At 48.1% G+C, this 115,343-nt stretch carries 68 protein-coding genes, 1 tRNA gene and 1 pseudogene (2 of these 70 running past the window's edge); 32 read left to right on the forward strand and 38 right to left on the reverse strand.

What is annotated here, in order from left to right; genetic code table 11:
* Together purL and BMX82_RS06215 are read right to left on the reverse strand one after the other, a co-directional pair.
* Nucleotides 1-178, reverse strand: the beginning of a protein-coding gene (gene purL, locus BMX82_RS06210) for a phosphoribosylformylglycinamidine synthase (protein WP_036914029.1). Its footprint begins 3,530 nt before the window's first position; the window shows 178 of its 3,708 coding nt (coding positions 1-178); it begins with the start codon at nucleotides 176-178; its stop codon lies off the left edge, out of view.
* 143 nt (nucleotides 179-321) lie between these two features.
* Complete coding sequence (locus BMX82_RS06215; protein ID WP_051949861.1) at nucleotides 322-2,841, reverse strand: M1 family aminopeptidase; 2,520 nt, start codon at nucleotides 2,839-2,841, stop codon at nucleotides 322-324.
* Between the two features lie 123 nt (nucleotides 2,842-2,964).
* On the opposite strand from BMX82_RS06215, the gene BMX82_RS06220 reads away from it, so the two are divergent.
* Nucleotides 2,965-3,816, forward strand: a complete 852-nt coding sequence (locus BMX82_RS06220) for an OmpA family protein (RefSeq protein WP_091766981.1) — start codon at nucleotides 2,965-2,967, stop codon at nucleotides 3,814-3,816.
* A 2-nt stretch (nucleotides 3,817-3,818) separates the two neighbouring features.
* Here the strand turns inward: BMX82_RS06220 and BMX82_RS06225 are convergent, their stop codons facing one another.
* Nucleotides 3,819-5,135 (reverse strand): RluA family pseudouridine synthase, encoded by a 1,317-nt coding sequence (locus BMX82_RS06225; RefSeq protein WP_036914025.1) that lies wholly within the window; start codon nucleotides 5,133-5,135, stop codon nucleotides 3,819-3,821.
* A 10-nt stretch (nucleotides 5,136-5,145) separates the two neighbouring features.
* Nucleotides 5,146-5,958, reverse strand: a complete 813-nt coding sequence (locus BMX82_RS06230) for a bifunctional hydroxymethylpyrimidine kinase/phosphomethylpyrimidine kinase (RefSeq protein WP_036914023.1) — start codon at nucleotides 5,956-5,958, stop codon at nucleotides 5,146-5,148.
* 77 nt (nucleotides 5,959-6,035) lie between these two features.
* Between BMX82_RS06230 and BMX82_RS06235 the strand changes: the two genes are divergently transcribed.
* From BMX82_RS06235 to BMX82_RS06250, 4 genes are all read left to right on the forward strand, one after another.
* Nucleotides 6,036-7,928: an AAA domain-containing protein gene (locus BMX82_RS06235; RefSeq protein ID WP_091766984.1), complete on the forward strand. Its 1,893-nt coding sequence runs from the start codon at nucleotides 6,036-6,038 to the stop codon at nucleotides 7,926-7,928.
* A 78-nt stretch (nucleotides 7,929-8,006) separates the two neighbouring features.
* Nucleotides 8,007-9,848, forward strand: a complete 1,842-nt coding sequence (locus tag BMX82_RS06240) for a sensor histidine kinase (protein ID WP_197051343.1) — start codon at nucleotides 8,007-8,009, stop codon at nucleotides 9,846-9,848.
* On the forward strand, nucleotides 9,845-10,981 hold the full coding sequence (locus BMX82_RS06245) for a hypothetical protein (protein ID WP_036914017.1): 1,137 nt from the start codon (nucleotides 9,845-9,847) through the stop codon (nucleotides 10,979-10,981). Before BMX82_RS06240 ends, BMX82_RS06245 begins: the two co-directional genes overlap by 4 nt.
* A gap of 4 nt (nucleotides 10,982-10,985) precedes the next feature.
* The gene (locus tag BMX82_RS06250) at nucleotides 10,986-11,441 is read left to right on the forward strand and encodes an MgtC/SapB family protein (RefSeq protein ID WP_081911199.1); all 456 of its coding nucleotides are present in this window, start codon (nucleotides 10,986-10,988) and stop codon (nucleotides 11,439-11,441) included.
* A 136-nt stretch (nucleotides 11,442-11,577) separates the two neighbouring features.
* Here BMX82_RS06250 and BMX82_RS06255 read toward each other — a convergent pair whose 3' ends face one another.
* The 7 genes from BMX82_RS06255 to BMX82_RS06285 form a co-directional block, all read right to left on the reverse strand.
* Nucleotides 11,578-13,065, reverse strand: a complete 1,488-nt coding sequence (locus BMX82_RS06255; protein ID WP_091766986.1) for a TolB family protein — start codon at nucleotides 13,063-13,065, stop codon at nucleotides 11,578-11,580.
* Nucleotides 13,062-14,480 (reverse strand): DUF6057 family protein, encoded by a 1,419-nt coding sequence (locus tag BMX82_RS06260; RefSeq protein WP_051949859.1) that lies wholly within the window; start codon nucleotides 14,478-14,480, stop codon nucleotides 13,062-13,064. Before BMX82_RS06260 ends, BMX82_RS06255 begins: the two co-directional genes overlap by 4 nt.
* A 5-nt stretch (nucleotides 14,481-14,485) precedes the next feature.
* Complete coding sequence (locus BMX82_RS06265) at nucleotides 14,486-15,976, reverse strand: TolB family protein (protein WP_051949858.1); 1,491 nt, start codon at nucleotides 15,974-15,976, stop codon at nucleotides 14,486-14,488.
* Nucleotides 15,977-16,018: 42 nt separating this feature from the next.
* Nucleotides 16,019-17,755, reverse strand: a complete 1,737-nt coding sequence (locus BMX82_RS06270; protein ID WP_091766989.1) for a DUF6057 family protein — start codon at nucleotides 17,753-17,755, stop codon at nucleotides 16,019-16,021.
* A 71-nt stretch (nucleotides 17,756-17,826) separates the two neighbouring features.
* Nucleotides 17,827-18,591: a hypothetical protein gene (locus BMX82_RS06275; protein ID WP_036914012.1), complete on the reverse strand. Its 765-nt coding sequence runs from the start codon at nucleotides 18,589-18,591 to the stop codon at nucleotides 17,827-17,829.
* A 21-nt stretch (nucleotides 18,592-18,612) separates the two neighbouring features.
* Nucleotides 18,613-20,514: a RagB/SusD family nutrient uptake outer membrane protein gene (locus BMX82_RS06280; RefSeq protein ID WP_081911198.1), complete on the reverse strand. Its 1,902-nt coding sequence runs from the start codon at nucleotides 20,512-20,514 to the stop codon at nucleotides 18,613-18,615.
* A gap of 15 nt (nucleotides 20,515-20,529) precedes the next feature.
* Complete coding sequence (locus tag BMX82_RS06285; RefSeq protein ID WP_255396553.1) at nucleotides 20,530-23,715, reverse strand: SusC/RagA family TonB-linked outer membrane protein; 3,186 nt, start codon at nucleotides 23,713-23,715, stop codon at nucleotides 20,530-20,532.
* A 622-nt stretch (nucleotides 23,716-24,337) separates the two neighbouring features.
* Here BMX82_RS06285 and BMX82_RS06290 point away from each other — a divergent pair.
* The 4 genes from BMX82_RS06290 (at nucleotide 24,338) to BMX82_RS06305 (ending at nucleotide 34,525) form a co-directional block, all read left to right on the forward strand.
* Complete coding sequence (locus tag BMX82_RS06290) at nucleotides 24,338-27,427, forward strand: SusC/RagA family TonB-linked outer membrane protein (RefSeq protein WP_255396554.1); 3,090 nt, start codon at nucleotides 24,338-24,340, stop codon at nucleotides 27,425-27,427.
* An 18-nt stretch (nucleotides 27,428-27,445) separates the two neighbouring features.
* Nucleotides 27,446-29,254: a RagB/SusD family nutrient uptake outer membrane protein gene (locus tag BMX82_RS06295; RefSeq protein ID WP_091766998.1), complete on the forward strand. Its 1,809-nt coding sequence runs from the start codon at nucleotides 27,446-27,448 to the stop codon at nucleotides 29,252-29,254.
* A gap of 326 nt (nucleotides 29,255-29,580) precedes the next feature.
* A complete protein-coding gene (locus tag BMX82_RS06300; protein WP_091767000.1) occupies nucleotides 29,581-32,703 on the forward strand; it encodes a SusC/RagA family TonB-linked outer membrane protein in 3,123 nt (1,040 codons plus the stop codon).
* Nucleotides 32,704-32,722: 19 nt separating this feature from the next.
* Entirely contained in the window at nucleotides 32,723-34,525 is a 1,803-nt protein-coding gene (locus BMX82_RS06305; protein ID WP_177172032.1) for a RagB/SusD family nutrient uptake outer membrane protein, read from the forward strand.
* 389 nt (nucleotides 34,526-34,914) lie between these two features.
* Here the strand turns inward: BMX82_RS06305 and BMX82_RS06310 are convergent, their stop codons facing one another.
* The gene (locus BMX82_RS06310) at nucleotides 34,915-36,441 is read right to left on the reverse strand and encodes a carboxylesterase/lipase family protein (protein WP_051949856.1); all 1,527 of its coding nucleotides are present in this window, start codon (nucleotides 36,439-36,441) and stop codon (nucleotides 34,915-34,917) included.
* A gap of 218 nt (nucleotides 36,442-36,659) precedes the next feature.
* Between BMX82_RS06310 and BMX82_RS13275 the strand changes: the two are divergent.
* The 6 genes and pseudogenes from BMX82_RS13275 to BMX82_RS06340 all read left to right on the forward strand — a co-directional run.
* Nucleotides 36,660-37,586, forward strand: a pseudogene (locus BMX82_RS13275) (family 43 glycosylhydrolase); the annotation flags it as partial.
* A 462-nt stretch (nucleotides 37,587-38,048) separates the two neighbouring features.
* Nucleotides 38,049-38,759: an acetylxylan esterase gene (locus tag BMX82_RS13280; protein WP_369794054.1), complete on the forward strand. Its 711-nt coding sequence runs from the start codon at nucleotides 38,049-38,051 to the stop codon at nucleotides 38,757-38,759.
* 3 nt (nucleotides 38,760-38,762) lie between these two features.
* Nucleotides 38,763-40,214: a family 43 glycosylhydrolase gene (locus BMX82_RS06325; RefSeq protein WP_036913992.1), complete on the forward strand. Its 1,452-nt coding sequence runs from the start codon at nucleotides 38,763-38,765 to the stop codon at nucleotides 40,212-40,214.
* Between the two features lie 270 nt (nucleotides 40,215-40,484).
* Entirely contained in the window at nucleotides 40,485-41,789 is a 1,305-nt protein-coding gene (locus BMX82_RS06330) for an inositol-3-phosphate synthase (RefSeq protein WP_091767003.1), read from the forward strand.
* A gap of 64 nt (nucleotides 41,790-41,853) precedes the next feature.
* Nucleotides 41,854-43,143, forward strand: a complete 1,290-nt coding sequence (locus tag BMX82_RS06335; RefSeq protein ID WP_091767005.1) for a putative DNA modification/repair radical SAM protein — start codon at nucleotides 41,854-41,856, stop codon at nucleotides 43,141-43,143.
* On the forward strand, nucleotides 43,140-43,910 hold the full coding sequence (locus BMX82_RS06340) for a TIGR03915 family putative DNA repair protein (protein ID WP_036913985.1): 771 nt from the start codon (nucleotides 43,140-43,142) through the stop codon (nucleotides 43,908-43,910). Before BMX82_RS06335 ends, BMX82_RS06340 begins: the two co-directional genes overlap by 4 nt.
* A gap of 35 nt (nucleotides 43,911-43,945) precedes the next feature.
* Here the strand turns inward: BMX82_RS06340 and xyl3A are convergent, their stop codons facing one another.
* The 3 genes from xyl3A to xyn10D/fae1 form a co-directional block, all read right to left on the reverse strand.
* Nucleotides 43,946-46,498, reverse strand: coding sequence for a xylan 1,4-beta-xylosidase (xyl3A, locus tag BMX82_RS06345; protein ID WP_091767293.1), 2,553 nt, complete (start codon nucleotides 46,496-46,498; stop codon nucleotides 43,946-43,948).
* Nucleotides 46,499-46,667: 169 nt separating this feature from the next.
* The gene (locus tag BMX82_RS06350; RefSeq protein WP_091767008.1) at nucleotides 46,668-49,127 is read right to left on the reverse strand and encodes a glycosyl hydrolase family 95 catalytic domain-containing protein; all 2,460 of its coding nucleotides are present in this window, start codon (nucleotides 49,125-49,127) and stop codon (nucleotides 46,668-46,670) included.
* A gap of 236 nt (nucleotides 49,128-49,363) precedes the next feature.
* Complete coding sequence (gene xyn10D/fae1 / locus BMX82_RS06355; RefSeq protein ID WP_036913981.1) at nucleotides 49,364-51,529, reverse strand: bifunctional endo-1,4-beta-xylanase/feruloyl esterase; 2,166 nt, start codon at nucleotides 51,527-51,529, stop codon at nucleotides 49,364-49,366.
* 326 nt (nucleotides 51,530-51,855) lie between these two features.
* Here xyn10D/fae1 and BMX82_RS06360 point away from each other — a divergent pair, with 326 nt between their 5' ends.
* The 3 genes from BMX82_RS06360 to BMX82_RS06370 all read left to right on the forward strand — a co-directional run bounded on the left by BMX82_RS06360 (nucleotide 51,856) and on the right by BMX82_RS06370 (nucleotide 60,434).
* Nucleotides 51,856-55,425: a glycoside hydrolase family 38 C-terminal domain-containing protein gene (locus BMX82_RS06360; protein ID WP_091767011.1), complete on the forward strand. Its 3,570-nt coding sequence runs from the start codon at nucleotides 51,856-51,858 to the stop codon at nucleotides 55,423-55,425.
* A 217-nt stretch (nucleotides 55,426-55,642) separates the two neighbouring features.
* The gene (locus tag BMX82_RS06365) at nucleotides 55,643-56,308 is read left to right on the forward strand and encodes a hypothetical protein (protein WP_143058332.1); all 666 of its coding nucleotides are present in this window, start codon (nucleotides 55,643-55,645) and stop codon (nucleotides 56,306-56,308) included.
* A gap of 124 nt (nucleotides 56,309-56,432) precedes the next feature.
* The gene (locus BMX82_RS06370) at nucleotides 56,433-60,434 is read left to right on the forward strand and encodes a hybrid sensor histidine kinase/response regulator transcription factor (RefSeq protein ID WP_091767017.1); all 4,002 of its coding nucleotides are present in this window, start codon (nucleotides 56,433-56,435) and stop codon (nucleotides 60,432-60,434) included.
* On the opposite strand, the gene BMX82_RS06375 is transcribed toward BMX82_RS06370, so the two are convergent.
* From BMX82_RS06375 to BMX82_RS06395, 5 genes are read right to left on the reverse strand one after another with little or no spacing between them, the layout of a single operon-like run.
* Nucleotides 60,388-61,527 carry a glycoside hydrolase family 76 protein gene (locus BMX82_RS06375; RefSeq protein ID WP_177172033.1) on the reverse strand — a complete coding sequence of 380 codons (1,140 nt, stop codon included), beginning with the start codon at nucleotides 61,525-61,527 and terminating at the stop codon, nucleotides 60,388-60,390. The genes BMX82_RS06370 and BMX82_RS06375 overlap by 47 nt on opposite strands.
* 17 nt (nucleotides 61,528-61,544) lie before the next feature.
* Nucleotides 61,545-62,669 carry a SusE domain-containing protein gene (locus tag BMX82_RS06380; protein ID WP_036913967.1) on the reverse strand — a complete coding sequence of 375 codons (1,125 nt, stop codon included), beginning with the start codon at nucleotides 62,667-62,669 and terminating at the stop codon, nucleotides 61,545-61,547.
* 53 nt (nucleotides 62,670-62,722) lie between these two features.
* Nucleotides 62,723-64,339 carry a RagB/SusD family nutrient uptake outer membrane protein gene (locus tag BMX82_RS06385; RefSeq protein ID WP_091767298.1) on the reverse strand — a complete coding sequence of 539 codons (1,617 nt, stop codon included), beginning with the start codon at nucleotides 64,337-64,339 and terminating at the stop codon, nucleotides 62,723-62,725.
* 20 nt (nucleotides 64,340-64,359) lie between these two features.
* A complete protein-coding gene (locus BMX82_RS06390; RefSeq protein ID WP_051949854.1) occupies nucleotides 64,360-67,497 on the reverse strand; it encodes a SusC/RagA family TonB-linked outer membrane protein in 3,138 nt (1,045 codons plus the stop codon).
* A 53-nt stretch (nucleotides 67,498-67,550) separates the two neighbouring features.
* The gene (locus BMX82_RS06395; protein ID WP_231622241.1) at nucleotides 67,551-69,662 is read right to left on the reverse strand and encodes a GH92 family glycosyl hydrolase; all 2,112 of its coding nucleotides are present in this window, start codon (nucleotides 69,660-69,662) and stop codon (nucleotides 67,551-67,553) included.
* A 271-nt stretch (nucleotides 69,663-69,933) separates the two neighbouring features.
* Here BMX82_RS06395 and BMX82_RS06400 point away from each other — a divergent pair, with 271 nt between their 5' ends.
* On the forward strand, nucleotides 69,934-71,346 hold the full coding sequence (locus tag BMX82_RS06400) for a glycoside hydrolase family 125 protein (RefSeq protein WP_231622240.1): 1,413 nt from the start codon (nucleotides 69,934-69,936) through the stop codon (nucleotides 71,344-71,346).
* Between the two features lie 32 nt (nucleotides 71,347-71,378).
* On the opposite strand, the gene BMX82_RS06405 is transcribed toward BMX82_RS06400, so the two are convergent.
* Nucleotides 71,379-73,340 (reverse strand): bifunctional carbohydrate acetyl esterase/feruloyl esterase, encoded by a 1,962-nt coding sequence (locus BMX82_RS06405; RefSeq protein ID WP_091767020.1) that lies wholly within the window; start codon nucleotides 73,338-73,340, stop codon nucleotides 71,379-71,381.
* Between the two features lie 796 nt (nucleotides 73,341-74,136).
* Nucleotides 74,137-74,565: a hypothetical protein gene (locus BMX82_RS06410; protein ID WP_143058333.1), complete on the reverse strand. Its 429-nt coding sequence runs from the start codon at nucleotides 74,563-74,565 to the stop codon at nucleotides 74,137-74,139.
* Between the two features lie 185 nt (nucleotides 74,566-74,750).
* On the opposite strand from BMX82_RS06410, the gene BMX82_RS06415 reads away from it, so the two are divergent.
* The gene (locus BMX82_RS06415; RefSeq protein WP_091767025.1) at nucleotides 74,751-76,100 is read left to right on the forward strand and encodes an MATE family efflux transporter; all 1,350 of its coding nucleotides are present in this window, start codon (nucleotides 74,751-74,753) and stop codon (nucleotides 76,098-76,100) included.
* A 21-nt stretch (nucleotides 76,101-76,121) separates the two neighbouring features.
* On the opposite strand, the gene BMX82_RS06420 is transcribed toward BMX82_RS06415, so the two are convergent.
* The 3 genes from BMX82_RS06420 to BMX82_RS06430 all read right to left on the reverse strand — a co-directional run bounded on the left by BMX82_RS06420 (nucleotide 76,122) and on the right by BMX82_RS06430 (nucleotide 81,209).
* Nucleotides 76,122-77,693 (reverse strand): glycoside hydrolase family 43 protein, encoded by a 1,572-nt coding sequence (locus tag BMX82_RS06420; protein ID WP_051949890.1) that lies wholly within the window; start codon nucleotides 77,691-77,693, stop codon nucleotides 76,122-76,124.
* A 72-nt stretch (nucleotides 77,694-77,765) separates the two neighbouring features.
* Nucleotides 77,766-78,707 carry an amidohydrolase family protein gene (locus tag BMX82_RS06425; protein WP_091767028.1) on the reverse strand — a complete coding sequence of 314 codons (942 nt, stop codon included), beginning with the start codon at nucleotides 78,705-78,707 and terminating at the stop codon, nucleotides 77,766-77,768.
* A gap of 9 nt (nucleotides 78,708-78,716) precedes the next feature.
* A complete protein-coding gene (locus BMX82_RS06430) occupies nucleotides 78,717-81,209 on the reverse strand; it encodes a glycosyl hydrolase 115 family protein (RefSeq protein ID WP_091767031.1) in 2,493 nt (830 codons plus the stop codon).
* A gap of 160 nt (nucleotides 81,210-81,369) precedes the next feature.
* Between BMX82_RS06430 and BMX82_RS06435 the strand changes: the two genes are divergently transcribed.
* Nucleotides 81,370-85,356 carry a hybrid sensor histidine kinase/response regulator transcription factor gene (locus BMX82_RS06435; RefSeq protein WP_091767033.1) on the forward strand — a complete coding sequence of 1,329 codons (3,987 nt, stop codon included), beginning with the start codon at nucleotides 81,370-81,372 and terminating at the stop codon, nucleotides 85,354-85,356.
* A gap of 56 nt (nucleotides 85,357-85,412) precedes the next feature.
* Here BMX82_RS06435 and BMX82_RS06440 read toward each other — a convergent pair whose 3' ends face one another.
* Both BMX82_RS06440 and BMX82_RS06445 read right to left on the reverse strand, forming a co-directional pair.
* Entirely contained in the window at nucleotides 85,413-86,933 is a 1,521-nt protein-coding gene (locus BMX82_RS06440) for a carboxylesterase/lipase family protein (RefSeq protein WP_091767036.1), read from the reverse strand.
* A gap of 118 nt (nucleotides 86,934-87,051) precedes the next feature.
* On the reverse strand, nucleotides 87,052-87,525 hold the full coding sequence (locus BMX82_RS06445; RefSeq protein WP_091767039.1) for an Lrp/AsnC family transcriptional regulator: 474 nt from the start codon (nucleotides 87,523-87,525) through the stop codon (nucleotides 87,052-87,054).
* Nucleotides 87,526-87,682: 157 nt separating this feature from the next.
* Between BMX82_RS06445 and BMX82_RS06450 the strand changes: the two genes are divergently transcribed.
* Nucleotides 87,683-88,762, forward strand: a complete 1,080-nt coding sequence (locus BMX82_RS06450; protein WP_036914465.1) for a uroporphyrinogen decarboxylase/cobalamine-independent methonine synthase family protein — start codon at nucleotides 87,683-87,685, stop codon at nucleotides 88,760-88,762.
* A 40-nt stretch (nucleotides 88,763-88,802) separates the two neighbouring features.
* Here the strand turns inward: BMX82_RS06450 and BMX82_RS06455 are convergent, their stop codons facing one another.
* Entirely contained in the window at nucleotides 88,803-90,845 is a 2,043-nt protein-coding gene (locus BMX82_RS06455; RefSeq protein WP_081911190.1) for a PP2C family protein-serine/threonine phosphatase, read from the reverse strand.
* Nucleotides 90,846-91,113: 268 nt separating this feature from the next.
* Between BMX82_RS06455 and BMX82_RS06460 the strand changes: the two genes are divergently transcribed.
* Both BMX82_RS06460 and BMX82_RS06465 read left to right on the forward strand, forming a co-directional pair.
* Nucleotides 91,114-91,914 carry a metallophosphoesterase family protein gene (locus BMX82_RS06460; protein ID WP_036913939.1) on the forward strand — a complete coding sequence of 267 codons (801 nt, stop codon included), beginning with the start codon at nucleotides 91,114-91,116 and terminating at the stop codon, nucleotides 91,912-91,914.
* Nucleotides 91,915-91,924: 10 nt separating this feature from the next.
* A complete protein-coding gene (locus tag BMX82_RS06465) occupies nucleotides 91,925-92,578 on the forward strand; it encodes a hypothetical protein (protein WP_231622231.1) in 654 nt (217 codons plus the stop codon).
* A 60-nt stretch (nucleotides 92,579-92,638) separates the two neighbouring features.
* Here the strand turns inward: BMX82_RS06465 and BMX82_RS06470 are convergent, their stop codons facing one another.
* The 5 genes from BMX82_RS06470 to BMX82_RS06490 all read right to left on the reverse strand — a co-directional run bounded on the left by BMX82_RS06470 (nucleotide 92,639) and on the right by BMX82_RS06490 (nucleotide 101,773).
* Nucleotides 92,639-94,510: a glycoside hydrolase family 13 protein gene (locus BMX82_RS06470; protein ID WP_091767042.1), complete on the reverse strand. Its 1,872-nt coding sequence runs from the start codon at nucleotides 94,508-94,510 to the stop codon at nucleotides 92,639-92,641.
* Nucleotides 94,511-94,512: 2 nt separating this feature from the next.
* A complete protein-coding gene (gene pulA / locus BMX82_RS06475; RefSeq protein WP_036913934.1) occupies nucleotides 94,513-96,414 on the reverse strand; it encodes a type I pullulanase in 1,902 nt (633 codons plus the stop codon).
* Nucleotides 96,415-96,446: 32 nt separating this feature from the next.
* Nucleotides 96,447-98,669 carry a glycoside hydrolase family 97 protein gene (locus BMX82_RS06480; protein ID WP_091767045.1) on the reverse strand — a complete coding sequence of 741 codons (2,223 nt, stop codon included), beginning with the start codon at nucleotides 98,667-98,669 and terminating at the stop codon, nucleotides 96,447-96,449.
* Entirely contained in the window at nucleotides 98,666-101,344 is a 2,679-nt protein-coding gene (locus BMX82_RS06485; protein ID WP_091767048.1) for a 4-alpha-glucanotransferase, read from the reverse strand. The genes BMX82_RS06480 and BMX82_RS06485 overlap by 4 nt, the downstream gene beginning before the upstream one ends.
* A gap of 347 nt (nucleotides 101,345-101,691) precedes the next feature.
* Nucleotides 101,692-101,773, reverse strand: a tRNA-Leu gene (locus tag BMX82_RS06490).
* A 155-nt stretch (nucleotides 101,774-101,928) separates the two neighbouring features.
* Between BMX82_RS06490 and BMX82_RS06495 the strand changes: the two genes are divergently transcribed.
* On the forward strand, nucleotides 101,929-103,023 hold the full coding sequence (locus tag BMX82_RS06495) for a mannose-1-phosphate guanylyltransferase (RefSeq protein ID WP_036913927.1): 1,095 nt from the start codon (nucleotides 101,929-101,931) through the stop codon (nucleotides 103,021-103,023).
* Here the strand turns inward: BMX82_RS06495 and BMX82_RS06500 are convergent.
* The 4 genes from BMX82_RS06500 to BMX82_RS06515 all read right to left on the reverse strand — a co-directional run bounded on the left by BMX82_RS06500 (nucleotide 103,020) and on the right by BMX82_RS06515 (nucleotide 106,010).
* Nucleotides 103,020-103,415: an HIT family protein gene (locus BMX82_RS06500; protein ID WP_036913925.1), complete on the reverse strand. Its 396-nt coding sequence runs from the start codon at nucleotides 103,413-103,415 to the stop codon at nucleotides 103,020-103,022. The two genes, BMX82_RS06495 and BMX82_RS06500, sit on opposite strands and share 4 nt — an antisense overlap.
* 35 nt (nucleotides 103,416-103,450) lie before the next feature.
* Nucleotides 103,451-103,918, reverse strand: a complete 468-nt coding sequence (gene greA, locus BMX82_RS06505; RefSeq protein ID WP_036913923.1) for a transcription elongation factor GreA — start codon at nucleotides 103,916-103,918, stop codon at nucleotides 103,451-103,453.
* Nucleotides 103,919-104,067: 149 nt separating this feature from the next.
* Nucleotides 104,068-105,024, reverse strand: coding sequence for a phosphatase PAP2 family protein (locus tag BMX82_RS06510; protein WP_036913921.1), 957 nt, complete (start codon nucleotides 105,022-105,024; stop codon nucleotides 104,068-104,070).
* Nucleotides 105,015-106,010, reverse strand: coding sequence for an NAD-dependent epimerase/dehydratase family protein (locus BMX82_RS06515; protein ID WP_091767051.1), 996 nt, complete (start codon nucleotides 106,008-106,010; stop codon nucleotides 105,015-105,017). Before BMX82_RS06515 ends, BMX82_RS06510 begins: the two co-directional genes overlap by 10 nt.
* A gap of 82 nt (nucleotides 106,011-106,092) precedes the next feature.
* Between BMX82_RS06515 and rnr the strand changes: the two genes are divergently transcribed.
* The 5 genes from rnr to cysS all read left to right on the forward strand — a co-directional run bounded on the left by rnr (nucleotide 106,093) and on the right by cysS (nucleotide 113,310).
* A complete protein-coding gene (rnr, locus tag BMX82_RS06520; protein WP_091767054.1) occupies nucleotides 106,093-108,291 on the forward strand; it encodes a ribonuclease R in 2,199 nt (732 codons plus the stop codon).
* A gap of 234 nt (nucleotides 108,292-108,525) precedes the next feature.
* Nucleotides 108,526-109,545 (forward strand): sensor histidine kinase, encoded by a 1,020-nt coding sequence (locus tag BMX82_RS06525; RefSeq protein ID WP_036913910.1) that lies wholly within the window; start codon nucleotides 108,526-108,528, stop codon nucleotides 109,543-109,545.
* Between the two features lie 25 nt (nucleotides 109,546-109,570).
* The gene (gene trhA / locus BMX82_RS06530; RefSeq protein WP_091767058.1) at nucleotides 109,571-110,218 is read left to right on the forward strand and encodes a PAQR family membrane homeostasis protein TrhA; all 648 of its coding nucleotides are present in this window, start codon (nucleotides 109,571-109,573) and stop codon (nucleotides 110,216-110,218) included.
* A 92-nt stretch (nucleotides 110,219-110,310) separates the two neighbouring features.
* The gene (locus BMX82_RS06535; RefSeq protein ID WP_036913906.1) at nucleotides 110,311-111,816 is read left to right on the forward strand and encodes a succinate CoA transferase; all 1,506 of its coding nucleotides are present in this window, start codon (nucleotides 110,311-110,313) and stop codon (nucleotides 111,814-111,816) included.
* A 3-nt stretch (nucleotides 111,817-111,819) separates the two neighbouring features.
* Nucleotides 111,820-113,310, forward strand: a complete 1,491-nt coding sequence (gene cysS, locus BMX82_RS06540; RefSeq protein WP_036913904.1) for a cysteine--tRNA ligase — start codon at nucleotides 111,820-111,822, stop codon at nucleotides 113,308-113,310.
* A 17-nt stretch (nucleotides 113,311-113,327) separates the two neighbouring features.
* Here the strand turns inward: cysS and BMX82_RS06545 are convergent, their stop codons facing one another.
* Entirely contained in the window at nucleotides 113,328-114,092 is a 765-nt protein-coding gene (locus BMX82_RS06545) for a C1 family peptidase (RefSeq protein ID WP_036913901.1), read from the reverse strand.
* Between the two features lie 121 nt (nucleotides 114,093-114,213).
* Between BMX82_RS06545 and BMX82_RS06550 the strand changes: the two genes are divergently transcribed.
* Together BMX82_RS06550 and BMX82_RS06555 are read left to right on the forward strand one after the other, a co-directional pair.
* On the forward strand, nucleotides 114,214-114,837 hold the full coding sequence (locus BMX82_RS06550) for a deoxynucleoside kinase (protein ID WP_036913898.1): 624 nt from the start codon (nucleotides 114,214-114,216) through the stop codon (nucleotides 114,835-114,837).
* A 23-nt stretch (nucleotides 114,838-114,860) separates the two neighbouring features.
* A protein-coding gene (locus tag BMX82_RS06555) for a deoxynucleoside kinase (RefSeq protein WP_036913895.1) crosses the window boundary here: on the forward strand, nucleotides 114,861-115,343 show its 5' portion. The gene runs 138 nt beyond the window's last position; 483 of the gene's 621 nt are visible here — the first part of the coding sequence; the start codon lies at nucleotides 114,861-114,863; its stop codon lies beyond the right edge, outside the window.

Here is a 115,343-nt window from a genome sequence, read left to right on the forward strand (position 1 = left end):
ACCATGGTGTCACCATTTCGCGGCGTGGACCAACATAGTAGCCCTCCAGTTGCTCGGCATCTAACAGCGTAGCATCGCCATAGAGCCAGTTTAATTCCTTGATTTCCTGTTCACTCAGTGCGTGATCAACCTCAGTGGCTATCACCGTTTTCTGTGGGGTCTGAAAGAAGCGTATCATACCTTATATATTATTAAGTTTTATTTTGGGTGGCAAAATTACTAAAAAAACGGCAAAAGACCAAATATATTTGAGATAAAAAAATCCCAGCACATTTTGCAATGCGCTGGGAATGTGATTACTCTCTTTAGATAGAGGGAAATTTATTTAGCTTTCTTATTAACTGAGGTGACACTTGGCTTTGCTTGTTCTACGTAAGGAATCTGCTTCATCAGAATCCATGAGGCCTCGCGAGCTTTGTTCTTCAGGTTCTCGGAACAAGCCTTATCGGTCTGAAGGAATTTCTCAACCTCTTGAGCAGCCTCAGAACTTTTATGGGTGCTTAATAAGGCTTTTGTCCAGTTGCTTGGGAAGAAAATCCCGCTGGTCTGTTGCAGGTAAGGCAACGACTGAAGGGCTGGCATGATGTAACTGTTGCTTTGTGGCTCGTAAACGTCAGAATTGAGCAAAGCAAGTGTCTGGAGTGCCCATGGCTCATGCTGACGGCCTTCGGGGGCTAATAAACTATTGAATACTTGGATACGGGCATCGGCATCGGGATTGCAAGCACGGCTTACATAGTCGAACTCGTCGCGCAGCTCCTGTGTTGTCAAACGCGCACGTTCTGTACTAAGGATCTCTTCACGTTGGCTTGGACGTACAATGGCAAGACGATAAGCCATATCCATGTAGTCATGTTCACTGAAAGCTGGATCGTTATGAGCGTCGAACATCTTCTTAATCTTGTCAAGAACTTCGGGAGAGACGGCGTTAGCTGATAGCTTGTGGAGAATATATTGACGGCATTCTTGCGTTTTGTTCTCGCCCAGCAAGTCCATCATACAGAGCTCAAGGGTTTTGCGAGAAGACATAGGCATGTCAGTAGAGATCTTGAACATCTGGTCTACGCCTGTTGACATGATGAGTGGATTCTTTTCTTTCATCATGAAACGGTATAGTTCACCGAAATGAGAAGGAGGGATTTTTCCTAACAGATAATTCTCATGAATGGTCTGGAGCAAACAGAAACGGTGTAGGTCACTACGGGTCGTAATCAGACGCATGGGGAGTTTTTTGGCATAATGGTCGTCAAGGGTAAAGATTCCATAGCCCATACCGCTGTAATTCGGAATGATATAATCTGGCGTGAGAGGAATGTTGAATGACTTTTGCGATTCATTCATTTCAACAGTTATGGTTCGACTACCGCCCAACTCGTTAATCAGTTTAATATCAAATTTCTGAGGCCAACAGAGGCCACGACCATAAGGGTCGGTCTGAGTAACGATGAGTTTTCCATCACGGTAAGTGGTGTGAATGTTTGGCAATCCTTTTTGTTTTACCCATACATCACTGAATTGACGTACGCCGACTTTGGGGGCTACTTGGCTAAGTGCGTCAATGAGATCATCCCAAGAGGCGTTACTATAGGCATGTTCCGCCAGATAGTTCTGTAGTCCTTTTTGCATGGTTGGGGCGTCCATCATGTTCTCAAGCATGCGCATCATAACAGGTGCCTTATCGTAGATGATGTTGTCGTAGAGCAAGCTGGCGCAGTTAAGATTGCCAAGTTCTTGGGCAATTGGGTGAGTGCCTTCTGTGCGGTCGATGGCAATGGCGCGGGCTTGATAGGTTTTGATAAAGTTTAGCTCGTGGTCAACTTTATTATATTGTCGGCGTGTGATTTTAGACGCCATGAAATTGGCAAAGACCTCTTTGGCCCATACATCCTCAAACCATTTCAACGAGACTAGGTCGCCAAACCAGAGGTGGGCTGTCTCGTGTGCGATGAGTTCTGTACGACTAAGCAACTCTTCCTGAGTGGCATTCTTATCAAGGAAAATACGTCGGTCACTGAGTTGGATGGCACCTGGATGTTCCATTCCGCCAAACTGATAGCCTGGAAGAATAACGACTCCGTATTCGGTTGCAAAGGGATTTGCGATGCCAGTATAACCCTCCATCCATTTTAATGCTGCGGCAGCCTCGTCGAACACTTGGTCAAGTTGCTTGACTTTTTCAGGGTCGGTTTCGCGGAATAAGGCACGCATAGGACGTCCGTCGCGGGTAGCAATTTTCTCTTGGTAGTTGCCTGCAACAAAAGAGTAGAGGTAGGTTGGGAGAGGACAGCATGGATCGCTGGTCATTGTCTTCCAACCAGTTGGTGCTTTGATGTCGGTCAGGAATCTGGCTCGAAGGTCGGGTTGGTCAAAGCATGGGAAGCATGACCGTGCCATGTCGGGTACAAAAAGCGTATACATATAGTCTTGATGGCGATTGAGAGCCTTGTCAAGGCTGGTAAAATTCAACTCGATACGATTTGTACCTTCTACAAGCAGTTTATTGGGAATAATGATGTGTTCATTCTGATAAGAAGCCACAATAGACTTGCGTTTCTCTTTTTTGCCTTTTTTGGTAATGACATAACATGTTCCATTAAACCCGCCTTGGAAGTCAAGTATGACATCGGCCTTCTGCTTGAGGTCGAAAGTGATGACATTCTTGCCCGTAACTTTGTCCTGAGAATTTGCGGGGATGTTGAAGGTTAGGTCGTAAATGACATTACTGATGTTTGCTTTACGCTGGTTGGCTAGGTCTTTGGTGACGCCTTTGGTAAGTTGTGCAGAGCCGCCAAATGCGGTCATGCAGAATACTGTGAGGAGTAGTGTTTTGATATTTTTCATCTGTTATTTGGTTTTTGTCTGCAAATTTAATTAAAATAAATCTAATTACAAGCATTAATCCATTGTTTTTTCAGCTAGTTCACTAATTTTGCACCGAATAAGTTTTTTTTAATGGTTATAAGTATGAAGAAGAATGTTTTTTTTATAGCTCTGGCTATGGGGCTGATGACTAGCTGTGCCAGCAAGAAGGATCTGGTGAACTGCCAGACGGAGAACAAGTCACTCACCGAGAAGTTGCAAGATGCAAGGGAAGATTTGGCTGCAAAGAATGCGCGTATCACGGCTTTGGAAGAGCAGCAACGTGGCATGCAGCAAGCCCTTCAGAATGCAGAGGCTAAGTATACGGCTCTACAGCAGTCGCTTGACAAGAGCCTGACAAACGCTTCACAGAACAATATCTCTATTGAGAAGTTGGTAGATCAGATCAATGAGTCGAACCGGTATATCCGTCACTTGGTAGAAGTGAAGTCGAAGAGCGATTCACTGAACATGGTACTTACGAACAATTTGACCCGTTCGCTCTCGAATGAGGAATTGAAGGAGGTTGATGTACAGGTGTTGAAGGGTGTGGTATATATATCATTGGCTGATAATATGTTGTATAAAAGTGGCTCTTATGAGATTAACAGCCGTGCTGCTCAAACATTGTCTAAGATTGCTAAGATTATCAAAGATTATAAGGATTATGATGTGCTCGTTGAAGGTAATACAGACAATGTTCCTATCAAGAAAACAAATATTCGTAACAATTGGGATCTTTCCACGCTTCGTGCTTCGTCGGTGGTACAGGCTTTGCAGAACGACTATGGTGTAGATCCGAAACGACTGACAGCAGGCGGGCGTGGTGAATACAACCCTATTGCCAGCAATGATACGGAACTGGGTAAGCAGCGTAACCGTCGTACGCAAATCATCATCACACCAAAACTTGATGAGTTTATGGATTTGATTGGGCAAGCTCCAGAAGAAAAGTAATCTTATACAAAAGGATTCGGTAATTCGAAATACATTCGCTCACCTGATATCGGGTGGGCGAATCTTATTTGGTCACAGTGTAAGCATAAGCGTTCTGCTTTTCTGCCATAAAGTTCGTCACCAACGATGGGGCAATCAAGTCCGTCGGGATGTGCACAATGAACACGGAGTTGATGAGTGCGGCCTGTATGAGGGTAAAGAGCAATGAGTGTGGTAAGCGGTTCGTTGGAAGTGGATAGAACTTCATACTCGGTAACGGCCGACTTGCCGTGCCGATAGTCGACTATCTGACGAGGGCGGTTTAATGGATCACTAAGTAGCGGCAGTTCGATTCTTCCCAGAGGAGGGGTGACAAGACCTTCAAGTAAGGCGATATATCGTTTCTCAACCATATGTTTGACAAACTGCTCCTGTAGAGGAACGTATGTCGCTTTAGATTTTGCAATAATCATGAGGCCTGACGTACCCATATCAAGACGATGGACAACCATGGAGCCAGGCCATCGTTCTTGGGCGATTGTAGCTACAGAATAATCGTAGGCCTTCCCTGGGACACTGAGGAGCCCTGAAGGCTTGTTGATAACAGCCAGTGCATCGTCTTCATATATTACCTCGAAGTTTAAGTGGGGATGAATCATTTCCTCAGGATTGGGCTCTACGTCTAACCCTTGAAGCATCCAAGTGAGAATGGGCTTGCATTTGCCTCGACAGGCTGGGTAGAAGAGACCATGATGGCGAACCTCGCTTTTCGGAGAAGGTCCCCACCAAAATTCGGCCATGCAGATTGGCTTAAGATGCTTGCTGTATGCATACTGAAGAAGTTTAGGAGCACAACAATCGCCAGTGCCTCCTGGTGGTAGTGGGAATTTCTTGCGGATACGTGGAGAACTATGGTAGTCTTGCCATATATCAACAAGATCGCGTTGCTCGCCGTTGGCATTAAGAAACTGATATTGATGGAAGAGCCATAGTTGGAGATCCTGCGACATTTGTTTGTGCTGTTCTGATTGCATGATTTCGCGCTCACGAGCTTTAAAATAACCATCAGGTTTTTGAGCATCAAAAACTGGTGGAACAAAGTAAGGCCAGTCGTTACGTCCTTCTAGTAAACCCGAATAGGCTGCAAGGAAACCGAGTTTATGTTCTGTCTCTACTACTAGTACGCCGAACATCTTCCCTTCATGGGGGTTAATATGGGCAATCTCCTGTTTTATAAGCTCGACCGCTTCGATGCAAAGTGGATGAGGCTCATAGCAGAACGGGTAGGTGAACTGCTTGGGCTTGGGGATGTCAGAGATTAAAGTGTGAACAAATGGCATCTAACCGGAATTATAGGAGGTCGAGGCATTTTTCAACAGGAATGCCACGGTTCTTGTCGTCAGTATTGCGATAACGATCAATCATACGGAAGACAGTGTCCATAGCGGTGCGAGTAGATGTCTTCAGTGATTCTCCATTGAGAAGATGGCCAATGAGAACCGCTGAGAAAATATCACCAGTACCGTGGAAAAGGCCAGGAATTTCATGATAATTCAAGTGGAAATAGTGGTCGTCAAAATGATTATAGCCAGCTACTGCATTCTGTCCATCAATCTTGCAACTTGTGATGAGAGCCGACTTACAGCCAATGTCACGCAATTTGTCGAGCAGGTCGGCTACTTGCTCCCATGAAACACCCTCCATGTGAATGGGGGTATCGGTGAGGTAACAGGCTTCAGTATAATTTGGGAATGTGAGATGGGCTACAGAAACCATCTCACGCATAAGTTCAACCTGTTTCTGGGTGACGCCATTATAAAGGCGTCCGCCATCACCAAGGATGGGGTCAACAAAGACCCATGTACCCGATTCGCCTTGCTCTTTACAGTAGCTGGCCACGAGTTTGGCTTGCTCATCACTGAACATAAGACCTGTGCAGATGGCATCAAAACTAAAGCCTAACTTCTTCCATACAGGTAGAGTGCCGCGGATGTATTCTGTAGTGTCCTGAATATTGAACTTGCCATAGTCGAGAGTGTTTGATACGAGCGCTGTAGGAAGACTATAGGTGGGAATGCCTAGATATGACAAGATGGGTAGCATGGCTCCCATGCCAACCTTTCCGTAGCCTACTACATCGTTTATCAACAATATCTGTTTCATTTCGGCTGCAAAGGTACGCATTTTTTTTATAAGGTGATATGAGTTTCCCGGATTTTTTGTACCTTTGTGGGCGATTTATGGGAAATCTACAGTATTCACCTATACAGGCTCTTCAGCAACAACGCCTGCTGCTACAATTAGAGTATCAGACTGAGAAAGATGCTTTCCGCAAACAGACAGAAGAAATGGGACTGCAGCGGAAAGTGAAACGAGGTGATGCTTGGTATCCGCTGAAAATGGGTAAGAGTTACTATAATTCTTTGAACCAGTTGTCCGTGGAAGTGTATCGTCTAGAAGACGAGGAGATTGAACATAATTTTGAGTTTGGGAAACCTGTGGCCTTTTTTCATGTGGATGATAAGGAGGTGATTCATTATTTCAATTTTACGGCAACTGTCAGTTATGTTGATGGCGATAGAATGGTGGTGGTCGTACCAGATAATGGAAAACTTATTGATGTGCAAGGCGCAGAGCGTGTGGGAATCCAGCTTTTCTTTGACGAGACAAGCTATAAAACGATGTTCGATGCTTTGGATCGTGTGATTAAAGCAAAAGGACGTTTAGGTTATTTGCGTGATTTATTTTATTCGCAGCTAAAAACAGAGACATTCTCATTTGCGCCACTTCATTTCCCATATTTGAATCGCACTCAAGAGGATGCCGTCAATAAGGTGTTAAGAGCCAAAGATGTGGCGATAGTGCATGGACCTCCAGGCACAGGTAAAACAACGACACTTGTTGAAGCTATCTATGAGACATTGCGACGGGAAAATCAAGTGATGGTTTGCGCACAAAGTAATATGGCTGTGGATTGGATTTCGGAAAAACTTGTTGACAGGGGGGTCAATGTGTTGAGAATAGGGAATCCATCACGTGTAAACGACAAGATGCTCTCATTTACCTATGAACGCCGTTTTGAAGCACATCCAGATTATGAACTATTGTGGGCGATTCGCAAAGCCATTCGTGAGATGAGGGCTCATCGGAAACGCGGAGACGAAAAGTATCATCAGAAGATGGAACGTCTGAAAGAACGTGCCACAGAACTGGAAATACGCATCAATGCACAACTTTTCGGAGAAGCGCGCGTCATAGCCTGTACGCTTGTCGGTTCTGCAAACCGTCTGTTGGAAGGTCAGAAATTCGGCACGTTATTTATCGACGAGGCTGCACAGGCCTTGGAGGCAGCTTGCTGGATTCCTATCTGCAAGGTGTCAAGGGTGGTTTTTGCAGGTGACCACTGTCAGTTGCCTCCAACGGTCAAAAGTCTGGCAGCCTTGAAGGCAGGTCTTGGTAAAACTCTCATGGAGCGAATCGCAGAGAATAAGCCTGAGGTGTTATCACTACTAAAGATACAGTACCGAATGAATGAAGAGATTATGCGCTTTTCTAGCGATTGGTTCTATGGTAATCAGGTAGAGAGCGCGCCAGAGGTGAAGTATCGCAGTATACTTGATCTTGATATTCCGATTACATGGATTGATACATCTCAATTTGGGATACCTGAGGAAAGTGGCGTGTCGTTTAAGGAACAGTTCGTAGGTGAGAACTATGGCCGTATCAATAAGGCTGAAGCAGAACTCACTCTACTTGCACTTGAGAACTATCTCCGAAAGATAGGTAAAGGGCGTATTCTGGAAGAACGGTTGGATGTTGGAATCATCTCTCCTTATCGTGCTCAGGTGCAATACCTGCGGAGGTTGCTGAAGAAGAAAGAATGGGTGAGACCTTATCGCCAGTTGGTTAGTGTGAATACTGTTGATGGCTTCCAAGGTCAAGAACGTGATATAGTACTAATATCGCTGGTACGTGCTAATGATGAGGGACAGATTGGTTTTTTACGTGACCTTCGTCGTATGAACGTTGCCATGACTCGTGCCCGCATGAAACTCATCATTCTTGGCGATGCCTCGACGATGACTCGTCACCCCTTTTATAAGAAGCTTTACGAATACATTGAAGCACTTTGAGTATAAAAACTTTTGGAAAACATTGTCTTTTTTGCGGAAATAGTTGTACCTTTGCAGTGCTAAAACTGTAAAATGGAGATGTCGGGAAAAATAAGACATATTCTGATGATGGCTATTTGCGGCTTACTGTTATCTCTTCCTGCGTATGCCCAGTCGGACATAAAAGGTAAGGTTGCAGAATTGCAGACAGAGATGTACCGTCTCTTTTATCAAGATGATTCCGTGGCTTTCAGAAAGGTAATTTCAGACCTGATGGAAGCAACGAAGAAGGCAGATGACGATGTTGTGTTCTATCGTGCTTGGGGTAATCTGTCAATTTATGAGTCGACTCATCAGCGTCGTACGCACGCTCTTGAGATAGCACGCAAGATGGAATCCTATGCTCAAGAGCATAATAGCATATTTGGCCAGTATACTGCTATCCACGTAACAGGAACGGTATATCAGCAAATGCGTGATTATGATAATGCGGAGAAGAGGTTTATGGATGCCATAGAATTTCTACACCAAAATGCTCCAGGGCAGAGTGCCGCTGCTGATTATATTGAGTTGGTACTTCTTTCCGTAAATGGTCGTCGCGATGTGAGGCAGGGCATGATATATGCGGAGAAGGTGCTGATGGAACCTAATGTGAGCAATCAACACAAGATGCGTGTGCTCACGCTGCTTTGTGAGTTGGAGGGTGACAAAGTCCATCCGGATGTAAATACCTTCAATCGGTATTATACGGAGCGCTTGAAGGCGCGTAAGGGTACGCCAGCTGATGATTCTGAGGTTCATGTCAATCTTCTATATTATTATGTAAACGGTAACTATAAACGTGCGCTCGCACTATCTGATAGTCTTCCGGAACGTGACCAGATAGATTATGCCAAGGCTCGTATTTTTCATGCTATGGGTGAAAATGAGAAGGCCTATGAACAAATGATAGAGTACAAGTACGATCGTGACTCCATCTATAAGGCTGAGCGTTCTGGGCTTCTTTCGGAATATATTATGCAGTTAAATAATGAACGTTTGGAGTTAAAGAACAAGGAACTTGAAGAGCAGAATTCAAAGCTCATTACTGTCATTATATATCTTTTCATTGCTCTGTTTGTGGCTCTGCTTGTTTGGATTATATGGCGAAGGGTGAAACTGACACGTAGGCTCCGTTATGAGAACGCTCTGCTTGGTAAGGCTAACCAAGAGGAACGTAAGGCGCGTGTGCTAGAGCATGAAGAACGACAAAAGGCAGAGAAAGAACTTGATCTGAAACGTGAGTTCTTTAATAAACTAGCTCGTCAGTTGCGCACGCCGCTTAATCCTATTGCTGGTTTTTCGAATATTCTGGCTTCAGACGATGTGCAACTTTCTCCAGAGGAGCGTGAAATGATGAATGAACATATCCAGGATGGTGCAAAGCGCTTGATTGATATTATTGATGACATGTTTGAGTTGTCGTATTATGAGAGTAAATCGGGACTTGATAAAACAGAAGAGTTTAGCCCGAACTTACTTTGTCAGAATGCCGTTGAAACAATGCGTGAGCATAATAGGAAACCTGGGGTGGAAGTGCTCCTCCGGACGTCGGTGAATGACGATGTCATGGTAAAGAGCGATATGCAAGTTGTGAGAAAGGTGATGAATCACTTGCTTGACAATGCCATCAAGTATACAGATGAGGGCGAGGTGCTGTTGAACTGTATGGAGAAGGATGGATTTATCCGGTTTGAAGTGTCTGATACTGGTCGGGGCATTGAGCCCGAGTGGCGAAAACATATTTTTGAACCAATGGTTATTACGAGTGGTAGTGCTAAGACTTCTGGTATGGATCTTGCTATCTGCAATGCAATAGCAAGATTGCTTGATGGAAAAATCTGGCTGGATGAAACTTATGAAAATGGTAGTCGTTTTATCTTTGAAATACCGAAAGAATGATTAAGATTAGAAAGGTAAACACCAAAAAGGAGCTGAAGCAGTTTATACAGTTTTATTATGACCTGTATCGGAGTAACAATTGTGCCGTGCCTTATTTATATAGTGATGAAATGGCCACGCTCCGTCGTGATAAAAATCCATCGTTTGAGTGTTGCGAGGCTGAGTATTTCCTCGCATATAAGGATGGAAGGGTTGTAGGTCGCGTGGCAGCCATTATTAACCATCGTGCCAATGAACGGTGGAATTGTAAACAGGTTCGTTTTGGCTGGTTCGACTTTGTTGATGATCTGGAAGTGTCGACAGCGCTTATAAAAGTTGTTGAAGACTGGGGTAAGACGAAAGGTATGACTGAGATAGTCGGCCCTCTGGGCTTTATTGATACTGATCGTGAGGGAATGCTTGTTGACGGTTTTGATGAACTTTCAACCATGTATATCAATTACAATTATCCCTACTATCCAAAACACATGGAGCAGATGGGAGGATTCGGAAAAGACAACGACTATTTGGAATACAAAGTGAAAATCCCCGAGGTCGTACCTGAGAAGTTTTCCAAGATTACTGAGATGGTTCGAAGACGATACGGGTTGACAGTGCATAAATTTACTCGCAAAGAATTGGTATGTGAAGGCTGGGGACATGAAGTGTTCCGCTTGCTGAATGCTACCTATAAGGATCTTTATGGCTTTTCACAATTGTCAGATTCACAAGTTGATAAACTAGTAAACGATTACATTAAAATTGCTGATCTGAATCTCATTACGGCTATCATGGATGGTAATAAAATGGTAGGCTTTGGTGTTACGTTTTCTTCGTTTTCAAAAGCCTTGCAGAAAACGCGTGACGGACATTTCCTGCCTTTTGGCTGGTGGCACCTGCTGAAAATATTGAAGTGGCATAAGACAAATGTTGTCGATTTGTTACTTATAGGTGTCTTACCTGAGTACCGTGCTAAGGGTGCTAATGCACTTATCTTTGACGATCTGATCCGTTGGTTCCAACGTTATGGTTTTGAGTGGGCGGAAACGGGGCCACAGATGGAGACTAATGAGGGTGTACTTTCTCAGTGGCAGTATCTTGAATCAGAGAACCATCGTCGTCATCGTTGCTATCGCAAAGTAATTAAAGAATAATGATATGGAAATGGAGCTGGATTTTATATTGAGAATTTTCGTGGCAGCCCTATTGGGGGGTGCGATAGGTTTGGAACGTGAATATCGTGCAAAAGAGGCGGGTTTTCGCACCCATTTTCTGGTAGCACTTGGATCGGCTCTATTTATGATTGTCTCTGCATATGGCTTTGAGGGGGCTATGCATACACCAGAACATCGTTGGGATGTAGCTCGCGTAGCTGCTCAGGTCGTATCTGGCATCGGTTTTATAGGTGCCGGTACCATTATTTTCCACAAGAGTGAAAATGTGGTTCGCGGGTTGACCACGGCAGCAGGTTTATGGGTGACAGCTGCCATAGGTCTGGCTTGTGGCGGAGGAATGTATATCCTTTCTATGGCTTCAACCTTTCTCGTTCTTGTTGGTTTGGAAGCCTTCAATTTCTTACTGCACAAGTTTGATAATAAACGCAAACACGATTAATTCTGTTAATTCTTTCTGTAAAAACTATAAAAAGGTGCCGCGTCATCCCGACGCAGCACCTTTTGAATACCAAAACAATGTGTCTAATTAACTACTTGTAGTAGCTAACCTGTAAGTCTGCAGTTTTGTTGGTATGTTAGTTAGAAGAGGGCTCTTTACGTACGCCAAAGTCCTTGCGATATTCATCGTTGATAATTTGACAGGCTTTACGACCATCGAAGTGAGTCGGCCCAATGATAAAATCGGGTACATTGAAGGAGAGTAAACGCTCGTAGTAAAAACGATGCGGATTTCGCTGTGGCAACATAAAAGCCTTACTAATCCCCCCATTGGCATCGACATGACAGAAATAAGGTCGTGTATACAGACCGTCATCACGGCGGGAGCTAAAGACGAGCCAGCGTGAATTGCTACTCCAGTTATGAAACGATTCTGTATCTTCAGAATTAGCCCCAGTCATGGGATAGTTTTCACCTGTTGAGAGGTTCAACAAATAAAGGTCAGCCTCATGATGCCAGATGCTGAACTGCCCATAGTCGGAGAGCGTGTAGCAAAGGAAACGTCCGTCGTAGGAGGGGCGAGGGAAGGATACCGATTGATGATGGGCTTCGGCATCGATAATAGTCTCTATATGGTTGCCGAAACTTCCCGTTTCGGGGTCGAAATCAATTCGGTAAAGATTGTATCGAATTGAATCGAGTTGATGACCGCCTTCAGGAAGGGCGCGGGCTGCGCAGAAATAGAGCGAACGTCCATCGGGCGAAAAAACCGGAAAGGTTTCATAAACCGTGTCTTGCTTGAGAAGAGGCGAAAGTAGTAGCTCATTTTTGTCTACATCATAGACCTGGAGGTCAGAGGCTGTATCAAATACCTCAATGCGGTTGTGGTCAGCGCTGTGGAATAGCTGGCTCGTCGCATTGGTTGAATATGCAACATAGCGGCCAGAAGGATGCCAGTAAGGATAGACACAGAAACCGAGTGTTTGGTTGGTCTTAGTGTTGTAGGCAGTGAAAGAGCCATCGCCATTACGTAGCAGTGTGGCACCATGTGGACCACGGATATGTAAGCTCATGTTGGTAGGGTTGCCACGGTTAAAGCTATGGCAGTTGACACAACCCTCGAATTGTGTATTCTCTATCAAAGCACGCTCATCGAACGAGGAGAGATCGCGTTCGTAGATACCCATCTTGCTCCACACTTCATAACCTGGCGCAATCAAACGGTAGCATAAGCCGTAATCGATGCTGTCGGGGCTGACGTAAATAGAGAAAGGACGATAGGTGTGCCAACCATCGGCAAATTTAGCTGAAACAGTCACGTAAATTGAGTCGCCAAGATTTTGGCCGAGCAGAGTATGCCAGTCGTCAAGGTCGAATTCAATCGATTCTTCACCTTGGCTATGCAGGTTGTTCCCATGGTTGTCTGTAATGACAGCATCAATGCGCAAAACGTCCTCACTAGCCATGTTAAAGCAGAGAGGGGCAATATTTACTGGTATGGTGACACCGAGGTAGTCGGGATATATCTGAGGCTGGACGGTCTCCTGTCTTGCATCGCTGACAGTCTCGATTGTGCAGGCAGAGAATATCAGAAGTGAGAGTAGTATATAAAGAATCTTTCTCATCGCTTTTTTGAATTGAAGTGATTTAAGCCTTCTCGGTCGCCCGTCAGCAGATAATAGGCTATCAGATATTGATAGGCCATTCCATTGTCTGTGTTACTGAAGTAGAGGCTTTCAAGCATCTCGGGAGTCACATGGTCACTAAAGTAGAAGTCTTCCTTATAGGCCATTTGTCGTAGACGCCCGTATTCTGGGTGATTGGCAATTGCCTTCTCATTTTCCAACAGTGCTAGTGTTTCATTGGCCCATTTCCTGTAAAAAAGGGTTTTTTGTAGTGCCATGAGATATTTACGAGCCACTTCATAGCTGCCGTTAATGAGGTTGGTTTGGGCGAGTCGCTTATAACATCGCCCGCTCTTCTGGAAGTCCAGAATAGCTTCCTGAGCTTCGAATACCGTTCGCTGAGCGACATTGATCATGCCTAACTGATAGAAAGCCTCGGCTGTAGGTAGAGGACTAGTGGCATCGGTCTTGACGTCGGGCAGAAGGCCGGCAATGCCATTCTGGTTATATTCGAACATGTGGTCTAGAAGCATACCATGCATGGCCAAGGCAAGATTCTGTACCGTTACGCCAATCTGGTTGTTGGGCTTTTCCTTGTTGATAGTCTCAATGATGCGATTCCATTGCTGGTGGCATGCCATGAAGTCATATTGCATCACCTTTTCTGCTTTGAAGTTGCTGTCTCTCCAGATGAGATACCCCATACATGTAGCTGCCAACGCAAAAGAGCAGAGCGTCACAACATAGCTGCTCGATGCGTTGATCCATCGGTGACAGATGTGGATAGTGAGTGTGAAGATGAAGACAGCCAAGGATGCTGCCCAAAGCAATATAGGAAATACTGTAGGATAGCGATAGTAGTGAACGCTAGTCCATAGACTATCGATTGGAAAAGGAATGCAGACAGGTCCCACCATCCAATAGAGTATTGGAATTGCTATAATAAGCAGAATGTATCTCGTCCGACCTTTGGCCGATTTCGCTATTCCCCATGCAGCAAGCAGTGTGATGAGCACAGCCCAGACACCGCTAAGCAGCGCATTCTCATCGAGCAAGTAGAGCCAAAGCAGACACGAAGGTGCAAAACTTAGGCCGTATAGCCATCCCTCGTTAGACTTTGCCGTTTGGTTAGTCCATGAACTATTTAGTTGGAGTGCCAAAAGTTGCACCGCTGAGAGCAGAATTGCAATGATAAGAGCTCCTACCCAGGCGAAAAGAAAAAACTGTGTGCTGAAGCGCCCCAGCAAGTCGGCAATGCCACCTGGTTGTTTCATAATCTCCCATACGTATGTACCATCGAAGAGGAAAAGCTGATATTGTTCCTGATAATGTAGATGGTGTGGATAGACCAGCCCGAAAAAGAGTAGAACCATCACACCGAAAAGGAATGTGCATATAGTACGGATATTCTTCATTTTGACTATTTGTCAAACACTTTACTGAACTCATTAACGCTAATTCTGACAGGCTCAACCATAAACTCTGGACGGTTATAGCTTTTCAGAAGGAAGGTGTTGTGTTCTGGGTCTTCCTGTGGAAGCATAAAGGCTTTTTCTACTATTCCGTTATTGAAATAGGAGAAATAGACACGGCAGAAGTTACCATCCTCACGACGACTGGCACACATAACCCAATGACCGTTGCTTGACCAGCTTGGGTAACTGTCTGGACGGCCTTCGCTATTCAGGTTTGTAAGATTGAGAGGTGACGGATTCTCTTGGCCGAGTTGAATACAGACGATGTCGCCATCATTGTGTCTGATATGGAAACAGCCATACTGACCTTGGGCAAATAGCAGATAGCGGCCGTCAGGACTAATACGTGGTAGGGTGGCACTCTTATTCTGTGAAGCTGCGTCATATACCAGCTCTTCGTCGCCAAAGCTGTGTGTTGTCACATCGAAAGAACGACGATACAGGTTATATTGTATCTTCGGATAAGTGGTTCTAATATCCTTGTCGCGCATCTCTTCTGGCAATGGAACGGACTTACAATAGTAGAGGTATTTGCCATCAGGTGACCAAGTGGGGTACACCTCTAAAAGGGTGGAGTCGTTGCAGACAACGCTCACTGAGTCGGTCTCTACATCGTAGAGAATTAAGTCGCTTTCAAGATCGTAAACTTCAATCTTGTTGGGATGGACCGTATGGAATGCCTGTCGTGTCAGGTCGGTCGAGAAGGCAATTAGCTTGGCGGTAGGGTGCCAAGACGGATAGACACCTGAAGAGATGGTATAGTCACGCTTCAGATTTACTCTCGATACCTTGCCGTCGTTCACAATCACGGTGCCGCTATTAGAGAGACGCACATGGAAGAGCATGTTGTCGGTTTTGTAGTTCTGATAACTGTGACAGTTGATGCACTGGCCTTTCTCCCTGTCATTCATGGTAATCTCGTTGTTGAAGATTTGCGTTTCCTCGAATGAAGTGAGGTTACGCTGGGCAATCTCCATGAAGGTCCATGCCACATACGATGGCTCAATGAGACGATACGACAGATATTCGTCGATAGGCTCCTTGGCTACGCGTATCTCAAAGGGGGAGAACGAGAGCCATTCGCCCTTTTTCTTTCCCCAGACCTCTACCTTTATGCTCTTTCCCTTTGAAGCGTTGAGCATAGAGTGCCATTCAGCCTCAGGTATTTGAACCTTCACACCATTGCCGTATGTCTGTTGCTGACCATCGGGTGTACTGATACGTGCCACACACGCTTCGTACTGGTTGGCGGGAAGCATGAAGTTTAGTGGCGCAATATTATAGGGCACGGTTACGTTGCAATAGTCAGGAAATATAGCTGGCAGACTCTTGGTCTTCTTACTTGAAGAAGGAACATCTGGATGATTGGCACACGATGACAAGAACAGCATGGCAACAGCTATAAGCAGAAAAAAATAGTGGTTATATCTTTTCATTGTCTTCTTGGATTTATTGCGTTTTCATTATATGCAGGCCTATTAATAGACCATGCGCCCGAAGATGTTGTAATACCAGTAAGTATCTCCCCATTCTTCATACATTTCCTCACGTATCTTCTCTGGTGACTTTCTTGCCTTTGCCCTATTTTCAAGAGCCTCCCAGAACTGTTTGTAGTGGTCGAAAACTGTCTGTTCTACTGGGAGCATCATGCGTTTTTTTTCAGGAGCCTTATCCATATACATAATATATGCCTCTTGAGCATGCAAAGGAAAATTCTCGTTCATGTGCAATTTTGCATAATTGCGGAGCGATGGCCAGAAACGACGTGAATCGCAACGAATCATTGAATAGAACAACGCTTGTTCCGAAGTCACTTTATAATTGGACTCGTACCAGAGGCTGATGCTATTTACGACATAACTATCGCTGTTTTCAACTCCGGTGAGCTCATCGGGATAAGACTTCTGTAGCATGTTTACGTTTGCCGTGACTGGAGCCGGTTCCCAATTGTCGTAAAACAGATGATGATGCAATTGAGCGGTATAGCGTTCAACAAGCTCTTTATCTCCTTTTGTAAGTGCACAGCGGGAAAGCATTCTCAGGAAGAAGGGCGAGAAACCTGCTTGTATGGCAAGTTCGAAATTCAAGCGAATAGCTTCGTTTATCATTCCATAATTGTAGTATACCAGAGGTGATGCAATATCCAAAAGGGTGACGCGAATAGAATCGGGATTCTTGATAGGATAACAGATGTTCCCCATCTTAAACGACTGATTGAGTAGATCTCCTTCGTTCATTAGGGCGATATTCTTTAGCATTACAATCGTAGTTGTCGGTTTGTGGTTTTCTGTTGCAACATTAAGCACTTCGTGCCAGTTATCTGCATCTGCGTAGCGTACCATGCGCATTTCGTCGATGTAGTTTTGGTCGTGGTACATAAGTGAAGAGGTAAAGAGGATACCTGCAACAGCACACAAGATTGGAATGAAGAACTTGGAAAGATAACGATAGCAAAGCGGGATGAGTACAGATATTGCACCTAGTACCCAGAATGGGATGGTGAGATGGTCTGTCTTATCACTTGCGGTTATGAAGCGAGGCAGGCCTGCCAGAATCACGTCGTCGAATTTTAGATTAGAATAGTATTGAGTATACCAAATGCTGGCGGTAAAGATAAGTATTACAATACCAATAATTTCTCGCCATGTTATTTTTTCAGCAAGAACCAAACATAAAACGAAAAGCAGTGCAAACCATCCAAGCACTGGATAGATGCAGAAAGCAAGCAAATACCATGCAAAATGCCATTTGCGTGGAGTGGAACGTGCTACCCACAAAAGTAACAGCATGACTAGATAACCTACCGACTGCGAGAACCAATATCCTCTGATGGTGGATACATAAATCCAATAGCCCAAATCGACAATAGATGTGAGCAGACAGGCTACAGGCAAGAGCATCAGTGCCGAGGCACTTCCCTGTAACCGGAATGCTTTAGAACCCACAAAATAGATAAGTAGCCAAATCGCTGCCAAAATGCCAGAGCCCAAGGCCGGATAATAGAAAAGCTGTGTGAGCCAGGCGCCCACATACTGCATCAAACCAAATGGTTTTTGCATCATAGCGTGGAAGAATGGAGTCCCATAAAGGTATTCTGATCGGTCGTGAGCCGTGTAGAGCACCTCTTGGTTTATGCATATTACATATACAGCATATGATATGAAAGTCAGCAAACTTACATATAATATGACACCAGACACATTGCTTTTTTTCATTGTTTTTTGGTTATAAAAGGCTGACCCATTTGATTGGGTCAGCCCATTAGTATTATACTGCTTAGGAAATATTATTCCTCATAGTAAATAGCATTGATCTGACAGCTACCAGAAGTAATCATAAGGTCGAGGTCTTTACCAGCACCACCATTACCACGGGCACAATCCTTAGCAATAGCCTCGGTAAGTGGAAGCTCCCACAAACCATTGGTGAACTGAACATCCTTATCATTATCGTAGCGGGCACTCCACCAACCATTCATAATACGGCCAGCACAATCAGGAGTAGCGTCTGAGATATCGAAGATCAGAGTCTTGAAGCCCCAATAAACATCATCAGAAAGGTAAGGCAAGAAACCTTCATTTCCATTAATATCTTTGAACTTACCCTCATTATCGCTGAAACGCATAGCTGCAGCATCCCATGCACCTGGTCTGAATGGTGGCTGAGCAACAGGATCCTCACCATAAATCCAGTACTTCTGAAGTGGATTAGTAATTTCCTGACAGCTGATAGGGAAGTCGGCAGTAACTACAGTTCCATCAGCACAAAGAGCTGTAAGAGTTACGGTATGATCACCGAGTTTCATCTTTTTCCATGCATAGTTACCGATAAGATCCTTACCACCAAGAGTCCATTTTGCATTGACTGGTGCTGAAGTAGAACAAGTAACTACATTGCCATTCAGGCCACTGGCTGCCTTATCAACAGTCACAGAACTCAAAGCCTTAAGTTCGTCTACAGATATATGACCGCCATTGCCAATATTCTCCTGAACAGGATCGCAGGCAATAAACGCAAACACTGCGACAAAAAGCATAAATATCTTTTTCATATTGAATACTTAATTATAACATTAATATAGTGTAACATACTGGGTTTCAGCACTAGCAGCATCCCAACCAGGGTTCTGTTCGAGCTTACCATTCATAAGATTGATCTGAGACTGAGGCTTAGCCAAGAAACCGTTAGTATCGGCATAACGCTTAGCCCAAGAGCAAGTCATATGTGCCATCTTACGCTTGTTAGCTTTATCACCAAGACAAACAATCAGCTTGCCAGCCTGAGCCTGAAGTGCTTTAGCAGCGTATGAACTTTCGCCAGAATCAATACCTGACCAACGACGCATATCGTTGAAACGCAGACCTTCAAATACAAACTCCCAACGACGTTCATCCTGAAGAGCCTTCAAAGAATAAGTAGTTGTCAGAGGCACACCAGCACGAGCCTGTACCTGATTCATGTACTGAACATCACCTGTGAGCTCAGAAGCCATCAACAGAACGTCAGCATAACGCATCAGATAATAGTCCTCGAAGTGGTCACCCTGCATAGGATTGTCAAGTGAACTGCTAGAATAACCTGTAACAGCATCCCACCATGGGCTATCGCCTGTCAAAGCATCAAGAGTAATAGAGTTGAACTTCTTAACTCCATAACCAGACTCCTCACAGTCGTCCTTTACATACGAATAATCTGCACACTCGTTTTCACAGTCGATCAAAGAACCGAGCTTACGGATGTCACTGTAACCTCCATTGTTCTCAGCAATTGTCCAGTCGTCCCAAATATTACATGAAGGAGTTCCCTGTCCCCAACCCTGAGTGAACGGATAGGTGTAATCGCGGTTACCGTTGTTACCGTTTACACGCAGTCCCCAGAATGTTGACAGATAGTTACAGTACATACGGCTGGTAGAATACATACCACCATTTTCAATTGCACCATTAATACCCCACTTAGAAGCATTCATGAACTGAATCTGGAAGATTTCCTCTGTGTTGCCATTACCCATGCCAGGCTGGTCGAAGCAGTTCTCACGCTTCATGTCTTTAATGAACTCATAAGCATGACCTTCACCATCATGAGCCTCATCCCACAGCAAACTGTTAGAATACTGCCAGAGTGAACGATAGTCCTCACAGAGTTTGTAACCACCAGTGGCAATAATATCCTTAAGAGCATTTACAACATCAGCTTTAGAAAGAGAACCTCCCTGGCATCCTTCCTGCTCAACAAGATTGATAGTGGCATCTCCTGTAGAGAGATCACTAACCTTCTTATAGAAGCCAGCCCAGAACATATATGCACGTGCGAGGAATGCTTCTGCAGCAAACTTATTTGCATGACCATCACCATATCCAGCTGTTGTACTCATCAGGTTCTTACCAGAAGTGAAGTCTGAAAGAATTTGTGGATAGATAACTTCATCAGCACTAACCTGCTGCTGCATCTCTTCTGTAATAGTGGTAGAAGTAATCAGGGGCACATCACCATACAACTGTGTAAGCCACAAAGTATAGAGGCCACGCATGAAGTAAGCCTCACCAAGAAGCTGATCACGCTGTGCTTTTTCCTTATCTGTCCAAGGCACATTATCAATAGTCTCGATTGTATTGTTTGCACGAGCGATACCACCATAAAGAAGGAGGAATGGAGTCTCGTACTGGTTACTACTCATCTGAACGAGATGATGAAGAGATTTAACCTTGTTGTCCTGCAGACCACCACTTCCATAGCAGTTATCTGACATTACCTCCCACCAGAAGAAAATATTCTGGTTATCTGAGTCACCACCACCCATAGTATTCATGATACTATAGATTCCAGCAATCTCAGCCTCAACATCTCCAGGCTTACCAGGGAAAGTAGCCTGTGTCATCTCTGTAGGACGTGGATCTGTGTCCAGCATATCGTTACAAGATGTAAACACACCCGCTGACAAAACAGCTAACGATGATAAAATATACTTTTTCATATCTTAATAGTCGAATTAGAATTTAATACTTGCACCAACCAAATATGTACGAGATGGTGGGTAAAGACCAAGATCAATACCAGAAGCCCAGCTATCAGAGCCACCAGATGAACCAACCTCAGGATCGAGACCTGTATAACTGGTGAATGTATAGAGGTTCTGAGCCTGTACATAGAGACGAAGCTGCTGGAATGGGCAGCCCTTCCAAATGTTCTTAAAGTCGTAACCGAGAGTTACAGTCTTAATTTTGAAGTAGTCGGCATCCTCCATGTAGCGTGTAGAGTTCCAGATAGTGTTCTGGTGACCTGTACCTGAGATGCGTGGCTGAGTGTTAGAAGTGCCCTCACCATGCCAACGGTCCAGAATTGTGGTGTCATAGTTGTGCCACCAAGAATCACCATATGAACGGTAAGAACGCATAATCTGCTGTCCAAATGCACCAGCACCGTTCACAGCGAAATCAAAGCCTTTATAGCTCAAACCGAGGTTAACACCAAGCATAATATCTGGGTTAGGATTACCAATTTCGTGACGGTCGCTATTTGCACCTTCTGAGTAATCGATTACGCCATCATTATTCCAGTCATCCCAGATGCAGTCACCAGGCATTGCGTTGTCAAGAACAGCCTTACCAGCCTGACGGGCAGCATCAATCTGGTCCTGAGTCTGCCAGATACCGCTGTACGACATGCCATAGAAGTAACCGATTGGCTTACCTTCCTCAGCACGGTAGAGGAATTCTGTACCCTGTGAGAGGATACCACCTGCTCCATTTACATAGTGGTTCTCGTTAGCGATACGAGTAACCTTATTCTTATTGGTATAAAGGTTTACACCAACATTATAGCTGAAATCCTTACCAATATTGTCGTTCCATGTAAGAGCGAGCTCAAAACCAGTGTTCTCAACGTCACCACCATTAATATAAGCAGGGCTAGCACCATAGATACCAATCTGAGGACCTCTGATCAACCAGTCCTTAGTGGTCTTCTTATACCAGTCGAAGTTTACACCCAGACGACTATTGAGGAAACGAGCATCGAAACCAAAGTCAAGCTGCTCAGAAGTTTCCCAAGTCAGGTCAGGATTAGGAACGATATCTGCATAAGCACCAGTCTTTGGAGTACCACCGATAGAAGTTGCCATATCAGAACCGAACTTATAACCACTGTCACCAGAACCACCAGACTGACGGATAGTAGCCAGATACTGGTACTTCGGAATACGGTTGTTACCATTCTGACCCCAAGAAGCACGGATCTTCAAGAAGTCCATCCAGCTCTTGGTGCTCTCCATGAATTTTTCATTAGAAATTACCCAACCTGCAGATACAGATGGGAAGAAGCCCCAACGCTGACCGTCATTAAAGATACTAGAACCATCATAACGCATGGTTACAGTAGCCATATAAGTCTCATTCCAGTCCCAAGTCAGACGACCGAAATAAGAAGCGAGATACTCCTCATCATTTGGAGAACCTGTAAGAGTAGCATCAGTAGCACTTGTAAGCTTCATATTAGAAAGATATGCAGAATCCCAACCCTTCAGAGTTGCAAGCTGCTCACCAAGTTTAGCCTTGTTCGAACCACCGATATTTACGCCCCAAGCACTGCTCTGGAAGCTCTGGCCAACCATGGCGCTAATCTTATGACCAGCAATCATAGGAAGATCGTAAGTCAAAGTGTTCTCAATAGAGAAATTACTGCTCAACCAAGCATTCTGGCTTACAGAATATGATTCAACTGTACCTGATCCAGAAGATGGAGAACGTGGCTCACCATAGTTGCGGTATGCACCAGCACCCCAATTATAATTGAACTGCGAACGGAATCTCAGACCCTTAATAGGCTGAATGGTCAGGAATGCAGTGGCACTTGCATTGAGGTTGCGGCTCTCAGCCATTGAGTTGAAGCCACCCTTCTCAAGGCCTTCCCATGGGTTCTTGAACCAATAGTCATTCCAACCAGCACCATAATTAACATGGTTATAGATTTCACCATTGTCTGCATACTGTGGAACGAGTGGGCTGGTCTGAAGCAGGTCATGAATATAGCTCCAGTACATACCATCCTCAGCGAGGTCGTGGTTCTTGCTATAGCCTAGAGAGATATTCTCACCGATAGTGATAACATCGAAGTCCTTAGCTTTCAGGAGCACGTGGTCGCTGTTGATGCGAATAGTGTGACGATTGTAGTAAGAAGCTCTGTCTGCACCCATGATACCTTCGTTACCAGTATAGGTATAAGACATATTGAACTTAGAACGATCAGAACCACCAGTCAAGGTTACAGAATGGTTCTGCTGAACAGCATTCTTATTATCAAATGCGCCCCACCAGTCAGTACCTTCCCAACCATTAGCCACCTTATTCAGGATATCCTGTGGAACATAAGCAGAGAAATCAACTTTCTGACCAGAAGTATTGAAGCTATACTCGTCCATGATGGTCATGAACTGCTGAGCATTGAGCAGCTGTGGACGCTTATAAACGTTAGACCATCCCATTGCACCGTTATAGCTGAGTTCAATCTTACCAGCCTTACCCTGCTTAGTAGTAACCAAAATAACACCGTTAGCAGCACGTGATCCGTAAATAGCTGCAGATGCAGCATCCTTCAGAACGTCGATGCTCTCGATATCGTTAGGGTTAATACCATCGAGGTTACCACCAGCAACACCATCAATTACATAAAGGGGCTGAGAGTCACCAGTAGTACCGATACCACGGATGTAAACCTTATAGCCCTTACCAGGCTGTGTAGATGAACTTGTGATCTGCACACCAGGAGTACTTGACTGCATGGCTTCGAGTGCATTGGTAGTGTTCAGCTTGGCGATGTCTTCACCCTTTACCTGAACGGTAGCACCTGTAACCAGTTTTTTCTTCATCGTACCGTAACCTACAACGACTATGTCGTTCAGTGTTGTGTTGTCTTCTTTCAGTACGATGGTAAGGTCGTTCTTTCCGGCAACCTTGACGTTCTGGGTTACATAACCCACATAAGAAATTGTAATGGTGGCATCTGAAGCTGCCTCCACAGAGAACTTACCATCCAGGTCGGTAATTGCGCCCTTCTGGCTACCCTGTACTTTAACAGTCGCACCGATAATCGGTACACCTGCTTCATCATTCACCGTTCCCTTGACGAGGCTCTGAGCCAGTGCTCCCAGGGGGAACAAACAGAGCAGGAACAGTGCCATTAACGGCTTTTGCAGTGATTTAAAATTCCACATAATTAAATTAGTTAGATAATTGTTATGATAATGTAGATTGATATAATTTAATTTTGTCTGAGCGTCAAATCCGTCGCGGTGTTCGCTAGCGGGTGCAAAGATATTATAAAATTAACTTAAATACTTTGTTATATGTATCGTTGCTTTTTTATTTTGTTTCGATGTGTTAAAATGTTACATGCCATAAAGTATTAGAAACAAACAATAAAGTATTATTGCTTAATGTGAGGGTGGTCGATGTCGTTTTGATGCTCTTTTTTATTATATAATAATGTGTGATAGGTGGGAAAATGGCCTATGTAGGGGCACTTGAAGGAGAGTTTTTGGGTCGTTGGTGGCAGAAAAACAAAGTAATATCATCGTTTAGGTGGAAAAAATAAGTGTAAAATAACACTTGTTACAATCTGCAAAATACGTGATACTTAATACAAATGAAAGTTAAATTATAATTCTTATCTTTGCAGCGGAAAGTTGAAAGCCAAGCCAATAACGAGGCAATCTGAAACACTTTTTTAAATTTTAAATATTACCATTATCTAACTAAATTAATTCATTTATGTGTAATTTTAAATTCGTGCAAAAGCCGTTAATGGCACTGTTCCTGCTCTGTTTGTTCCCCCTGGGAGCATTGGCTCAGAGTGTAATCAAGGGAACGGTGAATGATGAGGCGGGCGGACCGATTATCGGTGCGACTGTTAAAGTACAGGGTAGCCAGAAGGGCGCAATTACCGACCTGGATGGTAAGTTCTCTGTGGAGGCAGCTTCGAATGCCACCATTACAATTTCTTATGTGGGTTACATAACCCAGAACGTCAAGGTTGCCGGAAAGAGCAACCTTACCATCGTACTGAAAGAAGACAATACGACGCTGAACGACGTGGTTGTCATTGGTTATGGTGTTCAGAGAAAGAGTGACTTGACGGGATCGGTTGCTTCTGTAAAGGCTGACGACATCAAGAATCTGTCAACTGCTGATGCTGCTGCCGCCCTTCAGGGTAAGGTTTCTGGTGTGAACGTATTGACCAATGGCTCTCCTGGTAGTGGTGCCGACATTCGTGTACGTGGTTATTCATCTAACTCAGAGAATATTTCTCCTCTTTATATCGTTGATGGTCTGCAGGTTAAAAGCATCCAGTATCTTGATCCTCAGCTGATTGAGTCAATTGAGATTCTGAAGGATGCCGCTTCTGCCGCAATCTACGGTGCTGAGGCCGGTAATGGTGTTGTCCTTGTTACCACCAAGAAGGGTGACGAGGGTAGGGTTTCTGTTAACTACACGGGTAGAGCTACCCTGCAGAACTTCACCAGACGTCCTCTGATGAATCGTAAGGATTTCCTGAAATACATTGCTTATGAGTATGGTCAGGAAGATGTTGACAAGCGACTCAAGGACTTTGACTACAGTCATCCTTATTATGATGGCGGTGTAATCGATCAGGACTGGATCAGTGCCTACATCGAGCCCACATGGAGCCAGCAGCATACAGTCAGTGTATCAGGTGGTAACACGAAGGGCCACTTCTTCACTTCTCTGAACTACGTTCATCAGAATGGTGTTGTAAAGGGCGATAAGGATGTGTACAAGCGCATTACGGGTCAGGTGAATGCCGACTATAATATCTACAAGTGGTTGCAGGTTGGTTCAAACAACTCTATTGAGAAGTGGGAGACCAAGAGTGTGTCACAGCGTGCTTATGGTTCTTCGTTCGAGCAGATGATCCAAATGGACCCTCTGACCCCGGTTTACTGGACCAAACCTGATGAGATGTCACTCTCTGTAAGAACCGTTTACGACGCACTTCAGAATGGTACAGCCGATCAGAACTACCGTCTGTTCCGTGACGAGAAGGGTTGGTTTGCCAACACCAAGTACTCTGACATGGAGGGTAGTCCTCTGGCTAAGCGTGATGCTACCGATGGTACTAATGGCGGTTGGAACATCAATGGTACGTTGTTTGCCAACTTGATGCCTATCAAGGGCCTGACTATTACCTCACGTCTTGGTTATCGCATTAACTATAATGTTGAGCACAGCTATACCGCTCCTTTCTGGATTGGTGACCGTGGTAACCAGACCACCTATTCTATTTCTACAAATACCTACACTGGTTGGTACTACCAGTGGGAGAACTTCGCCAACTATAATATTACGCTGGCCAAAAAGCACAATATCGGTGCCATGATTGGTATGTCATACCGTGAGAGCAATTCAGATGACTCAAGAATCAGTTCTTCTGGTGCCGACATCCTCCAGTCATACGAGCCCAACTTCCGTTATATCTCTTATCTGAAGGACGATGCTCCTAAGACTGTCAGCAACGCTCCCAGCAAGAGTGCTTCTGTTGCTTATTTCGGACGTCTGACCTATAACTACGACAGCCGTTACTTCTTCCAGTTCAACATCCGTCGCGATGCATACGACTCTTCTAAGTTGTCAAAGGCTAATCGTTGGGGTACCTTCCCATCTGTATCGGCTGGTTGGACTATCAGCAATGAGAAGTTCTTCAAAGACATAGTTTCAACAGATGCTGTTTCGTTCTTGAAACTCCGTGCTTCTTGGGGTACTAACGGTAATATCTCAGTGCTGAGAAATTATCCTTATACTGCAGCTATCGCAAAGGGTAGCAGTTGGTATCAGTACAATGTAGATCAGATTGGTTCTGTATATGGTTCACATCCTGACAAACTGGCTAACCCCAGCCTGACATGGGAGACTTTGAAGCAGGTAGACCTCGGTCTTGACGCCCGCTTCCTCGGCAACCGACTCTCATTTACCGCTGCTTACTACGACAAGCGTACCAAGGATCTGCTCTTCAGCGTATCTGTTCCTTCAGAGCTTGGCTTTACATCAGTTGTTACCAATGGTGGTACCGTACTGAACAGAGGTCTCGAACTTGAGCTTGGTTGGAGAGACCGTATCAACGACTTCGCTTACTCTATTAGCGGTAACCTCACCACTATTAAGAATAAGGTGCTTTCGCTGGCCGAGGGCGCTACACCAACGTATAAGACTGACGCCAGCTCTACAAACTATAAGATCCGTACTGCCTTTGAGGAGGGTCACTCTATCTGGTACCTGAATGGTTTCGTTTACGAGGGTCTTGATGCAGACGGCAATCCTAAGTACAAAGATTTGAACGGTGACGGCGAAATCGGTACTGACGATATGACTGATATCGGTCGCACAACACCTTCTTTCACCTATGGTATCAACATCACAGCTGCTTGGAAGGGCTTCGACCTGATGATCAACGGTTATGGTCAGGGTGGTAACAAGATTTTGCCAGTTCTCCATCGTACAGGTTATAAGAACGGCCTGAAGTACTATCTTGACGAGGCTAGAACTCCAGAGAATCCTGGTGGTTCAATTCCTCATCCCGAGAAGATCTACAGCCCCGATGAGCCGTTCTGGTCTTCAACTGGTAACCTGTTCAGCGGAAACTTCTTCCGCATCAAGCAGTTGCAGTTGGGTTATACTATCCCTGCCAATATCACCAAGAAGGCAGCCATCAGTAACCTGCGTTTGTACGTATCTCTCGACGACTTCTTCACCATCACCAGCTATCCCGGTCTGGATCCGGAGACGGCTTCTACCAACAACTTCTCAGGAGCTGGCCTCGACTGGGGTTCATACCCAACTATGAAGAAGCTGATTCTGGGTGTAAACGTTACATTCTAATTTAAAGCTTAATTGAAAATGAAAAAGATATTTTATCCTATATTGTTAGTGTTCGCTGTTGGCTTTGCCTCTTGCGAAGACAACCTTGACATTGCTCAGAAGGGTACTGTTAGCACAGAGAATTACTATGCGACTGATGCTGATGCAGAGTCTGCCCTTGCTGATATGTATGCCGATTTCGTTCAGAATGTAGCCGGTACTCAGGGTATTGACAACCCAGAGCAGGTGATTTTGAACTACTCAGCCGACGATATCCTGTCAGCGGGTGGTAACAAGTCTGACCACTTGGATTTCCGTGTATATGATGAGTTCAGATATAACGAATCTAACCCCGTATTGAAAGAGTGTTACAACCGTTATGTTGGTTCTATCTATCACGCCAACCTCGTTATCTCTAACCTGTCTACTGAGAACCGTAATGGTAAGGAACCAAACTTCACCAGTGCTTATTCTAAGCAGTGTGTCGAGGAAGCTCGTGTGATGCGTGCTTATCTTCACATGATGATGGCTGCTATTTGGAACCGTCCAGCCATTCTGGATCGTCTTCTTGAACCCGACGAGATGCCTGTACAGGCTGAAAGTCAGGAGCAGATTTTTAAGTGGGTTGTCTCTGAGTGTGACAAGGCCATCAATTCTGGTTCGCTGCCCAAGCGTAATGGTACTGGCGATAAGAACTCTACAGCCCGCATGACCGTAGGTTTCGCTCAGTTCGTAGCTGGTAAGGCTGCTATGTTTGCCAACGATCCCGCTACTGCACGTAAGTATCTTGGCGACCTGATTAACTCTGGTAATTATAAGCTCGTTGCTTCTGATGAGTATTGGACCAACTTCCACGTTGCTGGCGACGGAAACTCTGAGAAGATTTTTGAGCCAAACTTCATCTATGACAATACCGCTTCTTTCTGGGATAATGTATGGCGTAGCCGTTGGATGGTTGCTGATGTATTCTGTTGGCGTACCGATGCTTTGGCTTCAATGCCTGCTGTATGTCCAGCCGCAGGTTGGAATGGTGGTGCTATCCAGCAGGATTTCGCTAAAAAGTTCGTTGAGCATGATGGCAATTCACCCCGTCGTCGCGCTTGCTTCCTGACTGAGGATGAGTTCTTGTATGAGATGGAATGGAATTCAGACAAGAACGATGCTTCTCTTGCTGAAAAGAAGTCTGACCCCAACCGTGGTATCAAGGTTTCTGCCGGTATCTATAGCCATGGTCCGTACTTCGAGTGGAAACACATGGCATACGCCAAGGTTCCAAAGATTCTGAGCGGTGGTAAGGATTATCCTGGCGACAACGTTTCTGAGATCATGGGTGGTGCATCAACTCAGAAGAACTTCATGGTTGCCCGTTATGCCGAGGCCCTTCTGCTTTATGCTGAGGCTTGCATCGGTGCCGACGAGGCCAATGGTCTGAAGGCACTTAACGAGGTACAGGAGCGTTCAGGTTCTGGTAAGATCAGCAAGTCGCTCACTTTCGAGGATGTGATGGAAGAGAAGCAGTACGAGATGTGGTTCGAGAACTGCCGTTTCCTCGACCTCGTTCGTTGGGCTAAGCAGGGTAAGGTGAACCTTGATGAGATCTTCAATAAGAGATATGGTGGTATCCACAAGCACATACCTACTGTTTACGATGAGTTCTTTATTGAGGGTAAGCCTGGATTCGGTAAGGAGCACAAGTTGTTCACTGATTATTCTGTAGCTGATCACAATGACTTCTCTGACAAGTATATGTACTTGCCGTTCCCGCTCGACTGCCGTCTGGCCAACCACTTCAAGAACGTTCTTGGTTGGGAAGGTCTGAATGGCGCTTCTGAAGAAGCTGCTGAGTAAGCAGGAATATCATTCCAAATAAACTGAATTAGGGAGAGACCACCATGGCCTCTCCCTATTTTTATTGTTCCCTTTTTTGCCTATATGTATGATTTGTTGCCAAAAAAGCAACATCTAGATACTCCTTTTCGTAGATTGCATTTTTTAATTTAAATGTTAGATAAAATAAAGTATTTGTTACAAGAAATAAAGTCATGGAATAAATAATTGTTGTATATTTGCACCAGGAAAAGCGATTCTGTAAGCTAGACATAGATTACAAATTTAATCAACCGTTTACATATATATAACTATTATCTAACTTAAATTAAACTTATTAAACTGTTATGTGGAATTCAAATTCACTACGTAAGCCGTTAGTGTCTCTGTTCCTACTCTGTATGTTCCCCTTGGGGGCATTGGCTCAGAGTGTAATCAAGGGAACGGTGAATGATGAGACAGGCGGACCGATTATCGGTGCGACTGTTAAAGTACAGGGAACTCAAAAGGGTGGAATCACCGACCTGGATGGTAAGTTCTCTGTGGAGGCAGCATCGAATGCTACCATTACAATTTCTTATGTGGGTTACATAACCCAAAATGTTAAGGTTGCCGGAAAGAACGACCTTACCATCGTACTGAAAGAAGACAATACGACGCTGAACGACGTGGTTGTCATTGGTTATGGTGTTCAGAGAAAGAGTGACTTGACGGGATCGGTTGCTTCTGTAAAGGCTGACGACATCAAGAATCTGTCAACCGCTGATGCCGCTGCCGCCCTTCAGGGTAAGGTCTCTGGTATTAATGTGTTAACCAACGCTTCTCCTGGTAGTGGTGCCGACATCCGTGTACGTGGTTATTCATCTAACTCACAGAACATCGCGCCTCTTTATATCGTTGATGGTCTGCAGGTTAGCAGCATACAATATCTTGATCCTCAACTAATTGAGTCAATTGAGATTCTGAAGGATGCCGCTTCTGCCGCAATCTACGGTGCTGAGGCCGGTAATGGTGTTGTCCTTGTTACCACCAAGAAGGGTGACGAGGGTAGGGTTTCTATCAACTATACGGGTAGAGCTACCCTGCAGAACTTCACCAGACGTCCTTTGATGGGGCGTGACGACTTCATCAGATATATGGTATATGAGTATGGTCAGGATGATGTTGACAAACAGCTCAAATCCAATGATTACATTCATCCTTATTATGATGGCGGTGTAATCGATCAGGACTGGATCAGTGCCTACATCGAGCCCACATGGAGCCAGCAGCATACAGTCAGTGTATCAGGTGGTAACACGAAGGGCCACTTCTTCACTTCTCTGAACTACGTTCATCAGAACGGTGTTGTAAAGGGCGATAAGGATGTGTACAAGCGCATTACGGGTCAGGTGAATGCCGACTATAATATCTACAAGTGGTTGCAGGTTGGTTCAAACAACTCTATTGAGAAGTGGGACACCAAGAGCGTGTCACAGCGTGGCTATAGTTCTTCGTTCGAGCAGATGATCCAGATAGATCCTCTGACCCCGGTTTACTGGACCACACCTGATGAGATGTCACTCTCTGTAAGAACCGTTTACGACGCACTTCAGAATGGCACTGCCGATCAGAACTACCGTCTGTTCCGTGACGAGAAGGGTTGGTTCGCCAATACCAAGTACTCTGAGTTGGAGGGTAGTCCTCTGGCTAAGCGTGATACCAGCGACGGTACTGATGGCGGTTGGAACATCAATGGTACATTGTTTGCCAACTTGATGCCTATCAAGGGCCTGACTATCACTTCGCGTCTGGGTTATCGTCTGAATTTCAGCAATACTCATAGCTATACCGCTCCTTATTGGATTGGTGACCGTGGTAACCAGAGCAACTATTCCATCTCAGAAACCACCAATACTGGCTGGTACTACCAATGGGAGAACTTCGCCAACTATAACATTACGCTGGCCAAAAAGCATAATATCGGTGCCATGATTGGTATGTCATACCGTGAGAGCAACAAGGATAATTCAAGTATCAGCTCTTCTGGTGCCGACATCCTGCAGTCATACGAGCCCAACTTCCGTTATATCTCTTATCTGAAGGACGACGCTCCTAAGAAAGTCAGCAATTCTCCCAGCAAGAGTGCTTCTGTTGCTTATTTCGGACGTCTGACCTATAACTACGACAACCGTTACTTCTTCCAGTTCAATATCCGTCGTGACGCTTTCGATACTTCAAAACTGTCAAAGAAGAACCGTTGGGGTACCTTCCCGTCATTCTCTGGTGGTTGGACTGTCAGCAAAGAGAAGTTCTTCACGGATCTTGTTCCTACCAGCGTCGTTTCGTTTTTGAAACTCCGTGCTTCTTGGGGACGAAATGGTAATATCTCAGTGTTGAGCAATTATCCTTATACTGCAGCTATCTCGAAGGGTAGCACATGGTATCAGCTTCATGTCGATGAAATCGGTTCCAGATACGGTTCTGCTCCAGACAAGTTGGCCAACCCCAATCTGACATGGGAAACCTCTGAGCAGGTTGACCTCGGTCTTGATGCCCGTTTCCTCGATAATCGCCTGTCATTCGGCGTCGATTACTACGACAAGCGTACCAAGGATCTGCTTTTCAGCATATCAGTTCCTTCAGAACTTGGCTTCACGTCGGTGATGACCAATGGTGGTACCGTATTGAACAGAGGTCTCGAACTTGAACTTGGCTGGAAGGACCGCATCGGCGATTTTTCTTACTCTGTAAATGGTAACTTCTCTACACTGAAGAACAAGGTGCTCGCATTGGCCAAGGGCGCAAATCCTACCTATAGAACTGATGCTGGTTCTACGAACTTCCAGATTAAGACTGTTTTCGAGGAAGGACACTCAATTTGGCATCTGTATGGTTATATCTATGAAGGGATGGATGCAGACGGTAATCCTATCTTCACGGATCTGAATGGTGATGGTCAGATTGGTACCGATGATATGACTGATATCGGTCGTACCACTCCTTCGTTCACCTATGGTGTCAACGTCACTGCTGCCTGGAAGGGCTTCGACCTGCTGATCAACGGTTATGGTCAGGGTGGTAACAAGATTCTGCCAGTCATCCATAGTAATGGTTACAAGAATGGTCTGAAGTGGTATCTCGACAATGCAAGAACTCCAGAGAATCCTGATGGAACGATTCCTCATCCTGGCGTAATCATGCAGCCAAATGTTCCTTTCTGGTCATCTACAGGTAACTTGTTTAGCGGCAACTACTTCCGCGTCAAGCAGTTGCAGTTGGGCTATACTATCCCTGCCAATATCACCAAGAAGGCAGCCATCAGCAACCTGCGACTGTATGTATCGCTTGACGACTTCTTCACCATCACCAGCTATCCCGGTCTGGATCCGGAGACGGCTTCTACCAACAACTTCTCAGGAGCTGGCCTCGACTGGGGTTCATACCCAACTATGAAGAAGCTGATTCTGGGTGTAAACGTTACATTCTAAAAAACTAATGCATAAAAAGATGAAAAAATTGATATTCCCCGCACTTTTTGTATGTGCATTCGGTGCAGTGTCTTGTGATAGTAATCTTGACATTGATCAGAAAGGTGTTGTTGATGCCGGTGGTTACTATGCATCTGATGCGGACGCAGACGCCGCCCTTATGGATATGTATGGTACATATATTCAGAACGTAGCAGGTACTGAAGGCATCGACAACCCTGAGCAGGTATTGTTGAACTATTCAGCCGATGATATTCTGGCAGGTGGCGGCAGCAAAGGCAGTCACGACGCTTTCCGCGTGTTCGATGAGTTTACCTATAATGAGTCAAATAGTACGCTGAAGTCGTGTTATAACCGTTATGTGGCATCCATCTACCATGCCAACCTCGTCATCTCTAATCTTTCTACAGAGAACCGTAATGGTACTGAGCCTAAGTTTACCAGCGCATATTCTAAGCAGTGTGTCGAGGAGGCTCGTGTGATGCGTGCATATCTTCATCTCATGATGGCTGCCATCTGGAATCGTCCTGCCATTTTGGACCGTCTGTTGGAATCCGACGAGATGCCTGTACAGGCCGAGAGTCAGGAACAGGTGTTGAAGTGGGTTGTCTCTGAGTGCGACAAGGCCATCAATTCTGGTTACCTGCCCAAGCGTAATGGTATTGGCGACAAGGATGCTACAGCTCGTATGAGTGTAGGCTTTGCTCAGTTTATTGCTGGTAAGGCTGCTATGTTTGCCAATGACCCCGCTACCGCACGTAAGTATCTCGGCGACCTGATTAAGTCGGGTGACTATAAGCTGATACCTTCTGACGAGTACTGGACCAACTTCCACATTGCTGGTGACGGAAACTCTGAGAAGATTTTTGAGCCTAATTACATCTATGACAGTAACGCTGGTAGTTCGAATGATAAGAACTCCCGCAGTCGTTGGATGGTTGCCAATCTGTTCAACTGGCGCACTCAGGCTTTGGCCTCAATGCCTGCTGTATGTCCGGCTGCAGGTTGGAGCGGTGGTGCTATCCAGCAGGATTTCGCTAAAAAGTTCGTTGAGCATGATGGCAATTCACCCCGTCGTCGCGCTTGCTTCCTGACCGAGGAGGAGTTCTTGTACGAGGTCGAATGGAATTCAGACAAGAACGATGCACCCCTTGCCGAGAAGGAAACGGATCCCAATCGTGGTATCAAAGCCGCTACCGGTATCTTCAGCCATGGCCCGTACTTCGAGTGGAAGCACATGTCATTTGCTAAGGCTCCAAAGCTGCTGACTGGCGGTAAGGACTATCCCCGTGACAATGTGCCCGAAATCCAGGCTGGTGTCTCTAATCAGAAGAACTTTAATGTAGCCCGTTATGCCGAGGCTCTTCTGCTCTATGCCGAGGCTTGCATCGGTAGTTCAGAAGAGGCCAATGGTCTGAAGGCGCTTAACGAGGTACAGGAGCGTTCTGGTTCTGGTAAGATTAGCAAGTCGCTCACTTTCGAGGATGTGATGGAAGAGAAGCAGTACGAGATGTGGTTCGAGAACTGCCGTTTCCTTGACCTCGTCCGTTGGGCTAAACAGGGTAAGGTAAATCTTGATGAGGTATATAACAAGAGATATGGTGGCATCCATACGAAGGTGCCTGTTGTTTACGATGAGTTCTTCACCAAGGGTGCTGCTAAGCACAAACTGTATGTGGAGTATTCAAATGTGAACTACAATGACTTCTCTGACAAGTATATGTACTTGCCGTTCCCGCTCGACTGCCGTCTGGCCAACCACTTCAAGAATGTTCTTGGCTGGGAGAGCCTGAATGACACTTCTGAAGAAGGAGCAGAGTAACCACGAATGTTAGGATTATATTAATTTAGTATTAAGATTGTTTTGGTATTCTAGAAGAGAGGAGTGTTGCGTTGTGATAACGTGGCACTCTTTTTATTCTCTCTGGAACATCCTTTTATAGATTCATGTTTTTACGTAATAATATCATTTTTATATCAAATCAATTGATAATGAGGTAGATATATCGAGTAATATTAACTCGTTTAACGTCATAGCTTGTTATATTTTGTATGCTATCTCTTAAATGTTTGAAGATATGGGATTTAGACTAATCAGATGCCATGATAAAAAGTAAAACAAGTTGTTTTACTATCGTTAAGACTATCTAAAGCCGTGTAAAGAATAGCCTCTTTGAGGGTAAAACAAGTTGTTTTACTTTAAGGGAGATATTACTTCATGAAGTAGTTCGGCATCTGAGCGGGCTCTGGAGCTATCGGCTCACCCATCTCAGAGGCTTCTGCGTCTTGCTTGTCAAGCTTGAAGAGCATGAATTCGGGTTTGTCTTCTGTACAAGGAGCCCAACCTAAACCTTCGTTTTTGCCGTTACCATTGGGGTCGCTGTACTTGGCAAAGTTGGTCCATGCGGTAAGCATTTTCTCAGAAAGGTCCCAGTCGCCCTGAGTCCAGGGGCGCCAGCAGTGCTGTAGGCTCTTGAACACATACCACAGGTCGCTGGAGTGGAAGGCTCCTTTCAGTCGCTGTGTCACCTCAGGATGAGAGCCGTCGTCGGGCAACGGGCGGGCAAACTCATAGGCCCAAGCCTTCTTGCCTTGACTGTCGCGAACCTTACAGAACTCGGCGATACCAGGTCCCATGGCGCCTAGGTCGTTAAGTGTGTAACCAATCATGTAAGGCACGTCGGCAATAGAGCCCTCGCGAGCAGCCTCGTCGAAACTCTTTAGTGATACATAGCCGTCGATAATGGGGCGCTCCATGAGGAAGAGGTCGGTCTTGTTTACCATGTTGTATAAGTTGCCTATGGTATAGAGAATCTCAGTTGAGGTGGCGCGGAGTTTCTGGAGGTCTGTCAGTCCTGCCCAGTCCATCACCTTCTTGGTCTCAGCCTCGGCCTCTTTCAGAGTCGGGTTGTATGTGAAGAACTTGTTCATTGGCGTGGCGGGCTTTGCTTCCTTACCTTCTTCAGCGGGGATGTTGAGACCGCCGCCGCTCATGATGACAGCTTTGTGGAACAGACCGCGAGCCAGAGGCGATTCACAGATGGTGCGCACGCTACCAGCACCTGCACTCTGCCCGAAGATGGTGACGTTATCGGGATCACCGCCAAACTGGGCGATGTTTTCCTTGATCCACTTCAACGATTGTATCTGGTCGAGAATGCCGTAGTTGCCTGAAACACCGTGTGGACTCTCTGCCGACAGCTCACCGTAAGGCATGAAACCGAAGATGCCGAGACGATAGTTGATAGTGACCAGTACCACATCCTTAGCCGCCCATTCCTGTCCGTCGAACTCTGGTTCGGTGCCCCATCCCTCACGGTAGCCACCGCCATGAATCCATAATGCTACTGGAAGTTTCTTCTCAACCTCGCCGGGTGCCTTGGTATAGACGTTCAGGTAAAGACAGTCTTCACTTGCGGGTGCTTCGTCTCCATAACCCCACTCAGTGGTGTAGCCACCGGGGTAGTGTACAGACTGGTATCCGGGATGACCGAATTTGTCGCACTGGCGTATGCCCTCCCATGCCACAACGGGTTGTGGCTCTTTCCATCTCAGATCGCCGATAGGAGGTGCTGCATAGGGTATACCTTTGTAAACAAACACATCGGGATTCTCAGCCCGGACGCCTTGAATCTGGCCGCCTTCAACGGTCAGTACGGGGCACTCATCGCTATTTGTGCCAGAAGTGCAACCCATCATCATTGCCAGTAGTGGCAGTAATAAAAATAGTTTTTTCATATAAATGTTTATTGAATGAATGGTTGATAGTCGTTGCAAAGATAGAAAGAATCTATGAGTATTCCTTTGTTATTTGTATCATGGATTATACGTTATGTAACATTCGCATAGAAAACCTTTGTTGCTGATTAAACCATTTCCTTTTGGTTTAATCTAATTGGAAAATACTTTGTATATTTGCATCAACTAAAGTTCAACGATTAATAACAATAACCCTAATGAAAAAATTACTAAGTCTATTTTTCGTGGGTGTGCCGCTCCTTGCAGTGGCACAAAACCCTGTCATCCGTGACCAGTTCTCGGCTGACCCCACAGCTCGTGTATTTAACGATAAGGTGTATCTCTACCCGTCGCACGACATCATGCCCCCCGAGGGACAGCGTCAGGACTGGTTCTGCATGGAGGATTATCACGTGTTCTCATCAGAGAATCTGACCGACTGGACAGACCACGGCGTGATCGTGACTCAGAACAAGGTGCCCTGGGTAAGGCCTGACTCTTATTCGATGTGGGCGCCCGACTGTGTTTACAGAAACGGAAAATACTATTTCTATTTCCCATCAGCACCCGCAGCGGGTAAAGGTTTTGGCTTCGGTATAGGTGTAGCCATAGCCGACAGTCCTGAAGGACCGTTCATCCCTGAGCCAGAGCCTATCAAGGGCATCAGCGGTATTGACCCATGCGTGCTCCAGGCTTCGGATGGTAACGCTTACATCTTCTGGGGTGCCGGACGTTGTGCCAAACTCAAGCCAAACATGAAGGAAATAGCCGACGATACCCCGACAGAAAAAGTGAAGTGGGGCGAGCGCGAATTTGAGATGAAAGGTGTTAACTGCCTCAAGGATCTGCCCAACCGTCAGGCAGAGGGCCCTTTCGCTTTCGAGTATAACGGCAACTATTATCTGACCTATCCTTATGTAAGGGAAAATACCGAGGTACTTGGATATGCAATGAGTAAGAATCCGATGGGCCCATACGAATACAAGGGACTCATCATGGCAGAGCACGACAACGGCTGTTGGACTAATCACCACAGCATCATTAACTACAAAGGTCAGTGGTATCTGTTCTATCATCGCAACCACTTCTCACCACGTGACGACAAACGTCGCTCTGTATGTATAGAGAAGTTGTACTTCAATCCCGACGGTACCATCCAAGAGGTGAAGCCTACCTTGCGTGGCGTGGGTATCAACCAAGCCACAGAGAAAATCGACGTTGACCGCTTCAGCACAGCTAGTGCTGATGTTACCTCACAGCTCATCGATACCGTTAATACCTTCCGTGGCTTCGAGGCTACTCTTCCTGTGAAGGGCAGTTGGATGAAGTATACCGATGTTGACTTTACTAACCTGAGCGATGGTTATGTCATCGTTAGTGCCAAGGCAGCAGGTAATACCAAATTCTTCATTCGTGAGAACACCGCCAATGGTAAGGTGATTGCCGAGATCGAGATGACCGTGAAGCCCGAGACACCAGAAGGCATGCCTGCCATGTTCCGTCGCGACTTCAGCAACCAGTGGCTCTCACTGACTGCTCCGTTGAACTACACTCCGAAGGGTGTTGCAAATCTGGTAATCACTTGTGAGGGCGATGCCGGTGTCAGCATCGACTGGGTTCAGTTCAAGAACCGTCCCAAGTACTTCTCGCCTGTAACAACTCCCGCTGCACAGCCTGACGACGAAGGCTTCATCCGTCGCTGGATGCTTTTGGAACCTATTGACAAACCTAATAGCGGTAACACCGTTTTTACCGACAGCTATCTGCGTGAGCACTTCGGCATGGAGTACTTCAAGGGGCAGCAAACCATCGTTCCGAAGAACGGTCAGAAGGTAAAAGTATCGTTTAAGCGCGAAGAGGTTCCCGCAGGCTTCGGTCGCGGTTTCGGTCAGCAGCAGGCTCCCGCAGAGCCAGTGATTAAGACCGTTAACCAGACACTCACCTGGCATGCTCTTGACAGTGAGAATATGAACGTGAAACTGTTCCGCTTTGCTGAGAAGTGGGGGCAGCAGGTATATGGTGTACTCTTCTGGGCAGTGACCATCATCGACTGCGACGAGGACATCGAGAACGTACGTCTGGCGGTAGGATCTAACTCTGCCTCTATGTGGTGGCTCAACGGCGAGGAGGCTCTCTTGCTCTCTGGTGACCGGCGTATGGTAAAGGATGATGCCATGTCACCACGTCTCACCCTCAAGAAGGGACGTAATATCCTGCGTGGCGCCATCATCAATGGCCCAGGTATGAGCGACTTCTGTGTCCGCTTCCTTGACGAGAAAGGTAATCCAGTAAAGAACTATTCAATCAAAGCTCAATAAAAAATGAAAAGACTACATACACTTATGGCAGCACTTGCAGTAGCTGCTGCCGCTAATGCGCAGATTGGCGCTCCATATATCCACGATCCCTCGACCATCGCTGAGTGCGAAGGCAAATACTACACCTTTGGTACTGGTGGCGGCGGTCTGATTTCTGAAGACGGCTGGACATGGAACAGCGGTGCAGAGCGCCCTGGTGGCGGTGCAGCTCCCGACATCATCAAGATAGGTGACCGTTACCTCTGTATCTATGGCGCCACAGGTGGTGGCCTTGGCGGTGGACACGCAGGACGTATCCTTACTATGTGGAACAAGACCCTCGACCCCAAGTCACCCGACTTCAAGTGGAGTGAGGCTGTAGAGGTTTGCGCCTCTGATGGTATGGAAGACCAGGATGCCATCGACCCAGGTCTGTTGCTCGATCCCACTACTGGTCGTTTATGGGTAAGCTACGGCACCTACTTCGGTACCATCCGTCTGATTGAGCTCGACCCCAAGACCGGTTTCCGTGTCAAGGGCAATAAGGAGAAGGATATCGCTATCGATTGTGAGGCTTCCGACCTGATGTACCGCGACGGCTGGTACTACCTGCTTGGTACACATGGCACTTGCTGCGACGGTACAAACTCTACCTATAATATCGTAGTTGGACGTTCACGCAGCGTAGAAGGCCCTTACCTCGACAATGTAGGCCGTGATATGTATCATGGTGGTGGTAGAATGGTGATTGCCGCAGGCGATCGTAAGACCGGTGCTGGCCACTTCGGACGCACCATTATCGACGAGGGTGTCGAGGTGATGTCGTTCCACTGGGAGGCTGATTTCGATTTGAGCGGACGCTCTACGCTGGCTATCCGTCCTCTGCTTTGGAAGAACGGTTGGCCCTATGGTGGTGAGCAGTTCAAGGGTGGCACCTTCGAGATTGAGTCAGAACGTCGCGGTTATGCGCTGGAACTTGCTGTCGACTTCGTTCGTATGCAACAGGAGCGTCAGGGCTGGTTCAACCGCAACCAGATGGAGCAACCTGTCAAGCCCATTGCCAACCAGACACTGGCAGATGTTATCGGCACATGGCCTGAAGGTGACATCCCCGCACGCATCGGCGATTACATGTTCCGTCCCCACCAGCGTTGGACTATCTCTCCTGTCGAGGGTAAGGGTGCTTATCTCGGAAATACCTACTTCAAGATTGTTATCGAGGGTACTAATCGCACTTTGACTGCTACTGCCGACAAGGAGGTGACCACCGTCCCCGCCTATACCGGTGCCGACGAGCAACTCTGGCGCATTGAACAGCTTACCGATGGTACTTTCCGTATTATGCCAAAGGTTATCCCCGGGCAAGAAGGCATCAACACGCACTACTGCCTCTACTCTGCAGGCGACTCTACACCGACCCTCGCCGAGTACGACTTTAGCAGTGATAATTCCAAGTGGAATTTCCGCAACCATTAAAAATGATTGCTAATAAAATTAACGGCGGACTCCGAATAGGGAAGTCTGCCGTTTTTTTTCTTTTATTTGTTATTTGTTTTGTATTCAGGCGATAATACAAAATGGAATTTCAAGTCTGTGGATATGATGTTTAGGTATTAATTATCCTTAAAAAGAGGAAAATAATTAAAAATAATAGTCAAATATCGATAAATCATAGGATATTTTTGCATCTTTGCATAACCATTCTGATAAAAAACTGATAAAACATTAAATACTAAGTAATAGCAAATGAAATCAACCGTGAGCCCCGCCAAGGGGAAATTGGGAATCATGATCGTCGGTAACGGCGCAGTAGCAACAACATTTATGACAGGTGTACTGATGGCTCGTAAAGGGCTTAGCAAACCTATCGGCTCTATGACTCAGTACGACAAAGTGCGTGTGGGGAATGGTGCGGAGAAGCAATATCTCCATTATGCCGATATCGTTCCTATTGCCAGTCTTAACGATATTGTGTTCGGCTGTTGGGATGTATATCCCCAGAATGCCTATCAGGCAGCGGTCTATGCAGAGGTGTTGAAGCGTGAGGATATCAATCCTGTGCGTGAGGAATTGGAGCAGATTGTGCCTATGGCCGCTGCATTCGACAAGAACTATGCAAAGCGTCTCGACGGCGATAATGTGAAGAAGTGCAGTACCCGCTGGGATATGGTAGAACAGCTCCGTGAGGATATCCGCCAGTTTAAGGCTGCTAGGCAGTGCGACCGCGTGGTTGTGCTCTGGGCAGCGTCAACAGAGATTTATGTTCCCATTAATGAGCAGGTTCATTACTCCTTGTCGGCTTTGGAGTCGGCTATGAAGGCCGACGACCGCGAGCATATCGCTCCTTCTATGTGTTATGCCTATGCGGCCCTTACCGAGGGTTGCCCGTTTGTGATGGGTGCGCCTAACACAACAGTCGACATCCCTGCCATGTGGGAGCTTGCCGAGAAGACGAAGATGCCTATCGCAGGTAAGGACTTCAAGACAGGTCAGACCCTGGTGAAGAGTGGCTTTGCTCCTATCATCGGTACCCGTTGCTTAGGGCTTGAGGGCTGGTTCTCAACCAACATCCTTGGCAACCGCGATGGTTTGGTGCTCGATGTTCCCGAGAACTTCCGCACCAAGGAGGTGAGCAAACTCTCTACGCTCGAGACCATTCTGAAGGCCGACGTTCAGCCTGACCTTTATAGCGATTACTATCATAAGGTACGCATCAACTATTATCCTCCTCGAAATGACAACAAAGAGTCGTGGGATAATATTGATATTCGTGGCTGGATGAACTATCCAATGCAGATCAAGATTAATTTTCTCTGCCGCGATTCTATTTTGGCTGCTCCTGTCTGCCTCGACCTCTGTCTGTTGATTGATCTGGCAGCCCGCGCAGGTCGTTTCGGCACTCAGCGTTTCCTCAGCTTCTTCTTGAAGAGTCCTATGCACGACTATACCAAGGGAGAGGAAGCCGTTAATCACCTCTATCAGCAACATACGATGCTGAAGAATGCCATCCGTGAGATGGGCGGTTATGAGGCTGACGAGGAAATAGACTAATAAAAAACGTTAAATGGCAAAGGGTGTACCGATTTATGGTGCACCCTTTTCGTATCTTTGCGCCATGTTGACAGAGAAGACGATGGAGAAACTGCGGATACTCGCAGAGTCGGCGAAGTACGATGTGTCGTGCTCGTCAAGCGGTACGGTGCGCAGTGGAAAGAAAGGCATGGTAGGTTCTACGGTGGGGGGGATGGGCATCTGCCACTCGTTTGCCGACGATGGACGTTGCATTTCGTTGCTGAAGGTGATGCTCACAAATTATTGTATGTACGACTGTGCCTACTGCATTAATCGTCGGTCGAATGACATCAAGCGTGCGACCCTTTCTGTGAGTGAGATCGAGGAAATTACGATGGAGTTTTATCGCCGTAATTATATCGAAGGTCTGTTCCTGTCGAGTGGTATCGTTCGCAATCCGGATTACACGATGGAGCGACTGACGGCTATTGCCCGTGATTTGCGAAATGTACATCGCTTTAATGGGTACATACATCTGAAGAGCATCCCCGGCGCTTCACAGGAACTGTTGAACGAGGCGGGCCGCTATGCCGACCGTATGAGCGTGAACATTGAGATCCCAAAAGAAGAGTCGCTGAAGTTGTTGGCGCCCGAGAAGGATCATCAGAGCGTATTTCAGCCGATGAGGTTGATTCAGCAGGGAGTGCTTGAGAATAAAGAAGACCGCAGGAAGTATCGCCATGTTCCTCGCTTTGTGCCGGCAGGACAGTCAACACAGATGATTGTCGGTGCCACGAAGGAAACTGATAAAGACATCCTGACCATGTCGTCAATGCTCTATGGGCAGTCCACGATGCGCCGTGTGTATTACTCGGGATATGTCAGTGTGAACACCTACGACCCGCGACTGCCTCTACTGAAACAGCCCCCACTGGTGCGTGAGAACCGCCTCTATCAGGCCGACTGGTTGATGCGTTTCTATCATTTCAAGGTAGAGGAGATAGTTGATGATTTGCATACTAACCTCGATTTGGAGCTTGATCCGAAACTGGCTTGGGCTTTGCGCCATCCGGAGGCTTTTCCTATAGATATCAATACAGCCGATTATGAGCAGTTGTTGCGTGTGCCTGGTCTTGGTACGAAGTCAGCTTGGCTCATTGTTAATTCGCGTCGGTTCAATCGTCTGACTTCTTATGACCTAAAGAAGATGGGCGTGGTGATGAAAAAGGCAAAGTATTTTATTACCTGCTATGAACTGGCTTCTACTTACTCTACTCCCATCGTGGGTATCAATGAACTGCGTCCTGAGCGTCTGCGACCTTTACTAATCTCTAAGGCTCAACAAAAGCGGGCAGCAGAGGAAAAACAGCTGAAAATAGACTTTGAAGAATGACGGTATACGTTTTTGATGGAACGATGAACGGACTGCTGACAGCAGTGTTCGATTCCTTTGCTTTGCATGATTATCCAGAGCTATTAGCGTCTGAGGGTGATGTCATTCCATTGTTCTGTGAACATCTTTACCGTGTTGCTACGGATGAAGAGAAGGCACACCGTGTGTGGAGTGGCTTGGAAAAACGCCTGCCGCGTGAAGCCATGAAACTGATATCAGTCAGTTGGCTGTCTGAATTGCCAGAGCTCAACCAATCGTTGTTCCAATACATTTGTAAGGTTTTTAGACAAGGTGATGTCTCTAGAAACTTTGCCGATTCTGATATCCTGGCGGTAACGGATATAGCCAAGAAGGTACTCCGTGAGCAGCTAAGGATGAAACAGTTCATTCGTTTCCAAAAGGCGAAGGATGGTACATATCTGGGAGTCGTGTCTCCCGACCATAATGTGTTGCCTTTGATTACCGAGCATTTCAGAGACCGTTTTAATGACCAGCCGTGGCTTATTTACGATGCTAAGCGTCACTATGGTTATTATTACGACGGCAGACAGGTGATACGTATCATGTTCGAGGATGAGGTTGGTGCCCCATTCTGCCTGTCTGATGGAAAACTGGATGCCGATGTCCTAAGCAGCGATGACCAATTGTTCCAGAATCTGTGGCGCACCTATTTTAAGTCTATCTGCATCAAGGAGCGCATGAATCCCCGTAAGCAGTTGAACGACATGCCCCGTCGCTATTGGAAATATATGACTGAGAAACAATAAGAAAGCCTCCGTAATTTCGGAGGCTTTCTTATATGTTAAAAGCTTACTGTAAGTTTCTTCAGGTCCTTGTCAAGTGAGCTTGAGCCGTAGAGAATCTCGTACTTACCAGACTTGATGCGCATGGTGTTGGTCTCGGCATCCCAGAATTCAAAGCTTTTCGGGCTGAGTGTCAGGGTGGCTGTAGCCGTCTGACCTGCCAGCACGTCAACACGCTTAAAGGCACGGAGCGACTTCGACGGCCCCTCTGCGTCAGCTAGGTTGCGGATGTAGAGTTGTACGATCTCAGTACCGTTCTGCTTACCTGTATTACTTACGGGGATGGTCAGTTCGTAGTTACCGCCTTCTCCTTTAATGGATGCCTCACCAACCTCGTAGGTCGTATAGCTCAGACCATAACCGAAGGGGAAGAGAGCATCATTGAAGTAGCGATAGGTGCGGCCCTTCATAGAGTAATCCTCGTAGTCGGGCAACTGGTCGGTACTCTTGTAGAAGGTAACGGGTAACTTGCCACCGGGGTTGTAGTCGCCAAACAATACGTCGGCAACGGCTGTACCGCCTTCCTGACCTGCATACCAGGCCTGAACAATTGCGTCGCAGGTTTCTGTCTCTGGCAATAGGGCGATGGCAGAACCAGAGCAGTTCACGAAAATAACTTGTTTGCCGGCGTCTTTCAGTGCCTTCAGGAAGTTGCGCTGTACCTTAGGCAACTCAATGCTAGTACGGTCGCCTCCCTTGAATCCTTCTATATTCACGGGCATCTCCTCACCTTCGAGGCTTGGAGCGATTCCACCGCAGAAGATAACCTTGTCGATACCCTTCAGCTGGGCGATGGTCTCATTATAATCGATAGGCAGTTCGCGGGCCACGTCGATTTTCATCGAGGCACCCCAAGTCTTTACAGTCTGGAAGCGAACTTCTATCTGGTATTTCTGTCCCTTCTCGGCTTTCAGTACGGTGCGGGTCGGTGTGGCTCGCCAAATGTGCTGCATCACCATCCTCTCACCGTTGACGTATACCTCGAAATGTCCCGTTGACTCCACGTTCAGCACATACTCGCCAGCCTCTTTGGGAATGAAAGTAGTCTCGTATTTCGCAGAGAAATCCTCTATAGGCAGGTTGGGAGCGAATACATGCATACCTGCTGTTGTCACGTTGACGGGCTTTGTATAGTATTCTGTCGTAAACGGCTTGCCTTCCATCTTGGTATTGTTCCAGAACGTTCCTTTCAAACCTTTCTTTCCATCAGGACTCACACACTCTGAGGCGAGGTGGCACTCCATTACCTTATCGTTGGTGAGGTCGCATCCTGGCAGATAAAACAGTTTCTTCTGTTTGGCCTTTATGCCGTCAAGGATAGTAACGGTATGGTTGGGCGTCCCGTTATAGTTACCCCACATCATGGGTTCGTTGTGGGCGTTGGGACCTATCACGGCTATCTTCTCCTCATTCTTCTTTAGCGGCAGGATGTTTCCTTTGTTTTGAAGCAGAACGATCGATTGGCGTGCCATGTCGAGTGCAATCTGGGCAGAGGCTTTCGTCGACATAGCGGAGTAGGGAATCTTTGACCATTCAACGAGTGAAGGGTCGTCCATCTCTCCAAGGTCGAAACGACCTTCAAGCAGGCGGATGACATGCTTGTCTACCTCTGCCTCGCTGATAAGACCTCGGCGTACCGCTTCGGGAATGCTTCTATAGGCGTAGCCGTAACCGCACTCCACGTCGGTACCGGCTAGCGTAGCCTTAGCAGAGGCAGTAATAGGCGATGAAGATGACTTATGTGAATCGTAGAAGTCACTGATAGCACCGCAGTCGCTCACCACCAAATACTGGAAGCCCCATTCGTCGCGCAGAATCTGCTGAAGCAAACGGTTGGAGCCACAGCAAGGGTCGTCGTCAAGACGCTGATAGGCACACATAACCTCGCGCACTTTGGAATCCTGTACGAGTGTCTTGAAGGCAGGCATATAAGTCTCCCAAAAATCGCGCACGGGTACATTAGTAAGATTGGCAGAATGGCGGGTATATTCAGGGCCGCTGTGTACAGCATAGTGCTTGGCACAAGCCCAGAGTTTACGGTATTTAGATGACTCAGGTCCCTGCAGACCGCGTACCACAGCATCGCCCATCACCGAGGTGAGGAAGGGGTCTTCGCCGTAGGTCTCCTGACCGCGTCCCCAACGCGGGTCGCGAAAGATGTTCACGTTAGGTGTCCATACAGAGAGGCTGCGCATCTTCATATCTTCACCGTTCTGGTCATACATACGGTGATTGTACTGCGCACGGAACTCTGTTGAAGCCACATCGAACACCTTATATAATAAGTTAGGGTTAAACGACGAGGCCATGGCCACTGGTTCTGGGAAGTTTGTTACGTTCCCCATATTGGCAGCGCCGTGCAGCGCCTCGCTCCACCAATAGAATTTCTTGATGCCAAGGCGTGGGATGGCAGGACTCTCGTCGAGCATCAGCTTGGCTTTTTCTTCCAACGTCAACCGGCTGCACAGATCCTGAGCACGCTCCTTGGCGCTCAAGTCTGGGTTCTGGTAAGGAAAAGTCTGTGCCGACACAGATGTGCCAGCACAGAACATGAATACGGTTGATAAATAAGTTAGGTAATGTTTCTTTCTGTTTACGTAATTCCGCATATTGTTTAGTGTATTACTTTCGTATTCTGGGTGCAAAGGTAATAAAAATGTGAGACATAGGCGTTGGCTTTTGTCTCACAAACTTTACATGGTGTAACATTCAACGAAAATGTTACAGTTTTCTAAGCCTATAACTCTGTCCTGGCTGGGTCTCTATGTCGTATTCATAGATTTTCTGCAGGGGCAGTGTTTGGAATCTTTTGAGTTCTGCCGACTTCAGAGGTTTGCGGATGGCGGCAGGAGCCAGCAGCGGGTTGGGGCAGTCGCTAGTTGCTTCTTTGAGTGAGTCGCCTGTCAGGGGAACGTAAGAGCGTACGCGTAGTGTGCCCCCAATCTTTGAGGTGATGACTGCCTCTTGCAGTGTGTTTTCTGCCCATGTCATGTCGACGGTAAAGGCTCCTCGTGCCTGCAGGCCCTTTACTTTGCCTTCTTGCCAAGCGTCGGGCAGGGCAGGTAGCAGGTGTACGGCACCATCATGACTCTGAACCAACATCTCGCAGATGCCTGCGGCACAACCGAAATTACCATCAATTTGGAAGGGCGGGTGAGCGTCGAAGAGGTTCGGATAAGTGCCGCCTCGAGGACCCCATTCTGTCGTGGCGGGTATCAACGTCAGCAAGTTCTTGATAATCTGATAGGCATGGTTGCCATCAAGCATGCGTGCCCAGAAGTTGGTCTTCCATCCCAAGCTCCATCCCGTTGCCATGTCACCGCGTTGTCTTAGGGTGTTGGCTGCAGCTGTGAACAGTTCCGGGTGCTGGTAGGGCGATATCTGGTTTGAGGGATAGAGCCCGTAGAGGTGGGATATATGACGGTGTTCATCCTTTGGGTCATCGGCATCGATGAGCCATTCTTGCAACTGTCCGTAACGACCAATCTGCATTGGCGGCAACTTTTGCAGGGCTTTCTGATAGACACTGAGCGAGTCCTCGTCTTTGCCAAGCGCTTTGGCAGCTTGAATCAGTTGTGAGAGTACATCGAAGACGATTTGGTTGTCCATCGTCGATCCTGCGGTCACGGTTGTTCCCTTTCCCATCGGACCATGCTCTGGTGAGACAGTGGGAACTGTCATCAGCCATCCTGCGGCATTCTTCAGTTCACCATCGGCAGGATATTCCTGCATATAATCCAATAGAAAATCGGCTGCTCCTTTCATGATGTCGTAGTGGTCGGTCAGGAACTGCTTGTCGCCAGTGAAGAGGTAGTGCTGCCACAGGTGTGTGGTCAGCCATGCGCCGCCTGTTGGGAACATGCCCCACGTCGTGCCGTCCACAGGTCCGGTGATACGCCAAAGGTCTGTGTTGTGGTGGGCCATCCACCCCTTGCAACCATACATCTGCTGTGCCGTGATAGCGCCCGTCTCACTCAAGTCGCGAATCATCGAGAAAAGAGGCTGTTGAGTCTCAGCCAGATTGCCCACGAGAGCTGGCCAGTAATTCATCTCGGCGTTGATGTTGATGGTGTATTTCGAGTCCCAGGGGGCGTCCGTCTTGTTGTTCCACACACCCTGTAGGTTGGCGGGCTGTCCGCCAGACTGCGACGATGATATCAGCAGGTAACGGCCATATTGCATCATGAGTGACACCATGTCGAGGTCTGTGCCGTCGAAGGCTGCTAGACGTTGGTCGGTAGGCAGAGTAGTCGAAGGACTCTGACTTTTCAGTGTCAGGTTCAGACGGTCGTACTGCTCACGGTATTTGGTTATGTGGCGCTCTAGTAGTTTCTGGTAGCTATTGCGCTTGATGCCTGCCAATGTCCGAAGGTTCTTCTGTGTAGGGTTGCCGTTGGTGTTTTTGTAGCTCTCGTAATTGGTGGCAGCAACAATGTAGAGGGTCACGGTGGTAGCATTGACCACGGTGATGCTCTCGGTCCCATCTACAATTTCTCCGTCGGAAGTTACGTCGATACGGCATTCAGCCTGTAGTCCGGCAGACACCCCTTCTTGTTCTACGTTCTCCACGACAGCCCTTAGCTGGTGGTTTTCTACGTTACGTTTGAATGCCAGCGGACTGTCGAAGGCCATGTTGAAAGTCAGGGATCCTTTCTCGCTGGCTTGTAGGCGAACGATAATGGCATTGTCGGCCTGCGATGCAAAATACGTGCGCTGATAGGTCGCACCGTTGAGGGTAAAGCGTGTCGTGGCTGTGGCATTTCCTAAGTCCAACTGTCGGCGATAGTCGTTTACATTCTCCTCACCATGGAAATTCATTTTCACGCTGCCTAAAGGTAGGAAACGCATGCCGTGGGGGCCTTTGATGAAATACTTCTCTATCAGGTCGTGAGCCTCTTTCTCCTTGCCATCGAAGATCAACTGGCGCACCTCTTGTAGATGTTCCTTCGATTCTGTACTATTATTAGAATGAGGTGAACCGCTCCAAAAAGTCTCTTCATTCAGTTGTATCTCTTCGTTCATAATGCCGCCATAGACCATGCCCCCCAAGTGTGAGTTGCCGATGGGTAGGGCTTCAAGCCACTGGGTGGCGGGCTTATCGTACCATAACTGGTGCTCCTGTGCCTGAATAGTCAGTGTTGCAACAGTGTAGAATAACATGGTTGTAATAATATATCTCATATATATATAATTATAGGGTTTCAAAAAAAACCTCGGGACAAGAAACGCTATTCTTGAGCCCCGAGGAAGGAAAAACTACTAACTACTAATATAACTAAAACAATTTTAACCTATTCAATTCAAATTTCTGCTGCAAAAGTACGATAAATATTTAAAAGTCTGTTACTCCTATGTTACATTTACTTTTTTATTTGTTTCATACTTGCAAAATGTGCAGTTTTTCTTTATTTTTTTGACTATTTGAAAAGCAGAGGAGCCATTTCACGTAAACTACGACGCCATGTAAGGAACTCATGTGCAGTGCCTTCCGAGATCAGACCATGAGCATCAAAGCCTGCAGCTTTCAGGGCTTCAACGCTCTTGTTGATACCTTCTGGATTCTCCTTGTCGCCACAGCTCTCGAAGATTACCTTCACGTCCTTTGGGTTCTTGATCTCCTCGGGCATATAGGTGCCACCGCTAAGCAGACCCCAATAGCCGAACATCTCAGGACGGCGCAGGGTTATGAGCTTGGTCTCCATACCACCCATCGACAGACCAGCCATGGCACGGTTCCACTTGTCTGCCTTGGTCAGGAAGTTCTTATCGATGAAAGGAATCAACTCGTCAATGAGCACGGTCTCAAACTCCTCGGCAGTGAACTTGCCGATGGTGCCGAACTTGAAGTCGTTAGTCAGACCATAGGCCATTACGATGATGAAAGGCTTGATCTTGCCTTCTGCAATCAGGTTATCCATAATCAGTCCGGCGCAACCCTGTACAGGCCAACTGGTCTCATTTTCACCCCAGCCGTGCTGCAAGTAAAGCACTGGGTAGCGTTCCTGCTTTCCCTTCACGAGCTTGCCGTATCCATTGGGCAGGTAAACAGTAGCTTCTTGCATTTTTCCAAGGCTCTTTGAGTAGAAGAGAACCTTCTGCATGTTTCCATGAGGAATATCTGTGCGCAGGGCATAGAAGTCCTGATCGGGCGCGGGAATCTCGATACCGCTCTCCCAACGGCATGAGCCGAAGTAGTTGTGTGTACCAGGATCGTTCACCACACCACCATCAATAGTCAGGTGATAGTAATGGAAACCAGGATCCATCGGCCCCTCCGTCGTACCTACCCAAATACCATCTTTATCTTTGCGAAGTACGGTACCGCCACGACCACCAAGACCGAGGCTTACGATGACTGACTTGGCATCAGGAGCCTCTACACGGAAGCGTGCATAACCTTCGCTGTTCACCTGTGGATATTCCTGTCCGGGCTGGTTCAGTGGGTTGGGTACCCAGTCGTCCTTGGGTACGTATTTGTCAGCAGCTGCGTCGAAGTCGCGGATAACCTGCAGAGAGCGCTTAGCCTTGAAGTTCTCGTCGAAAGGCAGTGGGTGGTTGTTCACGCCGAGCCAAGAGTCCTTGTCGCTGAGATTCCAGAACGTTACGTTGTCGATTACGTCAGCGTGCTTGCGGAATACTTTGAAAATGCGGTTGTACTGATCCTCCTGAAGGGTAGCGATGTATGGAGCCTGGGGCTTAGCCTCGCCACGGGCGAACATCAGCTGGCCACCGCTCTCTGTGTTGGTGCGCAGGTCGAGTTCGGTGATGTTGATGTGCTTCACCAGTTCGCTGAATCGGCTGATAGCCTTGTCGAGCTGCTCCTCGTCGGGGAAATAGATGTTGTAGTGCCCCTGCATGCCGATACCGTCGATGGGCACACCTGCGTCCTTCATCTTCTTTACCATATTATATATACGTTCGCGCTTGCCATTGTCCACACAACTGTAGTCATTGTAGAACAACAGACCATCGGGATCGGCTTCGCGTGCAAACTCGAATGCCTTGGCAATGAACTCGTCGCCGCAGAGCTGGAAATGACGGCTTTGGCGATAAGGACTTGCGCCAGGTCGGAACATCATATTGTCGTCGGCAATGGCCTCGTTCACAACATCCCAGGCATAAACCACGTCCTTATAGCGGTTTACTACGGTGTGGATATGGTCGCGCAGACGCTCGTAGAACACCTCTTTCTTCACGGGCTTGCCTTTTTTGTCAGTGAACATCCAGTCGGCAAACTGAGAATGCCAGCACAGGCAGTGACCACGCATTTTAATGCCATTCTCACGACAGAAGTTGGCTATCTTGTCGGCCTTTTCAAAGTTCCATACACCTTCTTTGGGGTGAATTTCGCCAGGTTTCCAGTCATTCTCAGCAGTCACGCTGTTGAACTGCTTCTTGATGATGGCCATCTGGTCGGCCTCTGATACGTTACGCTGGTTGACAGCTACACCGATGGTAAAATACTCTTTGTAGGCATCCTTCAATCCGGGGCCTTCCGAGAAGTCGATAGGACGTCCCCATTGTGCCAGAACAGACACGCTGCTCATGGTGAAAAACGATAATGCAAAGAAAAGTTTTTTCATTTTTGCTAATATAATCTGATTATTAATTATTCGGCAGCAAAGGTACAATAAATCCTCCAATCCGATTATTCTGAGAGTATCATATTCTTTATTATTTGTACCTAATGAGTCATATTATACCCAAATTTGTTAATCTGCCAATTGTTCTTGGCACATTTCCTACTATTATATAGGAATATCCTATTTTTGAATATGTGTAGAAATAAAATGTATTATGTGTAAGGACAAGAATGGCACAAACCAGGACTACTGGGAGTTTTTTTTTCGGTAAGTTTGCAGCGCAAAACTAATGTAACATTACTATTCAACCCACAAAATTAATATTTATGATAAAGAAGGTAACAACAATTGCTATTTCGTGTTTGGTGTCGATGAATGTTGTGGCACAGGAAAAGAAGGCGTATATGGTGGCCGATGCCCACCTGGATACCCAGTGGAATTGGGATGTTCAAGCTACTATCCGAGACCACATACGAAACACCCTTAACCAAAACCTGGCGCTGTTCAGACAGTATTCTAATTATGTATTCAACTTCGAAGGAGCAGTGAAGTACGCTTGGATGAAGGAATATTACCCATTGGAATACCAAGAACTGAAAAAGTATATAGTTCAAGGCCGTTGGCACATAGCTGGTAGTTCGTGGGATGCCAACGAGACGATTATCAGTTCGCCCGAGTCGATGTTGCGCAACTTTATGCTTGGTCAGAATTTCTACCGTAAGGAGTTCGGTACTGAGGGAACAGACGTGTTCTTGCCCGACTGCTTCGGTTTCCCCTACACCTTGCCTACGCTTGCAGCTCATTGTGGACTGATTGGCTTCTCGAGTCAGAAGTTGATGTGGCGCACCAAACCTTTCTACGAAGGTAATAAACGTTATCCTTTCACTATAGGATTGTGGCAGGGCATTGATGGCAGCCGCATTATGATGGTTCATGGCTTTGATTATGGTCATATCTATAACGATGAGAATATATCGCATAGCAATGACTTGATGCGCGAGATTAATGAAAGCTCACTAGGAATGGCCTATCGCTATTATGGAACAGGTGACATAGGTGGATCGCCCACCATCTCATCCGTACGTTCTATCGAAAAAGGACTGAAGGGTGAAGGTTCGATAAAAATTATCTCGTCGACAAGCGACCAGATATACAAGGACTTTCTGCCTTATGAAAAGCATCCCGAACTGCCTGTGTTCGACGGCGAGTTGCCCATGGATGTACATGGCAATGCTTGTTATACATCACAGGCAGCCATGAAACTCTACAACCGCCAGAATGAGAATCTGGGTGGTGCCGCAGAACGGGCAGCGGTGATGGCCGACTGGCTAGGTAAAACCAAATATCCTGTCAGTCAGATGACGGAAACATGGCAGCGAGTCATCTGGCATCAGTTCCACGATGACGTTACTGGCACCTCAATCCCACGTGCTTACGAGTTCTCGTGGAACGACGAACTGCTGGCTCTGAAGAAATTTTCGGATGTGATGACGCATAGTGTAGGTGATATCGTACAGTTGATGGACACTCGTGTAGATGGTAAGCCTGTAGTAGTTTATAATAGTGAGGCGTTCCCCGTGAATAGTCTGGCCGAAGTTGAGCTGGCTGACGACAACAACTACCAAGTAGTGGACGCCAACGGACAAAAAGTGACGTCGCAAGTGGTGCAGCGAAATGGTAAACACTTCCTGCTGTTCAATGCCAGTGTACCATCAATGGGATTTGCCGTGTATGGCGTTAAGACTACCGGTAAATGGAAGAACATTAGCAAACAAGGTCAGACAATAGAGAACAGTCGCTACAAACTTTCAGTTGATGAGTATGGCGACATCACCTCTCTCTTTGATAAGAAAGCCAATCGTGAAATGGTGGTTTCAGGCAAGAGTCTGCGACTGGTAGTATTCGACGATTGCTTGTCGAAGATATGGCCCGCTTGGGAGATTCAGAAGGCTACTCTCGATAAGGCTCCAGTGCCTGTACACGATGGGGTGGAAATCAGCATGGAGTCTGGACCGCTGCGTCAGACACTCATTATAAAAAAGAAATATGGCGAGTCGGAAATCACTCAACGCATACACCTCTACGAAGGTGGAAAAGCGGAGCGTATCGATTTTGAGAACGAGGTCGATTGGCGCTCTCTGAATGCTCTGCTCAAAGCCGAGTTCCCCTTGAATATCAGCAATCCTGAGGCAACCTACGATATCGGTCTTGGTAACGTGAAGCGCGGCAATAACTGCGACAACCTGTTTGAGGTTTATGCTCACCAGTGGACTGATCTTACCGACCGTTCTGGGCAATATGGTATTACCATCCTCAACGATTCCCGCTATGGATGGGATAAACCTAACGACAACACCATGCGTCTGTCGCTGCTCTATTCGCCAAAAGTGGAGCGTAACTATGCCTATCAGGCCGAGCAGGACTTTGGTCACCATGTGTTCACCTATAGTCTCATTGGCCATCAGGATAAACTCTATCCTTCAGTAGCAGTTCGGCAGGGATTGGAGCTAAACAATCCGCTCAAGGTATTCAATGCCACAAAACATACTGGTAGTCTTGGCAAATCTTTCTCATTCGTTGCATCAGATAATAATGATGTGATGGTCCGTGCCCTGAAGCGCGCAGACGAAAGCGATGAATATGTAGTACGCGTGTATGAGACAAGTGGAAGCACGGAACAACTGGCTAAAATCACGTTTGCGGCTGAGATAGCAGAAGCTGTGGAGGCTGATGGTACTGAGAAGACCATCGGACAGGCTTCGTTCTTAGGCAGGAGTCTCAATATCAGCATTAAGCCCTATAGTGTGAAGACATATAAAGTGAGACTGAAGAAGGCGATACAATCGAACACTCAGTTTGCCACATCTAACATCAAACTGAATTTCGACCGCATGTGCGCTACATTCAACGAGTTCCGCACAGCAGCCAACTTTAGTGACGGCTATAGCTTCGCAGCCGAATTATGGCCAAGCAGTGGACTGATCGTTGATGGCATAAACTTCTGCTTTGGTGAGAAGGAAGGTAAGAATGGTCTCTCGTGCAAGGGCGACACACTGCTACTGCCTGCCAACCAGACTTATACTCACCTCTATCTACTTGCTGCCAGCGACAAGGATGACCGTGAAGGCACTTTTACTGTCGGCAAGAGTCTGCAGACGGTTAGTATTCCTTATTACTCGGGCTTCATTGGCCAATGGGGACATGACGGTCAGACCCGTGGCTTCATTAAGGATGCCGAAGTTGCTTGGGTGGGCAGCCACCGTCACTCACCGAATGCTGACGAGCCCTATGAGTTTTCCTATATATATAAGGTGAGACTCGATATCCCGAAGGGTGCACGTCAGGTGATTCTTCCTCGCGACCGTCATATTGTACTCTTTGCGGCTACGTTGGCCAATGATACTGAATATGCCACGCCTGCAGCTCCATTCTTTAAGACAGCCATCATAGGAGAATCTACAGTACAGGGTGAGGCTGAAGAAGAAAAAGTGTCGCTGCTGAAGAACGCAAAGATTGTGACTATTTCAGGCGAAGTAAACAAAGACGAAGAGGCTGCCAACCTTATCGACGGACGTTCTGATACCAAGTGGTGCGATGCACAGTCGGCCCCGAACTATGTGGTCTTCGACCTTGGCGAGCCAATCACTGTAAGCCGTTGGCGTCTGTTGAATGGTGGTTGTGAGATGGCTGCCTATATCACCCGCACCTGTCTGTTGCAGGGGCGTAATTCCGATACCGAGGAATGGCAAACGCTCGATATGATAGACAATAACCGTAACGACCTTGTCGACCGCAGGTTTCCATCAGCCACGGTGCGATATGTTCGTCTCTTTGTGGTTTCTCCCACTCAGGGACAGATGCCAGCCGCACGTATCTATGAATTAGAACTTTTCTAATCAGATAAACTTGCCACTTTGTCGCCAAACCTCGGAAAGCCCCGTGTTAAATTAAAGGATTTCCGAGGTGATGACATAGTGCTTGGATAGGAAAAAACTGGCATTGATAAAGATGAAAGTCATAAAGCGCTTGAATTATAATCATTTTTCTTTTTAGTTTCATGATTTTATATTACCTTTGCATACTGATAACAGATACAATGAACATGGAAAGCGTATGACACAACTGAGATTTATATTTCTTACAGCTGCAATTGTCGTAACGGTAGGAGCTTTTTCACAGCAAGGGAAAGTGGTGAAGAACTATTGGCATGCACAAATATGGTTAAAAGACGGTACAACAGATAGTGGGTATGTACAGAACGCTCATCATAGTGTATGGGTCTACGACGATGAGGTAGTACTCAATAACCTTGATAAATTCTTAGGAAAGAATAGAAGGCATGCTACCAAAGATATTGATAGTATGTATGTATGGGTTGATACAAATCCATATAATGTAATTGTTAGTGTGCCCATTCCTGTTAATTATTCCTATGGAAATAACGAACCAATGGTGTATAACCATCCATGTATGTGTTACATCATCTACTCAGGGCAGAATGTTGTTATATACGAGGCTTGGCATGACTTTTCGGGTGACTATTACTTGTATAAGACACCTGAAATGTATTATGCAAAAGCGCTATTCAGGTCTCATCAGAAACTTAGCGAAAAACGCAGGATCACGCTCGCTGAAGAGTTTGATGACTATCCTGTAATCAAAGATTATATCAAAAACATTCCTGATAAAATGTTGAAGGTTAATCCTCTTCCTTTTTTCCTCCTTATTGATACAGCGCTGGGACAACAAGACAAAGCAGCAAAGAAGGTTGAAGATTAGTCCCGTCGCATAGATAAAAGGCTAATAGGAAGTATTCTTGGCAGAATTACGTTAATCTTCCAAAATCATTCCGCTTTTACAGGCTTTTTTCGTATATTTGCGCACGAAAAAGGAAAAACTATACATGAAGATAAGATTACTACTGGCTTTATTAGTCTTTGTCCTGCACGTGCAGGCTTATAACATCCGACATATTTCTAATGTCGATGGTTTGTCGTCAAGTTCTGTACTCACCATTGAGCAGCAGTCCGATGGCGCCATGCTGTTTGGAACGATTGACGGATTGGACAGTTACGACGGGCACAGAGTGTGGCCTGCTACCTTCAATGCCGGACAGCGGCTCTATGGAAATCTGATAGAACATGTGGTCACTGTGGAAGGGGATAAGACGTGGGTTCTGACGAACTATGGACTGAACATCGTGTCGGCCAAGGGACAGACTGTGAGATTCTACCCGGAGTATCAGGGATTAAGACGTATCCGTAGGAATCCACAAGGTGATGGATTCCTGTTACAAGATGGTAAACTGAATTATATAGGCAGGCAGGACGGGTGCATCCATGTCCTGCCCCTCCATGGCGTTACATTGGGGGATATCTGCGATTTCGCCTTTTCGCACAATGAACTCTTGCTCTTCCGTCATGAGGGTGTCGTCAGCTATCCGTTACAGTTGGATAATAATGTTTATTCGATTGGACGTCCTACATGGGTGAAGCATATTCGGTTGATGACGGCTGTGAATAATGATGGCGTAGAATATATGGTGTCGGATGACGGACAACTGTACAGTTATGATATGAAGTCCCGTAAGATGCAACACGAGATGTTGTTGGCAGCCGAACTGAGTCGTCGTGGCGGTGTGACCGATGTGCTGCGGTTCAAGGAGTCGCTGATGATAGCCTTTACAGAAGGCGGTGTCATCAAAGTGAACCGCCATGCTGGAAAACCAGATGAGATTGTCGACTTGGATGTGGAGACTGGTGTGTTCTGTCTGCGGAAAGACCGTTTGGGCGACATCGTGTGGATAGGTTCCGACGGCCGTGGTGTACTGATGTATTGCGATGAACCGCTCACCCTGCGCTCATTTTCGAGTGCGTCGATAAGAGCCGGTAAGTCTTGCCCCATCAGGACACTACTGAAGGATGACGATGGTAACCTGTGGGTGGGTACCAAGGGTGATGGCGTGATTTGTCTTCCTAAGTTCAGCGTATATCAGAACCCACGACAATTAAAGGAGATGTTCTTCAGAGAACAGAATAGCGGTCTGACCAGCAACGTGATATACCACTTTGCAGAAAGCAAGTTCCCTGGATTCTGGATCAGTGGGGGCGAAGGCATCTGCTACTACTCGTACGACTCGAAAAAGATCCTCCCTGTACAATCAGACCGAAGGATACAGCAGGTTATCGACGTTCGGGAGAAAGATAACCAACTATGGATGGCTGCATTAGGTACAGGCATCTTCAGAGCTGACATTATCATGGAGAACGGACAGCCGCGCCTGACCAATATGCGCCAATACTCGCTGGACGGAGGGAAAGGTCCATCTAACTATTTCTTCTGCTTGACTTATGACCAGAAGGGGCGTTGGTGGTTTGGCAATCGGGGAAAGGGACTTTATACCTTGGAAAACGACCGGCTAAGACACGTACCGACTCTAAAGACACAAGATCCAAGCATCAATGACGTGTTTGCCCTGCAGGCTGTGGGGGATAATCTGTGGATTGGCACTGGTATGGGTATCTGCATTCTCGACAAGAACAGGAAGAGTCGGCGGTTAAGTACCACCGACGGATTGCCCAACAATACCATCCATGCCTTTACAAAAGGAATGGATGGCGAGGTATGGGCTACCACAAACAACGGTCTGGTGGAACTCTCGAGTGACGGAACTGTGTTGAAAGTCTATGGTATGAACAGTGGCCTGGATGTGACAGAGTATAGCGATGGAGCTGCATTCGCTAAAGGCATGGAACTTTTCTTTGGAGGTATCAATGGTTTTACTGCCATAGAGAATGAAAAGACCACCAACCAGAAGATACATGAGTCGCAGATAGGGTTTACGGCACTTGATATTCTTGGTAAGTTGCGGAATATCAATGAATTTACAAAAGGTGAGCGCGATAATCTTACCCTCACACTCGACCACACGCAGAACACATTCTCCGTGAGTCTAGCCACGTTCAATTATCTGGAAGAGCCTTTCTATCATTATCTCTACCGCTTGGCGGACAATGGTGAATGGATAGATAATGGGGCGAGCAACATCATCTCGTTTACACAGATGGCTGAAGGCAGCCATATGCTCTATGTCAAGGCCAAGAATATGCATGATGGCAGTGAAACGGTCGTTTCACAACTCCACATTGATATTAGACCACCTTATTATCGTACCATCTGGGCCTATCTGGTCTATGCCATGCTGGCTTTGGCTGTGATTGTCATACTTGCACGTAACTGGTATAAGGATCAGAAACTTCAACAGCAGATGCAGCTAGCAAAGTTGAATCAGCAGCACCAAGATGAGCTGTATGAGGAGAAGCTGAAGTTCCTGACCAATGTGGTACACGAACTGAACACGCCACTTACTCTGATTTACGGTCCTTGTGAACGCATCCTAGCCTACGGCAAGACCGACGGATTTGTCAGGAAATACGTAGGTAAAGTGATGCAGAACCTGAGCCGCCTGAATAGTCTGATTCAGGAAATCATCGACCTGCGTCGTGTTACCTCGGGTCATCATGTCATCAGCTGGCGCAGGGTCGACGTTTCATCCGTCATTAGCGACTTTGCCAGTGCCTTTACAGAGATGGCTGAGCGTAGTGGCATCACATATCAGCAGGAGATAGAGCCGGGCATCGTGTGGATCTCTGATGATACGGCATTGAAAAGAATAGCTGGTAATCTGATATCAAATGCCTTCAAATACACCAAAAGCGAAGGAACGATTAAGGTTACACTGGTCCGACAGAATGACGGATTACTTTTTTCTGTCTACAACTCTGGTCGCGGCATCGCACCTGAAGACAGGGAACGCATTTTTGACTATTACACTGTGTTCGACAGTGTTGAGGAGAGTCCGAATGCCGGACAGACCTCGCGTAACGGCATTGGTATGGCCATCTGTCATAACATGACCAAACTGTTAGGCGGACGGATAGAGATTGACAGCGAAGTGGGCCAATATGCCCAGTTTAATGTGTATTTGCCTGAACAGCCGCTACCCGAAGGTGTGAGCGACGAGGTAGTGACATCGGACAAACAGAACGACGACATGGCTCTGGCTGTACCACAGGCAGTAAGCACTGCCAAACCTGCACGCCCACTGCCCAAGATGGCAGGCGACAGAACACCTACCATCCTGACGATTGACGACAACCAGGAGATGCTTGACCTGCTGGCCGACTGCTTGTCGGACTACCGTGTGCTGGCAGCCCTGAATGCCGAACAGGGTATGGCCTACCTGAAGGAGGACACACCCGACCTGATTATTACCGATATTATGATGCCTGGTACCGACGGACTGGACTTTACACAACAGGTAAAGCGCAACAAGCACACCATGCACATACCACTGATTATCCTATCGGCCAAGACTTCGGAAGAGGAGCGTATAGAGGGATTAGACAGCGGTGCCGACGTGTATATCAGCAAGCCCTTCAGCATCAACCTGCTGCAGGCCACCGTGGTACGCCTGTTAGAGAACCGCAACGTGCTACGCGAATACTATAATTCGGCAGCATCGGCCTATGTATATGCCGGTGGCAACCTGATTAGTAAGGAGAACCAGAGTTTTGCCGACGAGGTGACCAAAGTGATCGACGAGCACCTGACCGACACCGAACTAACCCCAGAGACATTGGCGGAACTGATGAGTATCAGTCCGCGCAATCTCTATAGGAAGTTCAGTGATGCCAATATGCCGACACCTAAGGATTATATCAAGACCTATCGTATTAATGTGGCCGCAAGATGGCTGACCACCACTAATACCACTATTCAGGAAATCATCTATAAAACGGGCTTCAACACGCGCTCACAGTTCTATACTGAGTTCCGAAAGCATTTTGGTATGACACCTAAAGAGTATCGAGAGCAACAGCTTCGAGCAGTACACAACCACTAACGTGGGTACCCAGATCGATGGCCGATGTGTTGCGAGCCCAGTTGCTGCCAATCAGGTACTGGGTTTGCAGACCTTTTTCTTTCAGCACCTCGGCATTGTGCTTCAGATAAGCCACAAAACGGGTCTTATCGCTTGCATCGAGCTGGGGCTCCTGAATGAGCAAAGTGAAGTAGCGCACAAAAATGCCCTTGAACAGGCTGCCGTCACCCGTTCCCTCGTCCTTGAGCACACTCTCGGTGAGGTCGCTCAGGCTCGACAGGGTGTAAGACGAAGCACGCACAGCATCGCGCAGATACAGGGTCTCACCTGTAATCTTGAACAACTCGTAGCACATACCCACAAACGTGCCCTGATTATAGGTAAACACCCAAGTGGTAACACTGTTGCCGCTCTGACCGTTCATGCTGTCATAAACAGCACCCGTGCCAGGGGCATACAGGTTGTCGCGCTCCCAGTTATAGATGCGCTTGGCCAGATCTAAATCAGATGCCTTGTGAAGGATATTGTACATACGGGCAGCGATGATGCCGGCAGGACCGTTGCTGCAGGCATTCTTGCTCCAAGGCTGACTTTTACGCCATGCCATGCCGCCACCGCAGTACTTGGTGTTCCAGGCATTCTGGATGTCGTCCCACAGCAACTGGGCGGTATCCAGATACTTCTGTTCCTTGGTGCAGTCGTACAGGCGGAGCATCGTCAAGCAGATCCACTCCTCGTCGTCGTAGAAATCGTTGAAATAGCTGTTGCCAGCCTTTTTCTTGATACCCTCGTGCCACTTGTCAAACAGGTCGCGATAGCCGGCACTGCCTGTACGCAGATAGGCATCAATCACCACATCCATGGCATGTGCCTGGGGCCAATACTGATTCTGATGGATATCGGCCACATCGGGCATCGAGTTGAAATAGCCCTCGCGACCGTTCCAGAAGTGAGTTACTAAAGCCTGTGTAGCCTGCTCGGCCACCTGTTTCCAATTCGTCTGCTCAGGCTGTGGTGCAGGCGTTGGTTCATCCTCGGATGAAGAAGAACCGCAACCCTGCAGCACAAGGCTGCAGAGAAGCGGTACGAAGAAAACTTTTAATATGTTATGCATAAGTTAGAACTTACAGGTTAGTCGGCCAACTCAACATGGTGGGTATAGTTGGCACCATGGAAGAGTACGGTGATGCGGGTCTTGACGCCGGGGTGAGGACCATCAGAGCCACCATCGAAGTCGCCATCAAACTTCCACTTGTCGTCCCACTGGTTGTTGCCAGTTTCCATAATATAATAGTAAGGATCGTCCATAGCCAGACCACCAGGGCGTGAGTCGGTGCCATTCTTGGTGCCCCAGTACTGCTTGGTGCCGTCGGCATACTCCATCAGGAACTTATAACGCTCGTCGCGGCCCCAGCCCTCCTGCTTGAAGGCTACCACACCTACACCTGAGAACTCGCCGTTGCCAGCGTAAGGAAGATCGAACATGATATTGTTGTTAGGACAGAAGAACAAACCGAGACTCTTGATTTCGCGGATGGTAGCCGAAGCCACATTGAAATCGAGTACCAGACGGTAGATACCTGTAGCAGGTGCCACGGTAGAACCACCCTCGCGCAACTTCAAACCATCGAGCGAGTAGATAGTGCCATCGCCCTTGTTGTTGCTGCAGAACTGGTAGCTCTTGCCACCCTCGAGCTTGGTGAAGATCTCATATACACCCTGCTCAGGCGAAGAGAAAGCACAGCCGTTCTCGGCACCCTCGCCCATGATGAAGAGCGAAGAAGGAATCTCGTCGAAGCCCTCGAGCGAAGTAATGTTCAGCTTGTGCTTAACTGTAGCCTCGGCCTGATTCAAACCACGTGAGGCAATGATCGACCAGCTGACTGTGCCGCTGGCACCACTCTTGAAACCGGCAGCTGCGGCTACCTTGTTCAGGGTCTTGTGAGTGATGGTGGCACTGTTCATCATACCATTCTTATCAGAGAGCACCTTATAGATAGGTGTGCTCTCGCCATCCTTGTAGAAGACAACCTCGTAGAGGGGCGAACCACTATCTTCGGCCTTGGCAGCCTCCCACTCAAAGAAAGTAGAGGCAGTGGCCGAAGCCTGAAGGGTTACACTCTTGCCATCGGCGGGCTCGTAGAGTTGGGTGATGGCGGATACCTGACTGTCCTTGAACTCCATGTCGGAGGTGCAGGCTGACATACTGAGCACGGCGCCTAACAGCGCGAATGCCTTAACAATATTCTTATTCATAGCTAATTGTTTCTTTTTTGGTTTTTACTAATAATACTTATTGATGATATGGATTAATTGCCGTAGCCAGGATTCTGACCTAAGTTAGGATTGAGGTCGATCTGACTCTGAGGAACAGCCCACAGATAATCACGGTTCTCATCGAACGTGAACTTCCAGGGGATGTCGTGGGTAAAGCTGGCGCCACGAACGGGTTGGGTAAGATACTCTGAACCGGCCTTCCAACGCTTGATGTCGTACCAGCGCAGTCCTTCGAGAGCCAGCTCGCAGCGGCGCTCATTGCGCAGTATCTGACGGAGTTCGGCCTGCGACTTATCGGCAGGGAAGTTTAAAGCCTTGGCTGTCTTAAAGCCTGCACGCTGACGGATGGCACGCACGGTGCTGTTCCATACGTCGGCAGTCATCTGGTTCTGCTCAAGCTTAGCCTCAGCCCACATGAGCAGGATATCGGCATAACGGAACATGATGATGTTCAGTCCTGAGCTCATATCGCCAGTGGCCTGTGGGGCAAACCACTTACGGGTGTAGTAACCGGTAGCGGTGGTGTTGCTGCCTGTTCCGATATAGGTATCGACGGTATTGTCACCAGCTGGATCGATATGAATCACCTCGTCCTTCGAACCATCGCCCACATTGGCGCTCCAATCGTAGTTATCATAGATGATGGTAGCAGCAAGGCGTGGGTCGCGGTTGTCGTAAGGATGGTTAGCATCGTAATCGGTACCAGCCTCATCAATGGTATAACCGGTCAGGGTGAGATAGCTATCCACCAGCGACTGCTGTGGCACGCGGTCGGCCACACGGCCACCCTTACTCAGGGGAACCATGTCGAGAATCTCGCCCCAGGTGAGCAGGTTGCGAACATAGGCACGATCCAGAATCACCTCCTGGTTGTACTCATTACCCTCCTCAAACAGGCCACGGTAGCTGGGGAACAGAGCATACGAGCCGTAGGTCTCGGGCTGATTGATGAGCATCTCACAGTACTTCTGCACGTTGCTCCAGTCGCTATCCATCAGATAGGCACGTGCCTGCAGAGCAACCACAGCGCCCTTGGTGATTTTACCGTTCTCGCTCTCAGGCAGGTCGTTGCGCGATGGCAGATCGCCAATGATATCGTTCAGCTCCTGATGGATGAATGCCATCACCTCGGCATGCGAGGTACGACTGATGGTGTTCGACTCATCCACGGTGATATCCTTGGTAAAGAAAGGAATATCGCCATAGAAGTTGGTGAGACGGAAGTAGATAAAAGCTCGAACAAAGCGTATCTCGGCTATCATACGAGCCTTCTTAGCTGCATCGAGGTTGGTGATAGCATCGATATTATCGAGGAACACGTGACAGGTTTTGATGCCGCCATACAGATCGGCCCACTCGCTGCCAAAGATACCAGTGGTAGGTGTGGCCTGCCCCATACGCATCAGGCGCTGGTCGGTAGTAGAGCGGCCATCAATCATGTTATCGCTGAGCGACTCGTCGCGCCACATTTTGCCAGCATTATACATCTGTGCATAGGCCATGTTTACCACGTACTGCGCTCTGTCGGGCGAATCCCAGAAGTTAGCATCGGTAAACTGATTGCCAGGGGCATTCTCCATGCCGTTGCAGGCAGTAAGCGTAAGTCCGCCTACAGCAGCAAACAGATAGATATATTTCTTGATTTTCATTTTCATAAGATTCTTAATCATTAAAATTCTACATCGAAACCAAAGCCATAGTACTGAAGCATAGGATAGTTACGACCACTGTTACCACCACCAGAGTTCATGTTCGAACCGAACTCCGACGACTCTGGATCGATGAACGAGTTCTTGGTAAGTGTAAGCAGATCCTGACCGGTAACATATACACGGAGTTTCTGCAAGCCCATGGGATCGATCCACTTCTTAGGCAGTGAATAACCGATGGCAAGGTTCTTTAAGCGTGCATACTTGGCATCGAGCACAAAGATGTCTGACGGGCGGCCCCAGTTGTTGGTATCTGAGGCCGAGCCCTGTGCTGCCAGACGTGGATATTTAGCGTTTGTGTTAGTCGGGGTCCAGAAATCAAGCTGATGTTTGTACATCACATAAGAATAGTTTGAGTGGTATGGTTCGAGCAACTCGCCACGCAGCATCTGCGAACGTTTGCCTACACCCTGCCAGAACATACTGAAATCGAAGCCCTTCCACTCGAAGCGGTAGGTGAATCCAAAGGTGTAACGTGGGAAGGCGTTACCTACGATAACACGGTCGTTAGAGTCGATGACATTGTCGCCATTCTGATCCTTGAACTTCAGGTCGCCAGGCGCTACCTCTGCGCCAAGGGGCAGAGCGGAGTTCTTAATCTCATCGTAGCTCTGGAAGATGCCCTCAACCTGCCATGCATAGTACGAGTTGAGCGCCTCGCCAACGCGGATAATCTTGTAGATCTCATCTACACCGCTAATCTGCTCGTTACCTGGGAATTTGGTAACCTTATTCTTTGAGTCGCCGATATTGAAGTAGAAGTTGTGCTTCATATCGCCGGTCTTCAAGCGGTAGTTGATAGAGAGCTCCCATCCATCGTTCGACATCTCACCGATATTGGTACTTGGCATGGTGGTGCCGAATACACTGGGCTGCAAGGGCTTCATGAGGATATCCTTGGTGCGCTTGGTGTAGTAATCGAAGGTGATGTTCAGTGCATTATGCAAGAACGAGGCATCGAAACCTATATTGAAAGTGTTGGTACGTTCCCAGGTCAGGTCCTTCAGTCCGAGGTTGAATCCGGCACCGGCTACGGCCTGATTGTTATAAGCATAGGTGGTAGAGCTAACGCTATAGCGGGTATAGCGGTCGTAGTCGCCTACAGCCTGACTACCCAGGATGCCGTATGAACCACGGATCTTCAGGTCGCCCACCTTTTCGCGATATTTCTCCATAAAGGGCTCCTCGCTGATGCGCCAGCCTAACGACAGTGAGGGGAAGAAACCCCAGCGGTAATCCTTATGGAACTTTGAGCTACCATCGTAACGGAAGTCAAACTCAGCATAATAACGCTCGTTGTAGTTATAGCCGATACGACCTAACAGTGAGGTAATGCTGGTCTGACCAGAACTATCCACGGTGGTAGCACCACCGATGTTACCTACCTCACCTGTAGTGATGCTGGTAGAGGTACCCAAGTCGGGATCAACATAGTTCTTCCAGATTTCGTTGTTATACCAGGTGTACGACTCGTTGGTGGCACCAAACAGGCCACTGACAGTGTGCACGCCGAAGGTCTTATTATAATCCAGCAGGATCTGAGTGTTCAGACGGTAGTTGTCGGCGTTCCAGTTGCTCGTTCTGAAATCCGACTCCTTACGTGGACGGGGCTCGGTAGCATCTTCGCCGGCATAATAATAAGAAGGCATGCTACGCGAGTAACGGTTGTTACCCACCACATCGGCACCAAACACGCCACGGAGCTTCAAGCCATCGATAATCTTGAGCTCACCGGTAACACTGGCGGTGATGGCATTGGTACGGTACTTATCGAAACCGCCCGACTCGAGCTGACCGAGTGGGTTGAACTCACCCCACACATCATTGAGCAGGTAACGACCATCGGCCGACTTCATCTTATAGATATAGGCACTAGGCACACGACTGGCATCAATCTCCAGACTACCACCATTGGTATTCTTGCTATCGGTGCGGGTGTAGGCCAGTGTGGCAGTCAGCTTCAGGCGACCCAACTCGGTAACCAGGTTGGTACGGAAGTTATAGCGCTGCAAACCGAACTTCTGGGTGCTCACATAGTTGCTACCCTGATCAAAATAGCCGGCAGAAACCATATAAGTGGTCTTATCGCTACCACCGCTGATGCTGATATTGTAGTTCTGCTGCATGGCTGTCTTGAAGATCTCGTTCAGCGCCCAGCTCTCCTCACTCTGATGGGCGTAATAGTCGAGAATCTGATCCTGACTGTAAACGGGGGCATTACCCACATTGGTCTCGGCCATGTTACGCAGCACCGCATTCTGGTAGCCGGTAACAGGTGTGAACAGGATATGGGGATCCTCCCAACCAACCATACCATTCAGGCGGATACTGGTGCGCTCGTTGTTCTTTCCTTTCTTGGTAGTAACGAGCACAACACCGTTGGCCGAACGTGAACCATAGATAGCGGCAGTACCGGCATCTTTCAGTATAGAGATATTCTCGATATCATTAGGGTTCAAGCGGTTGAAGTTATCGTAGTCGGTAACCAGTCCATCGATGACAAACAGCGGACTGTTATCGTTCAGTGTACTGATACCGCGAATATTAAAGTTGTTGTTCTGAGCGTTAGGGTTGTAGTTCTTACGCTGGATGATAACGTTTGGTGCAGCACCCTGCAAAGCCTGTGTTACATTGGCTACAGGACGGTTCTCTAACAGGTCGGAGCGAACCTGATCGACAGCACCTACGGCACTTTTACGAGTGGTTGTGCCATAACCGATAACCACCACCTCGTCGAGGATAGCATTATCTTCTTTCAGCACAATACGGCTCAGGTTGGTATTGGCACGCAGCTCTTGGTTGATATAGCCTACATACGAGAATACCAAGACATCAGTTGGTTTGCAGTTCAGTGAGAAGCTACCATCAAGACCAGTCACGGTACCAGAGGACGAACCCTTTACCGAGACCGTTACACCGATCATAGGTTCTCCCGATGCATCAACAACTGTGCCCCTGACAGTGGTTTGCTGTACATTGTTAGTAGCAGCCACCGAGCCACCATTGGCAAGAGCAACGGACGGACTACCTACGCATAGGGCCACTCCCATAAAACCTTGCCAGATGAATCTGGAATAGTTGAAATTTACTTTTTTCATTTAGGAAATTGTTTAAGATTGGTTTTAATTATAGTAACAGTTGATTATATAACTTATTCTGTCTGGATGAGCATCTCTGCTCCTTGCGCCAGCTGACTATGGGTGACGAACCAGCCCTTCAGCGGCTTACCACCTACGGTGATCCGGCTAATCTTACGGCCGGTTCCCTCACGACGGATGGTAAACGTCTTACCTGTTATTCCGAGAGTGAAGCTGACCTTCCGGAAGAGCGGCACCGTGACGATGTATTTCGGGTCTGCAGGCGAGTAGGTATAGATGCCGATGGCATTGAGCACGTACCACGACGACATCTCGCCGGCGTCGTCCATACCTGCATAGGCCAAGCCCTCTTCGCCCATACCATAATAATGGCTCAGCAGCGAATCGATAACCACCTGGGCCTTTTCCTGCTTATCAGCAAAATAATAGGTATAAGGAATGCTGTGACCGGGCTGGTTGCCATGACAGTAGGTTCCTAAGAAACCTGTCAGGTTCCACGCCTCGTAGCCATGATTGGGTTGGGTAAACAGCGAGTCGAGTTTCTGTTCAACAGCCTTTTTTGAGGGATAGAGTGCCACCATACCCTCGGGATCGTGAGGTGCAAAGAACAGCGAATTCCAGGCATCGGCCTCACGGTACATATAGGCGTAATAGGGATACCAAGGGTCGAAATCCTTAATCCAAGAGCCATCGGCAATTCTGCCACGCCAGAAGCCTGTTGACGCATCAAACAGGTTCTTGTAGTTCTGCGAGTGCTGCATCAGCAACTTGTAGTTTTTCTTATCTTTCAGCTCACGGGCTATCAGAGCGGTAGCATAATCATCGTAGGCATACTCCTGGGTTTTGGTTACCGAAGCCTTATACTCGTTCCATGTAGGCACATTGGTGGTGTCCTTTTCGGCAATCCAACCCTGCTCCAGATATTCTTTCAACCAAGGACGACCACCACGACCGGGAACGGTAGCATTCTTGAGCAGGAGCTTATAGGCACGCTGCAAGTCGAAGTCCTTGATGCCACGCAGCCACGAACCTGCCACGAAGGTAGAGGCATGGTCGCCATGGAAGAAGGTGGGCATATAACCACCGGCCTTCTCACCTTTATCGATAATCGACTTGATGATATCAGTAGCTACATCAGGAGTAATCATACCCAACAGAATAAGCTTGTTACGATAGGTATCCCAGAAAGAAGGATTGGTATAGTAACGGAAATCGGCTTTGCAAACACGGCCCTGTTCGTCGGTGTACTCGCCATTCACATCGCTGCGCAAGGCAGGCCACAGAAAAGCACGGTAGAGTGTAGAGTAGAACATGGTCTGCTGCTTTTCGGTACCGCCCTCTACTTGGATATGCCCTAACTGCTTATTCCAGATATTGTCGGCCTCCTGGCACACCTGCTCAAAACTCTTGTCGAGCATCTCGGCCTCGAGGTTCTGCTTGGCATTGGCAATGCTCACAAACGAGAAACCAATCTTGAGTTCCAACGCACGCGAACCTTTATTATGAGCGAAATCAACCACTGCTATCTGATGACGGAAATCCTTCTGGATACTAACCTCGCTGACATCGTGATTAGCGACAGCGTAGAAATAGATACGTCCCTCGCCATCCTGAAAACCCTGGAAGGTGTTAGCACCCGACTTTTCGATGTGCCACTTGCGGGGACGGTTGTTGCTTCTGGTGATATCCACAACCAGCCGTTTCTCGTCCTCCGCGCGGAAGGTGTAGCGATGATAGCCGCAGCGCAGGGTAGAGGTGAGTTCGGCGTTCACATGGTAACGGTTGAGATACACCTGATAGTAGCCAGGGCGTGCCGACTCGTTGTCGTGACTAAACCACGAACAGAAGTTGTCGGGATAGAATCGGCCTGTGACTGGCATGACAGGTACGTGCAGCAGGTTCCAGTGTCCTTTACAGGTATGAGCGAAACCGTATATTTGGTGGTCCTCATACTGATAGCCCGAGCCCGACGGGTACATCGTGACCGGTGTCAGCTGCACCATGGCGTTGGGCAGGGCTGCACCAGGAAAGGCTTCGGCACCCCAGGCACGTTTCGTTTCCGTGCGGGTATATCCTAAGTCTTCCGGTGTCCATAATGTTGTGGTACCGATGAGCGGGTTCACCTTGTTGGTCAGGTTGCCGGCATGCACGACAAGTCCCGACATCTGCAGACCAAGTAGTAGTGTTAGCGTTTTTTTTATCATCATCTTACGTTTTTTATTTATTGGGTTTGCAAAGGTATACAGAATGTCGTGAAACGTTGTCCTCGTTTCTGCAAATTTTGTCGAAACGACAGATTTGGCAGCCATTGCGACAAAGGAGTGAAGGATTATTAGTAACTTTGCAACCGGATAATTAAAACATAAAAAACAAGCAAATATGAACAGACGTACATTACTCATGACAATCCTGCTGGCAGGACTCTCACTGCCTGTCATGGCCGATGGGATTGAAGAATGGAGCAAGACCATTGCTGCTCCGGCAGACAATACGAAGGTGTCGCGCCGACCGGCTGCCAAAAAACGGCTTTTCACTTCAAACACGATTGAGAAGAAGATTGCCGAAGTGAAGAAACTTCTGGAGGACGCGCCTTACCTGGCATGGATGTTCGAGAACTGTTTCCCGAACACACTTGACACTACCGTACATTATTCCGACAGCGAAGGCGATGACGACACCTTTGTCTATACCGGCGACATCCATGCCATGTGGCTTCGCGACTCCGGTGCCCAGGTGTGGCCCTACGTGCAGTTTGCCAAGAACGACGTGAAGATCCGTAAGATGGTGCGGGGCACCATCCTGCGCCAGCTGAAGTGTATTTGTATCGACCCTTATGCCAACGCCTTCAACATGGGTCCCACCGGTAGTGAGTGGGAGAGCGACCATACGGATATGAACCCCAACTTGCACGAACGTAAGTATGAAATTGATTCGCTCTGCTATCCCATCCGCTTGGCATACCACTATTGGCTTGTCACCGGCGACGACTCCATCTTCGGCGAACTGTGGCACAAGGCCATCGGTAAGATTCTCACCACCTTCCGTGAGCAGCAGCGCAAGGACGGTCTCGGTCCGTACCACTTCCAACGTACCACCGCCCAGCAGTATGACACCGTGAGCCATGGTGGCTATGGCAACCCTGTTAAGCCTGTAGGACTGATAGCCTCGGTGTTCCGTCCCAGCGACGACGCCACCGTGTTCCCTTTCCTCATTCCCTCGAACTTCTTTGCCGTCACCTCACTCCGTAAGGCGGCCGACATCCTGACGAAGGTGAACAAGGATACGGAACTGGCCGAGGAGTGCACCTCGCTGGCTGACGAGGTAAACGACGCCCTGCAGCGCTATGCCGTCTACAACCATCCCGAATTTGGTAAGATCTACGCTTTCGAGGTCGATGGCTTTGGCAATCACCATCTCATGGACGATGCCAACGTGCCCAGTCTGCTGGCCATGGCCTATCTGGGCGATGTGGATATCAATGACCCCGTCTATCAGAATACGCGCCGCTTTGTATGGAGCGAGTCTAACCCTTACTTTTTCCGTGGCAAGGCGGGCGCGGGTATCGGCGGACCTCATGTAGGCTACGACATGGTATGGCCCATGTCTATCATGATGCGTGCCTTCACCAGCACCGACGACAACGAGATTAAGCAGTGCATCCAGATGCTGGTCGATACCGATGCCGGCACTGGCTTCATGCACGAGTCGTTCAACAAGGACGATGCCGCCAGATACAGCCGCCACTGGTTCGCCTGGCAGAACACGCTCTTCGGCGAACTCATCCTCAAACTTATCGACGACGGAAGACTTTATATCCTTAGAGGCATAAAAAAAGATGCTCGCCGTTAGTGGTGAGCATCTTTTCTTTATAACATCTTTACCTATTTTTTAAACAGATGAGGAATGAATTGGTTTAGTCCGCGGCGCCAGGTGAGCCACTCGTGGGCTGTGCCTGTCGACTCGTAGTAGTGGGCATTTACGCCCTGCTCGTTGAGGCTCTTCACCAGCTTCTCGGTGCCGAACATCTTGTCCATGCCCTCTGTGCCGCTCATCATGAAGAAATAGTGAATCTGCTTGTTCAATTCGTCGGCCTTGGTGAACACACCATTGTAGGCGGTCTTCACGTCGAGATTGAAGATGGCGCCGCTGAAGGTGCCTAGGTAAGAGAACTTATCGAGGTTGTTGAGCACGATGTCGAACGTCTGATGGCCACCCCATGACAGACCAGCCATGGCGCGATTCTCGCGATCGGTTTTTGCGCGGAAGTTTGCCTCGATATAAGGAATCAGGTCGTTCAGCAGTACGGGATAGAACGAGTTTCCATAGGTGTCCATGGTCTGTCCCTGTCCGAAGGGCGCCTTGATGTCGCCGCTCTCCATCACCACGATCATCGGTACGGCCTCGCCCTTGGCGATGGCGTTGTCCATGATGTGCTGCATGTGGCCCTGCTTGCTCCAGCCGGTCTCGTCCTCACCCATACCATGCTGTAGGTAGAGCACGGGGTAACGCTTCTTCTGGTTAGCCTTCAGCTCATACTCGGCAGGGGTGTAGACCATGGCGTGGCGCCATGTCTGCTGCTCGTTGCTGAAATAGTATACGCGACGCACCTGTCCGGCGGGAACGCCCTGCTGCGGACGGTAGTAGTCGCCCTCGGGACCTTCGGGCACTTCGATGCCGCCGGCCTCACGGTTACAGCCGAAAAAAGTTTCTGTGGCGGGGTCGATGAAGTTCACACCGCCGATGTTCATAAAGTAGTAGTGGAAACCCTCTACCAGCGGGTCGGTCACTGCCGTCCAGCCGCCCTGACCGTCGCTCTGCATATTGTATTTCTTGTCGCAGATGTCGAGCACCACGTTCTTAGCCTCGGGGGCCTTCAGGTAGAAGTAGCCGCGACGCTCCTTGTCGAGTTTAGGGAACTGGTTGCCGGGAATGGTGGTCTCGGCGATGAAGGCGTTGGCAGGCACCTCCATCTTTTTGATGTTCGACTCCATCTTCGGGCGGATGGGCTCAAAGCCCAGAAAGCGTGCCACGGCCTCGCCGTAGCGGCAGCCTAGCTCACGATAGCCTGCTGCGTCGAAGTGCAACTTGTCGGGACCGTTGGTACAGTCATCTGAGGAGATTACTTGTGCGGTATGCAGGGTCTGGGGCAGCTCGTCAATCTGCTTCTTGCAACCGATGCAGACGCCCTCGCCGTTGGCCTGTACGATGTTACCGGCAAACAGAGGCACGTCCTCGGGCTTCAGCTGCAGGTCGCCACACAGGTTGTCGTACACCTGCTTCACCATGCCGGCCCATTTCGGGTCGCCCGTGTTCGTCTCGCCCTGATGCATCAGGATACCTTTTATCACACCGTCCTTCTGGGCCTTCTTGGCTAGTGTCATCAGTCGCTCGTAGGGGTTGTTGCCGTAAGCGGCCAACATGCCCTTCATCCATTGTGGGGCCTTGGTCTTCACATAGCTGTCGATGCTGTCGGGTAGGAATCCCTTGATGTCGATACCGCCGACGGCCACATGGATGACACCTATCTTAATATTCTCGGGCAGTGAGGCCACGAGGGTGCGACCAAACCAGTCGGCAGGGGTCAGACCCGTGTTGGGGCGACAGAGTGGGGCAGAGGCTTCGCACCACTCACCCATCTTACGACCCTTTTCGGGAAAGTCGACGGCGGGCATCAGCAGGAAGCGTGGACCGGGACTGGCCAGATCTTGAGCCTCGGGGCGTGCGTTGCCCTCCATGTTCGACTGTCCAAAACACAGGAAGATGTAGAAGTTCGGATCCGGTTTCTGTGCGTTGACCGTCAGAGCGAGCATGCACAGGAGAATAGTTGATATAAACTGTTTCATTGCTTTTTTAGTTATGATGATTGATTATAAAATTGCAGCCGACGACTCTGGTGATGAGTTCGGCTGCAAAGTTACGACAAATTTGCCAATCGCATCTTTTTAAATGTTACATGTATTTTCTTATTTGTCTCATTTCTGTTGCAGGGTGGCATATCTTCTGGCCACGTTCCCAATACACGGACAGGCCTTGTACAACCTCTTCCCGTTGGCATCGTCCTTTTCTTTCTTTGCCATAACTACATATTTTATAGAAACTTAGAGAATGGTAAATGGCGCTTTCTCATTTTTTTGATTTCTGGATTGTTGGCAAAGTTGGTATGCTTCGCAAAGAATCTGGCCAGCTCTCTTGCTGACGGCTAATGAACCGTTGGCAATGATTCTTACCAGCTCGCGATAAACTTTTACTTTGTCGCCTCTCTTTAAGATGAACCTGATTTCCAGTAACTGCAATGGGCTTGTTTTCTTTGTTACGTTACTCACCATCTTGCACTCTCTAATCCATTTCTACTGCTTTGGCCCTAAAATTAGGCGCAAAGAGTTCTAAAAGGGTGTTGCCCCTTTTCCTCTTCTGTCTCATTTTTTTAGTTTGTTTTTTTTGCGCTAAGAATTTAATCCGTGCGAAACGAAAGAATGTATTATATATTTTATTTCTCGCTTAAAAAAATAACAAAATAAGGTGCACATGTGCAAAAAATCTACGCAAAAAAGGTGTATCACACCCTTTTTGCGTCTTGGCATGATTGATAGTCGAGATGTCATTTAAAAGACTGCCAATTGCAGTCTGGTAAATATTTATTTACCTTATACGTTTAAACACAAATGTTGCTGGAATATGATCGGTGAAATAGGAACCGTAATAATGCAGTTTAAGTCTGTTCCCTTCGATGGCATAGCTGAATGGTACTTCACCAATGGTCATGACTGGCAAGGAAGAATTATATCTCTCCTGGTCTTCAGGGAAGGAATAGTCACGGGTTTCAACTTTCCCGTCTTCATAGTTGAAGACAATCTCTCCACTCTCTTTGATTTCAATAATGACAGATCCTGACGGATACTGGTTAGTATAGTCATCCTTGCATAACCCGTCAGGGCCGTTCTGGACTTCAATTAAATCCCATTTCCCAGTCAGTCCTGTACCGAAGGTCTCATCATCATCGCTGCTGCAGCTAGTCATGAAAATAGTTACGAGAAGTGTCAGGCAAACATAAATAGTCTTCTTTTTCATTGTCGTTATGGTTTTGATTTATAATTCAGCCATATAAATTCGGAAAACGGAAAATCTTGCACGAGAATCGAAAGATTTAACAAAATTTATACTATGTATGTATTGATAACTTGGTGGTTAGGGGAATTATTGCTACCTTTGCACCCCGTTTTTAGGTTTAACAGAATAAAATAACTAGACAATTTATGCCCAATCACTCTTTAAAACGACAGTTGAAGGTGCTGACTATCCCCGTATTCATAGAGATGGCCCTTGTGATGCTGCTGGGTGCCGTAGACACCGTGATGCTGAGTCGGTATAGCGACAACAGCGTGGCGGCAGTGGGACTTGACAACCAACTGATGTCGCTCGTGTTTCTCGTTTACCAATTCTTCTCGATGGGTGTGGCCATCCTCTGCGCTCAGTATATCGGAGCGGGACTGAGGAAGCGGCTTGTGCAGGCTGTGGGTATGGCGCTGGTGATAAACCTGATGCTCAGTCTGTCGATGAGCGCACTGCTGTTCTTCTATGCCGAACAACTGTTGCAATTGATGGGATTGCGCCCAGAGTTGATGGACGATGGGCTGGTGTATCTGCGACTGACGGGTGCGCTGTCGTTCTTCCAGGCGCTGTCGCTGACTTTCTCGGCTTCGCTGAGAAGTGCCGACAAAGTGGTCTATCCTATGGTGGTGACGGGTATCGTGAATGTGCTCAATATCATCGGCAACTACGCCCTTATCTTCGGGCGATGGGGCTGTCCACAGCTGGGTGTGGAGGGTGCCGCCATCGCTACGGCTACCAGTCGTATCATTGCCATGGTGCTGTTGGCCTGCATCCACTTTAAGGTGCATATCCCCCGTTTTCCGCTGCGCTATTTCCGCCCCATACCCTGGCAGGAACTGAGAAATCTGCTTTATATCGGTATCCCCGCTATGAGCGAGAACATATCCTATTGCCTGTCGCAGGTGGTGGTCACTTACTTCATCAACCAGATTAGCAACGAGGCGCTGGCCACGCGAACCTACTGCTACAACATGATTATGTTCGTCTATCTGTTCTGTCTCAGTATCACGCAGGGCGGTGATATCCTTGTGGGCCATCTTGTGGGGCAGCAGCGCCATCAGGCCGCCTACGTGCTCGGCAATTATTTCTACCGCTGGTCGATGGTTATCACACTTATGGGCTCGGCACTTCTCGCGCTGTCGGGGCGCAGTATCCTCAGTGCCTTTACTGATAATCAGGAGATTATCACGGTTGGCGTGTGGGTGCTGGTGGTTGACTGGTTCTTGGAGATTGGACGCACGTCGAACATCTTTGCCGTGGGTACGCTGAGGGCCACTGGCGATGCCATCTATCCCGTGGTCATTGCTATTATCTTCAACTGGACGATTGCCGTGGGCGTCGGCTACTTCATCGGTATTCCGCTGGGCTATGGCCTTATCGGAATGTGGATAGGGTTCGCACTTGACGAGAACATACGAGGCGTCATTCTCCTGCGTCGCTGGCGGTCGGGTAAGTGGAAATCGAAGGGGTTCGTAAAAAAATCCCCGAACTAGGCAGTTCGGGGAGTCATTTTTCTAATTTCTCTGGTAGTTGAAGACGTCGACGTCTACGTAGCCGCCGGCTTTCTTGGTGGCGTAGCAGAAGATGCCGAACTTCTGGCCCATGAAGAAGCGACGCCAGTCGAAGCCCATCTTATAGTCGGAACCGATCTTTGTCCACTGCTCACCGTCGAGGCTGTAGTAGAATGTGGCCAGATCCTTGCCGGGCATCATGCCCTTGGTCTTGACGGGTCCGAAATCTGCATCGATGCGCAGCCATATCTTATTCTGCTTCAGCTCTACGCTCTCAATGGTCTTTTCTTCTACGTTGGTCACCTCCTTGTTGCTGTCGGAGAGTTCCACCTTCAGCTCGTTCATCTGAAGCACCAGTTTCTTGCTCTGTTTCTTGATGGTGAGGGCTCCCGTATCACTGTTGAATGCAGCCAGTCCGGCATAGTCGCCATCCTTCATCTTCGAGAGGTCCATGGCGATAGCACCGCTACACTTCGGTCCTTCCATGCGCTGTGTCAGCGTGTTTGGGGCCAGGTAGATGCTCTTGACCACGCGACTAGTCTTCAGACGCAGGTAACCGGGGCGCTCTGAGAGGCTCCAAGCCTTGTCGATGGGGTTGTGGTTCCACTGCCAGTGCAGACCGAGCTTGTCGCTGCTGAAGTCGTCGCTCTTGACGATAGATGTCTCGGGTTCGCCGCTCTTCAATGGACGTACCGTGTCGGGCACCTTACCGTTCTCGTCGCCCAGCATCGGCCAGCCGTTGATCCAGCGACAGGGCATCACGGTGAGCACACGGCCCACACCGCCGCGGTCCTGAAAGATGATGCCGTACCAGTCGCCGTCCTCGGTGTCGACGATGGTGCCCTGGGCCTCGTATGAGAATCCGCCGAACTCGCTCTCAAGAATCACCTGCTTCTCCCAAGGTCCATGGATGTCGTCGGCACGGTAGCACACCTCGCGACGGTGTTTGCCAGGGGCGTAGACGTGTGAGATCATGAGCAGGTAGTACTTGCCGTTGTGCTTGATGACACGGCTGCCTTCGAGGAGGCCCTTCTCGTCTTCCTCGCGCTCGAAGATTTTCTGATAGCTGCCTTCAATGACGTCGGAGAGGTCGGACTTCAGTTCCATCATCTCGCCTGTGCCGTAGATGACGTAGACACGGTTGTCGTCGTCGAAGAACAGTGAGCAGTCGTGGAAGTGGCGCATGCGTGAGAGAATGGTCCAGGGACCTTCTGCCTTGTCGGCGGTAAAGATGTAGGTGTCGCCCATGGCACCCTGCTCGTTGGGAGCCAGCAGCGCGTAGAACTTGCCGTTATGATATTTCAGCGAGGTGGCCCACTGACCGCGGCCGTAGGCGGTGCCTTGCTGCAGGTCGTACTTTGGTGAGTCGGTCAGTTTGTCGAAGATATAGCCTACGGTCTCCCAGTTCTTCAGATCTTTCGACTTCATGATGGGTGCGCCGGGCATGAGATGCATCGTAGTGGATACCAGATAGAAGGTGTCGCCTACGCGGATCACGTCGGGGTCTGGGACATCGGCCCACAGCATAGGATTCTGAATCTTCTCTGTGTGAAGAGTCAGGTAGTCGTCGGCCATTGCCTGTGTGGCAGGTGCCAGCATCAGCATGGTCATGAGTGAATGGGTTAGAAATCTTTTCATTGTTAGTTCTTATTCTGACATATTTTTAATATAGGGAAGTTCGATGAGCTCTTTCAGCTGGTAGAACCTTTGTGCGTTCTCACCGAGAAAAAGCTGTTTTTCTTTGTCGGTCATCTCCTGTGTTTTGAGAATGAAGTCGTAGGACATGCGGTAGGTGATGGCCGTGATGGTGCGCGGATAGTCGCTGCCCCACATCAGCTTGTCGAAGCCGACCAGACCAGCTGCCTCGCGTATGGCGCGCACGGCAGAGGGGAAGGGGTAGAACTCGCTGTTGTAGAGCCAGGTGATGCCGCCACATTCTATATATACGTTGTCGCGGCTGGCCAGCATGATCTGTCTCTTCCAGTCGGTGTTCTCCCAGATGTTGCCCTGGGGTGGACTGGCCATGCCCAGATGACCGATGGCGATGCGCAACCGTGGACATTCCTCTATCACCTCGCGCAGCTCATCGGTCTGTTCCTCGCCGTCGGCTAGGGTGATGGAGAGGAAGATGTCGTGATTCTCCATCAGGTGGAACATCTTCATCATCTCCGGGTCGTTCAGATGGGCATGACGGGTGTTGGTGATGAGACGGTGGCCGGGGATGGCCAAGCCTTTGAAACCACTGTCGATGAGAACTTGTGTCTGAAGTGGCAGATTGGGCTGGAAGAAGTTGATCATGCCGCAGACGACAAAGCGGTTGGGATAGGTCTCACCCACCTGTTGCAGGTAGTGATTCTGATTACCGTCTATCAGCTCCTGAACGACGACGGCCGCCGACACCTGAGCGTAGTTCATGTTGGAGAGGAAAACCTCTGCTGTGTTCTTGCCGTCGGTCATGAATGGCGGCAGCATCTGTACCTCTTCACCGAGGAAGATGGAGCGGCCGTTTTTCTTCGACTTGATGGGCAGACCGTTCCAGGTGGTGTCTTGTTTCAGCCACAGATGGCTATGTGCATCGACTATCTTCATATTGTCTTTTTACTTTTTGTAGCTTTTGGGTGATTCTTTGCCGAAGAGGAATTGCCGCTGGTAACCACCCAGGTCAATGACGATCTTCTCGAACACGATACCAGGATCTTGCGGGTGGATGATCAGCGTATGGATGTTGCCCTCGTCGTTGACGGGCAACTCTACTTCTTTCTCAACAACACGTAAGGCTACGGTGGGGTAGTAGACGCTGTAGATGTTTTCAGGCTTCTCGTTCAGGTTGCCGTTGAAGTTGACACTCACAGGGATGCCGCCGTCGATAGCCACGTCGTAGATGAGGCCTCCCTTATCCAGATAGTCGAGAGTTGACTTGGTGACCACATGCACTTTGACCATCTTCTTACCGTTGGCCTCGAAACGGTAGGTGAGTGTTCCGCCGTCGGTCTTTGCGGTATAGGGCATCAGGGCGATACCGCTTTTGGTACGACCCATATAGGGAATCACCGTCCACTTGGCTTCTGCGGCATCGTCGCGGCTGTAGGTATGTTCGGCTTCTATGCTGATATAACCGCCGTCAGCGCTGAAGGTCGGACCGTTCTGAGGCTTCTCAACCTCAACTAGCTTGGGACAGACATCGGCAGGATAGGAGTCGTTCCACATAGTGTAGCTGATGTGCTTCTGTATCATAATGCCGTCCCACTTGCCGCCTGCGATGTCTTTGTTGTACTCACGCATCAGCAGTGAATCGCGCTTGAAAGCCTGACGGCAGCGCTCTGCCCAGCAGTTGGCGTCAGGATCGCCCACGGCAGCCAGTTTCAGGTTCATGGCCTGTGCATAGTACATCTCATAGATGTTACCCATGGCCTGTACGGGGAAGAGGATGATTTGTCGATAGGCGTCACGGCACTCGGGCTTCAAGGTGATGAACTGGCGCAGGGCACGGGCTTCCAAGGCCTGATATTCGCTTACCACCTGTGCAAACTCGTCGGTGGTATACACTCTGGCATCGAGCATCTCAGATGTGATGCGGCCGTTGTACTTGCTTACGAGGTTTAAGATAGAGGCAGCCTCCTGGGCCTGCTCTTCGCCGAAACTCTCGGCGCAGAATTCGCGAGTGTGGTCGAGCAGATGGTCAACCTGATACTTGTTGGGGTCCCAAGCCATGTCCATAAACAGCTGGATGGGGTATTCCATCGGCTTCAAGTCGCCTACATTCAGGATCCACAGCTTCTGAATGCCGCCATTGTAGGCTAGCTGCAGCTGTTCCCACATGTTTTGTATCGGGGTAACGTTGATCCACTTCGAATTGCGGGGAGCACCCACGTAATCTACGTGGTAATACAGTCCCCAGCCACCCTTGCGCTTCTTCTCTTCGGCTGTAGGCAGTCGGCGCACGTTACCCCAGTTGTCGTCGCAGAGCAGCACGGTCACGTCATCGGGCACGCGCAGGCCGGCGTCGTAATAGTCTTGTACCTCCTTATACAGCGCCCATATCTGTGGTGTCTCCTTGGCAGGGCGCTTGGTGACCTCCTTGATGATATGGCGCTGGTTGTCGATGATGTTCTCTAGCAGTTTCGTGTCGGTACCATTACCCATGGCCTCGTCGCCATCGCCACGCATGCCGATGGTCACGATGTCGTCGGTCTCCTTCATGCGTTCGATACCTTCGCGGAAGAAACGGTCGAGGTTCTCCTTGTTGGTTGAGTAGTTCCAGACGCCCCATCCCTTGCGGTCGCGGGCATACTCCTGATGGTTGCGTGCCATCGGCTCGTGGTGCGAGGTGCCCATCATCACGCCCATGTCGTCGGCCGTCTTCAGGTTCTCGGGATCGTCGGCATAGAAGGCCCATCCCCACATGGCAGGCCACAGGTAGTTGCCCTTCAGGCGCAGGATGAGTTCAAACACTTTCTCGTAGAACTGGTGGCCGCCGTAGTTGGTGCCGAAGGTGTTCTTCACCCATGTCGTCAAACAGGGCGCCTCGTCGTTGAGGAACAGTCCGCGATAGCGCACGGCAGGCTCCCCGTCGGTATACTCACCTTTGCGAATAAACAATTGGGCGTGCTTTTCAATAGGCACGTCAGCCCAGAAGTGCCAGGGCGATACGCCCATCTGGCGCGACAGCTCGTAGATGCCGTATACGGTACCGCGTTTGTCGCTGCCCGCAATGACGAGTTGGCCGTCGATGGTCTTGATTATGTATTTCTCGGTCTTGCCTTTCAGATGACTAAGCAGACCCTGTTTTACCCATTGGTTGATCTGCGGGTTGGTGCCCACGGTACCAATCACGATACTTGTTTTACCCTCACTGCGCTGTGCCGCTGTTCCCGTTACCTTCTCAAAGTCGGCTTCGAGATTGGCAATGGCCAGTTTTACACAACTGTGCTCGCCGTCGGTAAAACTAACGGTCTGCTCTTTCAGCTGCCAGGCGTCGGCGGCTGACTGGAACACTACGAATTTATCGGCGGCTAAGCCTCTCAATGGTAAGGCTGCCTGTAATACAGTGATGGCAAAAAGACTTTTCAGTCTGAAGAATTTGGTTTTCATCTATGTCGTCTTTATTTTGATTTTTGGGTGCAAAGTTAACACTTTTTCTGCTGGGAAACATTAGTATATGTTTCATGAACTTTAATTTTTGTCACATTTTTCTTGTTTCAATCATAAAAATGTATTACCTTTGTCGCCGAAATAAAAGATTAATCAAAGCATGTGGCCTAAGACTTTACTAACTATTATAGCTATAACGATGTCTATCAGCGTATGCGCGCAGATGGGCAAATTCTTTAATACAGAGAAACAACTATCCAGTAGTTTCGTTAATCAGGTGTATTTTGACCGTGAAGGATTTTTATGGGCTGCCACTCGCGACGGTATCAACCGTTACGATGGCTATCAGTTCCGGGTGCTCCGCCGTGAGAACGAAGCCGACCGGGCGCTTGCCAGCAATTACGTGAATACGATTATACAGGACCGCAACGGCTTGTTCTATTTCGGTATGTATGGCGCCTTGCAGACATGGGACGGTCGTACATTCAATAATGTCACGATGACTGATGTCAAAGGACAGAAGGGCAGTTGCTATGCCACCTGCTTTGTTGAGCGAGCCAATGGTGAGATCCTTGTCGGTACCTCGGGTCTGGGCATCATGCGGTTTACAGACAAGACCCATGCCCGACAGATGGGTGGGGCTCTCGCCAGTCTGCATACCATCAACTCTATGATTGAAGATCGTAAGGGACGTCTTTGGATCGTGACCGATGAGACTGGTCTGTTATCTTACGATGGGACTAAGATGAAGCGATACCTTACCGATCGCACAGACCTTAACCTCCTAGGACTTTGTGAAGACCTTAACGGTGTGATTTACGTCGGTACCTCTAATGCTGGTGTCTACCGTCTGCAAGGCAGTGACTTCGTTCATATTGAAGACACTAAGAGCCATGGTGTGTCATCGCTCTATTGCGACCATTTCGGTAATATCATCATCGGCTATAATGGTCAGGGTATAGCTATTTTCGAACCCCAGAACAACCGTATCATCGACAACCCCTTCTTCAGTATGGAGGTAGACTTGTCTAAAACCAAAGTCTATTCGATTGCCGAGGATAAGATGGGAAACCTCTGGTTCGGACTCCTGCAAAAGGGAATCTATAAGCAGCCTATAGCCTTCCGTGGCTTTAACTATATGGGATATAAGCAGGGCGCGCGCAATCAGATTGGCAGTGCCTGCGTCATCAGTACCCTTGTTGACAGTAAGGGGCGTCTGTGGATAGGTACCGATAAGGACGGCCTTTATTGTTTTGGCAGTGATGAACGCCTACTCAAGCACTATGTCGATCATGTTCCCTCTACCGTCATGTCACTAGCCGAGGATCTCGAAGGGCATATCTGGTTGGGCTCTTATGGTGACGGCTTTGGTTGGATAGATCCTGCCACTCAGCACTTTAACGCCATTCAGTATCCTGGCGATAAGCACCTGATTGTGATGGATATCGATCGCGATAGCCATGGACGCCTTTGGCTGGCAACGATGAAATATGGTCTGTTGTGTATGGATAATAAGGGTAACTTCCTGAAGAAATACATGATGAAACGGGGTGCTGAGGCTGACCGTAAGTTGAATTGCATCATCAACAACTATGTGTCGCAGGTGTCTGTCTCTCCCGACAGCAAGCGCATCTATTGTGCAACGTCGATGGGTATCTGTTGTCTAGACCTTGACACCGACAGTTGGATCAGTACTTTTGGCACCAACTGCCCCAATTACGGTCAGCCTGTCAAAATAGCCCGTGAATATAACGGTCATATCTGGGTGGGTACTAACGACGGCCTATTCTGTTATAGTCTTGATGGAAAGGTACTGAAACACTATACCCGCGAGACGGGACTCTGTGATAATGCCGTGGGCTCTATTGAACGCTATGCCAATGGAAGACTGTGGCTGGGTACCTGTCATGGTCTGTCCTGCTTCGACCCTAAGACGGGCCTGTTCCAGAATTTTTTTGCCGACGATGGCCTGCAAGGCAATGAGTTCAGTGACGGTGCCTCTAGCACCTCTCCCAACGGGCAGATATACTTCGGTGGTACAGGCGGTCTGACATGGTTTACCCCGCAGGATATTACCCAAAGCAAGTGGGAGGCTCGCGTTCAGCTGACCTCGTTTACCGTCAATGGTGAGCCTATTGGCGGTACCGCGCGCTCAGGTAGCTATCAGGTGACAGACACCACCGTATATGCCAGTCGCCGCTTTGAGCTCGACTATCACGATAACTCTTTCGCCATACAGTTCTCAACGTTGACCTACGAGAACCCAGAGCACATATCCTATTTGTATAGTATCAATGGCGAACCCTATGTGCGTTTGCAGCCAGGCATCAACGTGCTGACTTTCTCTCACCTGCCTGAAGGTACCTATCGCTTCCGCGTGAAGGCTGAGCGCAACAATACCGAAACTCCAGAGCGCGAGTTTACCGTGGTCATTCATAGTCCGTGGTACCGCTCTGCCTGGGCCTACTGTTTCTATGCCATCGTGTTTGGACTCTTTATCTGGCAGTATCTTACCTACCGTCGCCATCGTGAGCAGAACAATTTGCGCTTGCAGGCACATATCCATGCCGAAGAGATGGGCGAGGCTAAGTTGCGCTTCTTCATGAACATGAGTCATGAGATACGTACACCTATGACGCTGATTGTTACGCCGCTGCTCTCATTGATTAAGAGTGACGACGATCCAGCCCGTCGCGGGGTCTATCTTACCATCAAACGTAATGCCGAGCGTATCCTGAGTCTGATTAACCAGATGATGGATCTCCGTAAGATTGATAAAGGACAGATGCAGATGCGCATGTCGGAGACCAACCTCGTTGGTTTCGTGGGTGATATCTATAATCTCTTTGAGAATCAGGCCAGGGCTAAGCAGATAAAACTCACCTTCGACCATGACTCTGAGGATCTGTATGTATGGATAGACCGTCAGAATTTTGACAAGGTGGTGATGAACGTGCTTTCTAATGCCTTTAAGTATACGCCTACGGGCGGTGAGGTAGGTATCCGCCTGACTCACAACGACCAGCAGGCTACCCTTGCCATCAGTGATAACGGCGAGAAGATTCCTGATGATAAACTTGACAAGATATTCGAACGTTTCTATCAGACGGCCACCATTGCCAACGACCGTAATGTGGGCACTGGTATCGGCTTGGACTTGACTCGCTCGCTCGTGGAACTTCATCATGGTACTATCACGGCTCATAACCTCGAACAGGGTTGCGAATTCGTGATTACCATTCCGATGGGTAATGCCCACCTGTCGCCAGAGGAGATGATTGACAGTCAGGAGGCTCTGGCCGATATGCCGTCGATTATTGAGGAAGAAATGGCTAAGGATGAAGAAATTCCTGTTGTGGATGTACCGCTCAGTCGCCGTCTCACCCTCGTGATTGCTGAAGATGATGACGAGATACGTAGCTATCTGGAACATGAACTTGAGGACGAGTACGATGTGCATGCCTGCGTCAATGGCCGTGAAGCCTTGGGTGAGATTCTTCACACGCGCCCCGATCTTGTTATCAGTGATGTCATGATGCCGGAAATGGATGGTAATATGCTATGCTCTAAGCTCAAGTCTAACCCCGAGACCAATATCATTCCTTTCATCATGCTTACGGCTAAGAGTCGTGATGAAGATAAACTCGAAGGTCTTGAGACGGGTGCTGACGCTTATTTCGTCAAACCATTTAATATGGATATTCTCCGTCGTACTATTGCTAACCTCATCAACAGTCGCCGCATGCTACGTCTGAAGTATGAGCGAAACGATGACCTCGAGGAACAGGTAAGCGATATTCGCCTGAAATCGCCCGACGAGAAGTTGCTCGAGCGTATTATGGAGTGTATCAATAAGAATCTGGCCAACTCCGATCTCAGCGTCGACATGATTGCTGATAAGGCTGGTATCAGCCGTGTTCATTTGCATCGTAAGATGAAGGAGCTCACAGGACAGACACCTCATGACTTCATTCGTAACATCCGCCTGAAAAAGGCTGCCCAGCTGCTCACGACTCAGGGTATGAACGTTACCGAGGTGATGTATGCATGTGGTTTCTCTAATTCAGCTTCTTTCTCTACAGTGTTCAAGAAGTTCTATGGCATGTCGCCCCGCGACTACATGAAGGAACACGAAGAACGTCAGTAAACAAACAATAAAAGGCCGACAGTTACGCCGGCCTTTTTTGTTGTTAATCAGAAGAATTATCGAGAACCACCAAAGGGGAAACCTTGTGGTTGAGGTGCTATCTCTGGTTCACCGAAGAAGGATGCCTCTTCGTCTTTGTCGTTCAACTTGAACACCATGAACTTCTTGTTCTTCTCTGTGCAAGGAGCCCATTCGCCGCCCTGAGGACCGTTTGGATCACTATACTTTACAAAGTTGGTCCATGCGGTCAACATCTTCTCTGAGAGATCCCAGTCGCCCTGAGTCCAAGGACGCCAGCAGTGCTTCAGACTCTTGAATACAAACCAAAGGTCGCTTGAGTGGAAAGCACCCTTCAGTCGCTGTGTCACCTCAGGATGAGAACCGTCGTCGGGCAGCGGACGTGCAAATTCGTAGGCCCAGGCCTTGCCGCCTTTCTGGCCACGAACTTTACAGAACTCGGCGATGTTGGGAGCCATGTTGCCCATGTCGTTGAGAGTGAAACCAATCATATAGGGAACGTCGGCCAAGGTTCCTTCGCGGGTAGCGTCATCAAAACTCTTCTCGCATACATAACCATCGATCATCGGCATGAATGGCAGTCCCATGCGCATAAACGCCATTGGACCGCTGGCTTGCTGACCATTGTCGTTAATCTGATAATAGAGCGTTGGCAAAGCAAAAATAGTCTCTGTAGAAGCCTGACGCATCTTCTTTAAGTCGGTTAGACCAGCCCAGTCGAATACTTTCTTGGCATTGGATTCGGCATCGGCAAACGAACCGCCACTATAGCGAGCACCCATCGGATTGCCGTTGGCATCGGGGATACTCAGACCCTGAGCACTCATAATCACAGCCTTGTGGAATAGACCGCGAGCCAAGGGACTCTCACAGAGGGTGCGCACGCTGCCACCACCGGCACTCTGTCCGAAGATGGTCACGTTATTGGGATCACCACCAAACTGCTCAATATTCTTCTTAATCCACTTCAGAGCCTCGATTTGGTCGAGAATACCATAATTGCCTGATACGTGATGTGGACTCTCTGCAGAGAGAGCTGGGTGTACGAGGAAGCCGAACACGCCCAAACGGTAGTTAATTGAAACGAGCACTACGTCCTTAGCGCCCCACTCCTGTCCGTCGAACTCAGGTTCTGAACCGAACCCTTCACGATAGCCACCGCCATGAATCCACAGGGCTACAGGCAGTTTCTTACCTACCTGACCAGGAGCCTTTGTCCACACGTTCAGATATAAGCAGTCCTCGCTGGAACCTGCTTCCTTTCCATAGCCCCATTCAGTGTAGTAACCGCCAGGGTACTGAATGGCCTGATAACTCGGACGCCCGAAGGTGTCACAGATTTTTACGCCTTTCCATGGTATGATGGGCTGAGGCTCCTTCCAACGATTCTCTTTGATAGGAGGCGCTGCGTAGGGAATTCCACGATACACATACACATCAGGATAATCGTCGGCCAATACACCTTGTACCTGACCACCTTCAATCTTTAACACGGGGTTTTCTGCAGCACTTGCAGATACTGCTACCAAAAGCAGAAGCGGTAAGAATAGTTTTCTCATAAAAGTTGATTAGTTTGTTGATAATATTTATATGGTTTATTTTATGATACGTCTATTAGACGTACGGCTCTCCAAAAAGTTTAATGAAGAAGGGTAATATTCTTCGCTCAATTATTTGCTATCTTAGAGGAACGCCATGCGTGTTCTTGACCTCCTTCATAACGAAAACACTATGGAAGTAACCCACACTGTCGATGTTGCCAAGTTTGGTACGCATGAATTCCTGATACGACTCCATATCCCGTGTCTGTATCTTCAACGTAAAATCATATTCGCCACTTGTATTGTAGCATTCGGTTATCTCGTCAATGTTCTGGATGGCCTCCATAAAGTCATCCATCAGCACTTGTGAATGGTGCTTCAGGCGCATGTGACAGAGTACGGTGATGCCATTGCCTGTCTTCTTTGCATCAAGAATAGCGTGATAGCCTTGGATGAATCCCTCACGCTCCAGTCGTTTCTGACGGTCGAACGTAGGTGAGGCAGAGAGATTGATGCGTGCAGCTAGTTCCTTTACAGTAAGGGTAGAGTCGGTTTGTAGGATGCGCAATATCTTGCGATCGGTGTTGTCAAGTTCGTCGTATGTTATCATATTGCCAAATAATATTCTGTAATCAAATAGAAATTCGGTACAAATATAGTATATTTTACTGAACTTGCAAAATAATTTTTGAATAAATGCGGCTTTTTACTACTTTTGCAGTCGGAATTCCAACATCCGACAAAGTCAAACAGAAAAAAATATCACAATGACAAAAGTAATTAAAGGCATTCAGGTTCCGCAGCGAGCCGATTTTGTAGGCAGTTTCCTTCGTCCAGCCAATCTCTCTGACAGTACTCGTGACCAGTTGGTTCGTGAACTGACTGACAAGCAGAAACAGTTGGGTTATCATGTCATCACCGACGGTGAATTCAACCGTACCTTCTGGCATCTTGACTTCTTCTGGGGCTTTGGTGGCGTGGCTCATGAAGATGGAGGGGATGTTGTCTTCAATGGCGAGACAGCTCACCTCGACAGGATTTATCTTACTGGCAAACTCACCGCACAGCCGCATCCGTTTATCGACGATTTCCGTCGTGTCCAGCAGTTTGAAGATGCACAGACCATTGCAAAACTAACCGTCCCGTCGCCAGCGCAGTTTTTCCAACAACTCATCATTCCGCAGAATTTTCCTGGCACGAAGGCCATCTATCCCGACCTCGACGAATTGATCAGTGACATTGCTGCTGTCTATCAGGATTTTATCCGCCAGTTTTATGTTGTTGGTGGTCGGTTCTTACAGCTCGACGACTGTACTTGGGGCGCTATTGTGGGCGAGGCGGCCTCACTACGTTATGCTAGTCTGAGTCCAATACTCGACGATGTTAAGGACCTCTTGCTTAAGGTAAACAACCTAGCACTCGAAGGACGCCCTACTGATTTGCTGGTGGCGTCGCATATCTGTCGTGGCAACTACCACTCTACCTGGTTCAACAGTGGTGCCTATGACTCTGTGGCTGACTGGGTCTTTGCTCGTGAGAAGGTTGACGTACTATATCTGGAGTACGACGATGAACGTTCAGGAGGCTTCGAACCTTTGGCTAAAGTCAGTGCTGACAAACATGTGGTACTTGGTCTTATTACCACAAAAAGGCCAGAACTTGAAGATAAAGCAACAGTCATTGCCCGTATCCATGAGGCGGCCAAATACATTCCTCTCGATCGTCTTTCGCTTTCTCCTCAATGCGGTTTCGCCTCATGTGCTATCGGTAACAAAATCACGCCTGATGAGCAATGGGCAAAACTTAAGTTAGTTAAGGAAATCTCAGAAGAGGTCTGGGGTGTATAGAAAAATTCACTGCTCATTTTTTGAGCAGTGAATTTTTCTATTAGCGTGTTGATTGTATAGCCAGCATCAGAGGAATCTGTGTGTGTGAATCGTTGCCGATAAAACGTTGTACAGATTCAGTCATATGCTGTATGAAAAGTTCAGCCGAAGCATTGGTCTTCTTCTGTTGGAGCGCCTCGCCAAGTATGCGCTTTGTGCCGAACTTACGGTGGTTGGCATTCTCGATACTGCTAAGTGTGTTGGTGTAAAGGAAAAGCATATTAGAGGGCTCCAAGACAATCTCATGGGTAGAAAACGTACGACATTCATCCGAACCGCCTATAGCGTCCTCTTTGGCAGTTGGTAACAGACCAATTTCAGTAGCAGCGAGCACGGGAGCAGGATGTCCGGCATTGCAATATTGAAGTCTCCCTGTAGTTAATTCCAGTACTCCAACGAATAGCGACACAGGGCTGTAGTTGCCTGATGTCATGGCAGTGTTTACTGCTGTTACAATCTGTTCTGGTGCTATTCCCAGTGCGGCCATAGAACGGAATTGTGACTTGACAAGAGCTGCAGAGAACGAATCTTTGACGCTGTTGCCCTGCGCACCGCCCGCACAGAACCATAGTTTGTCATCATTCAACCGGTAATCAATGAAGTCGGCAGTAGCCGTACCGTTTGTCTTCGATGTTGCACAGAACGCCATCTTCTTATCCTTTGGCTCAAGAGGTGGTATGTCAGCCAGTTGTATCTCGCGGAAGATCCGCTGTTCAGTTTGTTGACGTTCTTTTTCGAAGGTCATTGTCTTTACCTCTTTATAGGCAGTCTCCAACTCCTGATGAGCTTTTGAAATGCGGTGACGCATCCATATCTGATAGAGAATGTAGGCAATGAAAATGCCGATAGCTACAAAGAGGGCTATCATCAGGGCCGTCATGCGTTTGCGCACGATTGATTCCTGATGGATAGTGATTTCTTGCAGTTTAGCCCTGGTCGTATCCTGCTCTTCAACTTCAGTGCGTCGTGAATTGGCAATCGCAGAATCAAGCATTTCACTTATCTTTATACTAACAGCCATGGCAGAGTCGCGACGTCCCGCCATCTGATTGGCATGGAACTTACGCAGACCAACACTCTGTATGTTGTCAAGGGTGTATTGTATATTGCGTAGTTCAAACATCTTGTCGAGATTCTCGTAGTTGGTGGCAGCTTCTTGCCAGCGTCCTGCGAGTTCCAGATATTCATTAGCTAGAATATGTCCTTCAGACGTCAGACTGTATTTTGTGCTTAGAAAATCGCGATAAGCCTCGGCTGCCTCTTCGTTTCGTCGTAATCCCTGTAAGGCCACAGCACGATAGATGTCATAACGTGCCCATTGTTTGTCTACATAGCTGGAATCAACGTCCTGACGTTGCTCGTACTCTGTGATGAACTTACCGTAACGCTCGTTCCATTTCAAGGCATCTTCGTAGTGTTGAATGCCGTTGTAGTTGTAAATGATATTAATCACTCCTGCGAAAGCGTTTTTATAGGCCTCGTCGTTATGGTGTACCTCAATGTCTTCCTTGTGTTTCTTATAGGCACGGTTGAAACTTGCATTGACGGAATCTTTGGATCCGTCCATGTGTATCTGGCAGCATCCGATGTAAATGAGCAGGTTAACGTAATCGCTGGTGGTGTCACATTTCAGCGACTCTAATCGATGGGCTACGGGAATACCTATCTTCAGTGTGCTTTCTCCATCGCGACGCATTGTGAGCACGTTGGCTAGTCGGCATGCTGATTTTGCATAATAAGAAAGCTCACGCGGATCGTTAGACTTCTCGGCGGCTTTGATGGCATGTTCCCAGAAAAAGGAGGCTGTGCGTAGTCTCTTCATACGATCGTATGCGTATCCCTGCCAGTAGTATGCTTCGGCTTCAGAGAGCTGACCTTTTTTCTGCAGACTGTCGGCAATAGTTGCTAGTTGCTTGTAATTCTTAGTCTGGTAGGCACTCTCAATCAAATGGTCGGCCTCGCTGTTGTATTTCACCTTTTCGTCACAGGCGCCCATCATTAGTAGGGTAGCTGTGATGATAATTAGTAGTATTGTTTGTTTCATATCTTTAGTTTTTATATTTCTGTGTAACGATACTTGATGTCAAAAGGGCGGCAATAGCCAGTCGGTATGATATTGTTCTTAGATTCACATGTATGATGATGCAAATATACAAAAAAAAGTCAGATAAATAGATCTTTATATTTTTTTTAACCTCCTTTTGATTAAATCTCGTCAAGAAATGCATAAAAGAATTTTATTCCTAACAGGAAATGATACAGAATCGGAAAAACTTTGTATATTTGTGGCAGTATTTTAAAATGTGGCGTATATGAGAAGGTATTTAATAGTTCCTGTCGTGTTTTTAATCACGGCGTGCAGCGACATGTTCGACACGCATCCATATGATGTGGACGTGCATGGAGAGAAGGGCATCAACAAGAAGCAGATGGCTGTTATAGAAAGCCGTTTTGCTGATAAGGACACATTGCGTGTCGCCTTTATCAGTGATACTCACTTGTGGCTCTCTGATGCGCGTGATCAAGTAGAAGAAATAAACCATAGGGATGACATTGACTTTGTAGTGCATTGTGGTGATCTGACTGATACGGCTACTGGTAAGGAATACGAATGGTCAAGGGATATCCTAATGAAACTTAATTGTCCGTTTGTGGCCTTGATAGGTAACCACGACTATTTGGGCACAGGTGATCAGACCTATGATGTGATGTATGGCGAAAAAGATTTCTCGTTTATTGCCTCACGAGTGAAGTTCGTGTGTTTGAATACCAACGCGACAGAGTATGACTACATGGCAGCTGTGCCCAATTTTGACTTTATGGAAACGGAGATGGTGAAGGACTCGGACCGATTCGACCGTACTATCGTAGTGATGCATGCGGCACCTTACAGCGACCAGTTCAACAACAACGTGTGTAAGGCCTTCCGCCGCTATCTCGACTTCTTCCCTGGTTTGATGTGCTGTGTATATGGTCACGATCACAACGATACAGTGAGTCGCATCTATGGCGACGACTTGATATTCTATGCTATCGACTGTGCAGAGCACCGCAACTATCGTATTTTTACTATAACCCCCGACGACTATGAGGTGGAGCAGATTTATTTTTAGTACTGCACTATTGACGTGTACACTGCAAGTGATTGCTGGCGACAGTATATACGTAGAAGATGTGCCAGAGAGCAAGTATGATAAGCGTATTCATCGCTATCAGAGGCATTGGGCGGCACTCATTCCAACGGAGTTCGTGATACAGAATGCGGGAAACATGGGAATTGCGTCAGCAGGTATTGGCTGGGACTATGGTAAGCGGGGGCAGTGGGAGACCGATTTACTGTTGGGTTACATACCGGCCCATGACTCTTCGCGTGGCAAACTGACAATGACCCTCAAAGAAAACTACATACCCTGGAGCATTAGTTTTACGCCTAGGTCCGTTAGTGTTAAAGAAAAAGGACGTTGGAGTATTGAGCCGCTTACGGCGAGCATCTACATCAATACTGTCTACGGCCATGAATTCTGGAAAACACAGCCGAGCCGCTATCCCGACAGTTATTACGACTTCATGTCGACAAAGTTTCGTCTGAATATTGCCTTCGGACAGCGTCTCTCATTTACGATTCCGGAAAAGAAGAGGAGAAGGTTCAACAAGATGACATTGTTCTATGAAGTGAGTTCGTGTGACCTCTACATTCGCTCAAAGATTCAGGATAGCAGCGTGCCGTTGAAAGATATTATCGGACTATCGATAGGGTTGAGGCTACAAACACTTTAGGCGATGGTTAGTACTGATTTGTACCAAGACATCGCCTAAAGAGAGGGTATTATTACAATCTTAGAATTCCAGAATCAGACTCTGTCGGGGCTTAAGCTCCTGATTTTCTGAGAGGTCGTAGTTGTGATCTGTCAGGATATCCTTGGCCTTGGTGGCATTGCCGATAATCTCTGCGTAGCGGCTAACGTCGAAGGTTGCAGGTTCCGAGGTGCCGTTGAGAATGGTGAGGACAGTCTTGCCTTGATACTGGCGGGCTACGACGTAGATACCGTTGAAGGGGATGAACTGCGTTTGCTTACCCTTGATGATAACATCGTTGCCCTGACGCCAATGGAGCAGACGGCTCAGCCATGTGAACATGCTCTGTTCCGCTTGGGTACGTCCTTCACGGGTGAAGCAATTATGCTCGTCGCCAGGGAAACCGCCAGGGAAATCCTTGCGCACATTGCCATCGGTAATGACCTTTGTGCCATTCATAAGAACCTCTGTGCCGTAGTAGAGCTGAGGAATGCGGTTCACAGTGAGTAGCAGTGACAGAGCCTGTTTAAGTGCCAGTGTGTCTTTGCCTTCACCTAGGAATCTGTCGGTGTCATGGTTCTCGATAAAGGCCATCACACTCGACGGGTTAGGGTAGAGGTAGTCGTATACAAACGAGCCGTAAAGGCGGTTCAGTCCTTTCTCAAAACCGTCGGTCTCTTCCTCCTTCGCTTGACTGAACTTGTTGTAGAAAGAGAAGTCCATCACCGTTTTCAAGTAAGAGTTAGTCTTAGCGAGTTTCGAGTCTTTCTGCCAAGTAGCGGTATAAGCCGGCTCTGTGACCCATGTCTCACCTACGGTGTTGAAGTTGGGATATTCTTCGTTAATCTCTTTCATCCATTGGGCCATAGCATCTGCGTAGGCATAAGGATAAGTGTCCATGCGGATGCCGTCGATGCCAACGGTCTCAATCCACCACATGCTGTTCTGGATGAGGTAGCGCAGGAGGTGTGGATTATGCTGATTCAAATCTGGCATAGAGGGTACGAACCAGCCTTCGGTTGTCTCCTTGAGGTCAATCTCCGAAGCGTAAGGGTCGACAATAGGTGTCAGTTTGTAACTAGTCTGCAGATACTTACTTTGTGGTTGCTCGTCCAGCCAATCGGGAGCATTCAGCCAGTCTTTAGATGGCATGTCCTTGGTCCAAGGGTGCTCAAATCCGCTATGATTGAAAATCATGTCCATAACAATCTTCAGTCCTTTCGCGTGGGCTTCGTCGCAAAAATGCTTGTAGTCCTCGTTAGAACCGAAACGTGGGTCTACCTTATAATAGTTGGTAGTGGCATAACCGTGGTATGTGGAAAAGCCGTTCTCGCTGTCGGGAGAGTCGTTCTCCATAACAGGGGTGAACCAAAGGGCGGTGACACCAAGTTCATTAAAGTAGTCGAGGTGCTCACGGATGCCGTTCAGGTCGCCACCATGGCGGAGCGACGGTTTGGTACGATCCTCTACATAATTGCGCATACCCTTGATTTGCTTTGGATGATTAGCACTCTGTGCAAAGCGATCGGGCATGAGTTGATAGAGGACGTCGGCGTTGGTGAATCCCATACGTTTGTCGCCACTCATCTCACGCTGTTTCAGTAGGTATTGTACCTTGATTTTACCAAAGTTAAGTGTCATGGTACCAGGCTGAGCATCTTTCAGGTTCAGATAGACAAGCAGGTAGTTGGGCGAGTCGAGACGAACGATGCTGTCGACAACTGCGCCCGGGTAATCGGTGCTCACACTGGCAACATCACGAATACCTTGACCATAGACCATTAGTTGTACAGAGGGGTTCTTCATCCCGACGTACCAGTTGGTGGGTTCTATACGGTCAATCACAGATTTCTTCGCTGCCATCGTGGTGAGCGTTGTGCTTACAAGTAAGCTAAAGATAAAGAGTCGTTTCATATTTAGTTGTGAATAATGATTGCTGACTGCGGATCGGCTATTGCCTTATCGCCCTTAAGACTGCCGAGGCCTTGTTCATTGATGATACCATCGCAACATACAATGGTGTAGTTGCCTTCGGGAATGGTGATCTCGGCAGACGACTTGCTGGCATTGAGAATGACGATAATATCGCGCCAGTCATCACGTCCTGCATAGTTCTTCAATCGATAGGCAACGGTGCCTTCTGGGGCATTGATAAACTCAAGGTGCTTGCGCACGAGGTCGGCATTGCCTAAACGGAAGGCGGGGTGGTTCTTGCGCAACTGGATGAGGTTCTTATAATATTCAAAGACCTGTGGATACTTAGCTTTGTTGGACCAGTCGAGCTGATTGATGCTGTCGGGCGATTCAAAGCTGTTGTGAACGCCTTTTTTGCTGCGAAGCAACTCTTCTCCGCTGAGGATGAAAGGAACGCCCTGAGAGGTGAATACGGTTGTCTGGGCAAGCAAGTCGAGACGGATGAGTTCATCGTCGGCAATGCTGGGGATGCTGGCGCGGAGACGGTCGGCAAGACACATGTCATCGTGACAGCTAACGTAACTGATCATCTGAGTAGGCTCAAGCGCCCAGGGAGTCTGTGAGTAGTTGACTTTAGACATGTCGACCTGAGGGTGTTGGATAGCGCCAACAATACCGTACTTGATGCTCTCTTCGCAATTGGGCTCACCAGCCAGAAAGCCGCCTTTGGTATCGTCAGAGAACGGACCGCGAAGAGCATCTCTGATCTCATCGCTGAAAGCTGCAATACTTGGCATCTGAGCGATGTTGGCTTTCATGCCTAACTGCTCGTTAGGCAGAGCGCAACTGCCTGCACTCCATCCCTCACCATAGATATAGATGGTGGGGTCGATGTTATTAACCATCTGGCGAATCTGGTTCATAGTCTCGATGTCGTGAACGCCCATTAGGTCGAAGCGAAATCCGTCAATGTGGTATTCGTTAATCCAGTATTTCACACTTTCGAGCATGAATTTACGCATCATGGGCTGATCGGAGGCCGTTTCGTTACCGCAACCGCTACCATTGCTATATTGTCCGTCGGCAGTCTTACGATAGAAATAGTCGGGATAGGTACGTTGGAAGTTGGAGTGCTCGATGTCGTAGGTATGGTTATACACCACGTCGAGAATGACGCGTATACCTGCTTTGTGGAGGGCTTGCACCATCTGCTTGAACTCACGAATACGTACTTCGGGCTGATAAGGATTGGTAGAGTAACCGCCCTCTGGCACGTTATAGTTCACAGGATCATAGCCCCAGTTATACTGTGGCTGGTTAAGACGCGTCTCGTCCACGGAACCGTAGTCGTAGCTGGGCAGTATATGTATTGCATTCACACCCAACTGTTTCAAGTGCTCGATGGCCCATGGTTCGGTGAGTGCCATGAACTTACCCGGATACTTGGCATCGGCACGGTTGATAGAGAAGTCGCGATGATGCATCTCGTAGATGACGAGGTCGGCAGGCGACTTGGTGACAGGACGCTTGTCGCAGCACCAATGTTCTGGGTTGGTTTGCTTCATGTCGATGATGGCGGCGCGCTTACCATTTACTCCGACGGCTTTGGCAAAGACGCCTGCACATTCGCCGCGTCCCACATCAAATGTATAGAACTTACCCATCAGGTCGCCCTTGACGGTGGCAGTGAATTGTTCTTTCCCCGTCTTCTGCATCTTCACGGTCTTGATGGCTTTACCATCCTTTCCTTGCTGATAGATGCGTAGTGTTACCTTCGCGTTGTCGGGTGCAAAGAGTTTAAACGTGGTGGCCTGCGGGGTGTAGGTCATCTCTTGAAAAGCTTGAGCCGCAATCATATTGGGCAACAACATAGACAATAGTCCTGCAAAAATCAATTTCTTCATTGGTTCTTAATTATGGTTGGCCGTTGATATTACTATTGGGCAATCAGGGAAATGGCGAAGCCGCCACCGGGTGCCTCAGTGAGTTTCAGTACATCGCCCGCCTTAACCACACGCTTGGTGATGGTATAGGCTTGGGGATTGGTGTCATAGTGAGCATCTTTTGCATCAGCATAGATGGTGCAGTTGTATTTACGACCCTTATCAAGGAAGTCGAGCTTGACGACACTCTTGTGGCCGTTTTCGTCGCACTTGCCGCCAATGAACCAGTTATCGGTGCCTTTGGCCTTACGAGCTACGGTGATATAGTCGCCAGGTTCCGCTTCCAGATATCTGGAGTCATCCCAGTCGCAGGCAACGTCGCGAATGAACTGGAAGGCGTCGTCGAACTTCTCGTAGTTCTCTGGCAGGTCGGCAGCCATTTGCAGCGGTGAATACATTGTCAGATAAAGTGCCAGCGAACCTGCAATGGTGATACGTGCCCATGAAGTGTTGTCGCTCCATTCAGAGAGCTTTGTCACGAAGATGCCTGGGGTATAGTCCATCGGACCGCCTTGCAGACGGGTGAAGGGAAGAATACAAGTGTGGTCTGGATTAGAACCTCCAAAAGCCTCATATTCTGTACCGCGGGCACTCTCGCCACCTACCAGGTTGGGCCATGTGCGGCAGAGACCTGTAGGACGAGTGGCTTCGTGAGAGTTGACCATGATGTGGTGCTTGGCTGCCTCCTTGATGACGTAGAGGTAGTGATTATTCATTGACTGTGAGTAGTGGTGGTCGCCACGGGGAATGATGTCGCCAACATAACCTGTCTTTACGGCATCGTAACCGTACTTGTTCATTAACTCGTAAGCCTCTTTGATGTGACGCTCGTAGTTCTGCGAACTCGAAGAGGTCTCGTGGTGCATCAGAATCTTCACACCCTTGGAGTGGGCGTATTCGTTAAGCATTTTAATGTCGAAGTCGGGATAAGGGGTTACGAAGTCGAAGACGTCGCGCTTCCACATATTGGCCCAGTCTTCCCAACCTACGTTCCAACCCTCAACGAGCACTTCGTCGAGACCATTTTTGGCAGCAAAGTCGATATAACGCTTTACCTTTTCGTTGTTAGCGGCATGACGGCCGTTAGGCTTCACACTGCTCCAATCTATCTGGTCGAGCTTGATAGAGGGGAAATCGTCGGTATAGTTCCAGGTGCTCTTGCCAACAATCATTTCCCACCATACACCACAGTATTTCGTAGGGTGAATCCATGAAGTATCCTCAATCTTACAGGGCTCGTTGAGGTTCAGAATCAGATTGTTTGCGAGCATGTCGCGAGCATCATCACTCACCATCACTGTGCGCCAGGGGGTCTCACAAGGTGTCTGCATAGCACCCTTCAGTCCTGTAGCGTCAGGAGTGAGATGACTCACGAAGGTGAAAGGTTTTGGCAGAGGATAGGTAGAGGGCTTGGGGTTAGGTGTGTAGGCATTGCTGCCACCGCCGAGTTTAGTGGTGAAAGCCTTTGTTTCTGCATCAACCAACTCAAGATGCATCGTGGCGTAATCCTGACAGGCTGCCTCGTGGATGTTGATGTAAAGACCATCCTGCGACTTCATCTGCAGTGAGGTCTGTACGCCAGTCTCTGAGAATACGGCCACGCTGGAGTTTCCCCAGTTCACAGCCTCTTTCATGCGTCCGCGGATTTCCGACAGCTTCGTCTCCTGTGTCACCTGCTCCTGTGTGTCGTAGTCGCCTGGCAGCCACCAGGCAGTGTGGTCCCCTGCCATGGCAAATTCCGTACGCTCTTCCTGAATCAGGAAATAGACGAGCTCTTGTTGCTGTGGGAACTCATAACGGAATCCGATACCATCGTCGTATACGCGGAAACGGATTAGGATCTCACGCTTAGTGGTAGGTTGTGAAAGCGTTGCAGCCAATTCGTTATAGTGATTGCAGATGGTGGCTGTTTCACCCCAGACGGGTCTCCAAGTCTCATCGAAGGTCGAAGTCTCTTCCTTTGCGATGGTGAAGCCGTCTATCAGGTTGGTTTCGTCCATCCCTTTTGAGGCATGCTTGTCTTTTGCCAGCTCAAGGCCGAGGTGCGAGGGCTTGATTACCTCACGCCCCTTGTAGATCATCTCATAGACAGGACGGCCTGCGTTATCCACAGAAAACTTTAACTCGATGTTGCCGTTAGGCGATTTTACGCTTGCGCTAAATGATAAATGACAAATAATAAATGCTAAACTTGTCAGTAACAGAATTCTTTTCATTTTCTTCCACTATGTATGATTAGGGTCGTTATTTCATTGTTGAAATCATCAGCAGCCAGTAACTGCTCAATGCTCATATGCATGCGGTAGCGCCAGTAGTGGCGGGGATTCGCAGGGATGTTGATGCGCTCGGCGTTGGCATCGGGCAGGCGAAGGCTCTCGCTGATGCTCATCCAGTCTTGGAATGAAAGCAGACAGAGCATTGAGGGCGAGGTGAGATGACGGCTCACGATGTCCTTTGCCAACCAGTCGGGCAGTGGGTGAGGTGCTGCGCCGCCACGATAGAGCATAGAGTTGAAATAGTCCTGTGTCAGCGCCTCGTCTTCGTCCCACCACTGACGCAGAGTTGACATGTCGTGGGTTGAGATGGTGCAGACAGAGCGGTACGGGTTGCGTGAGAGGTGACCGAAGCGGACGGTGTTGTCCTTAGGCATTGACTGAATCTCGAGACTTAGGATGCGCAACTCGTTCATCACCCAGGGCACGCAGTCGGGCACCATACCGAGGTCTTCAGCGCAAACAAGCATGCGGGTAGCCTGTGTCAGCTTAGGCAACTTCTTCATGGCCTCAGTATACCAGAACTGGTTGTTGCGGCGATAGAAGTAATCGTTGTATAGGCGGTTGAACGTAAACTTATCGTTGTCCCAGAGGGTTTGGTAGATAAAGTCGTTCTGTACGCCGATGCGTGGGTGGAACTTGTTGCTGTCCTTTCTGTCGCGTATGAAGAGTACATCGCTGATTAGAGCATAGAGGCCGTCGCGCAGGTTCAGGTCTTCTTGTGCCGTCTTGCCCTTGAAGGCTGCTTCCACTTTGCGCTGGGTGTCGTATTCGGGCTTCATCTCCCAAATGTCGTCATGGGTATGATTCAGGAAAGTGTCTTTTACGTATTGGGCCTTCTCGCCGAAGATCTTCTCCAGTGTCCAGTCTGCAATGAAGGGCTTGGTGAAGAGCTCTTCCTGGAAATGCAGGCCGTAAGCCTCAATCTCCTCGGGGGTCATGCCGAGTGAGGGAGAGAACTGACCGAGTAGGCCGTGAACAGCGTTGATGGGAATCTCCCAGATACGGAAGAAACCGAGTACGTGGTCAATACGGTAGGCATCGAAATATTCAGCCATCTTGCGGAAACGACGTACCCACCATGAGCAGCCGTCCTCAATCATCGCATCCCAGTTATAGGTGGGGAATCCCCAGTTCTGTCCGTTTACAGAGAATGCATCGGGCGGGGCTCCGGCCTGACCGTTTAGATTGAAGTATTTTGGCTCTACCCAGGCTTCTACGCCGTCGCGACTGATGCCGATGGGAATGTCGCCCTTCAGGATCACACGCTGCTGACGGGCATGGTTATGGGCTGCCCGCATTTGCTGATCGAGATTGAACTGTACGAAATACCAGAATGCCACTTCTTTGTATAACTTAGTGGTTGGTTTCGTCATCGCCTCACGTTCTGCCTCAGGCAACTCATGATGGTCGGGCCACTCAGAGAAGGTGGCCGTTCCGTAGAGGTCGCGGTAGTGGCAGAAGGCGGCATAAGGCACCAGCCACTCCTTGCTCTGCTCAAAGAACTCCTTGAAGGCTTTTGTCTTCATCGTCTTAGTACCTTCTTGGGCATAAATCTCGCGCAGATAGTCCATCTTGGCGTTGTTCACACGCTCGTAGTCTATCTGTGGCAGGGCGTTCAGCTCTTTCTGCAGGGCCTCAAACGCCTTACGCTTCGCCTCATCTTTCAGCTTTGGCAACTGGCGCAGGTCAGTGTATTGCGGATGCAGGGCATAGATGCTGATGCTATTGTAGGGATATGAGTCCTGCCAAGTATGCGTGATGTTGGTGTCGTTGATAGGCAAGACCTGCAGGATTCTCTGCTTGGTCTTGGCACACCAGTCAATCATCATCTTCAGGTCGCCGAAGTCACCTACGCCGAAACTGCCCTCACTGCGAAGCGAGAAGATGGGAATCACCGTTCCTGCGCCCTTCCAGGGATAAACTGGGAAATAAGCCTGTGGCAGCTCGTAAACTATCACGTCGCCCGATTTCAGTTCGGGCAGTGAAATGGTGCGGTTCATGCCGTTTTCCCAGAGCGGTGTCAGGTCGACCTCTTCGTCGAGGCCTACGAACTTGAACTCGAAGGCTTGTGGCAGCGTGGCGGCGTCAAGACTGACTGTCCATTCGTTGTTCTCGTGCTCCGTCATGCTGATGGCACGCTTCGACTCCCAATTGCCAAGAGCCTCGCCCTCACCGATGATGGCCAGGCGCTCATTGTTGCGCAACTGAGGGGCTCGCACTTTCAGACATACCGTCTTGGCATAGTCGGTCTGTGCGCTCTCGTGAAGTCCGCGAGCGGCTACGCACTCCGTAAAAGCGGTGGAGTAGAGATAGGCATCCTCAGGGATGTCGATCCAATGGTCGTACAGCATATAGTTTGTGCCCTTCTTTGCCGAGATGTCCAGCCTGTGAGGCTCCACAAGCCACTCGTGCCGCACCTCGCTGTCTCCTCGCATCACACAATAGTAATAATCAAGGTGCGCATTTGTCTTAGCGGCCTTGCTTATTTCGCACATCCAATGCACTCCGTCGAGGGTAGTCATCTTGTGCTGCTCCGCCTTCCCGTCCAGTAGGAAGTTCAATGCCAGTTCCTCACCAAAGGTGGTCTGGTACTCGAGATTGAAAACGATCTTCATATCCGAATTGCTTTTAGTTACTCTTTGTGTGCAAAGTTACGAAATAATCCGTTTCGTTGTTCTTCTAACTCCTTAGTTATTAAAGTCTTCCAAATGCAAACGTTTGCACTATAAAGCGCAATGTCCATATACTAAACTTGGGGTTTACTCCGGGTAAAGATTATCCCTTTCGGTACAAAACAAGTTGTTTTGTTCGTGTTCAGATAGTCTCTATGGGTGTTAAGGATAGTCTCTTTGAAGGTAAAACAAGTTGTTTTACTGTAGATGAAAACGTTTGAACGAGGGCTGGAGATAAAGAAAATGCTGCAAGTTTATACTTGCAGCACTTATGCTTAGGAGTCTTGTCGTACCCAGAGCCGGGGTCGAACCGGCACGGGTTGCCCCACTGGTGTTTGAGACCAGCGCGTCTACCGATTCCGCCATCTGGGCTTGGTAAAAAGATGCAACTGGGCTCCTAAAGCGGGTGCAAAGGTACGATAAAAATTTGAAACTCCAAAGGTTTCTTATAAAAAACTTAAAAATATTTGTTTTAATCAACTATTATATGTATCTTCGCAGCAGTAAATTTTGCTAATAACCAATACATGGAAATAACTGATAAGAAGAATTTCTGTATCATCCTTGCCGGTGGCCGCGGACGTCGTTTGTGGCCTGTCAGCAGGGAGCAGTACCCTAAGCAGTTCGTAGACCTGTTCGGAACGGGAAAGACTCAGTTGCAGGCAACATTCGATCGCTTTGCCCGTTTGCTGCCTAAAGAGAATATATATATATGTACGTGTAGAGAGTATCTGCATTTGGTGCAGGAACAGTTGCCTGAGGTGACTGAGCACAATACCATTGTGGAACCGATTCACAGAAACACGGCACCGAGTGTGGCCTGGGCCACGATGCGCATCCTGCGACAGAACAACGATGCAAACATCATCATATCGCCTTCAGACCAGCTGGTGCTCGACGAGGCTTCGTTTTCGCACAGCATGGATGTAGGCGTAGGCTATGTGTCTGAGAACAATGTCCTGCTGGCTATGGGGGTGAAGCCTACGCGGCCTGAGCCTGGCTATGGTTATATACAACTGGGCGATCTGAGCTGTAAGCCTGAGGTGTATAAGGTGAAGTCGTTCACCGAGAAACCTGAGCGCGACTTTGCTAAGATGTTCATGGAGAGTGGCGAGTTCTATTGGAATACTGGTATCTTTATTGCAAGTGCCCGTCACCTGATAGAGAACTTCAAGTACATATTCCCCGCCGTACTGCGTAACCTGAACGTTGAGAAGCCCAACTATACTTATGAGGAGGAATTGGTATACGTGGAGGAGAATTATCCGCGCTATCCCAATCTCTCGCTCGACTATGCCATTCTGGAGCAGAGTCAGGAGGTGTTTGTCATGAAGTGCAATTTCGGATGGGCCGACCTCGGCACGTGGCATGCCATATATGAGGTGATGACCAAGGTGAAAGATGATAATGTGGTGCTCGACTCGCAGGTGTTGCTGGAAGACTGCCATAACAACATCATTCGTCTGCCGAAAGGGAAACTGGGCGTGTTTAACGGACTTGAAGGTTATATCGTGGCCGAAGAGGGCGACGTACTGATGATTTGTAAGAAGAGCGATAACTCTTCGATGGTGAAGAAATACGTGAATGAGGTACGTCTGAAATATGGAGAGGAGTTTGTCTAATCGACAAACTCCTTACGTATCTTAGCGGCAATTTCCTTGAATTCCTCTTCCGTGAGTTTCAGCTTCTCACGGCGGAAGTCAACATCCTGCTCTGACTGCATCGGAATGAGGTGGATATGAGCATGGGCCACCTCAAGACCCAGCACAACCTGAGCCACCTTCTTACAAGGGAAGGCTGCCTTGACGGCTTTGGCCACTTTCTTGGCGAACACCTGATATTCGGCAATCTCGTCATCGTCCATATCGAAGATATAGTCTACCTCGCGACGGGGAATCACGAGCGTGTGACCTTTTACCAGCGGGTTGATGTCGAGGAATGCGTAGAACTTGTCGTTCTCTGCACACTTGTAGCTGGGAATCTCACCAGCGGCAATCTTAGAAAAAATATCCATAACTTACCTCTTTTACCTTATTTACTCTTTTACCTTTATCCTACGGTTATCTTGTCGATGCGCAGTTTGATGGTGCCACGAGGAATCTTCACTTCCACCTCGTCGCCCACTTTGTGGTTCAGCAGGCCCTGTGCAATCGGGGTCTGGATAGAGATCTTGCCTTCGCGGAGGTTAGCCTCGCTCTCGCTGACGATGGTATAGGTCATCTTGGCCTTGTTCATCAGGTTGGTCATCTCTACTTTTGACAGAATCTGTACGGCATCGGTGCTCAGACGGCTCGTGTCTACAACCTTTGCCTCAGAGATTGTCACCTTCAGCTGGTTGATCTTATCTTCCAGATGTGCCTGTGCCTCCTTGGCAGCGTCGTACTCACTGTTTTCACTCAGGTCGCCCTTCTCGCGTGCCTCAGCAATAGCAGCAGAGGCTTTGGGGCGCTCTACACTCTCTAAATGTTTCAGTTCGGCTAGCAGTTTGTCGTAGCCTTCTTGTGACATGTAAGCCATAATACTTATTATTTTATTGATTTATGATCTTGTTTTAAGTCAGACGTAAAAAACAAAGAATCCCGACAATGGTGTCGTGTCGGAATCCTTGATTTCTAATATGTCTTATCCTTACTTACTTGGTTGCAAAGGTAGACATTATTTTTGAATTAAACAAATTTTCGGGCGAAAAAATGCAGAACCGCGTAAATGACGACGGCGGAAATCCATCCGCCAATCACGTCAATGGCGTAGTGAGCCTGAATGTAGACCGTGGCAAAGCACATAAGCACGTAGAAGGGCATCATGCCCCAGAAGAGAGGCTTGCATCGCGCCTTCCAGGCCAGGAACATCAGGATGGTGGTGATACCTACATGACTGCTGGGGAAGGCTGCCGTGGGGCGTTCGCCTGCGTCATGGGCACTCTCCACAAGATAGTAGAAGAAACCGTCGTTCCATCCAGGGGTGGTTGCTCTGTCCATATGGGTGGCGAACCAGTTGCCCACGTCGGGGAATACACCGTTGGCGATATTATCGAATCCTGCTGCCAGATAATAGTACTGCGGACCGGTGACAGGTAGGAAGATAAAGATGACGTAATAGATGAAGAATGAGCTGAGGATGATGAACTCTGCGCGGTTGAACTCCGTATATCTCTTGAAGAAATAAAACAGTGTGATAACGGCTATCAGTGGGAAATACGAGGCATAGCCCAAATGCATCAGCTCGCTGAACACAGGATTCGTGATGGCCTGTGAGAAGAGTAGGGCGGGCTGGCAGCCGAAGACTTGCTGCTCATAGCCTGCAAAGAGATGGTCGAGGTTGGCGAAGTGACGGTTGAACTCGTAGGTTTCTGGGTACCAGAACGACAGGAGTACCAACTGTAGGCCGATGCGGCAAAACAGCGTGAAGCGGCATGGAATTAGCCGATACACGAACCAGAGGGCCAGTGTCATCATTACAATATGGAAGCGTCCCCAGATGATGGGTTCGATATCGTAGATCTTCGTCGACATGAAGAGTGCCAACAACAATGTCAGCAGCACATAGCCCATGATGACCCATTCTACGGCCAGCAGTCCCTTGCGTGGCTTTTTCTCAATCTTGAATATATCCTTTATAACCATCCGTTATTCTTGTACCATTTGATTGTTTCCTTTACGCCACGCTGTAGGTCGTATTGAGGCTGATAGCCCAGTTCGTCGATGGCTGGTTGAATGTCGCATCGCCAGTTGCGTTGGCGCAGAATGTTGTATTTGTCGTTGTTGAGTGCTGTCACCTTACCTGTCATCCTTCCGATGTATTCTCCGAAGAAGGTCACGATGCGCAGGACCCATACGGGTGCTGTGATGCGTATCCACCAGGGGCGTCCCAATTCTTCGTGGATGAGGTTGCTGAACGTCACGCTCTGATAGACATTTCCGTCGCTGAGGAAATACTTTCTGCCTGTCTGTCCCTTCTCCAGAGCAAGGAAGATTGCCTGTACCACGTCGCGTACGTAGACAAACGTGATGTCCTGACGTTTGAAACCAACAGCAAAGTCGGAATGCCCCTTGATGCTCTTGGCCATGATGAAATAGTCTTTCTCGCGCGGTCCGTAAACACCTGTCGGCCTTAATATAATATAAGGTACGCGAGTACCCAATGATTCCAGATATTGTTCAGCTGCCAGCTTGCTTCGTCCGTAGGCAGTATTGGGCTGGGGCGTGTCGGTCTCACGGATTTCTTCGTAGGGCTGCTGCTCTTTGATGGCACCAAAGATGCTGAGACTGCTTACGAATATAAATCGCTTCAGAGGCATCTTAACCTCCAGAAGAGCGTCTACAAGGTTCTTGGTCCCTTCGGTGTTGATGCGCTGGAAGTCGGCCTTGTTCAAGCATTTCGTAACACCGGCGGCATGCACCACGTAGTCGAAGTCGCAGTCGCGTAACTGTTCAGCGAGTTGTTCTTTCGATGAGAGATTCAGCTCAATGAAGTGGGTGCGCTCGTCCTGTAGGTATTTCCTTGAACTGCTTTTGCGTACGGCAGCCCAAGTCTCGAAACCCCGATTAAGAGCTTCTTCAACGATGAAAGAGCCAATAAAACCGCTGGCACCAGTGACTAATATCTTCATTTTCTTAAATTTTGGGTGCAAAGATACGTAATTTTCCGGAAAAATGCGTATCTTTGCCAAAAACTTAAAAGAATAGAAATCTATGGGAAAGAAAAAAGGAGGTAAACGCTTAGGGAAGAAACAAGTCAGCGAACTGCTGCAGAATCTCTTCCAGCATAACCCTAATGAGACATTTACATTCAAACAGATATTCAGGACCCTTAAGCTCGACACGCATCCTCTAAAGATGCTCGCCATCGATACGATGGAGGAGATGGCATGGGACGACTTTCTGTCGAAGGTCAGTGATAACTCTTACCGTCTGAACCTCAAGACACAGGTTCAGGAAGGTGTGTTCCGTCGCAAGGTGAGTGGTCGTAACTCATTCTTGCCCGATGATGGCGGTACGCCAGTCTTTGTGGCGGAGCGCAACTCTATGTCGGCTATGGATGGCGACAGGGTAAAGGTGTCGTATATGGCCCGTCGCGACAAGCACATCAAGGAGGCTATGGTGATTGAGATTGTGAAGCGTGCCCATGATACGATTGTGGGTAAGCTCCGTGTCGAGAAAGATATGGCATTCCTTATTCCGCAGGATTCGACCTTCGTTCACGATATCATTATCCCTAAGCGTAAGTTGAAGGGCGGCAAGACAGATGACAAGGCGGTGGTGAAAGTCATCCAGTGGCCCGACAACGAGCATAAGAACATCATCGGTTCCGTAATCGACATCTTAGGCAAGACGGGTGAGAATAATGCCGAGATGCATGCCATCTTGGCTCAGTATAGTCTGCCCTATAAGTATCCTAAGAACGTAGAGGATGCCGCAGAGAAGATTGATGCAGGTATTACGCCGCAGGAGATAGAGCGCCGCGAGGATATGCGTGACGTCTTTACCTGTACTATCGATCCCAAGGATGCCAAGGACTTCGACGATGCCCTCAGCATCCGTAAGCTCGATAACGGACTTTGGGAGGTAGGCGTTCATATCGCTGATGTGAGCCATTATGTGAAAGAAGGTTCAACCATCGATAAGGAAGCCTTCAACCGCGCCACGAGTATCTATCTCGTCGATCGCACCATTCCCATGCTGCCCGAGCGTTTGTGTAACTTCATCTGCTCGCTCCGTCCCGACGAGGAGAAACTCTGCTATAGCGTCATCTTTCAGATGGACGATGAGGCTAATGTGAAGAAGTGGCATCTTGCTCATACCGTCATCAGGAGCGATCGTCGTTATGCTTACGAAGAAGTGCAGCAGATACTTGAAGACAATGGCGTGAAGGATGGTACAGGTGAGCCTGCTCCCCCCGCAACGAAGAAAAATCCATATAAGGGCGAGAACGCCAACGAACTCATTAAGCTTGATGCCCTCGCCAAGAAACTCCGTGCAGCCCGCTTCAAGAACGGCAGCGTGAAGTTCGACCGTGAGGAACTCCACTTCGATATCGATGAGACGGGCAAACCCGTAAAGGCTTACTTTAAAACCTCAAAGGATGCCAATAAGCTCATCGAGGAATTCATGCTGCTGGCTAATAAGACCGTAGCAGAGTCGGTGGGACGTGTGAAGAAAGGCACTAAAGCCAAGACGCTACCCTATCGTATCCACGACCAGCCCGATCCCACAAAGCTTGAGAACCTGCGCCAGTTCGTGGCTAAGTTTGGCTATAAGGTGAAGACCAGCGGTACAAAGGGGGCTATCACCAAGTCGCTCAATGCCCTGATGACAGAGGCCGAGGGTACACGAGAGCAGAATGCCATTGAGACAGTAGCCCTGCGTGCCATGATGAAGGCTAAGTACAGCGTTCATAACATCGGTCACTATGGATTGGCCTTCGACTACTATACTCACTTCACGTCGCCCATTCGTCGCTATCCCGATATGATGGTTCACCGCTTGCTCACCAAGTATCAGGACGGTGCCCGCTCAGCTAATAAGGATAAGTATGAGGAGTTCTGCGAGCATTGCAGCGATATGGAGCAGATCAGTCAGAATGCCGAGCGCGATAGTATCAAGTACAAAATGGTAGAGTTCATGGCTGATAAGATAGGTAATACCTATGATGCCCACATCTCGGGGCTTACCTCCTACGGCATTTATGCCCAGATTGACGAGACTCATTGTGAAGGTATGATTCCCATCCGTGACTTAGGCAATGATTATTATGATTTCGACGAGAAGAACTTCGTCATTGTTGGTCGTCGAAATCATACCAAGTATCAGCTGGGCGACCCCATCCGTATCCAGGTAGCCCGTGCCAACCTCGAGCGCAAACAGCTCGACTTCACCTTGGCTGATGAGTAATGCTTATAAGGCACGCACGCTGCGTCGGAAAAGGTGTGCGTGCCGGTCGAACGAAAAATTCGTATTGGAGTAAAATCTCCTGAATTGGTGTTTTTTTGTTCATTTATGCGCTTTTTTTGCACGAAATAGCGCATTTTTGTCGTTATTGTGCAATTTGTGGCTAGAATATTTGGTTTTTCTAGGAAAAAATTGCTATCTTTGCAGTACCATAAACTGAAAATTCTATATTTGTAAATGTCACAACTTATAGATCAACATATATTGAATCTCGCCTTTTCTGGTCTCCAGATGGGCGTTGGAGTCTACGATAAAGAAGGGCGTCTGACGACCTGCAATGAGGAATTCAAGAAAATGAAGAGTGCCTATCTCATAGGTGATGAGCTGTTGAAGGAGGTTGTCCGGAAGGGTAAAAGTGAACGGAGACTGTTGACTGGTCATGACGGGATGGTGCTGGAAGCTTTCATTTCACCATATACTGACGAGAAGGGCGAAACAGCCGGTTATGTGTATCGGCTCGCCAATGTGTCTTCTGGTGAGGCTCCGTCAAAAGAGAAACATCTGGAGGAGATATTCCTTGATAATGTGAGTCATGAGATACGTACGCCGCTTAATTCTATCGTGGGCTTCTGTGATTTGCTCAACGGCGTGACGGGTAAACATCTGGAAGAGACGGAGAAGTTAGTCATGAAGGACCATATTCATCGTAATGCCAACCGTTTGCTGATGGTGGTGAACGATGTGCTCGACCTCTCGAAAATGCAGAAGGGATGTCTGACGCTTCACAAGACCGTGGTTAGTCTGATGGAAGTTTGCTATAAGGCAAGAGAGAGCGTGAAACATGAGATGTCGCCCAATGTGAAGTTGCAGCATGAGTATCCCGTAGCCCTGAAAGATACCTATATCTATACCGATGGTAAGCGCCTGGAACAGTTGCTGCGTATTTTCCTGGAAAATGCCTGTCAGCATACGGGTGAAGGTTGCGTGACTCTGAAGGTGAAGACGTTTGAGTCGTCAGAGACGGGTCGGGATATGCTTCAGTTGCGCGTCGACGATACGGGTGAGGGTATTGCTCCAGATCAGTACGACTTGCTCTTTAAACCATTCCGAAAGCTCGACCGTAAGTCGGAAGGCCTTGGTGTTGGTCTGGCCATTTGTAAGGAGATAGCCCGACTGCTCGATGGACGAGTATATTTCAACGACGATTACCTGGAAGGTGCTAGTTTTGTTTTTGAAATGCCATTCGAAGAAGTCTGACGTGCTCCTATATTTATATAGGTAGATGATTAGGTATACAAAAAGGGAGGAGATATGGAATGCCGTCTCGCATGGCGGAGGCGTCTTGCTTGGTGTCGTGATTGGCATCATTTTTCTTGTTTGGTGTTTCCAAAGCGATAATGATTGGGCACGGATAGGAGTAATCCTCTATCTTTTCGGAATGTTGGGTAGCTATGTAGCTTCAACCCTTTATCATTCTATCAAACATCACTCCAAGTGGAAAGAGCGGTTGCGTAAATGGGACCATGCCGCTATCTATTGGCATATAGCGGGAAGCTACTCGCCCCTGACGCTGATAGCGCTCCGGGAACAGGGCTATTGGGGCTGGAGTCTGTTCTGCTTTGTGTGGGCCTGCGCCATTGCAGGGACTATCGTGAGTTTTGTCCATCTGAAAGAGCACTCTAATCTTGAGACATTCTGTTTCGTGGGCATGGGACTGAGTGTGCTTGTAGCCTTTAAGCCGTTGATAGATTCTGTATCGACGGCAGCTGTGGTCTGGATAATTGCTGAGGGCGTGTGCTATATTACAGGAGCGGTGTTCTATTCGCTCAACAAGAAAAAATATATGCACTCTGTGTTCCACTTCTTTGTCCTGGCGGGTTCGGTATGTCACATCATAGCAGTTTGGGATGTGCTGATGGAGCAGCTGTAAAGGTAAAAAGGTAAAAAAGGTAAGGCTTTTATTTGGTGGTTTGCCCGATTATTATTAATTTTGCACGCAAAATTTGCAAATTTAACACAAATATGGCTTATACACGTATGACTGCTGCCGAGGCTGCAGCACTGATTAAGAATGGCGATCATATCGCTATGAGTGGCTTTACACCTGCGGGTGTAGCCAAGGCAACAACGAAAGAGTTGGCGAAAATCGCCGTTGCTGAGCATGAAGCAGGGCGCGAGTTTAAAGTAGCAATCTTTACTGGTGCCTCAACAGGTCAGAGTACCGATGGCGACTTGGCAAATGCTCAGGCTATCCTCTATCGTGCTCCTTATACAACAAACCCTGATTTCCGTAAGCATGTGAATATGGGTGAGATACCCTACAACGACCTCCATCTGAGCCACATGGCACAAGAGTTGCGCTATGGCTTCTATGGTCCGTTGGACTGGGCTATTCTCGAGGTGTGCGATATTGAAGAAGCTGGTAGCGATTATCATGTATATCTGACTGCTGCTGGCGGTATCTCTCCTACAGCGGCCCGTTTGGCCAAACATGTGATATTGGAACTCAACAGTTTCCATAACGCCAATGCCAAGTTCATCCACGATGTGTATGAGCCCCTTGATCCTCCTTACCGTAAGGCTATCCCCATTGAACATGTAGGCGACCGTATTGGAAAGCCTTATGTGTCAATCCCCAAGGAGAAGGTGGTAGGTGTCGTAGAGTGTAACATCCCCGACGAGGCGCGTGCTTTCAAAGACAGCGATCCCGTAACGGATAAGATAGGATTCCTGACAGCTGAGTTCCTGGTAGAGGAGATGCGCAAGGGTCGTATCCCCAAGGAGTTTCTGCCCTTGCAGAGTGGCGTGGGTTCAACGGCTAATGCAATCCTCGGCGCTCTGGGTGAGGACAAGCATGTGCCCGACTTCAATATCTATACTGAGGTGATTCAGAACTCAGTCATCGAGATGATGCTTAATGGTCGTGTGAAGGATGCTTCAGCATGTTCACTCACTGTATCTAACGAGTGTCTGATGGATGTGTATAACAACATGGACTATATGAAGAAACACCTGACACTGCGTCAGAGTGAGATATCTAACTCGCCGGAGGTTATCCGTCGATTGGGCGTTATTGCTATCAATACAGCCATTGAAGCTGATCTCTATGGAAACGTGAACTCTACCCATATCAGCGGTACTAAGATGATGAACGGTATTGGCGGTTCGGGTGACTTTATCCGTAATGCTTACCTGAGTATCTTTACTTGTCCTTCAATGGCTAAGGGTGGCGTTATCTCTTCGATAGTACCTTTTGTAAGCCATCAAGACAGCTCGGAGCACGATGTGAACATCATCGTCACAGAACAGGGTGTAGCAGACCTGCGCGGTAAGAGTCCGGCACAGCGTGCCGAGTGCATCATCGAGAATTGTGCTCATCCTGACTATAAGCAGTTGTTATGGGACTATCTGAAAATATCGAAGATGGGACAGACCCGTCATAACCTGACTGCCGCCTTCGCCATGCACGACACGCTGGCTCGCAAGGGCGATATGAAACTGACAGATTTTGCAGAATATATTAAATAACAGATGGATTCGAAATTAGTAATTTATAATACTTTGACGCGACAGAAGGAGCGTTTCGAACCCCTTCACGCCCCCAACGTGGGCATGTATGTTTGTGGTCCTACCGTGTATGGCGATCCCCATCTGGGACACGCCCGTCCTGCCATTACTTTCGATCTGGTGTTCCGTTATCTGAAACATCTTGGCTATAAAGTAAGATATGTGCGAAACATTACTGACGTAGGTCATTTGGAGCATGATGCCGACGAGGGGGAGGACAAGATAGCCAAGAAAGCTCGTCTGGAGCAGTTGGAACCAATGGAGATTGCCCAGTATTATACCAATCGTTATCATGCAGCGATGGATGCACTCAATGTGCTTCGTCCTTCGATTGAACCCCACGCTACTGGTCACATCATCGAGCAGCAGCAGTTGGTACAGCAGATTATCGATAATGGTTTTGCCTATGAGAGTAATGGTTCTATCTATTTTGATATAGAGGCTTATAACAAAAAGTTTCAGTATGGTATCCTTTCCGGTCGTTCACTTGAGAACGTGAAGGATGCCAGTCGTGAGCTCGACGGTGTAGGCGAGAAGCATAACCAGGCAGACTTTGCCCTGTGGAAGAAGGCTCAGCCAGAACATATCATGCGCTGGCCTTCGCCTTGGAGCGACGGATTTCCTGGTTGGCATTGCGAGTGTACGGCCATGGGGCGTAAGTACCTTGGCGAAGAGTTCGATATCCATGGCGGTGGTATGGACCTCGTGTTCCCACATCATGAGTGTGAGATTGCTCAGGCTCAGGCCTCAATGGGGCATCCTGCTGTAAAGTATTGGATGCACAACAACATGCTCACCATCAACGGACAGAAGATGGGCAAGTCGTATAATAACTTCATCACGCTGGAGCAGTTCTTTACGGGTAATCATCCTCTGTTGGAGAAAGCCTACTCACCCATGACGATTCGTTTCTTCGTCCTGAGTGCCCACTACCGTGGAACGGTTGACTTCTCTAACGAGGCTCTTGTGGCTGCAGAGAAGGGATTGGAGAAACTGATGAATGCTATCAGCGATCTGGATCGTGTTCAGGTGAGTGACAAGTGCGATGCTGAGACAGAGAAAGTTGTGAAGGCGCTGCGCCAGAAGTGCTACGACGCCATGAATGATGATTTTGCTACGCCACAGGTAATCAGTAACCTCTTTGAGGCATGTACCGTGGTGAATAAGCTTACCGACCACAAGGCAACCATCTGCGCTGATTGCTTGAAGGAGTTGTCAGAGACCATGCGCCTCTTTGCTTTTGACATTCTTGGATTGAGGGCAGAGAAGAGCGGTTCGAACGACAGCCGTGAGGATGCTTTTGGTAAAGTGGTTGATATGGTTCTTGAGCTTCGCGCCAAGGCTAAGGCCGATAAGGACTGGGCTACCAGCGATAAGATTCGCGATGAACTTGCTGCTGCAGGTTTCGAGGTGAAAGATACGAAAGACGGTGTTACCTGGAAACTGAATAAATAAATTAGAAAAGAGGCGTATCAATTTTGATACGCCTCTTTTGTCATAACAACAGAGATGGTGTGTTCTCTGAAATGGACGAATGCAATGTAGTCAAGTCCGCCGTATGGCCGATCTGAGCCCCAGGAATTCTTCATGATGAAGTATTTGTTCCCATCTTCGTCATGAGCAATGCCCACGATAGCCATGCTGTGTTTATCATCACTCCAACACACGCCATGATGCTGGCGTACGGCGTGTTCTGTTTTCTGAATCAGCGAGTCCATGGGGATGTTTAAGTAACGGTCGTGCAACCAGTTGTCTTCTGTTTCCAACTCAATTTCTTGGTAATAGGTTTTGTCGCTGTTGCTCATCAGTTGTATGTATTCTCCTGGTTTACATACACTGCGGGCAAATTCCTGTGGCGTGTAAGTGGCACCAAGCATGAATACCCACTTTGGAGCAGGCGTCTCAACCTTCCGCATGGCATCATAGCCCACGATGCCGTATTTTTCAATCAGCCTGAGCAAAGTCGCAGCCTCGCCATGTTTGTTTTTAGGCGCATCAGGTTCTTGCTCCATCAGTTTCTCAATATAATAAGGCGAGAGATTTACAGAGTCGCCCCATGACAGATGTTCCGTCTCGATGGCGGCGAGCATGGCATAGATCCAACACGTTTCACTGTCGCCCTGATCTTTGATTGGCGTCATACGGTTGAGCATCTCATTGGTGAAATGCTCGGGTTCCTTTTGTGTACAGCCTATACAGAGCAGAAAGACAAATAATATTGTAAAAATACGTTTCATAACCGCTGGCAAAGGTACAATAAAATTTCCAAAATATCTGCCAATAATTTCTATTTCGTTTGGCAATGTGCAAAATATTGTGTAACTTTGACCCCTCAAAAATAGAAGAATTAAGAGAGGGATGCATATAGCTGTTGCGGGAAATATAGGTAGCGGGAAATCAACGCTGACGAAGATGCTGGCCAAACACTATGGTTGGGAACCTCGTTTTGAGGCGGTTGATAGAAATCCGTACTTGGAAGACTACTATCGCGATATCCACAGGTGGTCTTTTAACCTTGAGATATATTTCCTCAAGGAACGTTTCCGCGATCTTATCGCTATCTCGCAGTCGGAACATACTATCATTCAGGATCGTACTATCTTCGAGGGCGTATATGTGTTTATGGAGAATAACAGATCCATGGGTAATTTGTCAGACCGCGACTATGCAACTTATATGGAACTTTTCGAGCAGATGATATCAATGGTGCGCCTGCCTGATCTGCTAATTTATCTGCGTGCTTCAGTGCCTCATCTGGTTAATAACATCCAGCAGCGGGGCAGAGACTATGAGCAGTCAATGCAGTTGGAATATCTGCAGAACCTCAATGAGCGTTATGACGACTTTATATATCACAAGTATCAGGGACGTGTGATGACCATAGAGAAGGATAATTTGGATTTCCTTCATAATCCAAAGGACCTGGCTCGGATCATTGACCGTATCGATGCTACTCTCTTTGGCCTCTTTCCTAATCAGTAATTGACTTTTATAAATGTAGTATTATGCATATCGCAGTAGCAGGAAATATTGGCAGTGGTAAGACCACCCTCACAAAATTGCTCGCCCATCGTTATGGATGGACGCCACGTTTTGAGCCTGTAGATAATAATCCTTATCTGGCCGATTTCTATGCCGACATGCCTAGATGGTCGTTCAATCTTCAGATTTACTTTCTCAATAAACGATTCAAGGAAGTGGTGGAAATCTCGAAGTCGAAGGAGACAATCATACAGGACAGAACCATTTTCGAGGATGCTCGTATCTTTGCGCCTAATTTGCATGGGCAGGGAATGATGAGTGATCGTGATTTTCAGAATTATACGGATCTCTTCGACTTGATGATGTCGCTGGTGAAACTGCCTGACCTGATGATATATATCCGCTCCAGCATTCCAACACTGGTGGCTCAGATTCAGAAACGCGGACGCGACTTTGAACAGACCATGCGCCTGGATTATCTTCAGGGACTGGAGAAACGTTACGAA

It is taken from the genome of Prevotella sp. khp7 (assembly GCF_900109055.1).
GTDB lineage: Bacteria > Bacteroidota > Bacteroidia > Bacteroidales > Bacteroidaceae > Prevotella.

Excerpts from the sequence above, each read along its gene's own strand:
- BMX82_RS06245 (WP_036914017.1), top strand. The coding sequence starts at position 9,845 with ATGATTAAGATTAGAAAGGTAAACACCAAAAAGGAGCTGAAGCAGTTT.
- BMX82_RS06370 (WP_091767017.1), top strand. The coding sequence starts at position 56,433 with ATGAAGATAAGATTACTACTGGCTTTATTAGTCTTTGTCCTGCACGTG.
- BMX82_RS06280 (WP_081911198.1), bottom strand. The coding sequence starts at position 20,514 with ATGAAAAAGTATATTTTATCATCGTTAGCTGTTTTGTCAGCGGGTGTG.
- BMX82_RS06495 (WP_036913927.1), top strand. The coding sequence starts at position 101,929 with ATGGAAATAACTGATAAGAAGAATTTCTGTATCATCCTTGCCGGTGGC.
- BMX82_RS06420 (WP_051949890.1), bottom strand. The coding sequence starts at position 77,693 with ATGGCCGACGACTACCTGACTCTTCACACAGAGAAGATTCAGAATCCT.
- BMX82_RS06515 (WP_091767051.1), bottom strand. The coding sequence starts at position 106,010 with ATGAAGATATTAGTCACTGGTGCCAGCGGTTTTATTGGCTCTTTCATC.
- BMX82_RS06260 (WP_051949859.1), bottom strand. The coding sequence starts at position 14,480 with ATGAAGAATATCCGTACTATATGCACATTCCTTTTCGGTGTGATGGTT.
- BMX82_RS06550 (WP_036913898.1), top strand. The coding sequence starts at position 114,214 with ATGCATATAGCTGTTGCGGGAAATATAGGTAGCGGGAAATCAACGCTG.
- greA (WP_036913923.1), bottom strand. The coding sequence starts at position 103,918 with ATGGCTTACATGTCACAAGAAGGCTACGACAAACTGCTAGCCGAACTG.
- xyl3A (WP_091767293.1), bottom strand. The coding sequence starts at position 46,498 with ATGTTCTGTGCTGGCACATCTGTGTCGGCACAGACTTTTCCTTACCAG.
- BMX82_RS06265 (WP_051949858.1), bottom strand. The coding sequence starts at position 15,976 with ATGAAAAGATATAACCACTATTTTTTTCTGCTTATAGCTGTTGCCATG.
- BMX82_RS06270 (WP_091766989.1), bottom strand. The coding sequence starts at position 17,755 with ATGAAAAAAAGCAATGTGTCTGGTGTCATATTATATGTAAGTTTGCTG.
- BMX82_RS06365 (WP_143058332.1), top strand. The coding sequence starts at position 55,643 with ATGACACAACTGAGATTTATATTTCTTACAGCTGCAATTGTCGTAACG.
- BMX82_RS06425 (WP_091767028.1), bottom strand. The coding sequence starts at position 78,707 with ATGAAGATAGTCGATGCACATAGCCATCTGTGGCTGAAACAAGACACC.
- BMX82_RS06410 (WP_143058333.1), bottom strand. The coding sequence starts at position 74,565 with ATGAAAAAGAAGACTATTTATGTTTGCCTGACACTTCTCGTAACTATT.
- BMX82_RS06225 (WP_036914025.1), bottom strand. The coding sequence starts at position 5,135 with ATGCCATTTGTTCACACTTTAATCTCTGACATCCCCAAGCCCAAGCAG.
- rnr (WP_091767054.1), top strand. The coding sequence starts at position 106,093 with ATGGGAAAGAAAAAAGGAGGTAAACGCTTAGGGAAGAAACAAGTCAGC.
- BMX82_RS06460 (WP_036913939.1), top strand. The coding sequence starts at position 91,114 with ATGAGAAGGTATTTAATAGTTCCTGTCGTGTTTTTAATCACGGCGTGC.
- BMX82_RS06440 (WP_091767036.1), bottom strand. The coding sequence starts at position 86,933 with ATGAGAAAACTATTCTTACCGCTTCTGCTTTTGGTAGCAGTATCTGCA.
- BMX82_RS06230 (WP_036914023.1), bottom strand. The coding sequence starts at position 5,958 with ATGAAACAGATATTGTTGATAAACGATGTAGTAGGCTACGGAAAGGTT.
- BMX82_RS06295 (WP_091766998.1), top strand. The coding sequence starts at position 27,446 with ATGAAAAAGATATTTTATCCTATATTGTTAGTGTTCGCTGTTGGCTTT.
- BMX82_RS06535 (WP_036913906.1), top strand. The coding sequence starts at position 110,311 with ATGGCTTATACACGTATGACTGCTGCCGAGGCTGCAGCACTGATTAAG.
- BMX82_RS06250 (WP_081911199.1), top strand. The coding sequence starts at position 10,986 with ATGGAAATGGAGCTGGATTTTATATTGAGAATTTTCGTGGCAGCCCTA.
- BMX82_RS06330 (WP_091767003.1), top strand. The coding sequence starts at position 40,485 with ATGAAATCAACCGTGAGCCCCGCCAAGGGGAAATTGGGAATCATGATC.
- BMX82_RS06455 (WP_081911190.1), bottom strand. The coding sequence starts at position 90,845 with ATGAAACAAACAATACTACTAATTATCATCACAGCTACCCTACTAATG.
- trhA (WP_091767058.1), top strand. The coding sequence starts at position 109,571 with ATGATTAGGTATACAAAAAGGGAGGAGATATGGAATGCCGTCTCGCAT.
- BMX82_RS06470 (WP_091767042.1), bottom strand. The coding sequence starts at position 94,510 with ATGAAACGACTCTTTATCTTTAGCTTACTTGTAAGCACAACGCTCACC.
- BMX82_RS06255 (WP_091766986.1), bottom strand. The coding sequence starts at position 13,065 with ATGAGAAAGATTCTTTATATACTACTCTCACTTCTGATATTCTCTGCC.
- BMX82_RS06405 (WP_091767020.1), bottom strand. The coding sequence starts at position 73,340 with ATGAAACAGTTTATATCAACTATTCTCCTGTGCATGCTCGCTCTGACG.
- BMX82_RS06480 (WP_091767045.1), bottom strand. The coding sequence starts at position 98,669 with ATGAAAAGAATTCTGTTACTGACAAGTTTAGCATTTATTATTTGTCAT.
- xyn10D/fae1 (WP_036913981.1), bottom strand. The coding sequence starts at position 51,529 with ATGAAAAAACTTTTCTTTGCATTATCGTTTTTCACCATGAGCAGCGTG.
- BMX82_RS06380 (WP_036913967.1), bottom strand. The coding sequence starts at position 62,669 with ATGAATAAGAATATTGTTAAGGCATTCGCGCTGTTAGGCGCCGTGCTC.
- BMX82_RS06275 (WP_036914012.1), bottom strand. The coding sequence starts at position 18,591 with ATGAAAAAGATATTTATGCTTTTTGTCGCAGTGTTTGCGTTTATTGCC.
- BMX82_RS06375 (WP_177172033.1), bottom strand. The coding sequence starts at position 61,527 with ATGCATAACATATTAAAAGTTTTCTTCGTACCGCTTCTCTGCAGCCTT.
- BMX82_RS06220 (WP_091766981.1), top strand. The coding sequence starts at position 2,965 with ATGAAGAAGAATGTTTTTTTTATAGCTCTGGCTATGGGGCTGATGACT.
- BMX82_RS06325 (WP_036913992.1), top strand. The coding sequence starts at position 38,763 with ATGAAAAGACTACATACACTTATGGCAGCACTTGCAGTAGCTGCTGCC.
- cysS (WP_036913904.1), top strand. The coding sequence starts at position 111,820 with ATGGATTCGAAATTAGTAATTTATAATACTTTGACGCGACAGAAGGAG.
- BMX82_RS06300 (WP_091767000.1), top strand. The coding sequence starts at position 29,581 with ATGTGGAATTCAAATTCACTACGTAAGCCGTTAGTGTCTCTGTTCCTA.
- BMX82_RS06400 (WP_231622240.1), top strand. The coding sequence starts at position 69,934 with ATGGCCGATGGGATTGAAGAATGGAGCAAGACCATTGCTGCTCCGGCA.
- BMX82_RS06235 (WP_091766984.1), top strand. The coding sequence starts at position 6,036 with ATGGGAAATCTACAGTATTCACCTATACAGGCTCTTCAGCAACAACGC.
- BMX82_RS06545 (WP_036913901.1), bottom strand. The coding sequence starts at position 114,092 with ATGAAACGTATTTTTACAATATTATTTGTCTTTCTGCTCTGTATAGGC.
- pulA (WP_036913934.1), bottom strand. The coding sequence starts at position 96,414 with ATGAAGAAATTGATTTTTGCAGGACTATTGTCTATGTTGTTGCCCAAT.
- BMX82_RS06215 (WP_051949861.1), bottom strand. The coding sequence starts at position 2,841 with ATGAAAAATATCAAAACACTACTCCTCACAGTATTCTGCATGACCGCA.
- BMX82_RS06395 (WP_231622241.1), bottom strand. The coding sequence starts at position 69,662 with ATGTCGGGACTTGTCGTGCATGCCGGCAACCTGACCAACAAGGTGAAC.
- BMX82_RS06415 (WP_091767025.1), top strand. The coding sequence starts at position 74,751 with ATGCCCAATCACTCTTTAAAACGACAGTTGAAGGTGCTGACTATCCCC.
- BMX82_RS06485 (WP_091767048.1), bottom strand. The coding sequence starts at position 101,344 with ATGAAGATCGTTTTCAATCTCGAGTACCAGACCACCTTTGGTGAGGAA.
- BMX82_RS06310 (WP_051949856.1), bottom strand. The coding sequence starts at position 36,441 with ATGAAAAAACTATTTTTATTACTGCCACTACTGGCAATGATGATGGGT.
- BMX82_RS06390 (WP_051949854.1), bottom strand. The coding sequence starts at position 67,497 with ATGAAAAAAGTAAATTTCAACTATTCCAGATTCATCTGGCAAGGTTTT.
- BMX82_RS06525 (WP_036913910.1), top strand. The coding sequence starts at position 108,526 with ATGTCACAACTTATAGATCAACATATATTGAATCTCGCCTTTTCTGGT.
- BMX82_RS06385 (WP_091767298.1), bottom strand. The coding sequence starts at position 64,339 with ATGAAAATCAAGAAATATATCTATCTGTTTGCTGCTGTAGGCGGACTT.
- BMX82_RS06285 (WP_255396553.1), bottom strand. The coding sequence starts at position 23,715 with ATGGCACTGTTCCTGCTCTGTTTGTTCCCCCTGGGAGCACTGGCTCAG.
- BMX82_RS06510 (WP_036913921.1), bottom strand. The coding sequence starts at position 105,024 with ATGGTTATAAAGGATATATTCAAGATTGAGAAAAAGCCACGCAAGGGA.
- BMX82_RS06360 (WP_091767011.1), top strand. The coding sequence starts at position 51,856 with ATGATAAAGAAGGTAACAACAATTGCTATTTCGTGTTTGGTGTCGATG.
- BMX82_RS06435 (WP_091767033.1), top strand. The coding sequence starts at position 81,370 with ATGTGGCCTAAGACTTTACTAACTATTATAGCTATAACGATGTCTATC.
- BMX82_RS06290 (WP_255396554.1), top strand. The coding sequence starts at position 24,338 with ATGGCACTGTTCCTGCTCTGTTTGTTCCCCCTGGGAGCATTGGCTCAG.
- BMX82_RS06335 (WP_091767005.1), top strand. The coding sequence starts at position 41,854 with ATGTTGACAGAGAAGACGATGGAGAAACTGCGGATACTCGCAGAGTCG.
- BMX82_RS06340 (WP_036913985.1), top strand. The coding sequence starts at position 43,140 with ATGACGGTATACGTTTTTGATGGAACGATGAACGGACTGCTGACAGCA.
- BMX82_RS06450 (WP_036914465.1), top strand. The coding sequence starts at position 87,683 with ATGACAAAAGTAATTAAAGGCATTCAGGTTCCGCAGCGAGCCGATTTT.
- BMX82_RS06445 (WP_091767039.1), bottom strand. The coding sequence starts at position 87,525 with ATGATAACATACGACGAACTTGACAACACCGATCGCAAGATATTGCGC.
- BMX82_RS06500 (WP_036913925.1), bottom strand. The coding sequence starts at position 103,415 with ATGGATATTTTTTCTAAGATTGCCGCTGGTGAGATTCCCAGCTACAAG.
- BMX82_RS06350 (WP_091767008.1), bottom strand. The coding sequence starts at position 49,127 with ATGAGATATATTATTACAACCATGTTATTCTACACTGTTGCAACACTG.
- BMX82_RS06305 (WP_177172032.1), top strand. The coding sequence starts at position 32,723 with ATGAAAAAATTGATATTCCCCGCACTTTTTGTATGTGCATTCGGTGCA.
- BMX82_RS06430 (WP_091767031.1), bottom strand. The coding sequence starts at position 81,209 with ATGAAAACCAAATTCTTCAGACTGAAAAGTCTTTTTGCCATCACTGTA.
- BMX82_RS06240 (WP_197051343.1), top strand. The coding sequence starts at position 8,007 with ATGTCGGGAAAAATAAGACATATTCTGATGATGGCTATTTGCGGCTTA.